The organism is Bacillus sp. FSL W8-0640, assembly GCF_038007725.1.
GTDB classification, from domain to species: domain Bacteria; phylum Bacillota; class Bacilli; order Bacillales; family Bacillaceae_G; genus Bacillus_A; species Bacillus_A cereus.
Window position 1 is genome coordinate 783,616 of sequence record NZ_JBBOXT010000001.1, and the last position, 115,343, is coordinate 898,958.

Genomic DNA, 115,343 nt, shown 5'->3' on the forward strand with positions numbered 1-115,343 from the left:
AGCTGCTTGTTGCAGTCCATCGCCCATGTATTTAATCCCGAATAAGAAAATACCTAATCCACCAATGAACTGGAAGATCATATCTTGAACATTATATTCCACGCATTCCACTCCTTAAATTTCATGTACGATGTAATTATTAACTGAACCTTGAGGCACTGTAAACGGTTTGCTAGTAAAATTTACACTAAATTTACAAAGAGAAGAAAAGTTTACAATCCCTTAAAGAAACAGCTGTGTTCTATTGGTTTTCATCTTGTATAAATCTTAATTTTGTAAAGAAATCACACTTTTTAGAATAATATTGTTCAGTCGAATATTAAGGAAAGCGTCTGCGAGTTCATCGTATATTTTTTGATGAAAGTTAAAAAAATATGTAGGAAAATGCATGTAGTTTTATAACAGCAAAACGAGGGGAAATAATTCTTTTAACACGATAAAAAAGCCACTGAATTATCCAGCAGCTTTTTCCGTGTTTTTATCGCCATGCTTTTGTTTTCTTATGCTTGTAATGTAAATGAAGAGAAAAGCAATAAGTAATAGAGAGGAGTAACGATATACAGTTGCATAGTTTGTAAAATGAGCAATAAATCCAAATATAATCGCTCCAGCGCCGATTCCAAGGTCAAATGCGGAGAAGAATGTAGCCGTTGCTACGCCGCGTCGATGCGGTGCTACGCGGTCAATCATCCATGCTTGTAGTGCAGGTTGGATCGCTCCAAAACCACTTCCGTAACATGCTGCAGCAATAATTAAGCTCGGAATTGTCGTCGTATACGACAATAAAATAATGCCTGTAAAAGTTATAATAACTCCCGGAATGATGACGAATGTATGGCCTTTCGCATCATATAGCTTTCCAGAGAATGGACGAGTTACAGCGATTGCTAGTGCGTTACATAAAAAGAAGAGACTAATATCAGCTATGCCGACTTCTGTAGCAAATAGAGTGATAAAACTTCCGATTCCTCCGTACATTAATGTAATACATAATATTAATAATGAAGGAAGTAAAGCTTTACGCTCAATAAATCCATCGAGAAAAGTACTAGATGATTGTTGTGGAGGCTGTTTCGATTTTTGGATTTGAAGTAGTTTCGTTAATATTAATGAAACAACTGTGCACGATAATGCACATAAAAAAAGAATTGTGAAGTTATATGTTTGCATAAGCCATAGTCCGATAAGTGGACCGAGGGCCATTGCAATTGTTCCAGAAAGGCCAAAATATCCCATGCCTTCTCCGCGGCGAGCTGAGGGAATTAAATCAGAAACGACAGTTCCATATGTAGTCGTTGTAATACCGAAACCAGCTCCGTGTAAAATACGAACAGCAAGCAAGAGAAAGATAGTTGAGGCGAAAAGGTAACTGCCCATAGCGAGTAAACAGATAGCAGTGCCGATCATTAAAATGATTTTTTTATTGAATTTTTGCAAGGCGTTCCCAGTTAGCGGTCTAACAAAAAGTGCCGCAACGGTAAACATGCCGACAACAAATCCGATATTGGAACTTGTGCCACCAATTTCTTTCACATAAACAGGTAAGGTTGGAATTAACATTTGAAACCCTAAAAACATACATAAGTTTGCAAAAATTAAAGCAACAAACTCTTTCGTCCATAACGGTTCTCGTTTTACGAGTATTGCTTCTCCCATATATTCATCCCCTATATAAAATTTTCTCTTTTCTTTCGAGTATATGTATTGGCCAATGCAACAGTCAAGGAAGGTGTCTTGAAAACGGATAACAATTTTTAAGATGAAAAACTGACAAATTTGTGTAAAAGCTACACAACTATGAAAAAAAGATGTAAAGTATAGATGTATAGACTTGTAGGTGTTAAGAATGATAGAAATTGTTTTTTCTTTAAAGAAAGCGGATTCAAAAGAGTAGTGAACAAGAAGGGGATATATACTTTTTCACTACATATATTTGAAAAGGTTTACAATATGATGAAGAAAGAGGCGTGTACATATGAGACGATTAGGTATTTCTATTTATCCAGAACATTCAACAGTAGAGAAAGATAAGGAGTATTTAACATTAGCAAGTAAATATGGATTTACACGTGTGTTCACATGTTTATTATCTGTGGATGGAGAAAAAGAGAAAATTATAGAAGAATTTAAAGAAACGATCTCTCATGCGAATGCATTAGGGTTCCAAGTATTAGTTGATATTAGTCCATCTGTTTTTGAACAATTAGGTATTTCGTATAATGATTTATCATTCTTCCATGAATTAGGTGCGTACGGTATTCGTTTAGATGTCGGTTTCTCAGGATTAGAAGAATCAATTATGACTTATAATCCGTATGGTTTGAAAATTGAGATTAATATGAGCAATGGTACGAAGTATGTAGATAACATTATGAGTCATAGACCAAATCGTGAAAATTTAATTGGTTGTCATAATTTTTATCCGCATCGTTATTCAGGATTATCATACGATCATTTCATTAAATGCTCGAAACAATTTAAAGATTACGGTATGAGAACGGCAGCTTTTATTTCATCATTTGATGCAACATACGGACCTTGGCCAGTAACAGAAGGGTTATGTACATTAGAGCAGCATCGTGAATTACCGATGACAACACAGGCGAAACATTTATTCGCGACGGAATTAATTGATGATGTTATTATTGCAAACGCATATGCGTCAGAAGAAGAATTACAAGCACTAGGTGCATTAAATAAAGAGAAACAAACATTTGATATAGAAATATATGATACAACGACAGAACTAGAAAGAATTATCGTATTAAACGAACCACATTTTTATCGCGGAGATGTATCTGAATATATGATTCGTTCTACACAAAGTCGTGTGAAATATAAAAAAGAAGAGTTTAAACCTCATAATACGCGTGAAATTAAGCGTGGAGATTTATTAATTGATAATGAACAATATGGCCAGTATAAAGGCGAATTACAAATTGCATTAAAAGATATGGTGAATACAGGAAAAACAAATGTAGTTGGTCGAATTGTAGAAGAAGAGATTTTCTTACTAGACTATTTACAAGCATGGGATAAATTCGGATTTACATTAAAGAAATAGAGAGAATATAAAGGGGAAAAACTACTGATTTCAGCAGCTTTTCCCCCTTTATATATAAAGAGCGAGAGGAAGAGCTATGACAAAGGTGCATCAGCGATTAATTTCTATTTTAGAGGAATTTTTAGAAGAGAAATCGATGTTAAATCGAGCTTTTTTAGCGGGCCGTTTACATGTATCAACGAAGACGATTCAAAAGGATATAAAATTATTAAATGATATATTGGAAGAAAACGGAGCGAAAATCGAATCGCAAAGAGGGAATGGGTACGAATTAGAAATTATACAAAAGAAGAAATTTGAAGACTTTTGTGTGAGTCTATTTCAAAAACAGATGGAAAAGATCCCAACTTCTTATGAAGAAAGAATAGCGTACATTCTGCAGCGTGTTTTAATGATAGAGGGATATGTGAAGCTTTCAGAATTAGCGGAAGAGATGTATGTGAGCAAATCAACGGTCAATTTAATTATGAAAGATGTTACAGATATATGTGGTTGCTATGAATTACAAATTGAGAAGAGACCGTATTATGGTATACGTATTGTTGGAGAGGAATTTAATATTCGTTCTTGTTTATCACAATATGGTTTACCGCGTTATGATCATACTCCGTTTCATGAGCAATTTGAGCAGACGGAGACATATTTATCGCTACCTCATATATCACTCATTCGTTCAATTATATTAAAGTATATTGAAGGCGGAACAATATATTTATCTGATATAGAAATTGATAATTTAGTCATTCATATTGCAATCGCATTAAAGCGTTGTCAAAGTCAACATTATATGAAAGGACTGCATGCGGAGCAATCAGAACTTATACTAAAGAAAGAATATACAATTGCGAAGCAGATTTTAGGAGATTTAGAGAAAGAGTTGAAATTTTCATTTCCAGAAGAAGAAGTATTATATGTGACGATGCATTTATTAAGTACTGCTGTTACAACGAGAGATCGCTATGAAAATGTAGAAGAGCTATTAGGGAAAGATATATATGCATTTATGCAACATATTCTTTTTAAAGTAGCGGAAGAACGGAATCTTATTTTTTATTATGATGAAGAATTATTATTTGGATTTGGTATTCATTTAAAAACGTTATTAAATCGTTTGAAGTATAAGCTAAATACGAGAAATCCTCTTTTGGCAGAAGTGAAAAAGAATTATCCGTATGCTTTTGAAATTGCGGTTCTCGTTGGAGATATCATTGGTGAATATACGGGTGAATCGATACCTGAAAGTGAAATTGGTTATATTGCAATTCACTTCGGCGGAGCGATGAGCCGTTTGCAGGAGCAGAATCAAAAGAAAAGATGCTTATTAGTTTGTGCGACTGGTCAAGGAAGTGCACAACTATTAAAATATAAAATTTTATCACAGTTCCGAGATAAATTAGAGATTGTAGGTATTACAGGCTATTATCAATTGAAAGTAGAAGATCTTTATAAAGAAAAAATAGATTGTATTATTAGTACGATTCATATACCGAGTGGCTTGCCTGTTCCAGTTATAAAAGTGAATTCAATATTTGATGATAAAGAGATTAAATCGATTGGTCAGCGGTTGTTTACGCATGTCAATACTAGTGTGCAGCCTTATATTAAGGAAGATTTAATCTTTTTAAATCATAATGCTTCTACGAAAGAGGATGTTATTCAGTTTTTATGTGAAAAAGCTGCTGAGAAACGCTATGTACCAAAAAACTTTTATGCTTCTGTTATGGAGAGAGAAAATACGTCTCCGACAGCGGTTGGGAATTCAGTTGCGATTCCGCATCCGATGCAGTTATTAAGTGAGGAAACTTTTTTGATGTTTTGCACACTTGAAAAGGCTGTTGATTGGGGAGATAAAAAAGTACAAGTAATTATTTTATTTAGTGTAAAGCGCAATAATAATGAAGATTTGCAAAGGCTTTATGATTTTTTATATGATATTATGTCTAGTCAAACTACGATAGAGAAACTTACTCAGACTGAGGTAATTGAAGATTTTCAAGAAATTTTATTATCATTTTGAAAAAGTATATAAAAACTTCCGTTACATAACGGAAGTTTTTTATGTTTAATTGTATGCGTTTTCATAATAAGATAAAAATATAGAAAACATATAGCTTGGGGGAATTTAAAATGGCTGATATGCAAACTCCATTTGCGTTAATTTTACATGGTGGCAATGCGAGAAGCGCGGCGCTTGAAGCAATTGCTTTTGCAAGACAAGGAGATTTCGGGAATGCCGGTGAAAAGATGAAACTTGCTAGTGAGGAAATTTCAGCAGCGCACCGTATTCAAACGGATTTAATTCAAGAAGAGGCAAGAGGAAATCATGCAGAAATTAGTTTACTGTTAGTGCACGCACAAGATCATTTAATGAATGCAATTACAGTGAAAGAACTGGCTGAAGAGTTTATTGCTCTTCATAAACGAGTAGAAGAGAAAGTGACCGTATAAGATGTACATTTTATTATGTTGTGCAGCAGGTATGTCAACGAGTATGGTCGTAAGAAAAATGCAAGAAGAGGCAAAGAAACAGGGGAAGAATTATAAAATTAAGGCGGTTGATTCAGAACTAGTGAAGCTTGAAATTAAGGAAGCCGATGTCGTTTTAATTGGCCCACAGGTGAAATATTTATTTCCAGCTGTAGAGTTTCTTGCAAATTCATACAACATACCAGTTGCGATTATAGACCAACGAGATTATGGTATGTGTGATGGTTTGAAAGTGCTTAAGCAAGCAGAACAATTAGTTTTAGCATAATTATATCTTTTTAAATATAAACATTATAATGTTATAAAGTTTATTTCGTTCTTTTATAGTAGAGAGAAAGAGGAGGGCTATTGATGAATGGGTTTATGAGTTTTATGGAACAAAAGATTATGCCAACAACGCAAAAAATTGCAGGACAACGACATTTATTAGCAATTCGAAACGGAGTTATTTCTACATTACCGTTAACGATCGTCGGATCATTTTTCGTTATCTTTTTAAATTTACCAATTGATGCATATATGGAATGGATTGCACCGTTTCGCCATATTTTAGATATTCCATTTCGATTTACAGTAGGACTAATGGCATTATACGCAGCATTTGGAGTAGGGGCTTCGCTCGCGAACTTTTATCAGCTCAATCAGTTAAGTGCAGGGTTATTATCTGTACTCGCCTTTTTACTAGCATCAGTTGAACCAATTCAAATTACGAAAGCTGTACCAGGTGTTATTGATGCAGGGAGATATATTTCAGTAGGAACATTAAGTGCAACGTCTTTATTCGGCGCAATTGTTACAGCATTAATTGCAGTAGAAATTTATCATTTTATGATTAAGCATAATATCTCGATTAAATTACCAGATAGTGTACCACCAGCAGTTTCAAATTCGTTTGCAGCATTAATTCCAACGTTAGCAGTTATTCTTTTATTCTGGGGCATTCGCTACGGTTTGAAATTCGATGTAAATACAACAATTACATATTTAATCGCACCACTAAAATCAGTATTAGTAGGAAATAATTTATTCGGTGGTTTATTAACAGTATTCTTAATCGTGTTTTTCTGGTCATTCGGTATACATGGACCAGCGATTTTAGGACCAATTATTCGTCCGATGTGGGATTCAGCAATTCTTGAAAATATGGAAGTGTTCACGGCTACAGGAAATGCACATCAGTTACCAAACTTATTTACAGAGCAATTCATTCAATGGTTTGTATGGATTGGCGGATCAGGTTCAACGTTAGCTTTAGTAATTATGTTTATGTTCTCTAAATCTAAGTTCCTAAAAGAGTTAGGTAGATTATCATTCGTACCAGGTTTATTCAATATTAACGAACCAATTATTTTCGGTGCACCAATTGTAATGAACCCAATCTTAATTATTCCGTTCGTTATTACACCGTTAGTGACAACGACGGTATCATATTTCGCAGTTGTTTCAGGTATGATTCCACTTATGATGGCGAAACTGCCATTTACGATGTTAGCACCAATTGCAGCGGTGATTAGTACGGACTGGACAATTATGGCTGGTGTACTTGTACTTGTTAACTTTGTTATCTCGTTCGTTATTTACTATCCATTCTTCAAAATGTATGAGAAACAACAATTAGCAGGAGAGGAGAAAACAGAATGCTCGGAGCAATTATCATCTTAATTACATTCGTGGTCGGACAGTGTATTGCTCATTATTCGAAATGGGTACAAAGTAAATCTTTATTAGTGTTACTATTAGTATCAGTTTTATTTATCGGTTGTTCAATGGGTGCATATGTAATGTTAGGATTGCAATCACCGTACGTAATTATTGTACCGACAATTTTATGTGCAACGTGTTTATCTGCAAAATATAGATTTACGAGCATGGCATTAATACAACGTGTGAAGGAGATGCAAAAGCATGGAGCGTAAATTAGGAATTTCACTTTATCCAGAACATTCAACGAAAGAAAAAGATATGGCTTATATTTCCGCAGCGGCACGACACGGTTTTTCAAGAATATTTACTTGTTTGTTATCTGTGAATCGTCCGAAAGAAGAAATTGTAGCTGAATTTAAAGAGATTATCAATCACGCAAAAGATAACGATATGGAAGTTATTTTAGATGTAGCTCCGGCTGTGTTTGATCAGCTTGGTATTAGTTATAGCGATCTATCATTTTTCGCAGAGTTAGGCGCAGACGGTATTCGTTTAGATGTAGGTTTTGACGGATTAACGGAAGCGAAAATGACGAATAATCCGTACGGTTTAAAAATTGAGTTAAATGTAAGTAACGATATTGCGTACTTAGAAAATATTCTTTCGCATCAAGCGAATAAATCAGCTTTAATTGGTTGCCATAATTTTTATCCGCAAAAATTCACTGGTCTTCCGTACGATTATTTCATTCGCTGTAGTGAACGCTTTAAAAAGCATGGTATTCGCAGTGCAGCTTTTATTACATCACATGCCGCAAACATCGGTCCATGGGATATTAACGACGGATTATGTACGTTAGAAGAGCATCGTAATTTACCAATTGAAGTACAAGCGAAGCATTTATGGGCAACAGGGCTAATCGATGATGTCATTATCGGAAATGCTTATGCGAGTGAGGAAGAGTTAGAGAAACTAGGAAACTTAAATCGCTACATGTTACAGCTAAAGGTACACTTTGTAGACGAAGCGACTGAAGTAGAAAAGAGAGCCACGCTGCAAGAATTACATGTAAGGCGCGGTGACATAACAGAATATATGGTACGTTCTACAGAAGTGCGTAAAAAGTACAAAGACTATGACTTCCCAGTGCGCGAAAGTGTGCTACAGGAAAGAGGGCAAGTTGTAATTGGTAATAACTCATTCGGAAAGTATAAAGGTGAACTGCAAATCATCTTGAAAGAAATGCCGATAGATGAACGGAAAAATATCGTCGGTACAATTGCGGAAGAGGAGTTATTCTTACTAGATTATGTAGGAGCTTGGACGCAGTTTACTTGTGTGGAATAGAGAAGAGAAGGAGAGGATGCTGGGGCATTCTCTTTTTTCTGTTGATATAGTAGTCTATCGTATATAGAATGCAAAGAGATAGGCTTAATTTGGACGGGAGAGAATGAGATGGAAGGGTATATAGATAGTTTATTAAGGCGGATGGCTGATGAAGATACAGAGGTTAGGCATCGTGCTTATGATGAAGCAAAAGAGCTAGATGACCTATTAACGTTTCCTTATTTACAGCAGAAGGTAACCAAAGCAAAAAAAATAGCAATGAAGAAAGATATGTATTATGTAATGACGAAACTTGCTATTAATACGAAAGAGATCAGTATTGCTGATTATCTTATAGATTGTTTGGAATGTGAACAAAACCCGACTTTGTTAAGTGAACTGCTTAGTAATATTTATACATTGCCAGAAGTAAGTGATACAAATAAAATTATTCCGTATATTTACCATAAAAACGATAGTGTTCGTTTTTGGGCAGTTTCTTCCTTAAAGTTATGTAAATCATTAGAAGCGGAGAGTGCTTTACTAAAGTTGCTGGATACTCAAGAAAATAAAGATGAGATTACAAATATTTGTTATACCTTGCTTGAGATTGGAACAAATCAATCGATTCTGCCGTTAACAAAGCTTTTATATAGTAATAGTGCCTATGTTCGTTCAACTGTTATTGAGGTGTTAGCAAAAATAGGGGGATCGGACTTGCAAATAGTTTATATTGAAGCTTTACAGGATAGAAATGTGATGGTGAAATATGAAGCTGTTCGAGCTATTTATACGTATGGCGACGAAATGGCAATGAGACCAATTTGCGAACGTGTGAATAAAATTGTTGCTAGAAGACGTAAAAATGAAGTAGAGCCTACGGATGAAGCAGAGATTATCATTGCTCTTCGTTTCTTACATAAGTTTGCTAATCATGAAGAAGTTTTAAAGATATTTGATAAAGTGTACAAAAAACGTGGAAACTTGTTTATGTCGGAGAGGAAGTGGCTTCGAGATAACATTACTTACTTTCAAGAGAAAGAAAGAATGTAAGAATCATAAAAAAGAGCCAGCCTCAAGGATGAGACTGACTCTTTTTTACTAACTAGTTTAATACTTTAACTGTAACTGTTTTACGTCCCCAGCTACTTGATGTACCTTTATCTGGCATTAAAACGTCGATTTTATTACCTTTAATAGCTCCACCAGTATCACCAGCGATTGCTACTCCGTAACCTTCAACCCATACTTTTGAACCTAATGGAATTACACTTGGATCAACTGCAATAAGTTTCATGTTTGGATTAGCTGTTAAGTTATGACCTAAAGCTGATTTTACTTGGTCGCCTGCTTTATAACCATTTTCAAGTGGATCTGCTGTGTAAGCTGTTGCTACAACTTGGAATTCACGAGAAGAAGATTGTGTGTTTTTCTCAGTTTCTTTTGCAACAGGTTGTTGTGTAGCTGGTTTTTGAACTTTATTAGCTGCTTCACGATCAGCTGCCTCTTGAGCCTTAGCTGCTTTACGAGCTTCAACTGCTGCCTCTTGAGCTTTAGCTGCTTCACGAGCTTCAGCATCTGCCTGAGCTTTAGCTTCTGCTTGAGCCTTAGCTGCTTCTTGAGCTTTAGCCGCTGCTTGAGCTTCAGCTGCTTCCTGAGCTTTAGCTGCTTCACGAGCTTTAGCCGCTTCTTGAGCTTTAGTTTCTGCTTGAGCTTCAGCGTCTGCCTGAGCTGAAGCTTCTGCTTGAGCCTTAGCTGCTTCACGAGCTTTAGCTGCTTCTTGAGCTTTAACTTCTGCTTGAGCTTCAGCTGCTTCGCGAGCTTTAGTTGCTTCTTGAGCTTTAGCTTGAGTTTTAGCTACTTCCTGAGCTTTAGCTGTATCTTGAACTGTAGTCGTTTTTTCAACTTTAGCTACTGGTTGAACTTTAACTGGTGCTTTACCTGTTAAGTAAGGAACATGAACATAAGCTGTTTTTCCGTTATATTCAAATTGAATCCAATCATTTTGTACTTGGTGTGTTGTTTCAATTACATCATCTTTTTTCAACTTACCAAGAATCTCTGAGTCTGTGTTTGCTCCAGCACGTACGTTTAATACGTTTGCTGTTACGTAGTAAGTGTCTTTTGTATAGTCAGCGCTTATGAAAGCTTCTTTACCGCTATTCAATTGAACTTTTGACCAACCATTTTCTGTATGTAAAACATTTACTTTATATCCATCTAATAATTTTCCTACAACTTTTGATTCAGTAGTTGGGTTTTCTCGTACGTTTAGTACGTCAGTCGTTACGATTGTTTCTGCTTTAGCAGATGTTGTGAAAATCCCAAGACCAAAAACCGCTGCTGTTGCTATACCCATAAATTTTTTCATAATAGCCTCCATTGCATTTGTTTTCGTTGACCTCATTATAGCAACCATTATTTTCTTATTTGCGAAAAACATAAAATTACAAAGCTTTCGTAACGGGGCATTAATATTCTGTAACAATTCCATAAATATCCTGATAGCGCTTCCTTGTTGTTTTTTGGCGTATCAGGGCATATGAAACACAAAATGAGTAGTATTTCAATTACTTTAACGTTAATAATGTTACAGTAATATTTCTGAGTGATATCTATAGCGTTACGAAAGTAGCGTATTTTACTGTTTGAATGGAAATTTAGTTATAAAACGATAATATTTTTAGGCGTGAAAATATATAAATGAGGTGAAATTTAATAAAATATCGATATAATTGTTACAAAATCAGTCGAAGTATGGAAAAAATTACGCCTTGATTTTCGTCTATTACATAGTATTTTTGCAATAATAGAATTAGATAATAGCCTTAGTACCTATAAATAATGAAGAGTATTAGAATGATAGTTGTAACGTGAAACATATATAATAGAAGAAACTCAATTTAGTAGATAAATAAAAAACGTAGGAGTGTAAACTCCTACGTTTTTGTTTATTCATATCGTAAACATTCAATTGGATCCAGTTTGGCAGCTTTGTTAGCTGGTAGTAAACCGAATATAATACCGATTAACATTGAGATACCTACTGCAAGAAGTCCAAGTTCTTTTGAGACAACGAGTGGCCATCCAGCAAAGATTGAGACAATCCAAGCGAAGAAAATACCCAGCATGAATCCGATGAAACCACCAAGTCCTGTTAAAATACAAGATTCGATTAAGAATTGTGTTAATACTTTACCACGTGTTGCACCAAGTGCTTTACGAATACCAATCTCCCGTGTACGTTCTGTTACAGATACGAGCATGATGTTCATTACACCGATACCACCAACAAGTAAGGAGATAGCAGCAATACCACCAAATACCATTTTCATCATACCAATTGATTCGTCTAGTTGTTTCGTAAATTCACCTAAGTCTTGTGCTTCGAATTTGTGCTCAAATTTAGGAGCTTTCATTTCGTTTAAGACAGAAACGGCTTGTTTTTCTACACTTTTACGTTCTGTCGGAGAGGTCATTGTTAATCTTACAGAGTCATACTCATTTACTCCTGAAATGACAGGCGCATTTTCAAGTGATGTATAACCTTCAGGCATAGGCATTCCAAAGTCGTTTTTCGTTTCGTATACACCAACTATTTTATACGGCTTTCCTTTTATATCTGTGTATTGATTTGATTCCCAACCACTACTAAATAATTTGTTGAAAGCTTCTTCATTTAATATAACAGCAGGGATTGCTTGGTTTAGTTCACTGTCATTTAATTCACGACCGTGAACTAATTTTATTTTCGAATCTGTCATAAAGGCGCCTGTTCCACCTTTTAAATCAAGATTTACATCTTTTGAACCAGCAGATGCTTTTACTTTCATACTTACGTCTGGATACACATCTTTAACGCCTGGTACAGTTTGCAGACGGTTTAGCATATCAGGTGTGATTTTGGCACTATCTGTTCCGTAATCAGGATTGTTGTAGTAAATCGTTACTTCGTTATCTTTTCCTTGGCCTAATTCTTTTTTAAACTTTGCGTTTGTACCATCACCCATTGAAATGATAGTAATAATGGCACTAATACCGATAATAATACCTAACATCGTTAAAATAGAACGCATTTTATGAGCAAAGATAGAGGAAAGGGCCATGCGTATATTTTCACTCGTATTCAAAATTAACCTCTCCAATCTTGGACGATATTTCCGTCACGAATTACAATTTGACGTGCTGCAGCTTCCCCGATTTCACGGTCATGGGTAATCATAATGATTGTTGAGCCTTGTTTATTTAATTCGTAAAAGAGGTCCATAATTTGTGTGCTTGTTTTTGTATCAAGTGCTCCCGTCGGTTCATCGGCTAAAATGAATTTTGGGTTATTTACGATTGCACGTGCAACAGCGACACGCTGCTTTTGTCCACCTGATAATTCGTTCGGTAAGTGAGTAGCGCGATCAGCTAAACCGACTTTTGTTAAAGCAGCTAATGAGCGCTCGCGTCTTTCTTTTTTATCGACTCCAGCGTAAATAAGAGGTAGTTCTACATTTTGAAGCGCTGTAAGTCTCGGTAATAACATGAAGTTTTGGAATACGAATCCGATCTCTTTATTACGTACGTGTGCAAGTTCTGTTTCAGTCATGTTTGAAATATTTTGACCGGCTAGTTCGTACGTACCTGTCGTCGGTTTATCTAAGCAACCGATAATGTTCATTAATGTTGATTTACCAGAACCAGAAGGTCCCATAATAGAAGTGAATTCTCCTTGGTTCAGTGTTACGTCAATTCCGTGTAATATTTGAACGGATTCTGCACCATTTTGGAAGGATTTCGTGATGCCTTTTAAGTTAATCACTGGGCGACAACCTCCATACCATCTTTTAAGTCTTTTTCAGGTTTAGAGATAATTTCCTCTCCTTTTTTCACTCCAGAAACTTTTGCTTCGCTATCAGTCTCGAATTCAACAGTAACTGCTTGTTCTTTCGCCTTACCGTCTTTTACAACGAAGACAACATTTTTGTCACCTTTTTTCACGATACTGCTTTTCGGAACAATTGTACCAGTTGCTTCGCCAGATTTACTTGTTACGTAAACGTGGAAGCCGTTTTGTAATTCGTCACTATTATCTAATGTGACAGTGAATTGATAGTTAGAAACAGTTTTATTTTCATCCATGCTCTTTAATGGTGTAGAACCGATTTCTGTTACTTTTCCTGTCCAAGTCTTACCAGCGACAGTTTTTGATGAAACAGTTACTTCTTGCCCAACTTTCATACTAGCAAGCTCATATTCAGAAAGTTGACCTTTTACCTTAAATTGACCAGCGTGACGAAGAGTAACTCCGCTCATACCTGTTTTTTCGTCAGCAGTTTTCACGATATCATCAATTACGCCATCAGCAGGACTTGTTACAGAAAGAGTGTTTACTTTCTCTTTTGCTGCTTTAATCATTTCATCAGCTTTTTCAACTTCAAACTTTTTCATTTCAAGTTGTGATTCTAATTGCCCAACTTCAGCTTCTGATGCTTTTAATGCTTCAGCGGGAAGGCCTGCATTTTTATCTTTTTGTAATTTTTGTTTCGCCGCATCAATTTGTTTTTGGAACAACGTTACTTCTTTTTGTGCGATTTTCTTTTGCATTTCTGCTTCTGTTACACCTTGTTTAGCAGTCGGGTCATTGTATTTAAATAGAAGCTGACCTTTTTTCACTTCATCGCCTTTTTTTACAGCTAATTCATATGTTCCTTTTGTTGGATCGAATGAAATAGTTTCAATTCCATTTGGAATAACTTCGCCACCAAATTTTTGCGCGTTTTGGATTTGTTTTTCAGTTACTTTATATCCGCTATATGCCATTGCTACTTCTGAACCGCCCCCAGCAAATGCAAAGTATGATCCAGCTGCAATTCCGATTGCTACTACACTAGTAATTAACACCTTATTTTTCTTTTTCATCTATTTATCACCTTTTCGTTCGTTTTAGTATCTACATTAAGTATAGAAGAGGTGAAGAATCTGACAAATCGTTTTAGCTTACAATAACCTTACAGTTTTGTAAGGTATGAATATGTAAATGTAAGGTAGAGGTTGTCCTATTGTAAGCAAATGAATTGACTCGTTGTTTCTTTCTTACAATAATATTGTATGAAGGAGAGGAGGAAGGAAGATGGAAGCTTATTTTAGTGCGCATCCATTAAAACCGTTTATTCCATACTCAAGGCAACATGCCATTATATTATTTATTATGTTGGTGGGGATATTTTTTCTGTATCAATACCAAGATTTATTACGTCAAAATGAGTGGAATATAACGGTTCGATATGCGATTGCATTTTTATTTATAGGTAGTGAAATTGGGCTTCATATGTGGGAGTGGAAAGCGGGGATTTTTGAGCTAGCTACTTCATTACCGTTTGAGTTATGTACAATTAGTTTATTGTTAGCGTCGATTATGATTGTAACGAAAAGTTATCGAATATATGAGATTGTATTTTTTACGGGAATTATTGGTGCATCACAAGCCATTTTAACACCAAATTTGCAATATGCTTTTCCGCATTTTCGTTTCATTGAATATTTTATCGCGCATGTATTGCTTATTTGGGCACCACTCTTTATGACTTGGGTGGAAGGCTATAGACCGACCTTGCAATCTATTAAGCGTACGATGATATTTTTAAACATATTGATTCCGCTTGTTTCGTTTGTGAATTACAAAACAGGTGGTAATTATATGTTTTTAGCTCATAAGCCAGAAACAGCTTCATTACTCGATATGTTAGGACCGCATCCTTACTATATTATTTCATTAGAACTCGCAGCGCTTATTGGGTGTTTTATTTTATATATTCCGTTTGCGAAAAGAGAAAGGCATGCGCATAAAGAATCACTAGGATCATAGCTTAGTGATTTTTTGTCTTTAAAATATTTACAATTCAGAAAATTAAGAATAGAATTAGGGGGTAAATTATAGAGAGAGAAGGGTGAAAATGGTCAAAAAGGTATTTTTGAATGGGATGGAAGTGACGATTCAATTTCTTATTTCGATTTTGGGGATTATTATGTTAGGGGCTCTGCCGAAATTGTTTTATGGATTTAAGCTGGATGTATCAAAGTACATACAGAGTTTAAAAGAAGTATTTGTGAACTTAATGGATATTTCCAATTTGCAATATGTGAAAGGTAAATTTTTATTTCCGCAGTTGTTCGTCCATTATAAAGAAACGATTATTATTTTTTTAGCTGCTTTTTTTATTTCATTATTTGTAGCATTTTGTATTGTTTATGTAATTATGAGTAGTTCACCGCGTATGCAACAGCGAATTAAATCATTTCTTATCTTCCTAGAATCCATTCCAGATATCCTTCTTATTTTAGTATCACAAATTTTAGTTGTATGGTTTTTTAAACAAACAGGTTTTTTACCTTTTCAAATTGCTTCAATTGGAGGCGAGTCGATTAGGGGGTTGCCAATATTGTGTTTGAGCATCCCGACTACGATTATGTTTGTAAAAATGGTCGTGCTTCGTTTTGAAAATGAACTAGAAAAAGATTATGTACTATTTGCTAAGGCGAAAGGGCTGGGGCGCTTTCATATTTTAAATCGTCATATTTTACGAAATGTGTTGCTTAGTACATTATTCTTTGCGAAAACGAATATCTTTTTTATGTTATCTAATTTATATATTATAGAATGGATTTTTAATACGGGTGGTATTTTTATGTTTTTGAAATCGTATTTCGGTATTAGAGTTGAGGTTTTCATCGTTAGTGTGCTTCTTATATATATTCCGATTTTTATTTTATTTAAATTGTTTCATTATCTCATTCCGGCTGCGATGAAGGAGAGATTATAATATGTGGACGTATATAAAACGTGATAAAAGATTTTGGATAAGCATTGGGTTTCTTCTCCTATTAGTTCTTTTGAGCATCGGAAATACGTTATGGAATGATGGACATATTAGACAAGTTACATTGCAATATGATGCGGATGAAAATCCACAAGTGCCACCGTTTCCACCTTCATTCCAATTTTTACTCGGGACAGACCGGAAAGGGTATGACCTGTTACATTTAGTCATTGAAGGCGCGAAGTGGACGATTGGTATATCTATTTTAATTGCGGCACTTAGAATGGTAATAGGTGTGTTTTTCGGTGTCGTACTCGGAACGTATATAAAAAGAGGATTTTCAAAAATTGAGGCTTTCTTTGATAGTTTTACAGTTATTCCGACAGTTATGATTGCGTATTTTTTTCTTCAATCTGCAAATGCATTTGGAAGCGGAGAGGAGACAACAACCTTTTTTGAAAGGGCTTCGTTTCAAGTGGTATTACTTGTACTACTTGTAATGCCAGTTATTGCACTGTATGTTGCGAAGGAAGTTCGTAAATTGCGAACGGAAGAATTTGTTGATGCCGCGCGCATATTAGGCGGATCGAGAAGACGTATTGTTATAAAACATCTTTTTCCGCATCTCTATATGACTTTTATACTCGTATTTCTTCAACAGTTTACGCAGAGTCTTACTATTTTACTGCACTTAGGATTACTTGAAGTGTTCTTTGGTGGGACTGTTACGTTTGGTGGACCTATAAAAGAGGTGGAATCTTATACGCATGAATGGTCAGGTTTAATTGGAGTATACTTTAGATCATTAACAGTGCATCCATGGATTCCTCTCGTCCCAATTACATTTTTCGGGCTAACTATTTTTTCAGGAAATATGATTGTGAAAAGTATAGAAGAGGCAATGTTGAAAGTAAGGTTAGGAGGGGAGAGAAAGAGGAAAGATGTAGAAGAGGAACAGCCTGTTGTGCAGTCAAAAGAAGAGTTATTTACTTTTAAACATACGATGTGAAGAGAAAGAAGAAGCAAGCATGGATTTCATGCTTGCTTCTTCTCTTTATTTTGTAGAAACTTCACCTGCAGCTTCTGTTTGCGGAATAAAGTATCCAATCATACCACCGATTATTGCTGGAATGATCCAGCCAATTCCTAAGTTATAAAAAGGAATGGTGTGTACGATATTAGCGATAAAATCTGGTATCATTTCCACATTATCAAGTGCATGAATACAGCTAATAATAAACGCTGCGATCATCGCTCCAATGTAGACAGAAGGTTTACGTTTCGTATATTTATCGATAAATGATACGAAAACTAAAATGATCGTAATTGGGTACAAAATAATTAATACAGGTAAAGTAATTTTAATTAATAAGCTTAATCCTAAGTTTGAAATAACGAAACTAAAGATACAAACGTATAGTACAAGCTTTTTGTATGAAACATTTGTTAGCACTGTTGTGAAGTAATTTGCAAATGCACTTACAACACCAATTGCCGTTGTTAAACAAGCGAAGATAATGGCGATACTTAATAAAATATTACCGCTTGTCCCAAAAAATTGATACATAACAGTAGCTAATAGCTGCCCACCGTTTTCGAATTGTCCTAAGTTTCCGTTTGAAGCTCCAATATAACCGAGTAAGAAGTAAACAATTGTTAAGAATAGAGCAGCGATACTTCCGCAAATGATTGTATATTTTGCGATAGATTTCTTCTCTTGTATACCATTTTGACGAATTGCATTTACAACAATTGTTGATAGTACGAGAGCCCCAATTGCATCTAACGTTAAAAATCCTTCAAGAAATCCTTTGAAAAACGGGATGTCTTTATAGTCACCGATAGGTTCTGCAAACGTCCCTGGTGAAAGAATCGCTTTTGTTGCCATAATTGCAATAATTACAAGTAAAATTGGCGTTAATATTTTACCGATATGATCTACTAGCTTGGATGGATTTAATGATAAGAAGTAAACGAATGTAAAGAAAATCGCACTAAAAACTAACATAGAATACCATTGATCTGGGAAAAGTGGTGCAATCCCGATTTCATAAGATACAGATCCAGTTCGTGGAATAACAAATAGTGGGCCGATTGAAAGATAAATAATGATAGCGAATACTGCTGCGAATTTTGGATGAACACGGCTCGCTAAAGTGTTAAAACTACCACCAGCAAGGGCAACAGCAACGATAGCAAGTAAAGATAAACCGACGTCTGTAATAATAAAACCTGTAATGGAAACCCACATATTTTCTCCGGAAGAAAGGCCGAGAAGGGGCGGGAAAATCATATTACCAGCACCGAAGAAAACTGCGAATAGTAATAAACTAATCGAAAGTATTTGCGCTGGTTTTAAAGTTGTATGCATATAAAGAAAATCCTCCTAATGAGTGTTTTTGTCGAAAATTCAAACAATTTGTCGAGTAACTGTTATTATTTTAAAGGTCTGATGACTAGAAAGCAATAGGGAATTTTGAAAATATTAAAAAATAATGCATTAAATCGAATAAATATACTATTTATATGTTTAATAGGAAGGATTTAACTTTTAACGTAAAAAAACACATATCGCTAGGATACGTGTATTAAAAATATATTTTTCTATCGCGTTCTTCTTTTAAAATTTCAACCGCTTCTCGGAAACGTTGTGAATGAACGATTTCACGTTCACGTAAGAAGCGTAGACTATCATTTATATCTGGATCATCGGATAAGTTAATGAGCCATTGATATGTTGCTCGTGCTTTTTCTTCAGCTGCAATATCCTCGTATAGATCGGCAATTGGATCACCTTTAGCCTGTATATAGGTTGCAGTAAATGGAACACCAGCAGCGTTATGGTAATGAAGAGCACTGTCATGATCAGCGTAATGAGGGTCAAGACCAGCAGCTTTCATTTGTTCAGGGGTCGCATCTTTCGTCAGCTTATAAACCATCGTAGCAATCATTTCAAGGTGAGCAAATTCTTCTGTACCAATATCAGTAAGTAGGCCAATGACTTTATCAGGAATTGTATAACGTTGATTTAAGTAACGTAGTGCAGCAGCTAATTCTCCATCTGCACCACCGTATTGCTCGATTAATAATTTTGCAAGTGCGGGATTGCAAGTTCCCACTTTAACTGGGTATTGTAATTTCTTTTCATAAATCCACATAGTTTCTCTCCTTTATATTTGCCATGGCCAAGGACCTTTGCTCCATTCCCAAGGGGCATTAGAATAGCTGTTTCCAAACTGTTGGAGTGGTCCGTATTTTTCTTCCATCTTTTGTTTTAATACTCTCCGTTTATAGGAAAAGTCATTAAATTGATTAATCGCAGCGGTGTCATCTGGATGTGTATCTAAATAAAGAGTGAGTTCAACTAGTACAAAGTCCAGTTCTTGAAGCTCCAGTAAAAGTTTATAGTATTCTTCTGGTAGCGATTGATTCACGACAGTAGTCACCGCCCTTTTTTATAAGGATTTTCATAATAGTCATAAAAAACAGGCCATAAAGTCCCTTTTTGTAGTGCTTCTTTTGGTGTGAATTGTGGTAAGTTTGGCGGTTGAAAGCCTAAAAATAAATTAGGAGGAGTAGAATAATATTTTTTTCCAATAGGAGGACAGGGATCGAGAGGACTATGATAGGGCACGAATGATCTCATATATTTATTCACGAATAAACCTCCTTAAGTGTTCATTACTACGTATTGTATTCAGACATAATAGGCATTTATGACACATATAAAAAAGTAATAGGTACGGGGGGAATGAATGTGGAGAATGTGAAACAATTCATTGTATTGGAAGTGAAAAACTTAAAGGAAACTTTGTATTTTTACGAAGGGATTTTAGGAATTAAACCTAGTTTAGAAAGACCTCAATTAGATGTAACAGGGGTTTGGTATGATGCTGACTCAACGAGAATTAGTTTTATTATGAAGCGCAGTTTGGGCGGGCGTGAGAAGAGTGTTACGGACTCAGTTGATGTTCTAACGTTTTCAATTTCTAACATAGAGAATGTAAAGAAGAGGTTAGTATTTTATAAAATCGCATACACAGAAAACAAAAGTGAGAAGAGTATTGTGGTACAAGACCCGGATGGATATAAACTTCAAGTGATAGAGAAGGATGAATAGACGGAGGGGATTTAGTGGAGAGAAATTATGAAGAAAGTGCGTTGTTTGAGCATCAATTTTGGTTAAAAGTACTTACTGATCATGCACAATTTTTACTGGATGCATTAGCTCCGAAGGAAAAAGAGGATATAAAAAAAGCTACTTACTTTGTTGAAACATTTACGAATTTGTTAAATAAAGTTCGGAATGTGAATCTGATGGCATTTTCAAAAGAGGCAGAACAAGCCGCTAAGGAGATTCGGGCGTTTAAATTAAATATTATACAGAAGCAGTTGGAAGGGAAAATTACGATTCATTTTACGCCAACTTTTATTAATCATATGGTAAACGAAGTGGAAGAGTATATAGCAGTTTTAGAGTTTTTGAAGAAAGGGGAAGTTCCGCCTGTTTTTCATGAATTACATTATCATCTCGTTTGGTTAACGGATGCGGCTGGTCACGCAGGCTCTATTTCTGGTGGATTAGATCTTGTTGAAAAAAGATTAAAAGAGAAAAGCGAAGAATTTACGAAGCATTTTGAACAATTTTACTTAAAGGCAGTTGAAATGACAGGGTATTTACGAACGGAGCTTCATCATTTTCCAGCATTAAAGAAGTTTACGAAAGATGTTTCACTTGAATTGAAATTATTTTCGCATTTTTTACATGAAGTGGAAGAGCTCGAGTTATCGAATGAAGTATTAAGTGCACTATCAGCTAGAATGGCAGATCATATGGCAAGAGAGGAATGTTACTACTTATTAAAACTAGCTCAATCGTCTGGACTTGAAATGCCGAAATGTAATCCGCTTTAAAGAAAAAGAGGTCAATTTTATTTGGCCTCTTTTTCTGTTTTATTGTCTCTTTTTATTTTTGCTTGTTCAATGCTTGCCTGTAATGTCTCCATAATATTAATGATGTTCGGAGTTGGAGAGATTGTTTCAGTTTTTTCCTGTTGTTCAATTTTATTCTCGATTAATTCGGTAAGGGCTTCTTTATATTCATCTGTATACATTTCTTGTTCAAAAGGATTTGTAAGGTGGTGGATTAAATTAATTGCTGCGGTGAGTTCTTGTTTTTGTATAGGATAATTTTCGTTACTTGGTAAGTTAGGTGTATTTGTTATATCGCGAATTTCATTAGGGTAGTGGATGGTTTGTAACATTAGTCCATCTTCAAAGTTACGGATAATAGCTAAATGTTGTTTTTTTCTAATAGAAATATGAATAAGCCCAAGTTTATTTGTACGTTCAAGAGCTTCTTTTAATAATAAATACGATTTTTCATGTCCTGGGGTAGGACCTATAAAATAAGAGCGATCATAAAGAACAGAATCGATTTCGTTATTTTGGACAAAAGATATAATACGAATGGATCGTGGTTCATGAGCTTGTTGTAATTCAGCTAATTCTTTTTCATCCATAATAATATATTTATGAGGTGCATATTCATAGGCTTTTACAATATCTGTATCATCAATTTCTTCATCCGTACAATCAGGAGCAAATTTTTTATATTTAATAGGTGTTAAACATTCTTTATGGAGGCTTAAAAATTTTATATCGTTTTCTTCTACGGCACTGTATAGTTTAATTCCTATATTTAATAGTCCAAGTGAAAGTGCACCTTTCCAGACGGTATGCAAATGAAACATCTCCTTTCGTTCAAAAATGGTTATGTATATTATGAGATAGTAAGAAATTTCCTATACGTTTTTGTTTTTTACGGAAGGGATTGGAATATAAAATATATTGACAAGCCCTCTGAAATATTTTAATGTGAGTGTATAAAATTGTGTATAAAGGGGAGTAACTTATTACAATAAAGTCGTCATTACAGGGAGAAACCCTCGGCTTTATTGGCAACGTTTCGTTGTTAGTGAGACCTTTACCAGCAATGGTAAAGGCCCCTTTCTGTCTTTTTGAGGACCCTTACCATATTTGGTAGGGTCCTTTTCGTATACAAAGAGAGGAGAAATAAAAATGAAAAAACTTATTAGTAGATTAAGAGTTGTATTTCATGTCCGTCGTTTCGTTCCATTCCTATTTGACTTTTTTACTTCAAAAGAGGTTTCAATAAAGAAGAAAATTTTATCTGTTGCTTTTTTAGTTGGGTATGTAGCGATGCCGCTCGATTTAATTCCAGACTTCCTACCGTTTATCGGTATTTTAGATGATATTGGAGTTGTGTTATTTATTTTGAACCGAATTGTAAAAATGGCGCCAGTTCAATTACAAGAAAAGCATAACGTAAACGTAGGATAGGAGTTAAAAATATGGAGCAAATTATTTTAGATATAATCGAGTTTTTAAAGCAGTTTTCTTATTTTGGAGTTGTGTTAGCATTAACGTTTGAATTTATTCCGGCAGAAGTAGTGTTGCCTATGGTTGGGTATTGGGTATACGAGGGAGATATGAATTTTTGGTTGGCTGTATTAGCAGGGACACTTGGTGGAACGACAGGACCTTTAACGTTATATGCACTCGGTTATTACGGTGGTCGTCCGCTATTAATAAAATACGGAAAATACTTCTTTATTAAAGAAGAACAAATTCAAAAAGCAGATGATTTCTTTGAGAAATATGGACCAGTTGTAGCATTTGTTGGACGCTTTGTACCAGGGGTTCGAACGCTTATTTCTGTTCCATGTGGTATGGCAAAAATGAACATATGGAAATTTAGTATTTATACATTTGTAGCAATGTTCCCGTTAACGACTTTGTATGTTTATTTTGGAATGAAATTAGGTCCACATTGGGAAAAAGCAGCGGATGTTGTTGGACAATATATGCTACCGATATTAGGAGGCGTTATTCTTATTGTTGCTAGTATCTTTGTCTATAAATATATGAAAAAAAGAAACAAAACGGAATCTATCTAGTCATTTGAATATTTTTTGAAAATAGATGAATAGTACAGGCAAAAGACTCTGGGGGACATACACATATAGGGAATATAAAAGAGAGAGGGGAAACAACTATGTCTTGTGAGTGCTCAGGGTCAGCATTAACTTGTTGTCCAGATAAAAATTATGTGCAAGATAAAGTGTGTAGTCCGTGGTCAGGAACTGTAGTGGCGACTGCTATTACGAATGTACTGTACAACAATAATATTAATCAAAATATGATTGGAACAGGGTTTGTTCGATATGACGTCGGACCGGCTCCGATCACACTGACAGTTTTAGATGCAGCAGGCGCTACAATTGATACACAAACATTAAACCCAGGAACAAGTATAGCTTTTACGTACCGTCGTTTCGTAACAATTGAAGTAACTTTACCTGCTGCAACAGCTGGAACATATCAAGGGGAGTTTTGTATAACTACACGTTATCCACTTTCATAATAGAAAAGGAGAGGGCTAAGATGTACAATTCTAACTTATCATGCTGTTCCAGTAAAACACTTGTTCAAGATCAGGTATGTATAGATTGGGCTGCTACTGGTGCGGTAACTGAAACAGTGTATACGAATAATATTACGCAAGATTTATATGCATCAGGTTATGTGAAATATGATGTAGGTACAGCTCCAATTACGGTGAATTTTTTAGTAGGAGCGACAGTGGTGAATACAATTACTGTACAACCACAAAGCAGTGGATCATTTACAGTAAGATACTTTACTACAATTCAAATTGTAACAACAGGAACGGGAGTAAGCCAAGGACAATTATGTCTGACAGTACGTTATCCAATTTCATAAGCAAAAGCATACCAAGTGGTATGCTTTTTTATATAGTTTGTAAGTTAAGGTGGTGAAGAAATTTATAAGCAAAATGAGAATTGACAACAATATTTTCCTTCCATATATCGGGTTGGGTTATTTGGAATATCAATGATAGCCACAGATTGTAAGGATTGACCTGTATATGACATTGTGTTGCCAGGATAGACTGTAAAAGTATTTGTCACCTTTCCGATAATTTGAACGGTAATTCCTGCAGTACTACTAGTACTATTATACACAGAAATGGTACCAGATATTTTAACTACACCATCTCCTTCCCATAAGATTAATGTAGGATTTTCAGAAGGTGGTGGAATTTCTTTTGTTATAAGAAAATTACCGGCAAATTCATTTGTAATTAATTCACAGCCTGGTGGTTCTGGTGGATTAGGTGGATCATAGGGAGGGCAGATGATAGATAGAGGGGCATAACAGCCGATATTTTTTTTACAAGCCATTAGTAGCTCCTCCCTTCATACTTTCTTTTTATTACTATTAAATGTTGGAAAACGATAGTTGTGTTAATAAAGGGGCGAAAAATTTCAGGAAAGTTTGTTTAATAGGCTTCCAAATCATAATAATGAATAAGAGTCTGTTAGACACAAGGTACTTGTATAAGATAATACAAGTAATGTTGGATGTTACAGAAAAATGACTGTATATTTACAAAAGTTAAATAAATTTCATTTTCACTTTAAACGAAGTTAATATGTGTTCGATACAATAACCATTGTAATTAATTCATTATATGAGGAGGATTTACGTGGACAGAACTGATTTACGAAAAGTAAAAGGCCTTATTGGATTATTAATGGTTTTTGTATTAGCATTCGTATCATTTCCGTGGAGTACATCAGTCAAGGCGGAAGAGAAAAAGCAAGAAAAGGCATCAAGTGAGAAGAAGATAGTTTTTCCAGTTGTAAGTGATGTGCATATTAAAAATAGTGGAACGGATGATACGTTTCGCTGGAAAAGAGCGATTGAACAGTTTAATACATTAGCACCGAAACAAGATGCGTTTGTTATTGTAGGTGATTTCACAGATACAGGATCAGTGCAGCAATATGATCGTTTCATGCAAGTGTATAATGAAAATGCAAATAAAGATGCAGTGCGAATGAATTCTCTCGGTAACCATGATTATTGGAACGGTTTATCCGTAGAGGGTGCACAGAAGCGTTTCTTAGAAAAAACAGGTATGGAATCAATTTATTATCATAAAGTGGTAAAAGGTTATCACTTCCTTGTTATGTCTCCAGAGAATGGAACAACACATGGTTATTATTCGGACAAGCAAATTAATTGGTTAAAAGAAGAAATGGCAAAAGCACAAAAAGATGATCCAGAAAAACCGATTTTTGTATTTTTACATCAACATATTAAAGATACAGTGTACGGTAGTCAGGAATGGGGAACACAAGATAGCGCAAAAATTAATGCAGTGTTAAAAGAATATCCACAAGTTATTACGTTTTCAGGTCATTCACATTATCCGTTAGATGATCCGAGATCGATACATCAAAAAGACTTTACATCAGTTGGTACATCTTCAGTAAGTTATATGGAAGTTGAAGGTGGTAAAGTACAAGGGAATATCCCGCCAGGAGCTAGTACGTTAAGCCAAGGTTTATTAGTAGAAGTAGATGAAGAAGAAGTGACGATTAATCGCCGTGATTTCCATACGAATTCTTGGACAGGCGAGCCTTGGAAAATTAAATTACCAGCAAAGAAAGAAACATTTACACATGTAGAAGATCGTGATAAAGAAAAGCCTTACTTTGCTAAAGATGCAAAGCTTGCTGTATCAAATGTAACAGAAAATGCGGCAACAGTAACATTCCCGCAAGCATTGGACAACCTCCTTGTTCACTCTTACCGTGTGCAGGCTAGAGATAAGCAAACGGGTGAAATAAAAAATAATTTGTTAGCATTCTCAGAGTTTTATCGTGATCCAGTGCCGAAAGATCTTACATTTACACTTGCGGGATTAGATGGCGGGAAAGCATATACACTTGAAGTAGTTGCGATTGATTCATTCGGCAATGAAACCGCGCAGCCGTTAACTGCGGAAATTACTACGAAAAAAGATAATATTGACCCGAATGTGAAAGTACCAAAAGCTGATGTTTTCGATGTAAACTTTGCAGATGGTACATTTAAAGACAATTCACCATTTGGTACAAAAGGTGATGTGAAGGGCAATGTGACTATTGAATATGATAAAGCATTGAAGAAGAATGTTATGAAGTTAAACGGAAAAGCAAATACATTTGGATATCTTCCATTTTCAGCAGCACAAAAAGAAAAAGTAGCAAATACGTTTACGTTAGAAACTGTATTTTCAATGAATGAAATTCGTGGACAAGGCATCTTGCAAAATACAGAGAGCGGCGGAATTGGATTTGAGTCTACAGGAAGTGGATATGTTGAATTATGGGCTCACATTGGAGGTAGCTATAAACGTGTTGGAGTTCAATTAGAAGCGAATAAAACGTATCATTTAACAGGAACGTATAACGGAAGCGAAGTGGCAATTTACGTAGATGGTAAAAAAGTAAATAGTCAGCCAGCTACTGGGAAAGTGTATCATCCGAACGTACCATTTGCATTTGGAGCGGATCCTGATAGTAACGGAAATGGTGGTATTCCGTTAAATGGACAAATCGTGCTTGCGAAATTATATAGTAAAGCGTTAAGTTCTTCAGAAGTATTAGCAGCGTACAATGAGTTTTTTAACCGTACGAAGTTAGAGCAAGTAACTGCGTTATTTGAAGAGCTTGGAAAAGTAAAAGAAGTGTTAGCGGGTACGTATGAATTTGGTAATAAGCCAGGTCAATATTCAAAGGAAGCATTTCAAGAACTAGAGAAAAGCTATAACATTGCAAAGCAAGCATTTGAAAATGTAGGAAGTACTGGGGAACAAATTATTCAAACATATAACGAATTAAAATCAGCTAATGTAACATTCGTACAATCAAAAGTGGCAGAAGAACAACCAAAAACAACGAAAGAAAAATTACAAATCAATATTGAATCTGCAAAAGCAGTAGTGAAGAAAGCGCAAGCTGTAAATGTAACAGATGGTTCAGTGAAATCATTACAACAAAAAATTACAGTTGCAGAAGCTGTATTACAAGATGTGCAAGTAAAAGATGAACAGGTAGAAACGATGAATCGTACATTAGAGTATGCGATTTCACTTGTTGAAAAAAGTATGAACAAATAAGAGAGAAGAAAAGAAGCTTATCATGATAGGCTTCTTTTTTGTTATACTAAAAGTAGCATAGAAAGAAGGAGCGAATAATTTGGAACAGAAAAAGCTAAAAAGAATTCTTGAATATGTATGGATCGCGGTTGTGCTCCTTGTAGGATATTATTTATTAAAAGATAAAAGTATTTGGGTTTTATTCTTAATGACGTTTTTATTAGCAGGATTAGGAACGTTATTTATTAACTTCTTCTTTGATAGTTTGAATGCCTGGAAGAAGAAAAAGAAGGGGACGAAGTAAAGGAGGGAATATATGCAAAAGTGGAAGCTCATATATCAGGTGATTATTTTCTTAGTGCTTGTGGGTATTGGAATGATCAAATACTCGACACCAATAGGAAATTGGGCATGGTTTACAGCTTGCATCGGCATATTTTTCATTTTACAATCGTTAACGAAAAAATATAATAGTACAGAAAGATAGCTCGCCATTTTATCGGCGAGCTATTTTGTTATGCTTTTTTCTGTTCATCATTTGTTTTTTCAATAGCTAAATGACTATGCTTTCTAGAGTAGAAGAAATAGAAGCATAAGCCGACTATAAGCCAAACTGCAAAGCTAATCCATGTTGTTTTAGACAAATTGATCATTAAATATAAGCAGCAAAGAATCGCGACAACTGGTAGTACAGGTACGAAAGGTGTGCGGAATCCGCGTTTTAAGTCAGGATGTGTTTTTCGTAAAATAAGTACTGCGCAGCAAACGAATGTAAAGGCTGTTAATGTGCCGATGTTTACTAAATTCGCTAGCAAATGTAAATCTAAAAGGCCTGCTAATAAAGCGGCAACAACGCCAGTAATCCACGTATTTAATAAAGGGATTTTTACTTTTTTATTTACACGTGCTAACGCTTTTGGAAGTAGACCGTCACGGCTCATTGCATATGAAACGCGAACTTGTCCATACATAACGACTAAGAGGACGGTTGTCATTCCAGTCATCGCTCCAACAGCGAGTAGTCCTGCAATTGCATCTTCACCAACGAAGTGCAATGCAAATGCAACTGGATCAGAAACGTCTAATTGTGTATAAGGAACCATACCTGTTAAAACGAAAGATACAATCATATATAAAACAGTACAAATAAGAAGAGAACCGATAATACCAATTGGTAAATCACGCTGCGGCTTTTTCGTTTCTTCTGCAGCGGTTGCGATTGCATCAAATCCTAAGAAGGCGAAGAACACAGTGGCAGCCCCAGTAATAATACCGTCGTATCCGAATGGAATGAACGGTGTCCAGTTTTCAGGTTTTACATATTTTGCGCCTGCTACGATAAAAGCGATAATAACTGCTAGCTTGATAAGAACCATAATATTATTAATGCGAGCGCTTTCGCGTATACCGAAGCTTAAAAGACCGGTAATGATTAGTAAAATACAAACAGCGGGTAAATCGATGAGGCCACCTTTTCCTACGCCAGGGGCCGAGGCGATTATGGCGGGCAGGTGTATATTGAAACCTTGTAGTAATGATTGTAAATAACCAGACCAACCGACAGCTACTGCTGCAACGGCAAGTAAATATTCGAGCATTAAACACCATCCGACGATGAAGGCGACGACTTCTCCGACTGTCATATATGCGTAAGTATACACACTTCCTGAGACAGGAATAGAAGAAGCAAATTCAGCGTAACAAAAGGCTACACAAGCACAAGTAAATGCAGCAATAAGGAATGATAGCATAATACCAGGACCAGAATGTTTTGCTGCAACAATACCTGTTAATACAAAGATCCCTGTCCCAATTACGGCGCCGATTCCTAAAAACGTTAAATCGAGTGCAGTTAATGTTCTAGCTAGCTGCTTTGGTGATTCAGTACTAAGCGCTTTTTTTCGTAATAATGACTTCACTTTGGACTCTCCCCCCGTTTTTTCATTTCCATAACTGCGACTATAGTATGAGCCCATTAAAAAAGAGTAAGTAAGGAAGTGGAGGTGCAGTTATGGTATATAGTTTTTAAAATTGCTGGATTAATCTTAATATAATTCAGAATATTTTGTCAAATAAAAATATGACAAATAAAATGCGGATCAATAGGGGAAACTACTTGCAGAAATGTACGGGGGTTAACGACCCACTGATTAAAGTTAAAGTAGGAGCAGATGCTATGTTATTTTATTTTGAACTTGTCGTCATTTTACTTTGTACGAAATTAGCTGGTGACATTAGTGTAAGACTTGGTCAGCCTTCTGTACTTGGTAAGTTAATTGTCGGTATTATTATCGGTCCGGCTGTACTCGGTATTATTAATAGTTCTGAACTGATTGATGAACTGAGTGAGATTGGTGTTTTGTTGCTTATGTTTATGGCGGGACTTGAAACGGATTTAGAAGAGTTAAATCGGAATTTGAAATCGTCATTTGCAGTAGCGGCTGGTGGAATTATTTTTCCTTTCATCGGTGGTTATGTAACAGGATTGCTGTTTGGATTAATACAGTCCCATGCCATTTTTTTAGGGTTATTACTTTGCGCAACATCGGTTAGTATTACGGTCCAGACGCTACGTGATCTAGGAAAAATGAATACGAGAGAAAGTACAACAATTTTAGGTGCTGCCGTATTTGATGATGTCATTGTCGTTATTTTATTGGCATTTGTAATGAGTTTTTTAGGAACACAAGATGTGAATATAACACTTGTCATTGTAAAGAAAATTATTTTCTTTGTAAGTATTGTTTTTATTGCTTGGAAAGTCGTTCCTTGGATTATGAAAATGCTTGTACCGCTTCGTGTAACAGAAGCGTTAATTAGCGCGGCTCTTATTATTTGCTTCTCTTTTTCTTATTACAGTGAAATGATGGGAATTGCAGGCATTATTGGAGCATTTGCAGCAGGAATTGCTATTTCTCAAACAGAGTATAAGCATGAGGTGGAACATAAAATTGAACCGATTGCTTATGCAATATTTGTTCCAGTATTCTTCGTAAGTATCGGAATGGAAATTACATTTCAAGGCATTGGAAGCCAGCTTTGGTTCATTATTATTATGACTCTCATTGCAATTTTCACAAAGTTAATCGGATCAGGTTTAGGAGCGAGACTGACAGGATTTAATCTCCAATCTTCTATTAGTATTGGCGCGGGGATGGTATCACGTGGTGAAGTAGCGCTTATCATCGCTGCAAATGGACTTACGGCGAATTTATTAGCGAAAGAAAATTTCACAGCGATTGTTATTGTTGTTATATTGACGACGATTATTACACCGCCACTTTTGAAGAAATATTTTGTATAGAGAGGAAGGGCTTATCTGATGTAGGTAAGCTCTTTTTTTATTCCCAAAAGCAATGATCATATAGCATGAAGGGTTTGTAATTATGGTAAAATCTATGTATGTGATATGACAAGGAGAGGGAAGTGTGAAGATTACGAAGGAGAAGGTTATTGGTGTAATCGTACTTATTGCAGTATGTATACCATTTACTGCATGGAAAGAATCAAAAGTGAAAGATTTTCCGGTTTCTATTTTTTCGGAAGAAGCAGATGGTGAGTACGGTCAGAAGCTGAAATATACTGCTTTTTTACCTGATGTTGCGATTTGGATGAACGGTTGGGAAAAGAAGTGGACAGAAGGGGAAAGAACTGTTTATCAAAAAGGGAATCGCATTGTAAATGTGTTTCATCCTCCTGGCGATGATGGTTTTTACCTTATTGAAGCAAGAGAAAATAAGTGAACGCAACCGTAAGAAGTGGAGGTTAAATAGTGAAAGCTTCAACATTACTATTTAAAATTGAAAGTAATATGGATCAATTTTCACCAGCTGAGAAGAAGGTTGCCATGTACATAATGGAGAATGCAGAGATTGTACCGAATTTAACGACGAAAGAAGTGTCAACGAATGCAGGCGCAAGTGAAGCGAGTGTCGTTCGCTTTTGTAAATCGATTGGAATCGGAAGTTTTAAAGCATTTAAGATAGCACTCGTTCGTGAATTAACGATTGCTGATTATAATATTAACGATTTTTCAGTGATGAATACAGAAGATGGACCGTATGATTTATTTAATAAAGTTACTTATGTGAATAAAGCTGCAATTGAGGCGAGCGTGACGGCGATAGATAAAAAAGAACTTGAAAAAGCTGCAGATCGTATTGTAAATGCCGATAAAATTATCTTTTATGGAGTAGGCGGATCAGCTACTCCGGCGATGGACGGAGCTTATAAATTTACAAGGCTCGGATTTACAGCGATGATGCTATCTGATTTTCATATGATGTTGCCGCTTGTGACGAATTTAAAAGAAGGCGATATATTTGTTGCGATTTCAACATCTGGTCGAACGAAAGATGTGCTTGAAATGGCGCAGTATGCAAAGAGACAAGGTGCAACTGTTATTGGAATTACGAAACTAGATCAATCATCACCGTTATATAAAGAAGCGGATATTCGCCTTTGTATGCCAGATGTAGAACAAGATCATCGTATTGCGAGTATTGCTTCGAGAATGACGCAATTGAATATGATCGATGCTTTATATGTGATTACTTTCAATCGAATTGGTAATAAAGTATTGAATCAATTTATGGAGACACGAGAAGAAGCGTTGCGGTTACGGAAGTTAAAGTAGAAGAAAAGATGAGGAGACTCATCTTTTTTTATCCCCCTATTTGCCGTGCAGTAAGACCCTCACTTCAAAATTCAGCGGAAGCAAAGAAAGTTAGGTGGGGATCAACTGCCCGTAAATGCCCGATTGGTGCGGGCTAATAATCAGTGGGGATGAACAAAACCCACACTGATTAAAGTTTCACTTTATGATCTTTGACAAAAATATGTCATGTCGTGAAATTTTATTTCATAAAATAAGAAAGAGTAATTGATTTTTAGTTTCTTAAAGTTATAATAAAAGTGTGAAATATAATTTCAAAGAGGGTGGCAATATGTTAGAAAATTTATCGACAGAACATCGTAATGAGAAAACAATGAATTTGGATGAGATGAGCATAAAAGAAGTGTTACAAAGTATGAATGAAGAAGATCGAACTGTTGCGTTAGCAGTTGAAAAAGAGATAGAACAAATTGAAAAGGTTGTACAGACTGTTATTAAATCTTTTGAAGAAGAGGGACGTTTAATTTACATTGGTGCTGGTACGAGTGGTCGTTTAGGTATTCTAGATGCAGTGGAATGTCCGCCGACATTTGGCACGGATGATAAAATGGTGCAAGGATTTATAGCAGGTGGATTGAAAGCGTTTACTAAAGCGGTGGAAGGTGCCGAAGATCGCGAAGAGTTAGCAGAAGAAGATTTAAAAAGTATTGGATTAAATGAGAAAGATACAGTGATTGGAATTGCTGCAAGTGGCAGAACTCCTTACGTAATTGGCGGCTTGAAATACGCACAGAGTGTAGGAGCGAGTACAGCGAGTATTTCTTGTAATAAAAATGCTGAAATAAGTAAATATGCAAAGTTAAATGTGGAAGTAGAGACAGGTGCAGAAATATTAACAGGATCAACGCGTTTAAAAGCTGGTACAGCACAAAAATTAGTGTTGAATATGATTTCAACAGCTTCGATGATTGGTGTAGGAAAAGTATATAAAAACTTAATGGTAGATGTTCAATCCACAAATGAAAAGTTAGTAGAACGATCAAAACGAATTATTGTGGAAGCAACAGGCGCTAGTTATGAAGTAGCGGCAGAGTATTATGAAAAGGCAGAACGTAACGTAAAAGCTGCCATTGTTATGGTGTTGTTGCAGTGCGAATATGGGGAAGCACTGGAGAAACTAAAATGCGCAAAAGGGTTTGTGAAGAAAGCACTATAAAATAATAGGGAGGGGGATTCTATTATGAAGAAAGAAGAGAGAATGGCCAAGGAAATTTCGGAGCAACTTGGAGGAATAAAAAATATTCGTAGTATTGCTCATTGTATGACGAGACTACGATTAACGCTTCATGATGAAAGTAAAGTAAATATGGACCTTTTAAAAAAAGTTGAAGGCGTTATGGGTGTTATAGAAGATGAGACGCTTCAAGTTGTCGTTGGTCCAGGAACAGTAAATAAAGTAGCAGCTGAAATGGAAGGCTTAACAGGACTACGAATTGGTGAGATAGCAGATCATCACCTTGAAGATATTGGGCAAGAGATGAAATCAGAGATTAAGAAGAAAAATAATACACCAGTGAAAAACTTTTTACGAAAAATAGGAAGTATTTTCATTCCGTTAATTCCAGGACTTGTTGCGTCAGGAATTATAAACGGGGTTGCTAACTTTGCGAAAAACGCTGGTGCTGATCCAAATGCAACGTGGTTACAAATGTTACTACTCATTGGCGGCGGTATCTTTACATTCTTAGGAATTTTAGTTGGTTGGAATACAGCGAAAGAGTTCGGCGGGACACCGGTTCTTGGGGCAATTGCTGGCATTTTAATTTTCAACCCGGCGATGGCAAACGTAAAATTGTTTGGTGAAGCATTAGTGCCCGGACGGGGCGGATTATTCGCAGTTATTTTTGCAGCATGGCTTATGGTTGTAGTGGAAAGACAAGTTCGAAAAGCAGTGCCGAATGCAGTTGATATAATCGTGACACCACTCATTACTGTATTAGTTGTAAGTATCGTAACGATGTTAGCAATTCAGCCATTAGCAGGTTTCTTATCAGATGGTATTACGAGCGGAATTAATGCGATTTTAAATATTGGCGGAGCATTTGCTGGCGCAGTACTTGCGGGAACATTTTTACCTCTCGTTATGGTCGGATTGCATCACGGTTTAACACCAATTCATATGGAATTTATTAATCAAACACACGTAACACCTTTATTACCAGTACTAGCAATGGCTGGTGCTGGCCAAGTGGGCGCAGCAATTGCGATTTATGTGAAAACAAAAAACAAACGACTTCGAAATGTAATTAAAGGTGGATTGCCAGTTGGCTTTTTAGGAATTGGTGAGCCGCTATTATACGGGGTTACATTACCACTTGGGAAACCGTTTATTACTGCTTGTTTAGGAGCGGCTGTCGGTGGTGCATTCCAAGCAGTTATGCAAACAGCTTCTCTTGGAATTGGCGTATCAGGGCTATCTTTAATTCCGTTAATTGCTGACAATAAATATTTACTATATTTCTTAGGTTTAGTAATTGCATATGCTTTCGGATTTATCTTTACGTACTTCTTCGGATTTAAAGAAGAAATGGCAGAAAACATATAGAGAAAGGGATTCCTTTCTCTTTTTCTATTAATAGAAGGGGAGATTTATATGATCGGAGTTTCCATTTATCTTTCAAAAGAACGAGTAGAGAAACAAGAAGAGTGGTTAAAAGGAGCGAAGGAAAATGGGTTTACATCTATTTTTACATCACTGCACATTCCAGAAGATGATCCAAATACGTATAAAGAGTTAATTCAAATATTAGGGAGACAAGCTCTTGCACATGAAATGGAGCTAATGGTTGATGTTTCTCCAAAATCGTTACACCATTTAGGGCTAACATATGAAAATGTGGAAGAGTTATTGAACTGGGGCATTACCGGTTTAAGAATGGATTACGGCATTGCGCCAAAAGAAATTGCAAGCGTATCTCATAAGATGAAAGTAGCTTTAAATGCGAGTACGATTACAAAATCATTTTGGAAAGAATTACTTGCAGAACATATAAGAGTAGAGAATGTAGAAGCATGGCATAATTTTTACCCGCGCCCAGAGACAGGACTAGCAAAGTCTTTCTTACAAAAACAAAATCAATATTTACAGAAGTGCGGAATAAAGACAATGGCATTTATTCCAGGAGATGGTGAAAAACGAGGGCCGTTATATGAAGGGTTACCAACGTTAGAAAAACATCGCAATATGCGCCCACTTGAAGCGTACTTAGAACTTGTTCAAGATTGTGGTGTTGATAAAGTATTGATTGGAGATATAAGCGCAAGTTTAAAAAGTATGCAAGAAGTAGCTAGTGCAAGTAGAGGGATTATTCCATTGCGTTACAAATCATTTATAACTGATAAAGAAGTATTAAAATTGGTAGAGCAAGTGCATACAAATAGACTAGATCCGGCTCGTGATGTTATTCGATCTGTAGAATCAAGGGAAGGAAATAGAGTGGTGATAAAGCCGATGCATACAATTGTAAGAAAGAAAGGGAGTATTACAATTGATAATGAATTGTATGGTAGATATGCAGGGGAGATGCAAGTTGCCATAAATGATTTATCTGTAGATGAGAAAGTGAATGTTGTTGGAATGGTTGTAGAAGAGGACGTGTCTTTACTGCCTTATATTGGCGCTGGAAAAATGTTTCAACTTTTTTTATGCGATAGAATAAAAGCTTGAATTAGCGCTATTTTGTAAGAAAACATTATCCGTAAAACGGATAATGTTTTTTGTTTTCTTTAAAAAAGTATTTGACGAATGAAATAAAATACCGTATTGTTTTGACTTGTAAATAAAAGTTCACCATAACAAAACAAAAAGGAGAGTTCAAAATGAATCAATATATTGGGAATTTAATTATTCGTATCGTGTTAGGAGTTACGTTCTTTGCACACGGTTTAGCAAAGTTTCAATCAGGTATCGATAACGTAGCAGGATGGTTTACAAGCATCGGTTTACCAGGTGGCCTTGCATATGGCGTAGCAACTGTAGAATTAGTTGGTGGTATATTATTAATTATCGGTTTAGGTGTACGATATGTAGGATTGTTATTCGCTCTTATTTTAGCTGGAGCTATCGTAAAGGTAAATGGAGCAGCAGGTTTATTAGGAGATGGAAAGAATCCAGGATATGAATTAGATCTTGCATTATTATCAATGGGTGCGTATTTATTCGTAGTAAAAGCAGAAGGATATGTAGATCGTTTCTTAAAAGAGAAAGTAATGAAAACGAAGTAAATTTTATTTATAAATGTTGACTTGAAGAAATATTGTAACTATAATGATTACAACTAATAGATTAAGAGTAAAACAATTTAAATATTTTTTTACACGAGATGTAACTACGTATGTTACATCTCGTGTAAAAATAAACGGGAGGAAGTAATATGCCTAAATCAAATTTAGAAATTATTAAAAGCACGTATGAAGGATCAGCTTCTTCAAATGCAAAGCATTTAGCAGAAGCCCTCTCTGAAAAAGTGGAATGGACAGAGGCAGAAGGTTTCCCGTACGGCGGAACATATAAAGGCGTAGAAGCTATAATGAAAAATGTATTTAGCCGTTTAGGATCAGAATGGGATGATTATAAAGCAAGTGTAAATATGTATCATGAAGTAAGCGGAAAAGATGTAATTATTGCTGAAGGTATGTATTCTGGAGTTTATAAAGAAACAGGAAAATCATTTGAAGCAGAATTTGTTCATGTATGGCAACTGGAGAACGGAAAAATCGTGAAGTTTAAGCAGTATGTAGATAGTTATATTGTTAAGGAAGCAATGAAGAGCTAATGCTTTTTAAATGGATCGTAGGTATATGCATTACAATTATAGTAATTTTCTCGTCTATAGTTGGCGGAAAGAAATTGCTTGCATATGTGGAAAAAGAAAATAAAAATATTCAAACCGAGCGAGCGGCAAACGAAAAAGAGAAAAAAGCTGCAGAAGAAGCTCCGCAAATTAGTGAAGGTGAAATTATTTCTACTATGCATAAAATGGTGCACCAAAAGGTAAAATCCTCTGAAAAATGGGGATTTGTAGAGATGACAAAAAAGGAAATTTCTAATATAAAAAGAGATATTGAAAATAGTACAGGTTTTCAATATAAAATGAAGTTATTTTCTATTATAAATAGGTGGGAAAAAGGAGATTTTTCTCAAACTGTTGAGGAGCATAACTTTTTATGGAGCCTTCAAGGTGGAGATACTGGCAAGGCGACGGAACGTTTATCGCCAGAAGAGGAAAAGCAGTATATAAGAGAAATGAAGAGTAAATAAAAACATCGCCAACCTAGATGACGATGTTTTTTCATTAAGAATGTTTTCGTATTAAAGGTCTAGTTGGCTGAACGGCAACAGTTTTGAAATGAGAAAATAAATAACATCCTGTTACAACGACAACTGTCCCTAAAATTTGTATCCACGTTAATTCTTCTCCGAGAAATATGAATGCTAAAATGGCTGTGAAAATTGGATTGAAGTTTAGAAAAATACCTGATGTAGTTGCCCCTAATTTTTGTACGCCAATATTCCAAAATACCATACAAAGAACTGTCGAAATAAGCCCAGTATATAAAAGTGATGTGATGAAAGAAGTATTTATATTTGAAACAGTGAAGCTACCTATGTTAAACGGTAGTAATAAAATAACGCCGAAAATACCAGAGTACAACGTTGCCATAAGTGGTGTAGTTGTTTTTGTTGCCCATTTACTACAAACAGAATAGATTCCCCAAATACAAACTGCTGCAATCATCCATAAATCACCGCTATTAAAATGTAGTGAAAATAAAAGCGAGAAATCACCTTTTAATAGGACGAGGATGACCCCGAAGAATGAAAGAATCATGGATAGGATTTGAAGTGTATTTACTTTTTCTTTTAGAAATAATACTGAAAATAATGCGATTGAAATTGCATTCAATGTAGAAATAAGCCCTACATTCGTAGCGGATGTTTTTTCTAATGCTAAAAATTGAAAGATGTTAAAAAGAGCGACTCCTGAAATTCCCATTAATATTAACGGAATTATTGCGGTACGTGGTGGAAGGATTTTCTTTTCTTTAAGCCATACCATTGGTAATAAACAAACAATCGCAATCAGCCACCTTAAACTTGTCAGTGTCATCGGTGATGCATGATCGACGAGTGATTTTCCAACGACGAAATTTCCTCCCCATAATAAGCTCGTTAGTAATAGTAAAAAGACGTAAAAATAAGGCATGATAAAATCCCCTTTTTTGTAATCAATACGAATTGTAAATAATTTTAGCATTTTTCTTTATTGTGTAATATATTCTTTTGTATAATGGTGAAAACTCGATAAAATATTTAGTTTAAAATGATATTTAAAGAAAAACATTCAGATTTATATAAATTATAAGTTGTTTTTTCGAATAATCATCGGTAAGAAAAAAGGAGGAATTGTAATGGAGTCGTCCGTTATTAAAGTGTTGGATGATTTGGATGTACAAATTTTAGATATATTGCAGAAGGATTCACAAGTAAGTAATGCAGAGCTGGCACGTCGCGTTAATTTATCACCGGCTGCGATGCATGCAAGAATAAAAAGGTTAGATGGGGAAGGTTTCATCGATAAGCAAGTTGCGATTTTAAATCAAGAAAAGCTTGGGTTTGATTTATTATGCTTTATTTTTATGAGTACGAATATTCATCAATTTGACAAGTTGGAAGTGTTGGAGAAAGAATTAGAATCGATGCCGGAAGTGTTAGAATGTCACTGTTTAACAGGAGAGTACGATTATTTATTAAAGGTTGCAAATCGTGATCGTAAAGAACTAGAGCAGTTTATTAGAAAGCTGAATAAGCTTGGTATTACAAGGATACAGACAAGTTTAGCACTTCGTGAAATTAAATATTCGACGGTATTGCCGATACGAAATGAGGAACCGAGCATCGATTAGATTGCTTGGTTTTTTGTTTGTATAAATTGATTGACGAGGAGAAAAGAGAGATGTATTATTATATAAAATTATGAATTAAAATTCATTTTAAGTTATAAATATTAATATCGAGGGCAAGGGGATGTAATATGAAAATCTGTAATGCGGTGACGAGTGATGTGAAAGAAATTTATAGTCTTATTGAGGTTTATGCAAAAGAGGGAGTTGTTTTACCACGTTCTCTTTTGTCTCTTTATCAATATTTGCAATGTTTATATGTTATGAAAGAAGACGAGAGAATTGTTGGAGTTGCTGGATTGCATGTATTAGGGGAAGATCTTGCAGAAATACGATCGTTAGTAGTTTCGCATACATATGCAGGGAAAGGAATAGGGCGTATGCTCGTAAATCATGTAATGGAGGAAGCTACGAAAATAAATGTAAGAAGAGTAATTTCCTTAACATATGAAACAGTATTTTTTCAAAAGTGTGGATTTGATTTTGTAAATAAAGAAGCGTTGCCAGAGAAAGTATGGATTGATTGTAGACATTGCCCAAAGATGGATTATTGTGATGAAGTGGCGATGGTGCGGTATGTTGGATGAAAAATTTATAGAGAAAAAGTTCCCGCTATTATTTACATATATAGTGGGAACATATATTTCCATAAGAAATGGACAGGTTATTAAGAATTTGAATTCGTTTGTCTTACGGCAAAATTATAAAGTGGATCTTTAAGTTCATAGTTATACGTTAAACCGTCGACAATTCCTACAACTTTATCATTATCATAAAGGTCGAGCATAAATTGTGCCATTTGTTTTGCAGTGTGGAATTTCGGTACAACATTATCGTATTCGAACTCATCAATACCAAATGAACGTTTTGCAAATTCTGTTTCAGTTGCCCCAGGTGCTAAAACCTTTGCTTGCAGTTTTGCGCCTTGTTCTTTCAGCTCGTGAGACAGCCCTTCTGTAAAGGCACTTACATAAAATTTTGTAGCGCAATACGTAACAGCATCAGCAACAATCGTGTATCCGCCGCCCGATGAAACGTTAATAAGCTGTGTTCCGTCAACCATTGAATAATCTCGAACGAAAAGAGAAGAGAGTATTGTTAGTGCTTCTATATTGACATGCAACATCGTCTCGATTTTATTTAAATTTTGTTCGGCAATTGAGGCGAAATTACCAAAACCTGCGTTATTAATCCACGTTTCAATCTGAAAAGCTTGTAGGCTTTCATAAAGTTTATAAACATCTTCAGTAACAGATAAATCAGTTCGTCGAATGACAACATCTAACTCTGGATGCATTTCATTAATTTTCAATTTTAATCCATCTAATTCTTCTTGTCTTCGAGCTACAAGTACTAAATTTTTCCCGCGAGATGCAAATGCTAAAGCTGCTTCATAACCAATTCCGGAACTTGCACCAGTAATAACAGTGTATTTCATATAAAATCCCCCTAAATTCAAATTTATTTATGGTTAGATTGTATTTGTTAGAGTATACTCTAAGTCAAATGTTTTTTATAAATTTGATACGTTCATAAAATATATAAGGATAAGCATGTGGAGGGAGTTTAGTATGTATACAATTAGTGAGGTAGCAAAATTATTAGGATTGAGCACACATACACTACGTTATTATGAAAAGGAAAATATATTGATTGCAAATCGTGATACAAATGGAAATCGACTTTACGAAGAGTCACATATAAAGTGGTTGCAGTTTGTAATGAAATTAAAACAAACGCAAATGCCAATAGCGAAAATAAGAGAATACGCTAGATTATATACAGAAGGGGCGCATACAACAGAAGCTCGTTTACAGCTCCTAGAAGATCATAGGAAATCTATTCAGATTCAAAGAGAAAACTTAGAGGTTACAGAGAAGATGCTTGAGAATAAAATTCGTGCATACAAAGGCTCATTGGAAAATAAATAGATGGTTGTTATGTGATGAAAAATGGATTTGATCTATGAGTATTTCATCATAGTGTATGGATAAATAAAAAAGAGCAGCTAGCAAAAGCTAACTGCTCCATTCAAGGGATCTCTCCAAGGGGGAGTGGAGAAAATATTATGTTACTAGCATTATTGACAGATTATTAGGAAATATACAAATAGGATGAAAGAAATTTTAAATAAACTTTCGGCATTGACAATTTTTAAAATGTTCATGTACAATATATATGAATGACATTCAGTCATTTTCGTGTGACAGGATGCAGTTAGCTTAGAAATGGAACAAATACAATGGTAAATGAGGATGATAGTTGTTTTTATATAGTATTGATGAAAGAGTATATTTTTTTAAAATAAAAATGACTGATAGTCAGTCATGAAGGGTGAGAGGTATGAAAAATAGAGCTTGGTTATATGTCATATTAACATGTATCTTTGAAATTTTTTGGGTGTTTGGTTTTAATACGGCCGATACTTGGTGGCATTGGATTATTATTTTAGGAGTTATTGCTGTTGATTTTCACTTCCTTTCTAAAGCGTGTGAACATCTTGCAACAGGAACTGTATATGCTATTTTCGCTGGAGCTGGTACGGTAGGTACTTTCTTAATGGATGTATTTCTTTTCGGTGGAAGTTTCAGCGCAGGCAAACTATTCTTCATTCTTATGGTAGTAGCCGGCGTTATCGGTTTAAAGTTAGCTGACAATAAAGAAGAAACTGTGGAAGGAGTTGCTTAAAAATGGGTTGGTTTTTCGTATTTTGTGCTGCAATTAGTGAAATAGTCGGTGTGATAGGACTTAAAATGTATAGTAAAGATAAGACATTAGCCAATGGTGCGATTTATATAGGTGGGTTTGCTACATCCTTCGCATTTTTGTATACTTCCTTCTTATTTTTACAAGTAAGTGTCGCGTATGCGGTTTGGATTGGTATCGGAACAGCAGGTGCAGTTTTGTTAAACATGTTCTTGTTTGGTGAGTCGAAAAGTAAAGCGCGTATCATTAGTGTGTTTCTTATTGTATGTGGAGTGACAGGATTAAAGGCACTTTCTTAAAGATATATTGTATTTTTATCTCCTAATTGTTTATTAGGAGATTTTATTATAAAAAAATGATTTCCTCTTAGAGTTCACTATCATTGACAGTACAATCGATTATCTTATAAAATGAGTGACAGTCATTCAATATGCGTGTGAAAGGGTTTAGATGATGAATAAAAAAGAGAAAATTGTCTATGCAGCTATTGAAGTGTTTCAGGAAAAGGGCGTCGAAAAAACGAAGATTTCTGATATCGTGAAATTAGCTGGCATTGCGCAAGGAACTTTCTATTTATATTTTCCTTCTAAGTTATCTGTTATGCCTGCAATAGCAGAAGTGATGGTTGAAAAGATGATACTTGCAGTGAAAGAAAAAGTGCAAAACGATGCGCCTTTCTTAAGTAAAGTGACGCAAGTAATAGATGCGGTGTTTCACTTTATAGCTGAATATCGTGAAATACAGGCTTTAATGTATGCTGGTCTTGCATCTACAGAACATATAAAAGAATGGGAAGCTGTGTATGAGCCCCTTTATATGTGGCTAAGTGAATTTTTAAATGAGGCAAAAGAAGCTGGTGAAATTCGTGATTCGGTTCACGCAGAGCGAACAGCGAAGTTATTTATCGCTCTAGTTGAATCAGCAGCGGAACAAGTGTATTTATATGATCATAAAGATGATGAGCAAGTCGATTTGCAAAAGGCAGAAGTACTAGATTTTTTAACACATGCACTACATATAAAGAAATAGTGAGATGAACCTGTCTGAAAAGGTAGGTTCATTTTTGAGGAAAACTGAATGATAGTCATTCATCTAATGCGTATGTATGTGTGGAAGGATAGTGTGAAATTCTAACGAGTAGGGGGGCATCTCTACTCATGACTAGCCCACAAATAGAAGGATAAAGAAAAAGCTTCTTGGGCATTATTTTTTGAGAGGAACTTACGGGAAGAGGTGTTAAAAAGTGAAGAAACCGATAAAAGAACAAAAGATGGTATTGGTCATTCTTTTGAGTAATATATTTATCGCTTTTTTAGGGATTGGATTAATCATTCCGGTTATGCCGTCCTTTATGAATGATATGCATTTAACAGGGAAGACGATGGGATATCTCGTTGCAGTGTTTGCAATGGCACAGCTCATTACTTCACCTATTACAGGCCGGTGGGTTGATCTTTACGGTAGAAAGAAAATGATAATCATTGGATTATTTATTTTTGGTGTTTCAGAGCTTCTTTTTGGATTAGGAAAAGATGTATGGATGCTTTATGTAGCAAGGGTATTAGGCGGAATTAGTGCTGCTTTTATTATGCCTGGTGTTACGGCGTATGTTGCGGATATTACATCTATTCAGGAACGTCCAAAGGCGATGGGATACTTATCTGCGGCTATTAGTACTGGATTCATTATAGGTCCTGGAATCGGCGGATTTATTGCAGAATACGGTATACGTGTGCCGTTTTTCGTTGCAGCAGTAATTGCTTTTATAGCATGTGTGATTTCGATCTTTATTTTAAAAGAACCGTTAACGAAAGAAGAACTTGCAGAGATTTCTTCTAATACGAAGGAATCAAGTTTTATTGGTGATTTAAAGAAATCATTACATCCAATGTATGCAATTGCATTTATTATCGTATTTGTACTCGCATTCGGATTATCAGCGTATGAAACAGTGTTTAGCTTGTTCTCTGATCATAAATTTGGCTTCTCGCCGAAAGATATCGCAGCAATTATTACAATTAGTTCAATCTTTGGGGTAGTTGTGCAAGTATTTATGTTTGGCAAATTGGTAGACATGTTCGGTGAGAAAGTGTTAATTCAAATATGTTTAATTGTAGGTGCAGTATTAGCATTCGTCTCAACTGTAGTCTTTAATTATTGGATTGTACTTCTCGTTACTTGCTTCATTTTCTTAGCATTTGATTTACTTCGTCCAGCTTTAACGACATTTTTATCAAAAGCAGCCGGAAAAGAGCAAGGATTCGTCGCTGGTATGAACTCGACTTATACGAGTTTAGGAAATATCGCAGGACCAGCGATGGGCGGAATATTATTTGATATGAATATTCATTATCCATATGCATTTTCAGGCGTTGTTTTAATAGTTGGTCTCGGCATTACATTTATGTGGAGAGAGAAACAGTTGGCTGAAAGTTTTGCGAAGTAATAAAACCCCTTACGACGGTAAGGGGTTTTTGTTTTATCCTGATTAAAGTTTCATTTTATAAACTTAACCCAAACCGTTTTAATTCAATAAAAATCCCCTCTAATTGCTTTCCTTTATCCGTTAATGTGTACTCTACACGAGGCGGAACTTCTGGATATACTTTTCTCGTTATAATGCCTTGAGACTCTAATTCTTTTAGTCGAAGCGATAATGTTTTTGGACTAATACCATCCATTGATTTTTGTAAATCACTAAAGCGTAATGTTCCTTCGATAAGAAGATCACGAATGATTAAAAACGTCCATTTTGTACTAATTACATCAAGCGTTTTAGCGATAGGACAAGGTATGCCCGGTAAACCTTTCGTTAATTCAACTGGATTTATATCGTTCATGGAACTAGCCTCCATAAAATTTTTTTTGGATGAATTTGCTTTATAGTATCACAAAACTACACTTTTGGTAACTATATGAAAAAAATATCACTACTTCCATAAAGGAAGTTAGTGCATATACAATAGCAATACGAAACAAAAAGGATTTATATAAGGAGGTGGTGATTTCCATGGGGATAAAAAAGTTATTTGGATTTCTTAGTTTGTTTGTTATTTGTATTGTGCTTGTAGCATGTGGTGTGGAACAAAAAACTGAAGTTCAGTTATTAAAAGAAATGCCAAAGCCAAAAGCAATGACAATTGATCCCTCACTAAGTAAAAAAGAAGCGACAGAAATGGTTCATGCGGCGCAGCGTTTTTATGCATTTTGGGATACAGGTAAGGAGGAACTTATTCCGCAGACTGTTACTAAAGATTTCTTCGATAATACATTGCCGAAAGGGCGACCACAAGGCATTGAAGGATTAAAGTTTGCAGCGCAAAATTTTCGTAAAGTTGTGCCTGATATACATTGTGAGATTGAAGACTTATTAGTTGTTGGTGATAAAGTAACAGCCCGTCTTTCTTTTACAGGAACGCATAATGGTAAGAAAATTAATTTTTTTGCAATTGATATTTTACATGTGAAAGACGGAAAGATAACAGAAGATTGGCATTTAGAAGATAATCTTACACTACAGCAGCAACTCGGCTTAATAGCTGAAGAGTAGATCATATAGGGGAGAGAAAAACGATGAAAAATATATTTATTATAAATGGACATGAAAAATACGGTACAAAGGAAGGACGATTAAATAAAACGTTAGTAGATTATATGGTTACTGTATTAGACGAGAATCATCATGTGAAAACAACAACGATTCAAGATGGTTACAATATTAAAGAAGAACAAGATAAGTTTTTATGGGCTGATGTTGTGATTTATCAAACACCAATTTACTGGTTTAGTGTTCCAGGCTTATTTAAAACGTATATGGATGAAGTATATGAATACGGTTTGTTCTTTAAAGGTGCAGATGAATATGGAACAGGTGGTTTATTAAAAGAGAAAGAGTATATGTTCTCTACAACTTGGAATGCACCTGAAAAAGCATTTGGAGATAAGACAAAGTTCTTTGAAGGAGAAAGTTTAGAATCAGCGCTTAGTCATTTACATCGCGTGCAAAAGTTTCTCGGTATGAGTCCGTTAAAGAGTTTTGCTTGTTATGATGTGGTGAAGAATCCGGATATAGAGAAGTATTTAGGGAAATTGAAAGATCACTTAGATGGAGTAATTAAATAATAGTATGTGAAGAAGGTACTGCTAAGGATGTAGTACCTTCTCTTTCACGAAATACGTTTAAAATCTTTACTTATACAGGACTGCTTTAGTTTTTTTGATTTGATTAAATGTTTCATATCAGAGATGTTATCGTATGAAAGCTGAGTATGATAATAGTTAATGTACTCAAGTAATGCAAACATATAAATAAATAGAGTAAATGATAGCCCGCCTAAAGGTAAGTAGGGATACCAAATTACAAAATCAATAGTAAACGTAATAAATCCCGTGATAATGAATGCTATATTTATCTTTTTAAGTATTTTTAAATATTGAATCATCCTAATGGGCGTAACAGATGTTTTCTCTTTTTTTAGTCGTTTCCACTTTGCGTACCAGTAAATTACTCCTTGTAATAAGATAAACTCTAAAAGAAGAAATGAGATCCAAAAAGAATATAGGGAATATAAATGTAAAGTAGGATAAACATAATTAAGTAAGTAACTTGTGAAAATAAAAGTAATGACTGAAAATAATTCACCTGTGTATAGATAGGAAAGTCTTTTTTCTAGGGTGCGTTTCATGGTTTCTCTCCTTTTATAATGACTCATATTTTAAGACATGGATGGCTGTATCCATAACTTTGCAAAATTTGCCCAACCAAATGAATCAATTGTTACATTTTTTAAAGAAGAAGGGTATGTTTTTCTTTTTAGAACGTGATAGTTAAATAAAATGATGTGTTCTGCTTGTAAAAACTCTTCAATCTCATACATGAGTTCATAACGCTTTTCTTTATTTTCTTCTAGTAAAAATGTATCTAGTAAACAGTTAATTTGTTTTTCGTAGTGCGGGTCCATGAACCGATTTACGAAGCAACTTTTATTTTTAAATACATTTAAGAATGCAATTTCATGATTGGCAGCAAAGACTTCTCCCATGAAAATAATATCAGCATGTTTATCAATAGAGCGATTCATATAATCTGAAACGGGAAATGGGTGAAGCTCTACTTGTATACCTAAACTTTCACATCGTTCTTTTAAGAAATATGCATCATTTGCACTATCTTTAAATGCGAAGAAGTAAATATGTATCGTTTCTCCATTATATGTACTCTTTTTCAAATACTCTTTTGCCTTTTCTAAAGAGTAGGATCTTCTTGTTGCAAGGCGGCTTCTATCAGGGAAAAAGCTTGATGCAGCAATTGTCCGTCTACCCTCTATGTTACGAAGTATCATTTCAACATCATATAGTTCTCTCCAAGCTTTTCGAAAGTAAATGTCGTGATGAGGACCAGGTTTTTTAAAGTTGAAGCTAGCATAAATACAACCTATTTCTTCTATTTGTATATCATGCCTTTCATTTTCCTCTTCGTTTGGTAGTTCATAATCAGCATCTATTTGCACATGGTCAGGAATACCCCAAAATTCAATACGGTCTAATAACGCGCGCTCTTTAAAATAATGGGTGAACGCTTCGAGTATGATATTATCTTCAGAGTAATGAGCAAGTTTGAAAGGTCCAGTACCTATATAATGATGATTTTGAATACTCGTATCACGCGGTAAAATTGCGAGCTGCATTGAACTTACATAGTGTAAGAAAAATAAATTTGGTTTTGCTAAATGGAATCGAATTTGCAGTGGTGATGGTGTTTCAATTTGAACAATTTCTTCTGTTAACCATTCGAAAGGGGATTGAACTTGCTTTAGTCTTTCAAATGAAAACTGTACATCTTTAGAAGTTAAAATTGATTCATTGTGAAAATATATATCTTTTCGTAAATAAAAGGTCCACGTAAGTCCATCTTCACTTAATTCCCATGTATGCGCAATGTGAGGCTCCATTTTTTCAGTAACATCGTTATAGACAACTAACGTATCAAAAATTTGACTCGTAAGATGACTCTCTGTAGTTACAGCCACAAAAGCCGGATCTAATGGGAATATCTTTCTCGATATAGGAATCTTTAATACGTCGTACATATCATTTGAAGGTTCGTATCCAAAATGATGATGTAGTTTATTTTCTATCTTTTTTTGAAGTGCAAGGGGTAGGGGTTCTTTTAAAAGAAGAAAGATATCTTTTAATTTTTCTTGTGCTAACAGTTCATCTGTATAGGACTCAATCGCTTCTACGAAATTATGTATAAATAGAATTTCCGTTTTATTTCCGCGGCCTCGCCCTGGAGTCCAGCTAATTAATTGCTCCTCGCTCATTTTCTTTAATAAAATCTTTACGTTTTTCGTACTGCAATATAAAACATCCGCTAATTCTTGTAAGCTATTTCGCATATGTTGTTGATCTTGTGCATGTAGTCTTAGTCTAATGTAATAGTCCATAATTTTCATATATACACTTCCTTCTATCATAAAAGGGGAAACTCTTTAGAATATTCTAACCTTTTTCTTCCTTTTTTTCAAAGTAAAATAAGTAAGCATAAGGAGGGGAAACAATGGGATTTTGGAGTATGCATCGAAATATAAAAATTAGAATTATAACATCGTTTTTAACACGTACTGTGTCTACGATGATTTTTCCATTTATGGCGATTTATTTTTCCATAAAGTTAGGTAGTGCGATTGCTGGTGCGTTACTACTTATTAATGTCATAGCTTCATTAGTAATTGGTTTATACGGTGGATATGTTGGAGACCGGCTTGGGCGTAAAAAGGTTATGATTATCGGTCAAAGTATACAAGTCATTTCCATTGCTTGTATGGGAGTTGCGAATTCGGATTACGTTGACTCACCGTGGTTAACATTTGTGTTTATGTTAGTGAATAGTTTAGGATCGGGACTTATGAATCCTGCGACAGAAGCGATGTTAATTGATGTGAGTACACCTGAAAATCGAAAAGTGATGTACAGCATTAATTACTGGGCTATTAATTTATCGATTGCGATTGGAGCGATATTTGGAGGATTACTATTTGAAAACTATAGACTACAATTGTTTATCGTATTAACGCTTGTTGCCATTATGACTTTATATGTGATGGCTGTGTATATGGAAGAAGTGTATGTAGCACGAAAAACGATGGAGAAGAAAAATGTATTAAAAGATATGGCAGATAGTTATAAAGTCGTGATGAAAGATAAAGCATTTTTAATTTTTTGTGCAGCGAGTATATGTACATTATCGTTAGAGTTTCAAATTAATAATTATTTAGGGGTACGTTTGCAGAAGGAATTTGAAACGGTGCACTTTTTATTCGGGAATGGTTTTACGTTTGATTTAACAGGTATTCGCATGCTGAGCTGGATTTCTGCAGAGAATACAATTTTAGTTGTGTTATGTTCAGCACTTCTTATTAAAATGCTGAAAAGCTTCAACGATTTAAAAATCTTATATGTAGGCTTATTTATTTACACGATTGGATTTACAATACTCGGAACGAGCAATAGCTTATGGATTTTATTAATTGCAGGGCTTTTCCAAACAGTAGGCGAGATGATGTATGTGCCAGTGCGTCAATCTATTATGGCAGATATGGTGCCAAATGAGGCAAGAGGTTCTTATATGGCGATTAACGGAATGGTCTTTCAAGTGGCAAAAATGAACGGGGCATTAGGTGTTATGCTAGGTTCATTTATTGCATCTTGGGGTATGAGTGCTCTGTACTTTATCCTTGGTATGAGCAGTATTTTATTATTTATGAAGGCGATAGGGAAAGAGCAGTATGAGGATGAGAGAAATGTTTCTCAAATTGGATGAAACTATATAAAAGCGAACCAGTTATACTGGGACTCGCTTTTTATATAATTTTTAGAACGGATCAACTTCAGCTAAATTTGGAGTAGTACTAGGCTGTAGTAAAAGATTTTTTAATGTGCCTACTTCAGAAAGCGCTACTAATATGTAGCCACTAATCAGTACAATAAGCCCAATGATGCGTAACGTTTGTAAGCTCACTTCATTATTATTCGTTTCCGTTGGATTTGGGGGCGTTGAAGGTGGATTGTTATTCATAAATAAGGCTCCCATCTTTTGAATTTATATATGTGCGAAATCATTATTTAACTTATGGATAGGAATTATATAGTCATTTTCACTATATGAGAACTGCCTATGAAAAGTGATAAGGAATTTTTGGGCGAGAAAAGAGGGGAATCCAAAAGATTATTAAAACTGAACTTTTGGATTCCCCTCTTTTTATTTATCTTGCTATTTGTGGTGGTCGGTTTTCCTGTAAACGACCAGTTGGTGAGGGCTAATTAATTATTTTCATGTAAATACAAGGAGGTTAGTTAATCAAAGTAGTTATCCTAATATACGCAACGATTCTTCAATAAACGCTGGGATGTCCTCTGGCTGTCTACTTGTTACTAGCTGATTTTGACATACGACAACCTCTTTGTCATGAAAGTTCCCGCCGGCATTTTTTAAATCGACTTCAATAGATTTATATCCAGTTACATCGCGTCCTTCAAGTGTTTGTGCAGTGATGAGTAGCTGAGGTCCGTGACAAATAGCGAAAACAGGTTTTTCCGCATCCATAAATGCTTTACTAAAGCGAACAAAACGTTCATCGGCACGAAGTATATCTGGAGAAAATCCACCCGGTATGAAGAGGGCATCAAAGTTCTCTGGAGAAACATCATCAATACTTTTATCAATCACGACTTCACTTTTTCCTTGCTTACCGTGTACCGTTTTCCCTTTTTCCATTTCAATAGTTGTGAATTCATATCCCTTTTGTTTAAAAGCTTCTACTGGCTCTGTGTATTCTGTATCCTCGAAATAATCCGTTATTAAAATAGCAATTTTTTTACTCATTCTAATCCGCTCCTTATATTATATTATCGGCTCCAGAATCTTCCTTGGGCAATGCCTTCTATAAATGATTCAATTGAAGTATTTGTTAAGTTGTAAACTCCTGCTCCATCCAGTTTAATCTTACTATGGTCCAAAGCATGAGGATTACTAAGGACATGAGCTATCGGTTTAAAATGTTTAAAAGTAGTTTCTGCAAATTCTAAAACAGGGGGTTGAATGACAGACTCACTACTAAACACTAATACTGCATCAAAAAGGGAGGAGTCTGTTGTTGTATAAGTATCAGTTACTTTAATGGAATCATTGAACTGATAAATTTTATTATCTATGATACTATAGTTAATTCGGTGTTGTACAAAAGCTTGAATCCATTCGGACAGAAGTGAGACGCTTGGGTCACCACTTAATAGAATTGCAACATTTTTGGAATCAGATTTAAAAATAGTATTGGACATACTTAGTGCAGGTGATTTTGCATCTGAATTTACTTCGTGATTTTCCTTAGGTAAAGGAGCTCCAATAATGTTAGCGACTTCTTGTGCTAATTGACGATCGACGTGGTTTAAGAGAGCAATTACATTTGCCTTCACCATGTCTGATTTACACTTCCCAACTTCAAAGCAAAAAGCTTCTTTTATGTGCTGCTTTTCAATAGGGCTCATACTATTGTAGAAAAGTTTAGCCTGAGAATAAAAGTTAAGAAAGCTTTTACTGCGACCTCTAATTTTATGCCCATCAATCTTTTCTTGATAATGTTCATATCCTCCTTGTTCGGCTTGGACGGTTGCAGGTTGATTGTTATTTAATCCATTAGGATGATAGCTTGTTTGACCGCGATGAATCTGCATTTGATGCATACCATCACGTTGATTATTATGAAAAGGACATACAGGCTGATTAATAGGAATTTGATGGAAATTAGGGCCCCCTAAACGAGATAATTGTGTATCTGTATAGGAGAATAATCTTCCTTGCAGAAGAGGGTCATTTGAAAAATCAATACCTGGTACGACATGACCAGGGTGAAAAGCTACCTGCTCTGTTTCAGCAAAGAAGTTATCAACATTTTTGTTCAGTGTCATTTTACCAACTAATTTTACGGGAACTTCTTCTTCTGGCCATAATTTCGTTGGATCTAAAATATCAAAATCAAATTTATGTTCATCTTCTTCTGGAATTAGCTGTAATCCAAGCTCCCATTCAGGATAATCCCCTTTTTCAATTGCTTCGTATAAATCTTGACGATGAAAATCAGGATTTTTCCCGGCAATCTTTTGAGCTTCATCCCATACTAATGAATGAACCCCGAGGGTAGGTTTCCAGTGAAACTTTACGAAATGGGCTTTTCCTTCTGCGTTAATGAGTCGAAATGTGTGAACTCCAAAACCTTCCATCATTCGTAAACTACGCGGAATAGCTCGGTCGCTCATTTGCCACATGACCATATGAGTGGACTCAGGATTATGCGCAACAAAGTCCCAAAAGGTATCATGAGCGCTAGCTCCTTGAGGAATATCATTATGTGGTTCTGGTTTAACTGCATGGACAAAATCAGGAAATTTAATAGCATCTTGGATAAAGAATACTGGCATATTATTACCCACTAAATCATAGTTTCCTTCATCTGTATAAAATTTTGTGGCGAATCCGCGTACATCTCTTACTGTGTCGTTGGATCCTTTAGAACCTTGAACGGTTGAGAACCGTACAAATACAGGTGTTTTCTTTGAAGGATTAGTAAGAAAATCTGCTTTCGTATATGTTTCTAAAGATTCATAAAGCTGAAAATAACCATGAGCGCCAACCCCGCGTGCATGAACAATCCTTTCGGGAATTCGTTCGTGATCAAAATGGGTCATTTTCTCACGAAAGTGAAAATCCTCCATTAAGGTTGGGCCTCTTAAGCCCATCTTTAAAGAAAATTCATCTTCAGCTATTTTTACCCCTTGATTTGTTGTTAAAGCATGTTTGCATTGATTGTCAGTAACGTGATGCTTCAATTGTTCCGTTTTTTTATTCACAATATAGGCCCCTCCTTTACTCTGTTAATTAATAGATACCCTTTTTATTAGGTCGTAAACATGTATTATCGTTTTTGTATGTAAAAATCATAAAATATCGGTTGTTTCAGTGATTCTTGTTTGAGGAAGCAAAATAAAAAAGCCAAGGATAATTTATTTTCTCCTTGGCGTTTAAGATATTTCTTTTCGTTAAAACGAAGAAACGCGTTGCTTCGTTTTTGGTACAATAATAAATTTGATCCAGAGTAACCCGACAATCATAATGATAAGGCTATGTAAAAATTGACCTGTAGCAATGAGTATAACACTCGAAAATACAATGAGTTGAATACTTAGCAATATAAAGATTAAGCTAAGAAATTGTTTCATTCTTTCTTCAGTATGGATTGGATATAATGCTGCAATAATATTTCCCGAAAAATATTTCCATAGTGAACGAAGCTGCATAGAGATCATATATAGAACGATGTAAGTGATAGCACCTTTTACGTATATATTTGGTATGAAATATAAGGCGAAAGCACCGATCAATCCTAAGCGAATATATATACCGAAATAATCATTTCCACGTAAAAATGCTAGTGTATGTAAGTAGAAGAAAGTTGCTCGTTTTTTATGTAATAAAGGTTCAATCCAATTTGTAAGCCATTTTCTTTTATTTACTTGTTTATTCAGTTGCGGAACATCGGTGAAAATGCTAGCAAATTGATAAAAACGAACGTTCATTTTTTCTTCTTGCTCGATTATGTAATCCCACGGTATTCGTTTTGTAGGCTGTTTTTTCGTATATAGAAGTAGGAAAGCAAGTAGTAAGAGTAGTCCGCCCAATATGAGAACATTTGCGGAATAAAACAGCATGTAAATGATTAGGGCGTTACAAGTAATACGAATGATCAGCCATATATTTTTTTCGTGACTATCACGCCACATCCAATGTATGTACATGTTCCAGGCTTTCGTAATCATTAACACGATAAAGATTGTACATAAAAAAGGTACAGTTAATTGTAATGATTGCATAGCAAGTGGAACGAGAATAAGGAACGTAAATAACAATGGGAAAAGCTGCATGATGTAATTGTATAGAAGAGATTTTTTGAAATAGGATGTTAGTTTCTCTTCTAATGCAAGCAAATAGACAGCATCAGGTTTTTGAATAAATGTACGGATAGGGCATCTCGTTATAATGAACGTAAGTACAATCGTTATAATTATTAAAGATATTCCTTTAGAAGGAGATGCTTTTAGAAACTGAGCATAATAATATGCACCAACGCATGAAATAAAGATAAAGCTATATAGTAAACCGTTAATCATACGTGCAAAGTATGTAATGATATTTTGAATATGTTGTTGGAAGCGACTGCTCCATAGCGATTCGATTGACATGTTTTTCACCTCTTTGTTCTATTATATATGTTTTACAAAAGAAAAAACGAGCAAATTGCGTTATGCAACTTGCCCGTTTTTCTTTTCGTTATTTTTTTTCTGATCACGATTCATTAATGGATAGAAAGCAAATCCAATTACGAATAAACCAATTCCGAGAAGGAACGTTTTTATATCGGATGCGCCAGTTTTAATAACCCATAGTGCGTAGCAAAGTGCGATAACTGCGACTATGCCATCTGTAATTCTTGCCCGCATTTCATTTTTATATGTTTCACCAGTTGCGACTAGTTTTAACTGGAAGATTGGTGAAACGAGATATGGAATGAGGTAGGCCAGTGTTGATACGGTAATAACGAATGTATAAGCTTCCGCAATGGTTCCTGATAATGTTGAGAATAGGAATACTTGCGACATAATGTTTGTTAATCGTAATGAGTAAATTGGACTTCCTTTTTTATTTGTTTTCGTGAAGAAGGAAGGGAAGAAACCTTCTTTTGCTGCTTGATAAGGTACTTCTGAGCTTAATAAAATCCAGCCTAAGATAGAACCGAACAGGGAAGTAAGAGCAAGTAATGCCATCAGTTTCCCGCCGCCGTGACCCATTGCAGCATTTAGTGCATCTGCTAATGGACGTTCAGAAGCTTGTAATTTATCAACGTGAAGTACACCCATTGTTAAAATTGTAATTCCTAAGTAAATCGCAACTGTAATAAGTAATCCCGCAACTGTTGCACGTTTTACCGTTTTTGGAGAAACAGCACGGTTTGATAAAAGAACGGCTGATTCAATTCCGATAAACGCCCAAAGCGTTGTAAGAGCAGCTAAATTTACTTGTGAAAGAAGACCATGTGATGCACCTGATTTATCAATCATCGGTGTGTACCATTGTCCAAACTTAGAAGCTTCGAATGCAAATAACGTAACGACGATGAATAAAAGGAATCCAGTTACTTTCGTTGTTGTTGCTAAGAAGTTTAGTTTTCCAGCTCCGCTTACACCGTTTGTTAATATAATATGAGTTCCCCAAAGTAAGATGGAACAAATCGTAAATGTAATTAGTTTTCCGACTTCTACGTTAAACGAGCCGATTGAAAATAGTAGTCGCGTATCTTTCATAATTGGGAAGAAGAGTGATAAATATCCCGCAAATGATGTAATGATGGCAACGTTACTTGCCCAGTTTGCAACCCAATATCCCCATACCATACTGAAGCCAGCCATTTTTTTCTTTTTTGGTGTTGAGAATAAAGCATATGCATGACTTTGTGGCCCTGTCGTTAAATCAGGACGACGAATTGCTAAATTACCGAAAACAAGAGCTAGCATTAAAACACCAAACCCTGTGGTTAACCAAGCTAAAGTGACACCGAGTGGGCTTGCTGTTTGTGCCAACGTACTTGGTACCATGAAAATACCAGCGCCAACCATGTTACCGACAACGAAAGCTGTTAGTACCCAAAAGCCCCATTTTTTTTGTTGCATAGAAAAATACCTCCAAAGTTAGTATAACCAAGTCAAGCGAGGAGATATGTATGTCTTCCTGAATCAGGAAGAGAAGTCCCAAACAAAACAAAAAAAGCACGTAATTTGCCGCTACATGCTTTCTATCTTATAAGAAACCCACGACATACCTCTCGATAGCTCTCCACAAACGAAACGTTTGTGACAGTTCTGCACTTATTAAATGCAGACCCAGCAAGCGTGCATGGTGGACACGACTTACTTCGGCAACCATTCCTTTCTCATTCCTTCATCAATGCCACTACATCTCCTGAAATGATACTCTTAATGATTGCAACCTCTACCTCACCGAGATACGAATGAGGATTTAAATATTAAATTAACGTCTTTAAGAGTAACAAATGAATTTTTATCCGTCAATGGATATAGTAATAATCAGATTATAGAGAAGAGTTTGTGATTAAAAGCGAGTTAGGAGAAGATGTAACGATTATTAGTTCTGCAGAAGAAACAGCGATAGAGTTAAGTACCATTTTACAGCACAAAGGAATTTTGTCTGACAATCTGAATCCGAAGCATCGCTTTTTTACAACGGGATCTGTTTTATCATTTGAACATATTGCTGAGCGATGGCTAGGGTATCAAATTTCTGTAGAATGTGTACATTTGCCTATGAAAAATGCGTGTATACATAATTAAGATTTAGTAAATTACTTTTTTAAATAAATGAGGTTCGTTTCATAAGAAGGAAAGAATAAGCTTTTAATTGAAGTGTTTAAGGGCAGTTCAATTAAAGGGGAGATTGGATTATGGAATTATTAAGATCTCAATTATTTGCTTTAGAGTATATTTCAAAATATGCAGAGAACGAAAAACGTGGGGCTAAAGCAACGATTAATCATATACTTAAAATGTCTAATATTACAGATGAAATATTTGAAGAAGCTGTCGCTAATTTAAAATCTCATGCAAGGATTGCTTTACACTTTCATCCAGACAGACTAGATTCGAATATGAAAAGTGTTGCTGAAGCACTGTTTGAGCAAGGAGTATATAAAAGTCAGTTTGAAACATTGCTATCTAATGGAAGCGTATCTGCTTATCCTGGTGGTGAACGTGACCTTTGGGAAAAGAGAATATTTGGAGGGGCATATCAATTAGAAGGCGTAACGAATGATCAACGGCCAAAATACGGAGCGCTAAATTTAATGTTACATCCAGATGGGCCGGCTCCGCGTTTTGGTTCATGTTATTTTCTCTTATCTCCAAAAGTTTCTTCGCGCTCTACATATACATATTTAGATTCGCATCAAGATCCGAAAGAAAAGGGGACTTATGAGGAGTTTGATATGATTTTAGCTGCTCTTTTGGAAGAGACATTCGTAAGAGATTTTGTAATTGGTGAAGGGAATTTGACGCCAACAATATTAATTAATCATTTACTAGCTAACCTGAAAAGGCCGTTTATAGATTTAGTAAGCAAAGAGCCAGCCCGTAATCTTAATCATTATATTGAAGCGCAGATTCATGGAGAGATTTCTCTTAAAGAAGACGTGGAGGCGCTTGTTGCAGATCCTTCATTTAAGGGTACGGATGTAGGAAAAGTTTTAGAAGAAATTTGCCTGAAGTATGCGATTGATTTGTATTGGCACATCGGTTTTGTACTTGCGGTAGACGAAGTTCCAATGGATTTTAGAGGTTCAAAAATGCCATCTTTAGCAAGACGCATTGCACGGAATCATTGCATCGATGCAAATATAATTGGCTCTGCTGTAGTGGATTTGAAGCGCAATCCATTATCTTGGAGTGATCGTGGAACTTATGAAGAAGTGCTTCAGGAATTAAAATTATTATGGCATGTTTTAGTTCGATTTGGAAAACCAAATCGGAAGTAGAACGAAATACTCCGTTTTTCGGAAGTATTTATATAGAAAAGAAGCTGATCTATTTATAGATCAGCTTCTTTTTATAAGATTAAACTAAGTTTAATACAGTTACTTTTTCACGTGTCATAGACTCAAGGCTCTTACGAATACCTTGTGCGCCCATACCTGAACCTTTTACACCGATGAATGGGAAATGGTCAGGGCCACGCTCTGTGCGTCCGTTAATTTGTACAGAACCAGTTTCGATTTTGTTAGCAATTGCAAATGCTTTGTTAATGTCTTTAGTGAAGACACTTGCTTGCAGACCGAATTCTGATTTGTTAGCAATTTCAATTGCCTGTTCATCTGAAGAAACACGGATGATTGGAAGGATTGGACCGAATGGCTCTTCCCAAGCAACTTTCATCTCTTCTGTTACGTGATCGATTAATGTTGGGTAAATTAAGTTACGCTCACGTTTGTTACCGATAACGATCGTAGCACCTTTTTCAACAGCGTCGTCAACTAAACCTTGAACGAAGTCAGCAGATTTGTCGTCAATTAATGGAACGATTGTGCTGTCTTGTTCTGGAGATCCAACTGATAGTTCAGCTACTTGCGCTTTTAATAAGCTAACAAGCTCGTCCGCTACGTTTTCGTGTACAAGTACACGTTTAATAGCTGTACAACGTTGACCAGAGTAAGAGAATGCACCGCTTACGATATGGTTTGCAGCATCTTGTAAGTCAGCATCTTCACGAACGATACCAGGATCTTTACCACCAAGTTCTAATACAAGTGGAATCATTGAAGCTTTTTTCGCTAAATGTTTACCTGTGTTTGTACCACCTGTGAACGATACCATATTGATGCCTTCGTGCTCTACTAAGTAGTCACCAATTACAGAACCGCGTCCTGTAGCTACGTTTACAAGACCTTTTGGAAGGCCAGCTTTGTGAAGTGCTTCAACCATTTTAATACCACTAATTGCACCTTGAGTTGCTGGTTTGAAAATAACAGCGTTACCCATAATTAATGCTGGTGCAAGTTTTGCAGCAGATAAGTTTACTGGGTAGTTAAATGGTGCGATTGCTAATACAACACCAAGTGGTGCGCGTTGGATAATCGCAAGTTTAGATTTTGTACCGCCCGGGAAGCTATCGCCCATCATGCTTTCTCCGTGCATATGTAAAGCTTCTTCGATCGTGTAACGAATGAAGTCAGCTGTACGAACAACTTCTTTCTTCGCATCTTTATATCCTTTACCGACTTCTTTCATAATGATATCGGCAATTTCATCCTGCATATTTACGAGCTCATCAGCCCATTTATATAAGTATTTTGCGCGATCTTGTAGGGAAGCTTCAGCCCATGATTTTTGAGCTTCTTTTGCAGATGCAATTGCTTCATCCACTTCTCCGCGAGTAATTGCTTGTACTTGTCCAATTACTTCGTGTAAGTATGGAGATGGAATTTCGATTGTTTCTCCTGAAGAGCTTTCTCTCCATTCTCCGTTTAAATAAAATTTGTACGTATTGCTAGTTGTCATGATTAGTCCTCCTAAAATAGCAACTTGTAAGAGTGAGTATAAGGTGATTGTAGGGGGTTTGATAACATTTTTCAAATGAAATGTTTGTGAAAACGATTTCTTATTCTTTTTTTATTTTGTATGCCCTTTCTTACAGAACATTCCCTTATTTCAAAATGGTGTATCATATATTTTTATTTGAAGTGTGAAAAAATAATTGACAGAATACTCAATAAAGTTGTAAGATTATAAATGGAAAATAAATGAAGGGGGTGTGCGTAATGATTGTAATCGTAAATGTAATGGGCTTAGCTCTGTTAAATGGCAGAAAACATTCATATCATTACGCAACCCGTACGGATATATAGGGCATCTTTGTCTTATAAAAAGCGTACGTTGCGTATATCGTAACGTACGCTTTTTATGCATTCCTGTGCATATCGTCAAGCGGCGGTATGCTTTTTTTTGTTTATTTTCCCTTGTTTAGTTCCGATAAAAAACTTTGGAAGGTGGAAAAATGTGATGAGATTGTATGGGTTACGAAATGTAAATGTGATGGGTCTGGATAGTGGATAAAGAAATGAGAGGTAAACGAGAACGAGAAGGGAGAGGTTACATTGTTATCAGTATTACTAAAGTTAAAATGGTTTTTTAGGGAGCACTGGAAGAGATATAGTATTGCCATTGGAGCTCTTTTAATTGTGAATATAGTTGAAGTTATTCCCCCGAAAGTGTTAGGGGTTACGATAGATAATATAAAAACAGGAACGTTATCGAACGAAGCAATTATGCAATCTATTCTTATTTTAATAGGGGTTACAATCGTTGGGTATGGTCTTACTTTCGTATGGCAACATCAATTGTTTGGAGGTGCATTTGTACTTGAGAAAACGATGCGCTCTAAATTTATGGGGCATTTACTTAAGATGACGCCGACTTTTTATCAAAAAAATCGTACTGGCGACTTAATGGCGAGGGCAACGAATGATTTAAAAGCAATCGCTATGACAGCTGGTTTTGGTATATTAACGCTTGTGGATTCTAGTTTATACATGCTTACGATCGTTTTTATGATGGGATTTACAATTAGTTGGGAGCTTACATTTGCAGCGCTTATTCCGCTTCCAATTATGGCGTATGCGATGAATATATATGGAAAGAAATTGCATGAAAGATTTACCGTTGCGCAAGATGCGTTTGGTGATATGAACGATAAAGTGCTTGAATCAATCGCTGGCGTGCGTGTTATTCGTGCATACGTACAAGAGAATGCAGACGAGGAAAGATTTCATCACTTAGGAGATGACGTCTACGAAAAAAATATGAAAGTAGCGAGAATTGACGCATTATTCCAACCAACTGTGAAAATGCTTGTTGGCCTTAGTTATTTAATCGGTTTAGTGTACGGGGCATATCTTGTATTTCAATCAAAGGTAACACTTGGTGAACTTGTTTCATTTAACGTGTATTTAGGGATGATGATTTGGCCGATGTTTGCAATTGGTGAATTAATTAATGTTATGCAAAGAGGAAATGCTTCGCTTGACCGTGTGAATGAAACGTTAGCGTATGAGCCAGATGTAAAGAATCCGAAACATCCAAAGCTTGTACAAGAGCCGGATTATATTCAGTTTGATGATGTTACCTTTTCATATCCTTCATCAACTGAAGAAAATTTAAAAAAGGTTTCTTTCACATTAAAGCAAGGAGAAACGCTAGGGGTTGTCGGAAAAACAGGAAGCGGGAAAACGACGCTTGTACGTCAGCTTCTTCGTCAATATCCACTTGGAGATGGAGATATTGCAGTTTCTGATGTGACATTAGATAAAATGACGAATGAAAATGTACTCGGCTGGATTGGTTATGTACCGCAGGAGCATATTTTGTTCTCAAAAACAGCGCGAGAAAATATTTTATTCGGAAATAGGGAAGCGACTGAAGAAGAACTAGAGAAAGCAATTGAAATTGCTGCGTTTAAAAAGGATTTAGAGTTTTTACCAGAAGGGTTAGAAACGCTCGTTGGAGAGAAAGGTGTTTCTTTATCAGGAGGGCAAAAACAAAGGATCTCGATTGCAAGAGCTGTTATTCAAAATCCAGAAATTTTAATTTTGGATGATTCTTTATCAGCTGTAGATGCTCGTACGGAAGCAGCGATCATTGAAAATATAAGAACGGAAAGAAGCGGAAAGACGACGATTATTACGACGCATCGTTTATCTGCAGTGCAACATGCGGATTGGATTCTCGTTATGGATGAAGGCGCAGTTATAGAAGAAGGTACGCATGCTCAGCTTATCCAGAGCGGAGGCTGGTATGCTGAACAGTTTGAAAGACAACAAGGTGAAAGTGAAAGTGCGGATAGTGGGGTGAAAATATGAGCGTTTCAAAACGATTGTTTCAATACGCGATGAAAGTGAAAGGGACGATTTTTGCTGCTATGTTAATGTTATTTATTTTCGTCATCGCAGAGCTTGCTGGTCCTTTCGTCGCTAAAACGATGATTGACGATCATATCGTCGGGATAGAGAAACCTTGGTATGAAACAGAACAGAGTGAAGATGCTGTTTCGTATAATGGGGCTTTTTATAAGCGAAGTGATCGCTTTGAACAAGGCGAGAAAAAAGGAAAAGAAGTACGCGTGATGCAAGTCGGTTTTCAATATTATTTTGTACCGAATAAAGTAAATGTAGAAGGATCACGTACTGTAAAAGGGGATATGATTACCGTTCAAAATGGTAAGGCGGTGCAAGTTTATAAAGCGAAAGCATTAACAAAGGAAGAAGTATTTGCATTTTATAAGCCAGAAATAAACCGTCTATTATTACTTGGTGGTGGCTATTTTGCTTTATTAGTAGTCGTATCATTATTTGCATACGGAAAGCAGTTCTTCTTGCAAAAGGCAGCGAACAAAATTATTCAAATTATGAGGGAAGATGTTTTTTCTCATATTCAAACGTTGCCAATTCGGTACTTTGATCATTTACCGGCGGGGAAAATTGTTTCGCGTGTGACGAATGATACAGAGGCCATTCGTGATTTATATGTAACGGTGTTGGCAACATTCGTTTCTAGTATCATCTATATTATTGGGATATTTGCTGCGCTATTTTTATTAGATGTGAAGCTCGCTTCATTATGTTTATTAATTATCCCAATTTTAATTGTTTGGGCGATTCTTTATAGAAAATACGCGTCTGTATACAATCATAAAATGCGCTCTCGTTTATCTGATATTAACGGAACAGTAAATGAATCCATTCAAGGGATGCCAATTATTCAAGCGTTCCGTCAAGAGCGTGAAACGAAAAAAGAGTTTGAAGAATTAAATGGCGATTATTTTAAGTATCAAAATAAAATTTTGAATTTAAATGCAGCAACTTCTCATAATTTAGTATCCGTATTAAGAAATATCGCTTTCACAGGTGTGATTTGGTATTTCGGTGGCGCTTCATTAAGTGCTACAGGCGTCATTTCTCTAGGGATACTGTATGCGTTCGTTGATTATTTAACACGATTGTTCTCACCGATTACAAATATGGTGAATCAGCTTGCTAACTTAGAACAATCGCGTGTTGCATCAGAGCGTGTTTTTGAATTGTTAGAGGAAAAAGGAGAAGCAGTAGAAGAAGAGCGTATGCCTCGCTTACAAGGAAATGTGAAGTTTGATAATGTATCGTTTTCTTATAATGGGAAAGATGAAGTGTTAAAAAATATTTCTTTTGAAGCGAAACAAGGGGAGACCGTGGCACTTGTCGGTCATACTGGATCAGGAAAAAGTTCTATTATGAACGTACTCTTTCAGTTTTACGAGTTTGAAAAAGGAAAGCTTACGATTGATGGTCATGATGTAAAAGAGATGCCGAAACAAGCAACTCGTGAACATATGGGAATTGTACTGCAAGATCCGTTTTTATTTAGCGGAACAGTAGCATCTAATGTAAGTTTAGAAAATGAAAAAATTTCAAAAGAGCGCATCGTAAAAGCATTGCGTGATGTTGGTGCTGAAAGATTTGCGAACAATATAAATGAAGAAATTACGGAGAAAGGAAGTACTCTTTCAACCGGAGAACGTCAGCTTATATCGTTTGCTAGGGCGCTCGCTTTTGACCCAGCCATTTTAATTTTAGATGAAGCGACATCTAGTATCGATACAGAAACAGAGGCGATGATTCAACAAGCGCTAGAAGTTGTGAAAAAAGGAAGAACGACATTTATTATCGCTCACCGACTTTCAACAATTAAAAGCGCAGATCAAATTATTGTGCTTGATAGAGGAACCATTTTAGAAAAAGGGTCTCATGATGAGCTAATGAAAAAGCGCGGGCGTTATTATGATATGTACAAAACGCAAATGGAAGGGAACCAGAGCGCTTAATAGGTATGGGAGAGAACTTGTGATTTTCACAAGTTCTTTTTTTAGTGAATCAGGGCAGTTAAATAAGAAGTATTATTTTACCTTTCCTACAATTAATGCTATATTAAAAAATGTTACTTATTTTTTGTATGTAGCGTTATTTTTCCCTTTTGTTTGATTATGAAGAAAAAGGATAAACTAAATAAGAACATTTTCATTGAAAAATTGTTCAAGATTGCATACAATCAATATAGTTTTTAAATTCCTATCAGAATACTTGGAGGATTACTATCATGAAGAAATTATTTTCAGTGCTTGCAGTAACTACATTAGCGATCGGGATTGTAGCCGGCTGCGGTAAAGAAGAGAAAAAAGATACAGCTAGTCAAGACGCGTTACAAAAGATAAAACAAAGCGGTGAACTTGTAATTGGAACAGAAGGTACATACGCACCGTTCACATTCCATGATTCAAGCAATAAATTAACTGGATTTGACGTTGAACTATCAGAAGAAGTTGCAAAACGTTTAGGTGTAAAACCTGTATTTAAAGAAACACAATGGGATAGCTTACTTGCTGGTTTAGATGCAAAACGTTTCGATATGGTTGCAAACGAAGTTGGTATTCGTGAAGACCGTCAAAAGAAATATGATTTCTCTAAACCGTACGTTTCATCTTCAGCGGCATTAGTTATTGCAAAAGATAAAGATAAGCCTGCTACATTTGCTGATGTAAAAGGTTTAAAAGGAGCACAATCTTTAACGAGTAACTATGCAGATATTGCTAAGAAAAACGGTGCGGAAATTATTGGTGTAGAAGGATTTAGCCAAGCGGCAGAATTATTAGCTTCAGGACGCGTTGATTTTACAATTAATGATAAGTTATCAGTATTAAATTATTTAGAAACGAAAAAAGATGCAAAAATTAAAATTGTAGATACTGAAAAAGAAGCTTCAGAAAGTGGATTCTTATTCCGTAAAGGTAGCACTAAGCTTGTACAAGAAGTAGATAAAGCGTTAGAAGATATGAAAAAAGACGGTACGTATGACAAAATAATGAAAAAATGGTTCGGTGAAAATGTATCTAAGTAGTGCATTAGTTTCAGATCGATTGTCTACTTGGATAGATATTATGCAGACTTCCTTCATGCCTATGCTGAAGGAAGCTGTTTTTACAACAATTCCATTAACGCTTATTACATTTATTATCGGGATTATACTTGCGACGTTAACAGCGCTCGCACGTATTTCTGGTAGTCGTATTTTACAATGGATTGCTCGTATCTATGTATCTATCATTCGCGGAACGCCACTTCTTGTACAATTATTTATTATTTTCTATGGACTTCCAACTCTTAATATTGAAGTTGAGCCATATACAGCAGCAGTTGTTGGATTTTCATTAAATGTCGGTGCATATGCATCTGAAATTATTCGTGCTTCTATCCTTTCCATTCCGAAAGGGCAGTGGGAAGCAGCTTATACAATTGGGATGACATATCCACAAGCATTAAAACGTGTTATTTTACCACAAGCAACGCGCGTATCAATCCCGCCGCTTTCGAATACATTTATTAGCTTAGTGAAGGATACTTCGTTAGCATCGTTAATTTTAGTAACAGAAATGTTCCGAAAAGCGCAGGAAATTGCGGCGATGAACTACGAGTTTTTAATTGTTTATTTTGAAGCAGGTCTTATTTATTGGGTTATTTGTTTCTTATTATCAATCGTACAACAGATGTTAGAAAAGCGTTCAGAACGCTACACATTAAAATAATCCTTTTACAAAAGGAGTTTTTGTTTTTATGATTTCAATTCAGCACTTACAAAAAAGTTTCGGAGATAATACCGTACTAAAGCATATAGATTTAACAGTTGAGAAGGGCGAGGTTGTTGTTATTATTGGGCCGTCTGGATCTGGTAAAACGACATTCTTACGTTGTCTCAATGTATTAGAAACACCAAACGCTGGTAATATTCGTATCGGTAATAAAGAGCTTAACTTCTCTCAAAAAGTAACGAAGAAAGATATTGTTAATCTTCGTACGCAAACAGGTATGGTATTCCAGCACCATAATTTATTCCCGCATTTAACAGCACTTCAAAATGTAATGGAAGGGCTCGTTACAGTGAAAAAGATGGGGAAAGAAGAAGCAAAGAAAAAAGCACACTATTTCCTTGAAAAAGTTGGTTTAGCAGATAAAGTGGATTTATATCCGTTCCAATTATCAGGCGGACAACAACAGCGCGTTGGAATTGCGCGTGCGCTTGCGATGGAGCCGGAAGTGTTACTATTTGATGAACCGACATCAGCGCTTGATCCTGAACTCGTTCAAGAAGTTCTGAAAGTAATGAAAGAACTTGCTAAAGAAGGCATGACGATGGTTATTGTAACGCACGAAATGCGTTTTGCACATCAAATTGCGAACCGTGTTATTTTCATGGATGGTGGTGTCGTTGTCGAACAAGGTACACCAGAAGAAGTATTTACAAATCCAAAAGAAGAACGTACGAAGAAGTTTTTACAAATGTTGCAATAAATTAAGGAAGGTCTCAAGGCATATGCCTTGAGACCTTTTTGCCATATATATTTATTTGTGGAATCCGCCAAGGCTTTGCTCAGCCATTGCAACTAGACGTTTTGTGATTTCTCCACCAACTGAACCGTTAGCGCGAGCCGTAGAATCTGCTCCTAATTGTACACCAAATTCTTGAGCGATTTCGTACTTCATTTGATCGATTGCAGCTGTTGCACCTGGTACTACTAATTGATTTGAAGAATTTTGGTTTGCCATAGGAATATATCCTCCTTAGAGTTATAAAAGTTTTTTTGGTTGGACTAGCTGGAGTTGAACCAGATTATCGCCCCGATTGGCGCTAATCCATCGGTAATTAAGTTTGTACTCATAGTATGGATGTTACCTAGAAAGATATACAAAATAATAATTTGTAAATTTTGTAAAAAAACTTATTGATTTCGTAAATTATGAAATAAGAGTAATCGTTGTATTTTTAAGAAAACAGGCCAAACTAAGGAGGATATTAAATATAATTTTCTCATTGTAGCCTGCTACTTGTAGGCTAATTATTAGCTTCTTATTTATGATTTATTGAAATAAAAATGAAATCGGTAGCAACTTTATAGTTCTATTTTTAAGTAGGGATGGAGTGGGCACTCCTATGTCTGGATAGGTTGCTCTCTTCACTCTAAAAAAGAGAGGCTTTAAACGATAAAGTATGGAGGAATCATGATGGGGATTTGCCCGCTTTGCAACGCATTAGAATCACAAACATATTCTTGTCAAAATTGCCAAAGTATACTCCAAGATTATGGGAAGTCTGTAGATTACATAGACGATTATAGTGCCTATATGGATCAAGAATTATTAAGTGCAGTAGATGGTTTAACGCATAATAATTCAAATGAATATTGCAATCATATTTTTTATTGCGGAGTATGTAATGTGGAAACTGAGGTTGTAGTAAAACTTGTGTAAATAGAAAACTTCCACCTTATTATCTAGGTGGAAGTTTTTGTTTTTGCATTTGTGAGTGAATCATAGGAGAAGGGATACATTCGGTGTTTGATGAAGTCCCGGATTTTATTTGGGACATTTTTTCCTTTGCATCACGTAAAGAATGTTCAGTTAAGTAGATGGCATATTCGTAAAATAACTGGCGTGTCAGTTCACTTTGTTCTTTTAATTTGGCATCTTGGAATACAGTTCGCCCAGGTTTAGAGTTGGCTTCAAATAACCACGGATTTTCCTTTGTGTCTAAACCGATATCGAAACCAATCTCACCGATGTTTCCAGTTACTTGCTCGTCGAGTGCATAACTTATTTGCAGAGCTGTTTGTTTTAATTTATTTTCAATTTGAACTTGCTTCGTTGAATCTGGAAAAAGCTCTTGTAGCAATTTTGTATTACCGCCGCTATTTACATGCGTTGTTAAACTGCCTTTGCCGGCGATTTTGGCGACGATTGCACTAACTATCCAATTACCGAAATGATTTTTATTTGTATGAATGCGGAAATCAACAGGTTGACCATCAAAGCGAAGTAACGAAATACCTTGCTGTACGATAAACTTTTTTAAATCATGCCCTTTTAGTACATGGTTTAGAAGAGTTTCTAATGATTGATACTTTCTCAGTTTGTTTTCTTCATTTTCGCGATAACGACAGTAGTAGCAATTCTCTGTTTGAGAATAAAATATTTGATGAATATTTCTACCAAAGCTCCCGTGTATTGGTTTCATGTACACTGATTTATATGTGCCAAGAAACCGTTCTACTTGTTCGAAATGCTGAAATGCTTCTGTATTTGGTAATAAGGGTTTAATTGATTCGTCTTTCATAAGAAGTTGATGAACTGCCCATTTATTGAAAAACCCTGGGTTAAACCATGGAATGGAGTAGTCTTGTTCTAATTTTCTTTTTGCTCTGACAATTGGTTTGTAATTTTCCGCTTGTCGATTCGGTAGTCGATCGTAAATGACGTTTGGTAAAGGAACCTTTTTCTTTATCCATTGTTTCTCTCGAAAGAAATATCCTTCAATTGTTTCTTCTTCCCAGTTTATATGTTGAACGCCAAAGACGAATACGAACGGTCGTAATGAGAATGGTGGTGTTAACAACTCACTGAGAGCAATTGAACGATTTCCTAAAGGATTAGAAGAATCATCGTTAAAGCCAGTTGTGAAAATGCCGATCAATGGTCCGAAAATAATCGTTTGGTTTTGTGTGAATGCATGAATAGTAGTTGATTGAGGCAGTAAAAGTTTTTCGGCAATATGCTTTCCGATAATAATTTCGCGAGTAAAGGAATAATGAATTTTTACTTCTTCACTTGCTATATGACGTATGCCGAAGGAGAGGGATGTAATAGGTGGTGTAATAGAAAAAACGTAAGGTAAAGTAATGCTATTTGGATGTTCATCTGAAATATTTAATGTATATATATGTTCTTTCAAAATAGGTTTACCTCCTTTCATTATGGTGTAAAGCGACTGAATTTAAGTGGTCCGTGAAATATCTTTTCAGCTAATGAATCACTATGACGAATGTATTGTTCGTAAGGAGGGATCGTGTTGACATACATAAGCCAGATTGCACCTTTTTGATCCATAATTGTGGAAAGTTCTAGTTCAAATAACGAAGAATAAGACTGATCTAGTGTTTGGAATACTTCATTTATAATGTCGTGTAAAGCGTCGTGCAATAGTTGCACACCTGTACTAGATAGTACGTATTTAATTTTTGAAAATGAATGTAATGAATCATCGTCCGTTGTTGAGGGTAAAAGCTGATTAGGAAATGAGCTTTTTTGTATAAATTGACCGATAACATTCCAAGTTTGTTCTTTGTTTTTTTGCAAAATGGTTCGAATGTGCAGTGGATATGTTAATTGATTTGGTGGTTGTAGCATAGTGTGCGCTATGTAACGTGATGAACGTATGTTAGATTTACACCAAGATATAAATTCGTCTGTGCGTTTGATTGGAATAGAAGTATGGTATTTTTCATTTACTGTATCGATCTGAAACGTTTTATTTTTGTAAGCGACTCGATATAAGTTATCTTTAGAATGTATATTAGTGGGGCGTATAATAATATCTTTAGTTTTTAACAACAGTTTGAAAATGTTTTGTATCGTCGCAATTTCAAATTTTGGTATATAAGGAGACAGTTTTTTATTAGTGAGAAATAAATCATGTAGTTCACTTGAATTAATAAGTGTGTTATTTAAAAAGGTAGTGGAAGGACGATTGTGCAAAGAGTGAATAATTGATTTTACTTTTTCAAAGTCTGTTTCCTCTTGAAAAGAATAACGATCATATATATAAGAAGGAATAGGGAATGTTTGCTTTTTCCATTTTCCTGTATCTGTATCGTAAATAAGACCAGAAACAAGGTCTGTTTTAGGATCAATACAAAATGGCGTAAACTGGGCAACGACATTATGATAAAGCCGAGCGCGTTTAGCGATTTCGGTGTAATACGTTTGCTCATAATGAAGTTTAGAAGTTAAAAGGCCGAGAACCAACGAAATCACTCCTTTACTACTATTTGCATAATAGGCGAAGCTATATATTGCAAATACGTTTTTATACCATTATACTTTTGTCCGTATGATGATATGCTATAGTTTTGGAGAAGTGAAAGGTTGATTGTAATGAATATATGGTTAAATATGCTAACGACGACAGGACTCGGAGCAATTATTGGGGGATATACGAATCATTTAGCGATAAAAATGTTATTTCGTCCTCATCGTCCTATTTATATCGGAAAGTTTCAAGTTCCATTTACACCAGGGTTAATTCCGAAGCGGCGTGATGAACTTGCTGTTCAATTAGGAAAAATGGTTGTAGAACATTTGTTAACACCAGAAGGAATCGGAAAAAAGCTAACAAATGAAGAGTTTCAAAAAGGTTTAATTCACTGGGCGCAAGTGGAAGTGGATAAAGTAATTACGAATGAACAATCACTGCGATATATGTTAGAGAAATGGAATGTAGCGCATGTAGAAGAAGAAGCGACTCGAAAAATCGAACATGTGATTACAGAAAAAATTCATGCATTTTTAGCAGAGTATTATACATATACATGGGAACAGGCTTTACCTCATTCTGTACATGAAAAGATAGAGAATGCGATTCCGAATGCCTCGGCGTTTATTTTAGAGCGAGGAATTAGCTTTTTTGAAAGTGAAGAAGGGAAAGCGCGTCTTTCAAAAATGATTGATGATTTCTTTGCTTCTCGTGGAACGCTACTTAACTTAGTTGGGATGTTTTTAGGAAATGTAAGTGTTGTGGATCGTGTGCAGCCAGAAGTTATTAAGTTTTTAGGGCAAGATGCTACAAAGCAGCTTTTAACTGACGTACTGCAAAAAGAGTGGGAAAAGTTAAAAGGAAGAGATGTAAAAGAATTAGAAGCATTTGTAGAGAAAGAAATGATTGTAAGCTCCGTGCTGTCAGCAGTTAAAGTAGAGGAAACAGTGAGTAAGTTTTTAAATCAATCTGTTCAGCAAGTATGTGAACCAGTTCGAGAAACAATTATTGAAAAAGTGGTTCCAAGTGCAGTAACGAAAGGCTTAAAGTGGGGAACAGAAAACGTAGAGAGTATACTAAACAATCTACACCTTGCGGAAATTGTCCAGCAAGAAGTGTCTACATTCTCAACAGAAAGATTAGAAGACTTAGTTCTGTCTATTACGAAAAACGAATTAAAAATGATTACGTATTTAGGAGCGTTATTAGGCGGAATGATCGGGCTCGTACAAGGATTGTTACTATTGTTTCTTAGATAATAAGGTGAGTACATAGAAATAAAAGTGAAATTTCTTCACATCTCTTGCATAGTTTGATATGGTAAGAAGAGGTGCGTATGTAAATGCACGTAAAAGGCAGTGCGAGTGAAAAGCGCTAGCCTTCTAAAGGAGGAAAAATAAAATGACAAAGAACATTCATGATGTTGCATATGAATTACAAAAAGCAATCGCTGAAAACGAAGACTTCAAAACTTTAAAAGAGAGCTACGCAGCAGTTCAAGCTGACACAGCTTCAAAGAACTTATTCGATGAGTTCCGTACAATGCAACTTAGCCTACAACAAAAAATGATGCAAGGCCAAGAAATCACTGAAGAAGACAACCAACAAGCACAAGAAGTTGTAGCTCGCATTCAACAAGATGCTAAAATTACAAAATTAATGGAAACTGAGCAACGCCTAAACGTTGTAATCGGTGACGTTAACAAAATTATCATGAAGCCACTTGAAGAATTATATAGCGCGCAACAACAAGCGTAATAGTGGAAGACGCTCCTAGTTTAGGAGCGTCTTTTTTGTTTAGGGAATTTAATAGTTATATCACAAAAACTCCCTTTCAAAATAGCCATTTCTTATTGATTATTTTGAAAGGGATATGTAACACATCGGTTAATTTTTTTTATTGCTGTTAATTGAAGTTTTAATATTTTTTTCGTTCAAAAACTTTTCAATCTCTTTTTGTTTCCTCCCATTTATTTTCTCAAAGCGCTTTGTAAAAGAAAAATTGGCCTTGAATAAGTTACCATCTTGGGCGAGTTTGTCTAATTCTTGATCTAGCTCTACGAAAATATCCGTAGATGATGACATAAATTCATAGATTTCTTTTGAAGGTTTTTTATAATCATTAGGTAAATTATTATTACTAATAAACTCATGGAAATTCATATCGTTTTGCTTCGCTAAATCAATTAGTTTTTGTAATTTTTCTCGGTCAGATTCTGTGAAACTCTTATCAGAATTTGTTGAAGCGAGAGGGATAATATTTTCAGATAACTCCCAACTATAATCTATATAATTTTTTATATTTTGTTTCATTTCGTCTTCATTAATAGTTTCATTTTTCTTTGAGGAACTAAATATATTTTCTGGAACTTTAATAGCAACATCTTTGATAGATTGTACATCATTTTTTTCCTTAGGCTGTACACTGTTTGAACAAGCTGATAGAAATAACATTGTAAGTAACATGAGTGGATATAAAATATATTTTTTCATAGTAATCTCCTTTTACATTCATTAGTATCTTTGTAAAATAGCTAAATTCCATTTTAAATACTTAACTAAAAGTGAGTATATATGTTTTATCATTTGATAAGATATGACGGATATTAGTAAGCCGATGCAAAAAGCTATGAATACATTGTAAACATCAGAATAACTGATTTGATGAAACCCTTTAAAGAATCCTAACCCTATTAATAATATAGGTGAAATAATTAATAACGGTGTAGCAATTATAAGTGCTAGAAGAAGTGGTAATAGAAAGAGTAATACGAAAAAGGCGATAATGATACAGATAAAGTTTAAAACACTTAAGCTCATAACAGAAAACAGTGCTGTCATAATGTTTTTTAGGCTGCGCCTATTGTCAGCGTTGCTTATTGCATATGAAACGTTAAGTTCTTTAGCGATAGTTTTAGGGTTTCCTAGTTTTTTAGAAATTTCCTCTTCAGATATTCCATCTTGTTTACCACTAATAAAATGAGTTTCGTACTCCGAGATAATATCCTTCTTTTCTGAATTAGGCATATTCTGCAGAGAGGAACTAAGTTGTTCCAAAAATCCACTTTTGTTCATAACAATCACTTTCCTTTATAAAATGATAAATTACAGCTGAGAGTCCTATCTTCTTTCTAAACAGCACAATCTGTATCTACCTTTTGAAGGGTGTATATTAATCGTAAATGGAATTACAAATAATGGTTATTCCATTATTTACAAATATATCATTTGCTATTGTTCTTTGCAAGGTACTATAAATTTGTTAATAATGTGAATAGGTGGAAGTATTTTTGTACATTTTTAGAAGAGATATAAAAATGTCATTTTAAGATAAACAAAATGTTGTAAGCGCATTCTTTAAATCTTGTCAAAATAATATCGAATTCATATTGTTGGAAAAATAATGCATTTGTAATATAATGATAAATGATACTTCACCACATTAATTAACTAGGTGAAATTAAAAATCTTTATTACACAAATTATGAAACAAAGGAATGATTAGTTTGAGTACAGGTGTAAAAGTAAACGACGTGAAGACAAAAACAAAAGGAGCAGATCTTGTTGTTGATTGTTTAATTAAACAAGGTGTTACACATGTTTTCGGTATTCCAGGAGCAAAGATTGACTCTGTATTTGATGTATTGCAAGAAAGAGGACCAGAGTTAATCGTTTGTCGTCATGAACAAAATGCAGCATTTATGGCAGCTGCTATTGGTAGATTAACAGGGAAACCGGGCGTATGTCTTGTAACTTCAGGACCAGGGACATCAAATTTAGCGACAGGTCTTGTTACTGCGAATGCGGAGAGTGATCCCGTTGTTGCTTTAGCTGGTGCAGTACCGCGTACGGATCGATTAAAACGTACGCATCAATCTATGGATAATGCTGCACTATTCGAACCAATCACAAAATATAGCGTAGAAGTAGAGCATCCTGATAATGTGCCAGAAGCACTTAGTAATGCATTTCGAAGTGCGACTTCCACAAATCCGGGAGCTACTTTAGTAAGTCTTCCGCAAGACGTTATGACTGCGGAAACAACTGTAGAGTCTATCGGTGCGCTTTCTAAGCCACAGCTTGGAATCGCTCCCACAAATGATATTACATATGTAGTAGAAAAAATAAAATCAGCGAAATTACCAGTTATTTTACTCGGTATGAGAGCGAGCACAAATGAAGTGACGAAAGCTGTTCGTAAATTAATTGCGGATACAGAACTTCCTGTCGTTGAAACATATCAAGCAGCTGGTGCGATTTCACGTGAGTTAGAAGATCATTTCTTCGGCCGCGTTGGATTATTCCGTAACCAACCAGGTGATATTTTACTAGAAGAAGCAGACCTTGTTATTTCTATCGGTTATGATCCAATCGAGTATGATCCAAAGTTCTGGAATAAACTTGGCGACAGAACGATTATTCATCTTGACGACCATCAAGCAGATATTGACCATGATTACCAACCAGAGCGTGAATTAATTGGTGATATTGCCTTAACGGTAAATAGCATCGCGGAGAAATTACCGAAACTTGTATTAAGTACGAAATCAGAAGCGGTATTAGAACGATTACGCGCAAAATTATCAGAACAAGCAGAAGTTCCAAATCGTCCTGCAGAAGGTGTTACGCATCCACTTCAAGTGATTCGTACACTTCGTTCTTTAATTAGTGACGATACAACTGTTACATGTGACATCGGTTCCCATTCTATTTGGATGGCGAGATGTTTCCGTTCTTATGAACCACGTAGATTATTATTTAGTAACGGCATGCAAACGTTAGGTGTTGCACTTCCTTGGGCAATCGCAGCTACTTTAGTAGAACCAGGTAAAAAAGTAGTTTCCGTATCAGGTGACGGTGGTTTCTTATTCTCAGCGATGGAGTTAGAAACGGCGGTACGTTTAAATTCTCCAATCGTCCATCTTGTTTGGAGAGACGGCACATATGATATGGTTGCATTCCAACAAATGATGAAATACGGCAGAACATCAGCTACAGAGTTTGGCGATGTTGATCTTGTGAAATATGCGGAAAGTTTCGGGGCGTTAGGTCTTCGTGTTAACACGCCTGATGAATTAGAAGGGGTATTAAAAGAAGCATTAGCAGCAGACGGCCCTGTCATTATTGATATTCCAATCGATTATCGTGACAACATTAAATTAAGCGAAAAATTATTACCAAACCAATTAAACTAATGGAGGCAGATTTGAGATGACTGTTGCGCAATTAATTGATATTGATGCAAAAAAAACGAAAATGAGTAATGAAGTATATCAAACATCTACAATGCTTGCGCTATTAGATGGTATATATGATGGTGTGATTAGCTTTGAAGATTTGAAAAAACATGGTGATTTCGGCATCGGCACATTTGATCAATTAGACGGTGAAATGATTGCATTTGATAATGGATTTTATCATTTACGTTCAGACGGTTCAGCGGAAAAAGTAGAGCCAGAAGAAACAACGCCATTTGCAACTGTAACGTTTTTTGAAAAAGAAATGAGTTATACGGTAGAGCGTCCGATGAATCGTGAAGAAGTTGAAGCGTTATTACATGAATTAATGCCAAGTAAAAACTTATTTTACGCTATTCGAATGGACGGTACGTTCCATGAAGTAAGAACGAGAACTGTTCCAAGACAAGAAAAACCGTATACACCACTCGTTGAAGTGACGAAATCGCAACCAATCTTTTCATTTGAAAATACAGAAGGTACGCTTGCTGGATTTTGGACACCAGATTACGCACAAGGTATTGGGGTAGCTGGATTCCACTTACATTACATTGATGATGAAAGAAGCGGGGGCGGACATGTTTTCGACTATGTTGTAGAAAACTGTACGATCCAAATTTGTCAAAAAGCTCATATGCATTTAGCACTTCCAGAAACAGTAGATTTTATGGCGGCTGAATTATCAAGAGAAAATTTAGAGGATAATATTGCAACTGCGGAAGGTGCAGAGTAAGAGGGAAAGACTGTTCCATTTTGGAACAGTCTTCTTTTATTCGTAATGTTATTATTTGTCAATAAATCGATATTTCTTGTCGAACCGTTGATATCGCTTATTTCTTTGAAACAAACGGATGTCCCTCATAATAAAAACGCCACGGATAATGTACAGCTTCTTCTGCATAGTCGATATTAATACGAGGTCCTGCTGTTATTTTATATTGTGATGATATGTGTTCTTCTTTTGGAACTAATTCAATATGTAACGTATCACTTTGTAACGATACACCGCGTTCTTCTAAAGTAATTCCGAGGGCACGGCATAGTTTGCCAGGACCGTTCGTTAAATTTTTGTACTGCGCTTTTGTAATTTCGGTCTTATTGTAGCGCGCTAGTTTTATTTCTTCTATTCCATCTACCGGCTCAAGGGCTCGAATGAGAACACCTTGCGGGGTGCCCGCTGGTGCTGTAATAACGTTAAAGCAATGATACATACCGTAAATTAAATATACGTAAGCATGCCCTGGTGCACCAAACATAACTTCTGTGCGGTCCGTTCGTCTGCCTCCGTAACTATGTGCGGCCTTATCATCGGGGCCTTTATATGCTTCTACTTCTACAATGATTCCGCTTCGCTTTATTCCGTCTACAATATGAACAAGTTTTTGTCCGAGTAATTTTTTTGCGACTTCTAACGTATCGCCTTCATAAAAAGAAGGAGGTGCCTGCATTGTACTATCTCCTTTACTAAGTGTATATGTATATAGTAAACCAAATTTTCAGTAGTAATTCTAACTCGTTCTATTTATCGGGTGTATTTCATAAATTATGGATAGAGTACAACAGCGAAGAGGGGGAGTGCGACATGATTTATCGCTTACTAGCTCTTAATATAGATGGGACACTACTATACAACAATGGAAAAATTGCAAAAGGATTAAGAGAAACAATTGAATTTGTGAAAAGAAAAGATGTATACGTTACGTTATTTACGAGTCGTAATTTTCAATCCGCTCATAAAGTAGCAAAGGCGTTAAAATTAGATTCCATATTAGTGACACATGGTGGTGCTTTCGTTTCAGCAACGTTAGATAAGCCGTACGTTCAAAGAAGATTATCTGAAGAGAAGACTTTTAACATTGTGCAAGTGTTAGAGCACTTTGATTGTAACGTACGTATTTCTCATGAACGGTTTTCAATAGGAAATCGTGAGAGAAATACACCAAACTTAATTGCGCGCACTGTATTATCAAGCGCAGATCCGTTATTTTATCCAGTTCAATTTGTAGATTCGTTAGGTGACGCGCTTCGTGACCATCCGGTAGCAGCGCCAAAAATTGATGTTCTTTTCCAAAGTAAAGGTGAAAAAGAAAGAGGACTGAACACATTAAGAAAAGCGTTCCAAGATGTAGAGTATGTTGAATGTGATTCAAAACGAATAGAAATTTTACCGCAAAATGTATCAAAGTTACGTGGATTACAATTGCTTGGAGAGCATTTAAATATTTCGCTAAATGAAATGGTTGCGATTGGAGATAGTATGGAAGATTTAGAGGTTATTGAAAACGTGGGACTTGGGGTAGCGATGGGGAACGCGCCTGTAGAATTAAAGCAAGCAGCAGATTGGATCACACGTTCAAATAGTGAAAACGGTGTAGAGTATATGATTAAAGAGCATTTCCGTAAGCAATTCCCGCTTCCGTTTTTGAAGAATCATAAAAATACACCGAAACGATGACAAAAAAACGTAGCTTTTTGGCTACGTTTTTTTGTTTATCTTATTAAAAACAGTGAAAGCGTTTTAAAATATGAATTGTGTATGAAATCTATACAATTCACTTGAATCCTTTAGAAAACTAATGTAAAGTGGATGATGTTGCCAAAACAGTTACACCACATGAAATATTCTTCAGATTAATTTTATTGGGCTCCCATACGTAAAAGTATTTCCGCATGACAGTTTAGTTCACGTATTATTTCAAAAATGAATTGTAGCAATCTTATTAAGTAGTTGTAGTGTTTCTTTGTTTTATTTAAATGGATTATTTTAAGTTAATGTGAGTAAGGTTTGGTACATATGATATGTACTTCTTTTTGTGGTTTTAGGAAGTTTAAAAGGGGGAATGAATTTCTTGAGGAAATCATTTAATCAAAAAATTAAAAAGTTAAGTAGTAGTTTAATAGTTGTATTACTAATATGTATGAATTTTTTAATCCATTTACCATTTAAAGCAGAGGCAGCTACAACAGAATTAAAAGGTTTAGGTGATGTATCTTATTACAACGCCATCATTTTTGGAGATCATAGTGCAACGAGTGCGGATATTGAAGGTGCGATGGCTGTTCAGAAAAATATGAACGCATCAAGTTATACAGTCGTAGCGGCTGCAACTGGAGCAAATAACTTAGCTGGAGCAACTTGGGTAGATGAAGGATATCCATCATTATTACTAGGCGGTCAATTTACGAAAGCGGGAGCAGGACAAGTAATTATTCAAGATGGAACAGTGGCGATGACAAAAGACGGTGACCCAGAGGGCGCAATGAAAACATCATATGACCGTATCTCTTATAAAGAGCAAGCGGAGATTGATGCTAAGTTTAAAGAATTTAGAAAAGACGTTGATGGTGTAATCGGGGATGCAAGTAAACTACAGACTGATAAGCCAAAACCTAATATGAGCTTTGGCATCGGTGAAGATGTAAATAACCCTAATATTTATGTCTCTTCAGGCCAAACTGGAAAGAAAACATTTGATGTAAAAGACGTTTTTCTTCCGAATGTAGAGAATAAAGACTTTATTGTTATTTATTCAGATGCAGAAGAAGTGAGTTTTGGTGGCGGTGCAATTTTGTATGATACAAGAAATACTGGGATGGCGACGGATTTAATTAATACATCTCAAGCATACGATCCTAATTCATCTTTTACTGAGTTAGCTAGTAAGGTAATTTGGGTATTTCCTAATGCTACAAAGATAACAACTAAAGGTTATGGTGTAGTAGGTAGTGTGTTTGCACCTAATGCAGTTGTAGAAACAAAAGGTGGTTCTATTAATGGACAAGCCTATGTTGGAGGATTACACCAAAGAGATGGTTTTGAGGTTCATAACTTTAAATTTAACTGGCCAAAGTGGAATAAGCCAGCAACTGAAAAAGGACATTTACAAATTAAAAAAGTTGATGAAAACGATGAAAACATTGTTTTAAAAGACGCAAAATTTGATGTTATAGACAAAGATAATAACGTTGTGGCTACTGTTACAACAAACGAAAAGGGTATTGCGGAAGTTAAAGATTTACCATTTGGTGACTATTTTGTAAAAGAAATAAATGCACCAGAAGGATATATAAAAGTTGATACACCAGTCAAAGTAACAATTGATAATACAAACGTAATTGAACTTGTTATGAAGAATACGAGAAAAGTAGAGAATGGCCAATTTAAATTATTGAAAAAAGATAGTGAATCTGGTCAACTTCTACCAGGTGCAAAATTTGATGTTATCGATAAAGATGGGAAAGTTGTGGAAACAATTGTTACAGATGATAAAGGTGAAGCCTTATCGAAACAACTTCCAGTTGGAAGCTATACATTAAAAGAAGTAGAAGCACCGAAAGGATATGAATTATCATCTAGTTCAGTTTCTGTTGATGTAGAGGCTAATAAAATAGTGACTGTAGATGTGGTGAATAAAAAGATCTCCGAAAAAGTAACGGGGCAATTTGAAATCGTGAAAGTAGATGCGGAAGATAAAACGAAAGTATTATCAGATGCAGAATTCGAAGTGTATAAAGATGGTAAAAAAGTAGATACGTTACGAACAGATAAAACTGGTAAAGTAGTTTCTCAGAAATTAGAACCAGGAACATACACATTAAAAGAAACGAAAGCACCACAAGGATATAAATTGTTAAAAGAAGAAATTGAAGTCGTTGTGGAAGCAGACAAAGTAGTAGAAGTACAAGTAGAAAATGCGAAAGAACTAGGAAGCTTACAAGTAATCAAAAAGGATGCAGAGAGTGGAAAAGTTCTAGCAGGTGCAGAATTTAAATTAAAGAACGAAGCTGGTCAAGTAGTTGGAGAAGCGAAAACAACGAATAAAGACGGTGTTGTGAAATTCGAAAACTTAGTGCCAGGAAAGTACACGTTAGAGGAAACGAAAGCGCCGGAAGGTTATAAAGCGCTAGAAGTGACAGTAGAAGTGAACGTTGTAGCGAACGAAGTAGTAAAACAAGAAGTCATGAATGAAAAAGTGAAAGAAGAAATTACAGGTCAATTAGAAATTACAAAGGTAGACGCTAATAATACAAATAAAATATTAGCAGGCGCAGTGTTTGAAATTTGGAAAGACGGAACAAAAATCGACACATTAACAACAAACAAGAGCGGTAAAGCGACTTCTAAGGAGTTAGAACCAGGAGATTACACTTTAAAAGAAATCAAAGCGCCAGAAGGATATACTTTATCCGATAAGGAAATGAAATTTACGATTTCTAATGAAAAAATTGAAGTTGTAAAGCTTCAAATTACAAATAAAAAAGATACAGAAAAAGGTCCGGAAAAACCAGGTGAAGGAACAGAAAAACCAGGTGAAGGAACAGAAAAGCCAGGTGAAGGAACAGAAAAGCCAGGTGAAGGAACAGAAAAGCCAGGTGAAGGAACAGAAAAGCCAGGTGAAGGAACAGAAAAACCAGGTGAAGGAACAGAAAAACCAGGTGAAGGAACAGAAAAGCCAGGTGAAGGAACAGAGAAGCCGGGTGAAGGAACAGAGAAGCCGGGTGAAGGAACAGAGAAGCCGGGTGAAGGAACAGAGAAGCCGGGTGAAGGAACAGAGAAGCCAGGTGAAGGAACAGAAAAGCCGGGTGAAGGAACAGAAAAGCCGGGTGAAGGAACAGAAAAACCAGGTGAGGGAGTAGAAAAACCTAATTTACCAGAAAAAGGACAAGGTTCTTCTAATAATCAACAACTTCCAGCTACAGGACACAATACGAATTACGTTCCATTCATCGGTTTTATGCTTCTGCTATTAGGAATACGTTTAAGATTCATGGCTAAAAATAGCTAAAAGATGTATAAAAGGCATCAGAGATATATAATCTCTGATGCCTTTTAAGTGAATACAGATAAAATGAAAATATCTATATGGAATGATAAATATGTTAAGCTTCAATTACGCTAAGCATTCTGTTTATAAATGCAGCTGCGTGTGCACGTTGTGATGGTCCTTTTGGTACGAATTGATTAAATTCATTACCTTTTACAATTCCGTATCCATACACTCTTTGTACTTCTTCTTTAGCGTAAATTAAGTTTTGGTCTACGAATGGTAGTTCAACTTGTTTTGCAAAAATACCAGCGTGTTTTAGAGAACGATCGATCATAATAACAGCTTCTTCGCGTGTAATTGTAGTATTTGGATCAAATGTATTATCACCACGTCCGCGGATTATACCTGCGCTTGCTGCACGATTAATACCGTCTCTTAACGATGGGTGTACTTGTTCTAAGTCTGTGAAATTAGCATTTCCACTTGGTAATTGTAAAGCACGAGTAATTAGTGTAGCAAATTCAGCACGCGTTACAAGACGTTCTGGGAAGTACTTGCCGTTCCCTTCTCCTTGCATAATGCCTCTAGCTGCTAATTGACGAATGTCTTGTTCATACCATCCACCTGTAATGTCATCAGTTACGGGATTTTTTTGATTTTCCTTATAGTATGTTTCAGTTCCTTTTAAGAAAGCATCCCATTGTCCGCGTTGAATCATAAACGCAGGGCAGTTTTTTCCTGACCAAAATTGGTGTTTTTGGACCTTATCTAGAGAAATATTTAAGTCGTTCATTAAATAAGCTGCCAATTTACGGGCATTTTCTACCGCTTTTTCATAGTTTCCATCTTGATTAACGGCAATTTCAATTCCGATAGATTCATAGTTTCCAGTTTTATTTCCAGCATGCCATCCAACTTCATTTACTGGAAGATGTTGGTAAATTTCTTTATCATCTACTGTGAAATGCCAAGATGCGGCGCGATCAGCTGTTCCGCGTGCTTGATTATCTAAGAATTTTGCATGATTTAGAGCATTGGCACCCTTCGCTGTATTAGCTGTTTCGTGAATCGTAATATATTTAGGTACCATCGGGTAGCCAGGGCGAATATCGTCATTTCCTTTTGGGACAATCATTTCTTTAAATGTAACGCCATAAATATTGTTTGTTTGTAGAGCTTCTGGCGATCTCAATAAACTATTTTTAGCAGTACGACTGTTTTTTAATAATGAAGCTTTTGTACCTTCAAATGTAGCAGAAGGTGCATAAATCCATTTTGCTGTTTCATTTATTTGGACTTTAAACCAATTTCCAGCTTGTTCAGTAGGAGTTATGACTTGTGGCTGTAGTTTCCCTTCTTCTTTAAATGATTGGAACGGAAGGGCATGTATGGAAGCTTCTTCTTTTACGATTAATTTTTGATTAGATAGTTTATGAATCTCTTGAACTTCTAAGCTATTATCATTGTTATCTATCCATCCAGCGCCAGTTGGCGTCGTTATGTAATAAGCATTTCCTTTTTTCTTTGTCGCCGTTACGACTTGTTCTGTAATCTCGATATTCGATTTGTTTTTTAAATCATTCGCGGTATATAATGAATGTTTTTTTGAAGTGTATAGTAGGAATTGGCTAGTAACCTCGATATCTTCTTCATGAGTACTATGCTCATTAACATGCTCTTTAATACTTTTAAAAACTTGATCTTCCGTATATACTTCAGCGGATTTTTCAGCACTCTCTGCAAATGAATAAGTAGGTGCAAGAACAGTTTGTAATGCAAGAGAGAGAGTTAAAACACTATAAAATTTCTTTTTCATATTTTTTTTAACACATTAGATTATGGAATCTAGTGTTAACATTCCTCCTTTTTATATTGTATTTTCACTATGTATCGATTTTAGTACTAATAAATTTTAACAAGAGAAAATGATGATGTCTATATACATGAGCGATATTCATAAAAAGAATTATTTGAAAAAATGTAAGAGAAACAGGTAAAACCTTCTGTATTGACCTGTAAACGCCCTTCAAGTAAACTAAAGAGAGTTTGCAAATGAAAAGGTGATAATGTTGTTAATTTCAATTAAAACGTTACAAGATGATCGTTTTTTACGTCCGCTACAAAATATTGGCGGCTTATTTTTTGAAGATAGTACGATTGGATTTGAACAAGAGGAAGCAAATCTTATCGTTGATATACACATTGAGGATAATGTGAAAGCATCCGCTCGATTAACGGATGTTAGCACAGGAAATGTGTATGAAGAAACATTCTCGAAAGATTTATCTGCTTTCACAGATGAAAAAGAGCGTATGAAGCAAGTGAAGCACGTTGTTTCTTATGTATATCTTTCTGTTCTTCAGCAGTTAACTGGTATTGAACAAAGCTGGGGTATTTTAACGGGAGTACGTCCGACGAAACTTCTTCATAAAATGCTTCAAAATGGTATGTCAAAAGAAGAAGCGCATCAAGAGCTTCGTGAAAGTTATTTAATTCATGAAGAGAAAATTGAACTTCTTCAGCGCATTGTTGATTGCCAATTAGCAGTTGTTCCGGATTTATACCGTTTGAAAGAAGAAGTAAGTATTTATATCGGTATTCCGTTCTGCCCAACGAAATGTGCATATTGTACATTCCCGGCTTATGCGATTAATGGACGCCAAGGCTCTGTTGATTCGTTCTTGGGTGGTTTACATTATGAAGTTCGTGAAATTGGTAAGTTTTTAAAAGAAAAAGGTGTAAAAGTTACGACGATTTATTACGGCGGCGGTACACCTACAAGTATTACAGCAGAAGAGATGGATATGCTGTATGAAGAAATGTATGAAGCGTTCCCAGATGTGAAAAATGTGCGTGAAGTAACAGTTGAGGCAGGTCGCCCAGATACGATCACGCCAGCAAAGCTAGAAGTGTTAAATAAATGGAATATTGACCGTATTAGTATTAATCCGCAGTCATACCATCAAGAGACACTAAAAGCAATTGGACGTCATCATACTGTAGAAGAAACAATTGAGAAATACCATTTAGCTCGTGAAATGGGAATGAACAATATTAATATGGACTTAATTATTGGTCTTCCTGGTGAAGGGTTAGATATCTTCAAACATACGTTAGATGAAACAGAAAAGTTAATGCCAGAATCATTAACAGTTCATACGTTATCATTTAAACGTGCTTCTGAAATGACGCAAAACAAACGTAAATATAAAGTAGCAGGTCGCGAAGAAATTACAGCGATGATGCACGAAGCAGAAGAGTGGACGCAAAAGCATAATTACGTACCATATTACCTATATCGTCAAAAGAATATTTTAGGTAACTTAGAGAACGTTGGTTATGCAATGCCGACGCAAGAAAGTATTTACAACATTGTCATTATGGAAGAAGTACAATCAATTATCGGACTTGGCTGTGGTGCATCAAGTAAATTTGTTCATCCGAAGACGGGAGCAATTACGCACTTCGCAAATCCGAAAGATCCAAAATCATATAACGATGGCTTCGTAAAATATACAGAAGATAAACTGAAAATTTTAGAAGAGCTATTTGCATAAGAAGAAAGAGGTTGTTCCGAGTCGGAACAACCTCTTTTTTATCCTGCAGTAACGGGCGGTCCGATTATATCTTGTCAGTTTTTGTCGGTAAGTCGATATATTCAAAAAATCGCTGATATAATTTGAGTTGCGCTGATATATTTTGAAAATCGCTGATATATTTCAAGTTACGGTCGATATACCTGGAAAATCGCTGGTATAATTTCATTTACCGTCTAGTGGTACCGTATGTAAAACTATGTCGATAATAATCAGAAAAATTAGTCAAATCATTAAAGGACAATGTCTACTTATGGACGAAATGATAGATTTATGAAAGAGAAAAGGGGGAAATTGTTGGCATGTACATGACGATAGGGAGAATTTTTGATTTATCAGTTGGTAAGTATCCGAATAAAGAGGCGTTAGTGGAACCTGAAAAGAATATTCGCTGGACGTATAAACAGTGGGATGAACAAATAAATAAAACAGCGCACGCTCTATTAGAAGACGGAGTAAGAAAGGGAGATACGGTATCTGTTTACTTATATAATTGCCGTGAATTTGTAAACGTTTACTTAGCTTGTGCGAAAATTGGAGCGATCTTTAACCCGATTAATTTCCGCTTAAAAGCAAAAGAAGTATCTTATATTCTTCAGGACGCATCCTCGAAAGTCGTTGTCTTTGAAAAAGCAGTTGAGTCAACTGTTGCTATAATTGAAAGAGATTTTCCAAATACATCTTTTTGGTCTATAGAAAACGATAAACCTTCCTATGCAAGTTCCTACCATGAAAAAGTGAATGCAGCATCTTCTGAGAAAGTAAATATTGAAATTGATGAAATGGATTATTGTTCTATGCTTTATACGAGCGGTACGACAGGTCATCCGAAAGGCGTATTACATCGTCATCGCGAAATGACTGAGCATAGTATGATTTGTACGTATTTCCTTAAATATAATAGAGATAGTGTAGGGCTTGTTGTGGCGCCTTTATATCATTGTGGTGAATTAAACGCTGGAATCATACCACGCATTCAAGTTGGCGGAAAGAATGTTATTTTGCATCATTTTGATACAGAAACAGTATTACATACGATTCAAGAAGAAAAGATTACGACGTTCTTTGCAGCGCCGACAATGTGGAATATGTTGTTGCAAAAAGATTTAGCTCAGTATGATTTAACTTCGATGAAGATTGGTATATACGGCGGAGCAGCAATGGCACCGGCGTTAGTAAAAGAATGTAAAGAACGTCTTTATATTGATCTTGTTCAAATATACGGAATGACAGAAATGGGGCCAGTTGTTGCGTTTCTCGTAGAGGAGGATCAAATTACGAAAGCTGGTTCAGCAGGCACGCCATGCTTTAGCCATGAAGTTCGTATTGTGAAACCGAACGAGGATGCACCGGCAGAACCAGAGGATGTATTACCTCCTTATGAAGTGGGAGAAATTATTTTGCGCGGCCCAACTATGATGGCTGGCTACCATAATCGTGAAGAAGCGAATAAAAAATCGATGTATAAAGGATGGTATCATTCGGGTGATCTAGGCTATTTTGATAAAGACGGTTATTTATTCGTTGCTGATCGCGTTGATGATATGGTAATTAGCGGTGGCGTAAATATTTATCCTCGTGAAATTGAAGATTTCCTTCATAGTCATCCTGGTATATTAGATGTGGCGGTACTTGGTGAGCCAGACGAATTATGGGGAGAGCGTGTTGTGGCAGTTATTGTGAAGAAAGATGAAACAATAACAGAAGCTGATTTAGAAACGTATTGCAAAGAAAGTGATGAACTAGCAGATTATAAACGTCCGCGTCATTATTTATTTGTAGATGAACTCCCTCGTAATGCGAGCGGGAAGTTGCAGAAATTTGTGCTGAGGGAGTCATTGAAAGGTGCGAAAAAATAAAAAATGAAGGATACCCCATATCTATGGGGTACCCTTCATTTTTCTATATTAAACAGAAGAAACAATATCTTTGTTAATTCTCATTTCTTCTTGTTGAAGGTTAATTAGCGCATTTGAAATAAGGTGGAAAAACAAAATGGATGTAATGTCCAAAAAGAAAAGACACCTTAAGGTGCCTCTCTCCGACTTGAACCATTTCATTTCATACGAATCTATCCGTATTACCATTACCCCTTTGTTATGAGTGTAAACACATACTATAAAGCAGAATCGTCTATATACACTAGATTGTTAGTTCACAAAAGACAAGAGATTTGAGATCAATATTGAAGTGACGCCACATCCCCTATAATAATTGATATGTTACGCCTTTTAAAAGAATCTGCTTTATAGAACGTGCCCACAAGTTATATTTTACTACATGTAATATTCATTTAGTGTATTTTTTGATGAATATGTATAATTACATAAACTGTATGAAAAAAAGAGAGTATACTCTGATGTTGTGTAATAAAGATAAAGCCCGCCTACGGAATAGGGGGCTTTTCTTACTTTTTATAAATATTTATTCCAATTATATTATCAGATGAGTCTAAACGAATATAAACGTCAGCTGATAAAAGGTGTGCATTATATATTCTTTGTTTATATGTTGATATCTCGAAGCGTTTTCCATTTAATTCACATTCTAGAATAATCATATCGCCATGTTCTTTCCAATTTATTAATTTAGCAGTTGTATTCATATAAACCTCCTCTGAATCATTTTATGAAAATTAGTAGAGATAGTGTGAGAAAGGAGTTTATATAACAAAAAAAGACACCTTAAGTGTCTTCTTTGATTACTATAAAAGTCGTTGAATGAAATAGGTTTCTATTTTTATTTGCGTGAAAAGCCTTCTTCATCAAGGTATTCCGCAGCTTCTGGATAAGAGTTGAATGTACCGTCTAAGTTTACACCAGCGTACACGTTCCACATGTCATCCTCTGAAATAAGAGTAAGAATATGACCATCTTCGTTCTGCCATTCTTCTTCTTTCGCAGGTTCTACAGGTGCTACTACCTCTTCTTGTGATAGAAGGTCAATTGATTTCTCAATTACTGAACGTAACTCCTCTGCTGAAAACTCACGGATGTTAACCATGCCTTTATCATCTGTTTTATAACCTTTAATACCGCTTGCATATACAAATCCATTTCCATTTGGGTGTAAATGAAATACAACGTTCTTTTTATCTAAACGACTTTCTTCAAAGTGGAAGTTTACACGTTTTAATGATACGTTCTTTCTTTCTAGTTCTGGGAAAGATTCAATAATCGATAATTTTTCTTCAAAAGTTAGCATAGTGCCTCCAAGTATATAGTAAAAGATTTAATTTGTTCATTATAGCATAGTTGCAATTGTTTCCAAAGATAAGGGGAAAACTTTTCGTTGAATACGTTTACGTCACGAGAATGTAAAAAGTGAGCTAACGAATGTATCTTTTTAGGTGTACAATGGAACATGGACTTTATACAAAGGTGGTTTTTTTATGTTTCAAAAAATAGCAAAGGAATGTTTAGCAGGATTTACTGTTGCGATTGTTGCGTTACCACTTGCGATTGCATTTGGTATTGCCGCGACAGGAACGTCTGAGGGAGCGCTTGTTGGATTGTATGGTGCGATTTTTGCCGGTTTATTCGCAGCGTTATTTGGCGGGACACCTGGGCAAGTAACAGGGCCAACTGGACCAATTACCGTTATTGCAACAGGAGTTATTGCGACGCACGGGTTAGAGGCAAGTTTTATTGCCTTTATGATGGCAGGGTTATTTCAAATTTTATTCGGTGTATGTAAGCTCGGTTCTTACGTTCGATATATTCCGTATCCTGTCGTTTCAGGATTTATGAATGGTATTGCATTAATCATTATTTTAGGCGAAATAAAGCACGTACAAAATAGTTTTTTACTTGTTGTGTTAACGATTATTGTAATGATTGTTTCTGGCAAATGGATTAAGGCGATTCCGTCTAGTTTAGTAGCACTAGTCGGTGTGACAGCTTTGCTTCCTTTATTTTCTTCTCTACTCGAAGGACTTACAGTAAAGTTACCGATTATCGGAAATCTTTCACTAAATAAAGTAATTGAAAAGATTGGAACCATTCCAGAAGCGATACCTACGCTTCATATTCCATCTTTAAGTGGAACAGGAATAGCAGCACTTATTTTACCAGCGCTTAGTATTGCTTTATTAGGATCGATTGACTCGTTGTTAACATCGGTCGTAATGGATAATGTGACAGGTACACGTCATAAAAGTAATAAAGAGCTCGTTGGACAAGGTATCGGTAATATGATGAGCGGATTGTTTGGCGGATTAGCAGGTGCAGGTGCGACTGTAAGGTCTATCGTGAATATAAGAAGTGGCGGTAAAACGGCACTTTCGGCATGTATGCATAGTGTTATCTTATTTATTTTTATTATGGGTCTTGGTTCGGTCGTACAATATATTCCACTTGCTGTATTATCAGGTATTTTAATTTTAACTGGTATTGGAATGTTCGATTGGGGAAGCATGAAAAAGATGCATGTCGCTCCTAAAGGTGATGTCGTTGTTATGCTCGTAACGATGATTGTAACGGTGAAGTTCGATTTAATGATTGCTGTTGCCTTCGGTATTATTCTTTCGTTCATCATATATATGGTGAAATGTAAAGAACGTAAAACTTCTATCGTAAAAGAAAAAGAAGAAACGTACACAATTCAAGGGCCGCTCTCTTTCCTATCAGTAGATCGTATTTTCTCTACTTTACAAGATGTGAAGTCACCGGTTGTTTTACGTATGAAAGATGTGCGTTATATGGATGTATCAGGAGCTATGGCATTATTAAATTTTGTTGAGCAATCAAATAAAGTAGGAGCAAGTGTAAAGCTTGAGCAAGTACATCCGAGTATTGAAAAAACAATCGCAGTAATGGCAAGCGATGAACAGAAAGAGCAATTGAAAATCTTAAGTGTTTAGATAGTAATTAGAATATCTCACAATTTTACATAAATTATAATGTAGAGTTGTGGGATGTTTTTATAATGTTTTTAGTAATATGTACGCAGTGACAGAGAGGAAGGGCTCTTTTGGCGTAACAGAAACGCTTATAGTGTGTACATATATAATGGAAGGAATTAGAAAAATATTGTGAAGAGACAGGCTTAAATGGGTTCGCTTTTCTATTTTGAAAAAAAAACCAAGTATTCAACCTATAATAAATTTGTTATGATAACCAATGGGATAAAATGAATCCCCATCGCTTAAAACAATATGTTTGAGAGTATATGTATAAAAGAAAAGAGAAAAAATATGAATAAAACATTTGTAAAAGGAGCAGCAATTTTAACCATTACAACTTTTTTGTCAAAATTGCTTGGTAGTTTTTTTCAAATTCCATTACAAAATATTGCAGGAGATGAAGTGCTCGGTATTTTTCGCCTTGTTTTTCCTGTATATATGATTGCTCTTACATTATCGGTAGCCGGAGTTCCACTTGCAATTTCGAAACTAATTGCAGAGTTGAACGAAAAAAATAAGCAAAAGGAAATTGCGAAATTATTTAAATCAGCGTCAATTATTGGGATAGCATTTGGCGTTTTCGGCTGTTTAGTCATTGTATTATTTTCTATTGAAATTGCGAATATGCTCGGTGGACAAGAAACTAGAATGCCGTTGCTTATTACTTCATTAGCATTACTCATTGCGCCATACATGGCGGTGTATAGAGGGTATTTTCAAGGTTTCGGTGATATGAAACCAACAGGGGTATCACAGGTCATTGAGCAATTTGTACGTGTGTTTTTTATGTTAATAATTGCTTACATACTAGTATCATGGGATAAGAGTAATACTGTTATTACTAGTGGTGCGATGGTTGGCTCTTTTCTTGGAGTCATTAGTTCGCTTATATATTTGCGTATAAAATATAATAGAAGTCCATACTACAATAAAAGCAATTCCTATTCGCTCCGAGATTTAAGAGAACACGGCAAAAAGATATTGCGGGTATCGATCCCAATCGCTATCGGAGCTTTATCAATGCCACTTTTAAATTTAGTAGACTCGCTTACAATACCGCATGTATTACAAGGATCATCAGCAGAAATTCAAGAACAATTTGGAATATACAGTCGCGGTTTTGCATTCACGCAAATAATTGTTATTTTTGCAAGTGCAATTGTATTTCCGTTAATACCACTCTTAACTTCCGCATTGGCCAAAAGAGATATAAATTTGGCGAAAATAACAATTCAAAATACAAATCGACTAGCGCATGTTTTGACAGCACCGTTAACAATATGGTTGATGGCATTAACCGTACCGTTAAATGTCGGATTGTTCACAGACGTAAAAGGCAGTAGTATGTTAACAGTTATGATTGGCAGTTCGTATTTTACTGCGGTTATGGTATTATCAATAGGTGTTTTACAGGGCATTAACCGTTCTGCACAAGCTGCATGGATTGTTATTGGTGCGAGTTGTGTGAAAGTCATGTTAAACATGATGTTCGTGCAGAAGTTTGGCATAGATGGAGCGGCGTATAGTACATTAATTACTTACGTATTGATTTGTATTGTAAATCATTTGTATATTCGAAGCTATATTGCCTATTCTATTCATTTAAAAAGCTTTTTCGGTGTGCTAGCAATAGCATGTATTTTGGGACTAGGATTGTATGAATTATGTAATGTGATAGATGTTACAACTTCAAGAATTATGACGTTATTATTCAGTGGTATAGCATTAAGTATTACAACCATTTTGTATGGTGTATGTGCTTTGAAATTAAAATGGATATCAATAAACAAAATACCATTTTTGAAAAGATAAATATAGAAATTTAATTTTTTATTATAATTCATATGAACTGATAAAGAGGAAACTATGTAGGGTATCAAGTGTTTAGGTAAGGAATGGGTACCAGTTTATGTTAGATGAAATAAACGGTTACCTAGTTTTGGAGGAGATTTAGGGTGCGTTTAGTCTTATCAGGATATTATGGTTTTTATAATGTTGGAGACGAGGCGATTCTACAATCAATTATTGAATCGTTAAGTAAAGAGAACCCGGATATAGAACTAGTAGTACTATCAAATGATTCTAAATATACAAAGGAAATGTATGGTGTAGAATCGGTAGATCGCTGGGATATAAAAGCTGTTTATCATGCGATAAAAAACAGTGATGGAGTTATTAGCGGTGGCGGGAGCCTTCTTCAAGATCAGACAAGTACGAAGAGTATTCTATATTATACGGGTATTATGGGACTCGCTCGATTATTAAAAAAGCCGTATTATATTTATTCACAAGGAATAGGTCCAATTACAAAAGGATATAATCGTCTATTAGTAAAATGGAACTTGTCAAAAGCTTCCTATGTATCAGTTCGAGATGAGGATTCGTTTTTATATTTAAAAGAACTTGGCATAAAAAACGATATTGAAATTGTTCCAGACCCTGTTTTAACATGGAAACGGACAAAACAATCGGATTGGTTGCAAAAGCATTCGATACATGGAAAAGTAATTGCGGTTAGTGTGCGTTATTGGAATGCAAAAGAAGATTATATAAAAAAATTAGCTGCGGCACTAAAAAAATTAAAGCAAGAAGGATACCAAATTTTATTTGTTCCAATGCATGAGCCATTTGATCAAAAAGCTTCGCGTGAAGTAGTAGACTTAATGGGAGAAGAGACGTATATGCTTCCGTATAAAATGGATATCGACGAGAAAATATTCATTTTATCACAATGTTCATTACTAATTGGTATGCGTCTTCATGCACTTGTTTTTTCTGCCGTAGCCAAAACTCCAATGGTCGGGATTTCATACGATCCGAAAATTGATTCGTTTTTAAGTCAAGTGAATCAGCCAGTTATAGGGAGTGTGGATGGCGAATGGAGTGCTGAGTATTTATATGAAATTGCGAAAAAGCAATTAATGCAACAAGGAACTGTGCAGCAAGAGTTACAATTGACAATAGATGAGCTTCGGTTGCAAGGCAAACAGGCAACAAAGAAACTCATTGATCATATGGAAAAAGGCACTTTATTAAAAAAGTAAAGTGTCTTTTATTTTTGTTTTGAATTTAATGAAAATTCTAATTACAAAAACGTTTTATTTTAATTCCTATTTATTATGCTAAAATGATTGCGATTATTATATAATCAAATTTGTGATAATAAATTCGTAGATTACGAGGAGGATAACCTTGAAGACTTTTTCAAAAGGTATAACAGCAGTGGCATTAACGGGATCATTACTTTTAACTCCTATTTCAAGTTATGCGGCAAATGATGATATTACAGGACATATGTTTGAGACGAATATGCGCTCACTTATTACTAAAGGAGTTTTAATGGGGTATGGAGACAATGTATATGCGCCTGATAAATTAGTAACAAGAGCAGAGTTTGCTACATTCATAGCAAGGGCTTTAAATTTACCAAAAGCTGATTCGAATTTCGAGGATGTGCCGAAGACTTACGGTTTATATGATGGTGTAAGTAGAGCATATGGAGCGAAAATTATTAATGGTCGTACGAACGAGACATTCTCACCAAATGATGTGATTACACGTGAAGAAATGTCGATAATGGTAAAGCGAGCGTTAGACTATAAAAATATTAAAGTAGCTGTAAGTCCGCTTACCTTTACTGATAAAGATAGTATTAACTATAAAGAGCATGTGCAAGTTATGGTGGCTACTCAAATTATTAAAGGGTATCCAGAAGATAATACATTTAGACCACATTTATCAGCTACAAGAGGGATGGCTTCAGCTATGTTGGATCGCATGCTTCAGACGATTGAAAAAAACGGAAATAGCAATCCTGTAGAAACTAAGAAATATGTTGTGACAAATGTAAGAGAAAATGGAACAGAGCAAGAAATAGAGCGCTATAATACGTATAAAGAAGCGGTTACGGCTGCTCAAAATAAAGGTATGAATGCGGTAAAATACGAGAACGAATTTTTATGGATTAAAGATGGTTTTGCAAGTGCGAAAAGAATAACTGGGCAAAACATCATTAATATTTATGATGAGAATTTATCAACAGTATATACGTATATTCAGTATGGAACAGAATTGAAAGTGTTAGAAGTTGGCGAAGATCGTGTGAAAGTTCAACTTTCTGGTTTGACAGGTTATGTGAAGAAGAATGAAATCACTTTAATTCCTACAAATGAAATGAAACAGTCGTCTTATTATGTGAAATCAGATGGATATTTATACCATAAATATTATACATATAATACAAGTTCACCTGGATATACAGAATTTAGATATGGTGTGGCACCTTCTTTCATGAAGCAAGGACAGCAAATGTATAGTGTAGATGGAAAGACATTTGGAGACGAAACTTTCTATCAATATTTCAATTATTTATCATTACGTTCGAAAACAGATTATACAGCTGAACAACTAGATAGTTATGTGAAATCGATTAAACCAGACTCTCCATTAATTGGTTTAGGAAAGAAATTTAAAGAAGTAGAAAGCAAGTATAATGTAAATGCATTATTCTTATATTCATTAGCAATTCATGAAAGTTATTATGGAACAAGCGCTCTTGCAAAAGACAAAAATAATTTATTTGGTTTAAAAGCAACAGACGATAGTCCGTATGGTAACGGAGAAGCATTCAATTCAAAAGAAGATTGTATTGAACATGCAGCAAAATTATACATGAATGAAGGATATTTAAATCCAGGACATTGGCGTTATACAGCAACATATACAGGTGATAAAGCTGCTGGTTTAAATGCGAAATATGCATCTGATGCGAACTGGGGTAAAAAAGTAGCGGGGCATATGAACCGTTTTGATTCTTATTTAGGTAAAAAAGAATACAACAAGTACAAACTTGCACGTGTGATGAATAACGTGGAAGTGAAAAAGAATCCTAGTATATCAAATGAGCGACTGTATCGTTTAAATACAAATGTAGTTGTCACAGTTACTGGTGAAGAGATAATAAATGGAAAAGCGTGGGTTAAAGTTATTTCAGATAATCCTACTGTAACAGAAGCGTATATTGCAAAAGAAAGCTTAGAATACGTAAAACATTAATTAAATAAAAAAGAAGGTGCTACTAATATTTCGTAGCACCTTCTTTTTATTCAATTTCAAAATCAACAATGATATAAGCGAGTATAACAACGAAGAAAATACTAACGGCTGGCGCTGTTAATACGTGGCCAGACATAAAGCCAATGCCAAGTGATAGAATGAGTGTGCTCGCTAATAGCATATACTTTACGCTCATGATTTTCTTAAAGTTTGTGATCATGCGGATAAATAATTTAATACCAAAGTATAGAAGAGGTATTAAGTAAATAAGGAAACCGACAATTCCAAAGGCGAAAAATAGGTCATGGAAGTCCATTTCAATTAATTTAATTTTATCTGTGTAGTTACCAGCGTAACCCATTCCGAATAGTTTTTGTGAAAGCGGTGCGTCTTTATAGTATTGTTTGTATGTTTTTAAGAATTTGTCGCGATCACTGTAAATTAAACTTTTTACTTCAGAATCTGTAAGTTCACCTTTTGCATGTTTTTTTGCATCTTCTGGATCTGCTTTAATTACTTTTCCTTCTTTTCGATCTTTCTCTTCTTGTACTGATTTTTTGTATTCGTATATTTGCATGTGAATGCCCATATTTTTTGCGATAGGAGTATGCGGTGTAAGAGCAATTAAACCTCCTAGTATAACTGCGACAACAACGGTATTTACAATATGTGTGAATCCTTTTTCTTCTTTTTTACGATTTATCATATATTCAATGAATGAGAAGAAAAGTGCTACGCCTAATGTAATAACAATTGCGCCATATCCGACTTTCGTTCCCACCATAATACTTGCATACATCGCAAGTATTGTTGGAATCCAGTAATATATTTTCGAGAAAGAAGTTGTTTTATGAATCGAATATAAGACAATGATTGGGAACATAATGGCGAAAAGAGAACTTAAATCATTTCCAGCGAAGAACCAACCTCTTGAACCGATTTTTGAGTGAGGATAGCTTGGGAAATCCGTTCCAGTTTGCATTGCGACAATCATTGTAATGCTTAAAATTAAAGTTGCATATAAGAAATATGTAATGATTTTATGGAATACATACTCTTTATTTTTTAGCTCTTTAAAGGCGATAATATATCCAAACAGTAGCACAATTGGATATACGCTCTTTAAGATGAATTTAACTTCTTCTCCAAATGAAACTGGAGATTTAACCATCATATTATTTACAAGACCGATTGCGAGTGCGATCCCGAGTAAGCACAAATAGAGGATGTACTTTTTCGCATCTTGTTGTTTGTGATGAAGAAGTAGGTACCCTAATGCAAGAAGCATAAAGGCGAAACGGACTACAACTCCAACTGTTGCGCTCATGTGTAGTATATAGATTGAAAAAGATGTTAATAAATCTAAAATTGGTTGAAACACAATGAATAGCAATAGGAAATGTGGGAAGTAGTTATCCGTTTGTTTCAACTTATTAACCATATGTTCCTCCAGTTCTTCATTCCTTTATTACAACACCCAAAAGATGGGTATAAAGCCTTCTTTACATAGTAAGGCGAATGAATTTCAATATTTGTTTTTTTATCAAACTTAAGAATACACCATTTCATTGTAATGGTAAATAGATGAAAAGCATGGATAAACCGACTTTAATTTCTATATTTTTCAACGGAATTGTATGTTTTATACGGTAAATGTACAAATTGCGAGATTATTAGACAGAAAATTGAGAAAAAAGAAGGATTTTTCAGTGGTTTTCTATAATTATATAAGTATAATCTTTATGGAGAAAAGAGGGGTATGTAATGGAAGTAACGAGTAAAACAGAATCTGTTATTGTGAAATATGAAGGTAACGTTGCAACGGTTATGGTCAATCGCCCAGAGGTGTTAAATGCGTTAGATGAGCCGACATTAAAAGAGTTATTACAAAAGTTGAAAGAAGTAGCGGAAAGTTCTGCGCATATCGTTGTGTTATGCGGGAACGGCCGTGGTTTTTCTGCGGGTGGGGATATTAAATCGATGCTTTCAAGTAATGATGAAAGTAAGTTTGATGGCATTATGAATACCATTTCTGAAGTTGTCGTGACATTATATACGATGCCAAAGCTTGTTATTAGTGCAATTCATGGACCGACTGCAGGTCTTGGGTTAAGTATTGCGTTAACAGCTGATTATGTAATGGCGGATATATCATCTGTTATTGCAATGAACTTTATTGGAATCGCTTTAATTCCAGATGGAGGCGGTCATTTCTTCCTTCAAAAGCGTGTCGGTGAAAATATGACGAAGCAAATTATTTGGGAAGGTAAGAAGTTATCAGCGACAGAAGCGCTTGATATCGGCTTAATTGATGAAGTAATCGGCGAAGATTTCCAAACGGCTGTGAAACAAAAAATTAATGAATGGTCACAAAAACCGATTAAAGCAATGATTCAAACGAAGCAAATTTTATGTGAAGTAAATCGCTCTAATTTAGAGCAAACATTGCAATTAGAAAAGCGTGGTCAATATGCAATGAGACAAACAGCGGATCATAAAGAAGGAATTGCTGCGTTTTTAGAGAAACGTTTACCAGCATTTAAAGGGGAATAAAGTGAAGTGAGGATTTTGTCCATTCCTCACTGATTATTAGCTCGTTAATTCGGGATAAAGGGGAGAAAGTGCTAACACATTTTAGTATAATTGTGTTAGCACTTTTTTTAAGGAGTAATACATGAAGAAAATGATCGGTGTTATTACTATTATTTTGCTTACATATTCTGCTTTGCATAGTACACCATCTTTGGCAGTTCGGACTGCGTTGTTTTTTGAGGGACATCCAAGTGTTGCATTTTCTGACGGGGTGACGAAAGAAAAAGATGTGAAAAAAGAAGCGATTCCAGATGAGTATCAAACTCTATATGGTAAGGACGAAGACTTAGAGCACTATTTCTTTCCACATGTAAGAGCACATGGATCAGGAATTGATATGTTAAGTGCGTGCGTGAAGAAAAAATGGTTTTTCTATAAAGCAGAGCTCGGATGTTATTAAATATAGGAGGATGAATGATGTCAGCATATAACAAGTTAGTAAGAGATCGTGTTCCAGAGAAGATTTTAATGTCTGGAAAAACGTATACAGCACAAAAATTAACAGGGCAAGCATACATACAGGCTTTAGCGAAAATTGGAACGGAAGAAATTCGTGAATTTGCTTCTATGAAAGAACGCGAACATGCGCTAGATTCTCTTGCGGATGCGCTAGAAGTTATCATTTCATTAGCACGTGCAGAAGGTGCATCGATTGAAGATGTAGAACGCCTTCGTAAGAAAAAAGAAGTAGAGCGCGGTGGATTTGAAAGAGGTATTTATTTATTAGACGTTTCAGAAGAATAGTTTTATAGGAAAAGCATAGCGTTAATGAGTAACGCTATGCTTTTTTGTTGCAATGAAGCTAATAATGAAGAAGATAGCTGTTAATATCCAGCCGATTGTAATAGAAGTAGTAGTGTGAATGGCATAAGAGATTTGTAAACAAAATAATGATGCTAAAAACCAAATGAGTGCAATGTGTATATATTTTTTTGATATATTCATATTTTATAACTCCTTTTATATACTAAAAAGAATTTTACTACAATTTAGAAAATTAAGCTATATAAGTAGAGGTTTTCTGGTGAATTTTGTATACTGAATAGTAGAGAAAAAGAGGAGGAAACGACAATGGCACATCATGCGAAAGAAACGATGGAACTGATTAAGGAGCTTGTCTCTATTCCAAGTCCATCTGGAAATACAGCAAAAATTATTAATTTCATTGAAAACTATGTCAGTGAGTGGAACGTAGAAACGAAACGTAATAATAAGGGAGCTCTTATTTTAACGGTAAAAGGGAAAAATGATGCACAGCACCGCTTATTAACGGCACACGTTGATACGTTAGGTGCGATGGTAAAAGAAATTAAGCCTGACGGTCGCCTGAGTCTTTCTATGATTGGTGGATTTCGCTGGAACTCCGTAGAAGGGGAATATTGCGAAATTGAAACATCAAGTGGCAAGACGTATACAGGAACAATTTTAATGCATCAAACATCTGTACATGTATATAAAGATGCAGGTGAAGCAAAACGCGATGAGAAAAATATTGAAGTTCGTATTGATGAGCGCGTATTTTCAGCTGATGAAGTACGCGAATTAGGAATTGAAGTAGGAGACTTCGTTTCATTTGATCCGCGCGTTCAAATTACAGAGAGTGGATACATAAAATCACGTCATTTAGATGACAAAGTAAGTGTTGCAATTTTATTAAAATTAATTAAAAGATTACAAGATGAAAACATAACATTACCATATACGACGCATTTCTTAATTTCTAATAATGAAGAGATTGGATACGGTGGTAACTCTAACATTCCAGAAGAAACTGTTGAATACTTAGCAGTTGATATGGGAGCGTTAGGTGATGGACAAGCATCTGATGAATATACAGTATCTATTTGTGCAAAAGACTCTAGCGGCCCGTATCATTATGCACTGCGCAAACATTTAGTAGAGCTTGCGAAAACGAATCATATTGAATATAAAGTAGATATTTATCCGTACTACGGATCTGATGCATCAGCTGCGATTCGCGCGGGATTTGATGTGAAACATGCGTTAATTGGAGCGGGTATTGATTCTTCCCACGCATTTGAACGTACGCATGAAAGTTCTATTGCGCATACAGAAGCATTAGTGTATGCATATGTAATGTCTAATTTAATTGAAGAATAATTTCATAGATAATAGAGAGCTGATTAAAGATATTATTTTTAATCAGCTTTTTATTTGGCAAAGCGATTAGGAGACATGTCCTAATCGCTTTTTTATCCCGCTATTTGCCGGGCAGTAAGACTCCTACCTCAAAATTCAGCGAAAGCAAAAAAGTTAGATGGGGGCGGGCTGCCCGTAAAAGCCCGATTGGTGAGGGCTGATTAAAGTTTTTATATACATTCATTATAAGTTATATATATGCGATTTTTGTTATACGGCCGGAAACGTATTTACTATAGATATATAATGTTATACACTATGAAAGGGATTAATTAATAGTTAATATTTTTTAGTTAGCTTGATTAAAAAAATTGTATGAATATGAAGTTTTGAGAGGAGATTTATTTTTCATGAAGTACAAAGCAATAGCCGCAGGTTTATTAGCAGCAAATTTACTAGCACATCCAATTAGTAGTTTAGCAGAAACGAAGAAATTTCCTGATGTTTCAGATAGTGCGTGGTCAAAAGACGCAATTTATTATTTAGTAGAGAGAAATGTAATTAACGGTATGCCAGATGGTAACTTTATGCCATACGGAAATTTAACACGTGCTCAGGCAGCAAAGATTATCGCAACAGCAATTGGTGCTAAAATAGATCCAAATGCAAAGCCGTCTTATAATGATGCAAAAAATAGTTGGGCAGCTTCATTTATTGCAGCCATGGAAAAAGAGAATATTATTAAAGGGCGAGAACCAGGAGTATTTGATCCTGAAGGAAAAGTAACTCGTGCTGAAATGGCAGCTATGCTTGTAAGAGCATATAATCTGAAAAGCAAAGTAACAGGACCAGTTCCTACAAAATTTGCTGATTTAGAGAATCATTGGGGTAAAGAAGAAGTTAATATTTTAGTAGAATTAAAACTTTCGTTAGGTACAGAGGATGGCTGGAAACCGAATGATTCTATTACGCGTGAACAAGCAGCTCAACTTACTGCGCAAACAGATAAATTTAGCAAGAATAGTGATCGTCCAGTAGAAACAAAGAAAATGTACATAGATAGAAAATTCATTACATATCACGCACCATCATTAAGTTCTGGGATTAGTGCAAATCAGCATAATCCACAAATGGTTGAAATTAAAGAAGAACGAGATGGATGGATCAAAATTGCAACAAGTAAAGGTGATAAATGGACACCTTTAGTAGAGAAAACAGAAGTTATTAATGAAGGATTCACTACTTATGCAGAAGCTTCTTCTTCTTCAAAAGTAATGGGAACACATAACGCACAACAAGTAACTGTTATTGAAGAGAACGGCAGCTGGATTCGTATCCGCATGGGCGCTGGTTTCCAATGGGTTAATAAAAATCAATTAAATCCAGTGAAGCAAGGTAACTTCTTAGAAGGAAAAGCGATTATCATTGATCCAGGTCATGGTGGAGCGGATTCAGGTAATCCAGGTTATTATGAGAAAGAAAGTGAAACTGTATTAGATGTATCACTACGATTACAGAAAATATTTGAGAAAAAGACACCATTTACTGTGTTATTCACTCGTACAGATGATACACGTCCAGGAACAAGTGCTTCTGATTCTTTAAAGAAACGTGTAGAATTTGCTCAAAAAAATAATGGGGATATTTTTGTAAGTATTCATGGTAATGGCACGGAAGAGAAAAATGGACAAGGTACAGAAACGTTCTACTATGAATCAGCGACAGCAAGAGGAACAAATCCTAACGTATCAGAAAGTCGTTTACTAGCAGAAAAAATTCAAGAGCGTCTTGTAGATGCACTGGGAACAAAAGATCGTGGTGTGAAAAAAGGCGATTTATACGTAATTAGAGAAAATACAATGCCAGCTGTATTAGCAGAATTAGCATTTGTAGATAATAAAAGTGATGCAGATAAAATAGCTACACCAGCGCAGAGACAAAGTGCAGCAGAAGCAATTTATCAAGGTATTTTAGATTACTATGAAGAAATGGGTAACAACGTGTCTTCTTTCCGTTAATAAATAATAAGAGATTGCCATTGGCAGTCTCTTTTATTTATTAACGTTTCTCTTTATTTCCGGCATATGATATCATTTAATTTTATATACAAAAGAAAAGTATTTGAGTAATTGTAATCATAACAATTTTAAACGATAGAGGATGATAATAGATTGAATAATCATAGTAAAACACCTGCCTGTATATATACGTATGCATTTCGTGAGGAGGAGCGTGCTTTATGTTACTTGGAAATGCGCTCGTTCTTTGGAATGGAGTCCCACGTTAATATTTTAAAAAGTGATGTCAAAATTGACCCGAGTAGAAGTGCGTTTATTAAAGAGCGAATTGAAGTTATGTATGAAGGGGACGACTTAGAAAGCATTTTAAAACAAGTGGAACAAATTGATTTGGCGGGAGCGACGTTCAAAGTCATCTTCGTTAAAATCAATGACCTTGTTGGAGAGAATAAAATTGAATATGGAGAAAGACGTCTTATTGAAAGAGACCTCGGCATGCATATTGAAGGAGAAGCGGATGTTCGTAATCCAGAGCGTGTATTCGGGATTGTTCCTCTTGGAGGACGCTGGTACTTCGGGCACTATGTAGAAAGCGAACCAGTTTGGTATCATCACATAAAAAAACCGCATAGTTATTCGACATCTCTTAGCACACGTGTTGCGAGATCAGTTGCAAATATCGCTGTACCAAATCCAGAGGGAGTACGAGCAATTGACCCGTGCTGCGGTATTGGAACAGTAGTAGTAGAAGCACTTTCTATGGGGATTAACATCGTTGGTAGAGATATAAATCCACTTGTAGTTCTTGGAACGAGAAAAAACATCGCACATTTCGGATTTGAAGGAACAGTAACAAAAGGGCCGATCGAGGAAATTACTGAGAACTATGACGTTGCCATTATCGATATGCCGTACGACTTATTTACGCATGCCACACCAGAAGATCAACTATCAATTCTCTCAAGTGCACGCCGCATCGCGAAAAAAGTAGTCGTTGTCACGATGGAAACAATGGACGACATGATCCATGAAGCAGGATTCGAAATTACAGATCGCTGTATTACAAGAAAAGGATCATTTACTAGACAGATTCTTGTTTGTGAATAAGAAAGAAAGGTCACCCGTTTGGGTGACCTTTTTTGTTTGTATTGATGTGTAATCGGTTGGTGGTTTAGGTAGATGAATTAGCGAAATTTGTCGGTAAGTCGATATTACATGTCGAATCGCCGATATATTGTGTTGAATCGCTGATATATTCCGAGAATCGCCGATATCGTTACATTAGAATGTTACTGTTCTTTTAATTTCTCTTGTTGTGCAAGTAGTAAATTGCGCAAGATGTGCCCGCGGTAACTTTCTAGTTTTCGTCCTTCATGATAGCGTACGCCTAATTTTTTTAGTTCAGCTACGTACCAGCCCTTTGTTCCGTAATACATTGGATCACTTCCTTTTTGCTTTTGAACAGTATATGTTGGGGGTGGAAGTAACTTTCCAGTGAAAATAATAAGACTGGTTGTATCAAGGGGCTCCATAACATAGCCTCTGGACAGTGTATAAAAAAATAGACAGTAATGTATGCTTTTTTAAACAATGTATACAAATTTATATCCTATGCGTTGGCATGATATTTGCAATAAAAAGAGTATCAACATATAGGGGAGAGATAGAAATGAAGGTTAGTAAAGTGTACACAACAATTGATGCTCACGTAGCTGGGGAACCGCTTCGAATTATTACGGGCGGCGTGCCGGAAATAAAAGGAGACACGCAGCTAGAAAGACGTGCGTACTGCATGGAACATTTGGATCATCTTCGCGAAGTTCTTATGTATGAACCGAGAGGACATCACGGCATGTACGGTTGTATCATTACTCCGCCTGCGAGTGCTCACGCTGATTTTGGCGTATTATTTATGCACAACGAAGGATGGAGTACGATGTGTGGTCATGGCATTATTGCTGTTATTACAGTCGGAATTGAAACAGGCATGTTTGAAGTGACAGGTGAGAAACAACAGTTCATTATTGATAGCCCTGCTGGGGAAGTCATTGCGTATGCAACATATAACGGGAGCGAAGTAGAGTCCGTATCATTTGAAAATGTTCCTTCCTTTGTATACAAAAAAGACGTTCCTATTAAAATAGATAACTATGAATTTCAAGTAGATATCGCGTTTGGCGGAGCTTTTTATGCGGTAGTAGACTGTAAAGAATTTGGCTTGAAAGTCGATTTCAAAGACTTATCTGCTATTCAAGCGTGGGGCGGTAAAATTAAGCACTACATCGAGAGCGAAATGGAAGTGAAGCATCCACTTGAAGAAGGATTAAAAGGGATATACGGCGTTATTTTCTCAGATGAACCGAAAGGAGAAGACGCAACTTTACGAAATGTAACAATCTTTGCTGATGGGCAAGTAGATCGTTCTCCTTGCGGTACAGGAACTTCCGCAAGAATCGCAACTCTTTTTGAAAAAGATGCTTTACAAAAGGGAGAAATTTTCGTCCATGAATGCATTACTGACGGGAAATTCGAGGGGGAAGTATTGTCGGTAACCGCAGTAGATACATATGAAGCTGTCGTTCCAAAAGTAACGGGGCATGCCTTTATTACAGGATTTCATCAGTTCGTTGTAGACCCGAGAGATGATTTGAACCGTGGATTTTTGTTAGGATAGAAGGAGGGGGTGGAAAGATATGTTAGTCATAAGCGCGAACGAACAAAGAAACTTAGTAAATATGAATGAAGTTATTGAATACGCGGCGCTTGCTTTAAAAGAATTTTCCGCAGAAAGAACGATTACACCAATAAGGGGCTCATTACCATTTGCGAACGAGCGAAATACGGCATTAATTATGCCTTCAGTAGCGGAAGGGCTTGAGGCACTTGGCTTAAAAGTAGTAACGGTAGTCCCGCAAAATAAACAGATAGGAAAGAAAACGATCAACGGGATTGTGATGCTATCAGACTTTCAAACGGGAGAACCGCTCGCACTTTTAGAAGGATCGTACTTAACGATGATTCGAACAGGCGCCTTATCAGGAGTAGCGACAAAATATTTAGCTCGTCATAACGCAAAAACTTTATGCATTATCGGCACGGGTGAACAAGCGAAAGGAATTGCTGAAGCAATATTTGCGGTTAGAGATATCGAAAAAGTCATCTTATACAATCGCACAGAAGAAAAGGCGTATGCATTTGCGGAATATATACAAGAGAGATTCAACAAACCTGCATATGTTCACACAAATGCAAATGAAGCAATAAGCGAAGCAGACATCATCGTCACAACTACGAACGCATCCACACCAGTCTTCTCAGAAAAACTACAAAAAGGCGTCCACATAAACGCCGTCGGCTCATTCAAACCGAACATGCAAGAACTACCATCCCATGCCATCGCGGGAGCAAACAAAGTAGTAGTCGAATCAAAAGAAGCAGCACTAGACGAAACAGGAGACCTTCAAGTTCCGATAAAAGAAGGTCTATTCAAAGCAAACGCCATTCACGCTGAACTTGGTCAAATTATAAGTGGAGAAAAAGCTGGACGCGAAAATAATGAAGAGATTACTATTTTCAAATCAGTTGGTTTGGCAGTAGTAGATATTATTGTTGCAAAGTATTTGTATGAGAAAGCGGTGGAGTGCGGGATTGGGAATAGGATTGAGTTTTGAGGGACTGCCTTTTGGTGGTCTTTTTTGTTGATGTGGGTGTGCTAGTATTTATAATTGAATCCTTTTAATATTATGTTGCAATGTATGAATTCTGTGCGGACATCAAATCATTCATTCAATTGGTATATGAAAAAAGTTGCCCCTCTAATTATTAGAGGGGCAACTTTTTACCATTCTCGCCATTCTTCTGTTATATCTTCTTCGGATTCTAAGCCAACTATTCGTGCTGCTGTATCGATAAATTCATAGAGATCTTCTCTTTCCATTGTTTCAATAAAATAGTCATGTTCGTCATTTAATTCATTTATGTTAAGAACAATCTCTTTAACAACATGCATTATTTCGATTTCAGTTGGATTTTCTCCCAATTGCTCTAAATTATTTATGTAAGTATCAAGAACTTTATTTGTTGCACTTATATTTTCTTCAGTGAAAAATTCCCCATCTTCATCATTCTCAATCCATTGGGGTGTTGGCTTGTTTATTTTCAGTTCATTAAACGTCATGATAACCTCCTAAATGTGTTTTTTGTCTTTAATCCCATTCTACAGTTCCGAGTATATATAATAATCATTTTAGAGGGATTTTCTGTAAGTTGCTAGTTTTTTTACTCATTTTACGAGGTTACTTATTCGTGGTCTTCTTATTTTACGTAAAAGCAATTGATTATTCTTAATCATTCGACAAGATGCAACAATTTAAGATCATATTTTTTGCTATGATAAGTAAGGAATTTACATATCGTGTTATTGGGGGATAAAAAGAGATGTTGAAAAAATTTACTACATGTATTTTAGGTGGCGCTTTAGTATTCAATTTATCTGGTTGTGGCAATACATCCGACAAAACTTCTTCAGAATCTAAAGAAACCAATTCTAAACAAGAAGAAAAGAAAGTGCAAACGACTGATGAGACGCAAACGAAAGAGAATACAAAGCAGAAAAATACAGAACAAGCAAAAGAGAAATCAAAAATAAAAGAAAAAGAGTATGCTGTAAACAAGGATTTTCATACACCTAAATTTGATGTAACTGTAAAAAGAGTTGTAGAAAGAGATAAGGTTGGTAAAGAGAGTATAGGATTCCAAAAACCTGAAGATGGACATGTCTTTATTGTTGTAGAAGCAGAAGGGAAAAATATCACAAACGAACCGATGAAATTAGCCGTTTTACCATCAGTGGATTTAGTGGATGAAAATGATAATGCTTACCAAAGTGATGTGTTGGCAGCTAGTAGTTATGCGGTTGAAAAAGGCGAGACCTCTAGTATTACTAAGGGATTAAAACCAGGGGAGGTAATGAGAGAAAGTAAAGTTTACGTGATTAATAAAGAAAAATTTGATACAGGAAAGTGGTATGTAGTTGTTAACCATGAGTATAAGGAACAAATTAAATAGTGTTTATTTATGAAGAGGAGATGGCTCCTCTTTTTTTTTACAAGTTAACACAGAATTTCGTTATAATGTAGAAATTTAATGTTTTCGAAAAAAAGAATTGACTTCTACATTAGTTGTAACTAAAATGGTTACATAAAGATGTAATTAATTTAGTTACAACTAATATCTGCTAAAAATATGATTTATATATTTAATTAAGGATGGTGGTCCATACGTTGCCACCCGGTGTAGAAAGTTACTAACACATTTAAATCAATGCATATTCCAAGCTTTAGTATTTTCTGTTACGGGGCAATAAGGTGCAATGTTATCTTTTGTTAAAAACCTTGGTGGATCTTTCTTTGGAAATATTAGTTTTGGGGAAATATAGTAAGGTATCTAAAAAAGAACAAGGTATAAAAATATGTACTTATATAAACCAAAAATTTAGTTGAGCTGGATAATAAAAAAAAGGTAGGAGATTTAAATGGAGACGAAACAAGATAACCTTATTTACGTATGGGATGCATATTGTGGATGGTGCTATGGTTTTTCAGAAAGTATTAAAGGATTTTACAAAAACCACACTGAAGTACCATTAACGGTTTTATGTGGAGGGCTATTTTTAGATAATTTACCAATGAAAAACTTCTCATATATAGAAGAAGGAAATAAAAGAATTAATCAACTTACAGGTGCTGAATTTGGTCCTTCATATCAAAAATTGGTGGAGGAAGGGACTTTTAAAATGAATTCGAAAGATGCTGCAATTGGCTTTTCAGCTTTACGCTCATTAGCGCCAGACCGTTTATTAGAATTCACTTCGGCTATGCAAAAAGCGTTTTATTATGAGGGACAAAGTCTGAGTGATCCTGAAACATATCGCAAGATTGCAATCGAGCATGGTTTGGACCCTGAACAAGTATTAGAACGTTTAAACGCTCAAGAAACAATAATAGATGTCCAAAATGATTTCAATAAAGTTCGACAGCTTGGTGTTAATAGCTATCCTTCCTTACTTTTACAAAAGGATAATCAAATTATTCCTATTGGTGGTGGCGTAATGACACCGGATAAAATTGAAGCGCGTTTTAAAAATTTATATTAAGAAAATTTAGGATATAGTAGCAAACACGTTATCTTAGGCCACCTGACATTGATCTCCGGAATATTCGCTAGTACTATTACACTTTCAGATAAATGGGAGTGGGAGATTTTATCGGAACAAGATAAAAATATGATAATTAGTTAATAACTTTAACAAAAGGAGAATAACATACTATGTTTAAAACAATCGATACAAATCAAAAAGATGTGAAATTAACGGTGTTTAGTTCGGACGAAAAAAGCTTTATGGTCACAGCAACATTAGTTGAGAAAGCAGGACATGCATTTTTAATAAACTCAAAATTTACTCAATCTGATTCGAAAGAAATTGTTGAGTATCTGAAAAAAAACAACTTATCTTTAGATAAAATCTTTATTATTCATGGGGATCCAGACTACTACTTTGGATTAGAGAGCATTAAAGCCGTTTACCCAGAAGCTATAGCGTATGCAACAGAGTCTACTGTTGAACATATCGTTCATTCTGTCTTAGGGAAATTAAAAGTTTGGAAAGACGCCCTTGGAGAAAATGCACCAAGTAACGTGGTATTACCTCAAGTATTTAAAGAAAAAGCGATTGATTTTCAGGGGTTAACATTTGAACTAGTAGGCTTAGATCATTACAGAACTAGCCTATTTAATAAAGAACTAAAAGTATTAATTGGTGGTATCGATGTATTTAACGAAATACATGTATTCTTAGCGGATACTAGCTCAAAAGCGGCTATGGAGGCATGGATTGAGAACTTGAAAGTATTACAAGCATTACATGCTGACATAATTGTGCCTAGCCATGGATCAATCGAAAAATCCCTAAATAATCAAGCACTTACTGCGACAATGGATTATCTAAGAACGGCGGTTCAAGCTTCTGAGGAAAGTGGAACTTCAAAAGATTTTGTGGCAAAACTTGAAGCAGCATATCCAGGCTATGCAAATAAAGGTGTATTAGAATTAAGTGCAAAAGTTGTAACAAAAGAAATGCCTTGGGGTTAATGATATGAATAAATATCAAAAACTATTACATGAAACGTATGTGTTAACTGGCGAAGGGAAATTGGATGCGTTCAAAACGTATTTAAGTGAAAATGTATCTTGGACAGAAGCTGCTGGGTTTCCATATGCAGGTACTTATATAGGTCCAGATGAAGTAGTGAAAAACGTACATGAACGTCTTGGCACAGAATGGGATGACTATAGCGCTAAAGATGAAATTTATGCTTTTAATAACAATACTGTTATCGTTTATGGAAAATATAGTGGAACATATAAAGCTACAGGGAAGTCATTTGTAGCAGATTTTTGTCATCTTTATAAGTTTGATGAGAACGATAAGGTTAAGAAGTTTATTCAAATTGTGGACAGTGCAACTGTTAATGAGGTATTAAGTTAGAGTTAATCGTTTCTAATATGCCTTGTATAGGGGGAGGTTAGGATAAATGAAATTCCTAACATTACCCCTGACATTACATTTTGGGGAAGGTTTCTCCTTCTTCAAGCTTTTTATAGAAGAAAACTTATTTAAGTAGAAGAGGTAGGTATATATGAAATTAGAGAAAAGTTTAATAGTAATAATTATTTCTGTGTTTATTTTAGGAATTGTATCGACTTTGATATTTCAAGCTTCCACCGGTAATAACAAAGGGAACTCAATAAAGAGCGAAAATGTCGCTTCTGTATCAAAAGAAGTAAAAGAAAATGAAAAGAATAAAAAGATGGTAGTTGATTTCTATAATGAAGTTTTTAACAAACATAATATCGATATTATCCCTAAATATGTTAGTGAAGATTATAAGCAACATAATCCTTTTGTTGCTGATGGACGAAAAGCCTTCATGGATTTCTTTAAGGAGGATTTTGTTAAAAATCCTAATTCCTCTGCAGAGATTAAACGTGTAGTAGCTGAAGGGGATACAGTTGCTCTTCATGTACACTCTCGTACTAATTCTCAAGATAAGGGAGTTGCTATAGTGGATATATTTCGTATCAAGGATGGAAAGATTGTCGAACACTGGGATGTAATTCAAGAGATTCCAAGTGAAGCAGCTAATGATAATACGATGTTTTAGAGAGAAGATATATTTAATAATTGTTTAATTGATAGTGCTTTGTAGAATTTAGAAATTTAGATAATTAGTCATCAAATTTGGAAATCATTTAAAAATAGCATATTAAATGATGGCACAAATTAATACGAAATAGCTCTTTAATAAAAAATCCTACTCATTAAAAAATGAGTAGGATTTTTTATTAAAGAATAGTGCTAATTTTGTGGTTCGGCACCATCTAAATTTGGAAACCATGAAAGTATAGGTACTCTATATCCACGTAAAGTAAAATCGTAATTTTTTCCTTCTTTTATGTTTGCTTGCAGATTCACTGAATGAAACTTCATCATAAGAAGGCTATCCTCATTAGAAATAACTTTTTCGGTTCCATTTTTTTGCTCAACCTAGTACAATCTTACCAATTTAAAAAAGACCACCATTACTGGCAGTCCTTTTTTGGTAGTTTTAGAAATTAAATTATAACATGTTAATATACAAATTATAAATATGCTTTTACAAAAGATACTATAAGTTTTTTATAATTCTTGATTTCTCAATTTCCATTGCATACTGAATTTTCCTGTAAGTATTAATAACTACCATTAAAATTATCAATCCACTAGATTATTAGAAAAAACTGGTTATCTACATAATTGTTTGGTAAAATATAGATATAATTTAAGAGGGTAAAGTTAATATAGATCAACTAAGTAATGCTAAGAAAATGTTTTATTGCATAAAAAAAGGCTCCATTGCTGGAGCACTCAAAATAAACAAACGAATTAAAACAAGAAACAGACAATTTAACTATATAGATAAAACATAAATAAATCTATATATATGTAAAAATGCATATAAAAACTCTATTTATTGATGCTATAATAGATTTACTCGATGATTGTTATATTTTTTTATGGTTTTTAAGCAATAAATACCTTCTTAACACCAAGTGTACAAGAAAAGAAGACATCTTAAGTGATGTCTTCTTTTCTTATATAATAACAACACAATAAAATTAAGATGGTTCAAGTGGGAGGAAGGCACCTTTGGGTATCTTTTCTTTGTCAAATTTGCCTAATAGGTGCAGCACCACATTTCTATCAAGTTAAAAATTTTTTCACCCAAAACAAAAAAACGAGCTGAATTTACATAAATAACTATGAAAGAAAACAAAAACTTGGGATTAAAGAACTTGTGATGTATGACTATATTGGCTGTTTTTATCCAGAAGGATACATGAATCCTGATTATACATTTGTATTTAATCATGAGGATATTGAAGGAATTATATTTGTAGGTTTTATAGATGAGGAAGAAGAGGCATTTGTAGGATTGCTTAATTGAATAGGATCTAGAAACAGGTAATCTTCAAATTTTGATAAAACTAGCAATCTCCACGCCGAAATTGGTTAAATTATAAGGGGGAAAAGCTGGTCACGAAAATGATGAAGAGATTACTATTTTCAAATCAGTTGGTTTGGCTGTAGTAGATACTATCGTTGCGAATTATTTGTATGAGAAAGTAGTGGAGCGCGGGATGGGATTGAGTTTTCAGGGACTGCCTTTTGGTGGTCTTTTTTGCATAAAATCTTGTAAAGTAAGAAAAAGTTGAATATTAATATTCTAATATTCAATAGAAAGATAAAATGTTTTAAAGTTCAAAATAATACATTATAATATATTTAGTAAAATTAACCAATTTATATTTTGCTCATTATGTATTAAAGGGGAAATGAAAATGGCTGGACAAATTCGTATGTCACCAGAGGAGCTTAAATCGAAAGCAGCTCAATATGGACAAGGTGCAAATCAAATTGAGGACATTTTAAGTCAACTACAAAATTTACAAAATGAATTAAGAGGAGAATGGGAAGGTCGTGCTTTCGAAGGTTTTGATCAACAGTTCAATCAATTAAAGCCAAAAGTACAAAACTTCGCACAGTTATTACAAGAAATTAATATGCAGCTTAATAAAACTGCAGAAGCTGTTGCTTCTCATGATGAAGAATTATCACGTAATTTCGGTTTGAAATAAAAATTGTCATACTCTATATAACAGGCATTTCAAATGAGCCATACAGCTTATAGTGTATGGCTCATTTGATTGCATGCCCAACTTAGCTGGACACACGTTTAAAAAGAGTGATATTAATAGGGAATTTTCATATATTTATTGGGATTTCTTTGGCATCTTCTGAAAATTAGAGAAAGGATTTGAGTGATGGGACAATTTCAAAGTAATTTTCAAACGGCACAACAAATTGCTACGCAGATGAGAACAGCTTCGAATATAATCCAAAGTGCAACAAATCGTTCTATAACAAAGGCGACGCGTACAACACTATCTGTTAATTCAAAAGCACAAGAAGCGAATCAACAAATGTTAGATTTTACGAAACAATTTTCCACGGCCTTTCAACAAGCGATCGATAATATTCATTCAGTAGCCCAAGAGTTTGAGAGAATGGATAACGAACTTCACAACACTTTTCGCTAATGTGACAACCTACGTAAAGGTAAAATGGTAGGAGGAATATAATGAGTCAAGATATTGAAAAACAAATCAATCAAGTAAATCAAAAGTTAAGAAGTGTATTTGAAGAACAAGACCGAAATCAATCCGCGATTTACATTCAGGAGCAAGCGGAAGCAGATTTTTATGAATGGAGAGGTCGAAACCATCGTTTGTTTGATCGAATTTTAGGAACTTGGCATGGTGATAGAGAAATGTCTCAGTTTTTTATGAATACATATCAAGAGGCACAACATATTGAACGAAAAGTCACATTTGAATTAGAAAACCAAAAAGAAACGTTGCTTAAAGAAAGACGAAACCTTAGTGATTTAGAAAACGATCTTTCCTATCAACAACAACAATTAGCGAGGGAGGTCAATGCATGAGCTTAAATATGTATTTAGGAGAAGTACAAGGCCAAACTCAAAGTATGAATGCTGTATGTAACGCTACTATTCAAGGTATGGAACAAGTCATTCAGTCAATTGATGCCTTTGCAATTGATACTGTTCTACAAGGACAAACTTATAGCAGTGCAAAATCATTTTTTGTACAAACCTTTCGTCCTTTAGCGCAAGGAATCATTTATCTGTGTGAAGAGTTAATTCGCCAGAACGATGCTTTTCCAAGTCAATTTCAATCACAAGTCGCTTCCACAGATGTAATTGAACAAGAAATATTAGAACAAATTCGAGAAATTGACCGAATGAAAGCAAGTATGGAAGCCATCAGTCAAGCTATGCCAATCCCAGGTATGGAAGCTATGGTAAATCTTTTTACTGTGATGAGGCAAAAACTGCAAGAAAAACTAGAACATCTATATGAATTTAATTATACTTCTAGTAGTAATTATGATACTGCTCTCCAACTAGCTGTTAGCATTGCGACAGGTTTGGCGGAAGTTCAAAGTGGGAAAGGGTTTAGTCCTGCAAGTGGTACATTTAGTACGCAAGGGTTGAATATGGAATGGACAACTTCAATTCAAGGGATTACAGAAGAGAGGGCACGACAAGCTACCAATTCAATTGAAGAAGGTGAAATGTGTGGTAAGCTACCTGAAAAATCTACTGGTGAAAAAATTTGGGACGGTATTGTAGATGGTACGGGACAAGCAGTTAGCGATACAATAGACGGAATAAAAGCTTTAGGAGATTGGGAAACGTGGGAAAACATGGGGAACGCTGCTTTGCACCCTATTGATACCCTCAGTACGATGTATAATGTATTGTCAGATTCATTTATTAATGATGTAATAAATGGAGATGCTGAAAGTCGTGCTAAATGGGGAAGTTATGCTTTAACACAAGTTGGATTAGGATTTATTGGTGATAAAGGATTAAGTAAAGCAAGTAAATTAGGTCAAGCAGGTAAAGTGACCAAACTAGCAAAAAATAAGATTCCGCAAGCTGTTTCACATATTACAAGTAATTTACAAATGGGAGATCGCTTTGCTTTTGCTGGTGGAAATAGTTTGCGATTTAGATTTGATACGCCTGATTTTAAAAAAGCTGAAGAAAAGCTGTCGACCTATCAGTTTGCTAGAGGTGAAAGTAATTCTGGTGGGAGTAATTTTGTTAATGAAAATCATAGATCTTCACTTTCTAATAGGGAAATTATATCTAATTTACAACATACAGAAAAATTTAGACCAAATACACTCAAACATATCCTAGAGGGTGAAATAAATTGGCGTGGTGACGCAATGGGTTATCATACTGAAGTATTGGAGAATACACCTGGAAAAATAATTAGCGGAACAGAAGAGATATTAAATGATCAAGGCATTTATAAAGCTAGGGTAGAAGTGAATGGAACCCCTAAAACTGGAAATAGAGGATTTTCTACATTTTTCCCTAAAGATTGGAGCCCGCAAAAGATTGTAGATAATATAAATGAAGCATATAATAATAGAACGTATGAATTTGGTAACACATATTCTGGAATAGGTTCAGAGGGTATAAGGATTAGCATGTATATAGATGGGAATGGGAAAATTATCTCTGCTTTCCCAGCGGAATAAATTTTATCTTTAGTATAAAGGAGTACAATAGTAATGAAATATCCATATAGCTTTGAAGTACTTACCAATGGAAAACTAGTTATGAGGCTTCCTCAAGAAATTAAACTTATGGAGACTTTTTTAGGCGTTGAAGTTTCTGCGTTTGGAGATTGGATTTTAGAAGAAATACATAGTGTTTTAAATGGGAAAGAAAATTACGTAGTAGTAAATGGAAACATTTGTGGTTTAGAAATTCGGAAAGATACAACTACTGTCCTAGACAATTTGGCTGAAGATGGTAAGGGAGATTTTTGTGAGATAGAAACGATTGAATTAGTAGATTTAATTCATATTTGGCAAGATAAACAAAAAGAATTTAAAAAAGGAAAAAATAAAGAATTGAAATAATAGATAGAGCTGACTTCTTATAGAGGTCAGCTCTATCTATTATTTCATATTTCTCCATTATCTCAGGTTTTAAAGTCTTTTTTCCTAAATAATTATCAGCAATAGTCATTGCAAAAGAATCTAAAGGTATTTAGATATGATGATGGGTGGAGAGATAGTTCGCATGAATTTTGGTGTAATCCATTTAGTGGATTAAGAATTCGTTTACAGGAAGAGATTGCTATTGTATCTGATTTTATAGAAAATTTATATGAAGTGGATGAATATATAAAGATTTTAGACGATGCTGTAGAAGGGAAATATCTCGATTTTGAATTAGAATATAATGCTGCAGTAGTAAATTCTAATAGTCCGTGGAAATGGAGATAGATTAGTGGTGGAGAAAAATTAACAGCTCCCCAAAAAGCTATTATTAAGCAGGTTGCTATTGAGAAAGGTTTAATACCTGATGTTCCTATGAAATTAGGTACACAATATCCTGATTTTAAGAAAGCTGGTTTAATTATTAAATCGGATGAGTTACCAGAGGAAATGTGGTTGGCAAGTGACAAACAACAATTTAAATGGTTAGATGCCAGGTAAAATGGAATTAGTACCATTTGGAATACATAATAGCATATTTCATAAAGGTGGGCGGAGTGAAGGACATTGGTCTTATAGATCTAAAGGTAGGTAAAGAAATGGAGGAATTAAAATGAAGATTAAAAATGGTAGTGAACTTCAATCACCAAATGATGAATTAATTGAATCATTTGAGGAATATTGTGAGATAAAATTACCAAATGATTTTATAGATTTTTTGAAAAAATATAATGGCTCTATTCCAATTACTAATGTTTTTTCACATGAAAAAAACGAACTTTTAATTGAACGTTTCTTATGTTTGTTGGAGGACCCAGAAGATGATGATGAAAATGGTTGGTATGATATAGAGGTTGTATTATCTGATATCGATACTCGTTTAACGGATGATGAAGATTTAACAGGGATAAATGTTATTCCATTTGCTGTTTTATTCGCAGGTGATTTTCTTTGTTTAGATTTTAGAGAAAAGGAAATACCATCTGTTGTGGTATGGTATCATGAAGAATCAGAAGAGTTGAATCCGGTAACTAGTGAAGTTGCAGATAATTTTAGTGAGTTTTTAAGTATGTTAAAAGAATAATGTAAGAAAAATAATTAAATTTTATTTATGGGTTTGAATTTTTATTAAAGTTTTTTTGCTTTTAATATTTTAATTAAAAAAGAAGACTAATATTTGCTTTTTAATAGGTTGATATATATTTTAAAGAAATTAAAGGAGAAATGTATCAAGGATATTATCCTTTTCTTCTTTATTGATACCAATGTATTTAAGTGTAAATTGTGGGCGATATAGATTGTTATAAATCCTAGGAAACAGCAATTACAATACACTCTATTTCGTGGGGTATTTGGCATCGTATGTTCAGTAGGATTATTAGTTATAACCCAAAAGTTTGCATATGGAATGTTAGGATTACAAACTCCCATCTATTTTATTTTTTCGGTTGGTTTATATATTTTTGCTTTGAATTATTATTATAAGAATCATATTAAAAAACTTCAGGAATCAATCAAAAAATCAAAATCATCGAAAAAAAACTCTGGTTTTGGAGTAGTGGCTTTTGTAGGATTGGGTCAACTCATTGCTAATATCAGTCTTGGTTTTGCAACACAAAAGATGGTAGCAATTGTATTAATGTGTGTATACTCCATGCTTTCGTTTA

118 protein-coding genes, 6 pseudogenes and 1 riboswitch (2 of these 125 only partly in view) are annotated in these 115,343 nt (G+C 35.3%); of the genes and pseudogenes, 85 read left to right on the plus strand and 39 right to left on the minus strand.

The features are described 5' to 3' along the window. On the minus strand, nucleotides 1-102 hold the beginning of the coding sequence (locus N2V80_RS04060; RefSeq protein ID WP_000456270.1) for a Na/Pi cotransporter family protein. It extends 1,554 nt beyond the left edge of the window; only the first 102 of its 1,656 coding nucleotides appear in the window; the start codon lies at nucleotides 100-102; its stop codon lies beyond the left edge, outside the window. 351 nt (nucleotides 103-453) lie between these two features. Next, a complete protein-coding gene (locus tag N2V80_RS04065) occupies nucleotides 454-1,656 on the minus strand; it encodes an MFS transporter (protein ID WP_000503243.1) in 1,203 nt (400 codons plus the stop codon). A 319-nt stretch (nucleotides 1,657-1,975) separates the two neighbouring features. On the opposite strand from N2V80_RS04065, the gene N2V80_RS04070 reads away from it, so the two are divergent. The 8 genes from N2V80_RS04070 to N2V80_RS04105 all read left to right on the plus strand — a co-directional run bounded on the left by N2V80_RS04070 (nucleotide 1,976) and on the right by N2V80_RS04105 (nucleotide 9,574). After that, nucleotides 1,976-3,064, plus strand: coding sequence for a DUF871 domain-containing protein (locus N2V80_RS04070; RefSeq protein ID WP_001253349.1), 1,089 nt, complete (start codon nucleotides 1,976-1,978; stop codon nucleotides 3,062-3,064). A 76-nt stretch (nucleotides 3,065-3,140) separates the two neighbouring features. Then, a complete protein-coding gene (locus N2V80_RS04075; RefSeq protein ID WP_061654741.1) occupies nucleotides 3,141-5,081 on the plus strand; it encodes a BglG family transcription antiterminator in 1,941 nt (646 codons plus the stop codon). 110 nt (nucleotides 5,082-5,191) lie between these two features. Further along, nucleotides 5,192-5,512, plus strand: coding sequence for a PTS lactose/cellobiose transporter subunit IIA (locus N2V80_RS04080; RefSeq protein ID WP_000774631.1), 321 nt, complete (start codon nucleotides 5,192-5,194; stop codon nucleotides 5,510-5,512). Between the two features lies 1 nt (nucleotide 5,513). Further along, a complete protein-coding gene (locus N2V80_RS04085) occupies nucleotides 5,514-5,819 on the plus strand; it encodes a PTS sugar transporter subunit IIB (RefSeq protein WP_000275642.1) in 306 nt (101 codons plus the stop codon). Nucleotides 5,820-5,902: 83 nt separating this feature from the next. Continuing rightward, nucleotides 5,903-7,213, plus strand: a complete 1,311-nt coding sequence (locus tag N2V80_RS04090) for a PTS sugar transporter subunit IIC (protein WP_001013053.1) — start codon at nucleotides 5,903-5,905, stop codon at nucleotides 7,211-7,213. After that, the gene (locus tag N2V80_RS04095) at nucleotides 7,189-7,467 is read left to right on the plus strand and encodes a hypothetical protein (protein ID WP_000900048.1); all 279 of its coding nucleotides are present in this window, start codon (nucleotides 7,189-7,191) and stop codon (nucleotides 7,465-7,467) included. Before N2V80_RS04090 ends, N2V80_RS04095 begins: the two co-directional genes overlap by 25 nt. Further along, a complete protein-coding gene (locus N2V80_RS04100) occupies nucleotides 7,457-8,542 on the plus strand; it encodes a DUF871 domain-containing protein (protein WP_061654740.1) in 1,086 nt (361 codons plus the stop codon). The genes N2V80_RS04095 and N2V80_RS04100 overlap by 11 nt, the downstream gene beginning before the upstream one ends. A 108-nt stretch (nucleotides 8,543-8,650) precedes the next feature. Beyond that, nucleotides 8,651-9,574 carry a HEAT repeat domain-containing protein gene (locus N2V80_RS04105; RefSeq protein ID WP_061654739.1) on the plus strand — a complete coding sequence of 308 codons (924 nt, stop codon included), beginning with the start codon at nucleotides 8,651-8,653 and terminating at the stop codon, nucleotides 9,572-9,574. Nucleotides 9,575-9,626: 52 nt separating this feature from the next. Here the strand turns inward: N2V80_RS04105 and entC are convergent, their stop codons facing one another. The 4 genes from entC to N2V80_RS04125 form a co-directional block, all read right to left on the minus strand. Then, entirely contained in the window at nucleotides 9,627-11,015 is a 1,389-nt protein-coding gene (entC, locus tag N2V80_RS04110; RefSeq protein ID WP_061654738.1) for a cell wall-binding protein EntC, read from the minus strand. Nucleotides 11,016-11,472: 457 nt separating this feature from the next. Further along, entirely contained in the window at nucleotides 11,473-12,627 is a 1,155-nt protein-coding gene (locus tag N2V80_RS04115) for an ABC transporter permease (RefSeq protein WP_001986269.1), read from the minus strand. Nucleotides 12,628-12,653: 26 nt separating this feature from the next. Continuing rightward, nucleotides 12,654-13,328, minus strand: coding sequence for an ABC transporter ATP-binding protein (locus N2V80_RS04120; protein ID WP_000609104.1), 675 nt, complete (start codon nucleotides 13,326-13,328; stop codon nucleotides 12,654-12,656). Further along, nucleotides 13,325-14,428 carry an efflux RND transporter periplasmic adaptor subunit gene (locus tag N2V80_RS04125; RefSeq protein ID WP_000728830.1) on the minus strand — a complete coding sequence of 368 codons (1,104 nt, stop codon included), beginning with the start codon at nucleotides 14,426-14,428 and terminating at the stop codon, nucleotides 13,325-13,327. Before N2V80_RS04125 ends, N2V80_RS04120 begins: the two co-directional genes overlap by 4 nt. 211 nt (nucleotides 14,429-14,639) lie before the next feature. On the opposite strand from N2V80_RS04125, the gene N2V80_RS04130 reads away from it, so the two are divergent. The 3 genes from N2V80_RS04130 to N2V80_RS04140 all read left to right on the plus strand — a co-directional run bounded on the left by N2V80_RS04130 (nucleotide 14,640) and on the right by N2V80_RS04140 (nucleotide 17,335). After that, nucleotides 14,640-15,374, plus strand: coding sequence for a YwaF family protein (locus tag N2V80_RS04130; RefSeq protein ID WP_000388679.1), 735 nt, complete (start codon nucleotides 14,640-14,642; stop codon nucleotides 15,372-15,374). Between the two features lie 88 nt (nucleotides 15,375-15,462). Then, nucleotides 15,463-16,329: an ABC transporter permease subunit gene (locus N2V80_RS04135; protein WP_061654737.1), complete on the plus strand. Its 867-nt coding sequence runs from the start codon at nucleotides 15,463-15,465 to the stop codon at nucleotides 16,327-16,329. Between the two features lies 1 nt (nucleotide 16,330). Then, entirely contained in the window at nucleotides 16,331-17,335 is a 1,005-nt protein-coding gene (locus tag N2V80_RS04140; protein WP_061654736.1) for an ABC transporter permease, read from the plus strand. A 45-nt stretch (nucleotides 17,336-17,380) separates the two neighbouring features. Here N2V80_RS04140 and brnQ2 read toward each other — a convergent pair whose 3' ends face one another. The 4 genes from brnQ2 to N2V80_RS04160 all read right to left on the minus strand — a co-directional run bounded on the left by brnQ2 (nucleotide 17,381) and on the right by N2V80_RS04160 (nucleotide 19,984). Beyond that, the gene (gene brnQ2 / locus N2V80_RS04145; protein WP_061654735.1) at nucleotides 17,381-18,697 is read right to left on the minus strand and encodes a branched-chain amino acid transport system II carrier protein BrnQ2; all 1,317 of its coding nucleotides are present in this window, start codon (nucleotides 18,695-18,697) and stop codon (nucleotides 17,381-17,383) included. A 217-nt stretch (nucleotides 18,698-18,914) separates the two neighbouring features. Beyond that, nucleotides 18,915-19,484, minus strand: coding sequence for a spore coat protein CotJC (cotJC, locus tag N2V80_RS04150; RefSeq protein WP_000265274.1), 570 nt, complete (start codon nucleotides 19,482-19,484; stop codon nucleotides 18,915-18,917). 12 nt (nucleotides 19,485-19,496) lie between these two features. Further along, nucleotides 19,497-19,760 carry a spore coat protein CotJB gene (locus N2V80_RS04155; protein WP_001076509.1) on the minus strand — a complete coding sequence of 88 codons (264 nt, stop codon included), beginning with the start codon at nucleotides 19,758-19,760 and terminating at the stop codon, nucleotides 19,497-19,499. A gap of 8 nt (nucleotides 19,761-19,768) precedes the next feature. After that, nucleotides 19,769-19,984, minus strand: coding sequence for a spore coat associated protein CotJA (locus tag N2V80_RS04160; RefSeq protein WP_001046257.1), 216 nt, complete (start codon nucleotides 19,982-19,984; stop codon nucleotides 19,769-19,771). A gap of 93 nt (nucleotides 19,985-20,077) precedes the next feature. On the opposite strand from N2V80_RS04160, the gene N2V80_RS04165 reads away from it, so the two are divergent. Continuing rightward, nucleotides 20,078-20,446 carry a VOC family protein gene (locus N2V80_RS04165; RefSeq protein WP_044129442.1) on the plus strand — a complete coding sequence of 123 codons (369 nt, stop codon included), beginning with the start codon at nucleotides 20,078-20,080 and terminating at the stop codon, nucleotides 20,444-20,446. 14 nt (nucleotides 20,447-20,460) lie between these two features. Continuing rightward, nucleotides 20,461-21,240, plus strand: coding sequence for a DUF2935 domain-containing protein (locus N2V80_RS04170; protein ID WP_000440973.1), 780 nt, complete (start codon nucleotides 20,461-20,463; stop codon nucleotides 21,238-21,240). Nucleotides 21,241-21,257: 17 nt separating this feature from the next. Here N2V80_RS04170 and ku read toward each other — a convergent pair whose 3' ends face one another. Further along, nucleotides 21,258-22,070 carry a non-homologous end joining protein Ku gene (ku, locus tag N2V80_RS04175; RefSeq protein ID WP_061654734.1) on the minus strand — a complete coding sequence of 271 codons (813 nt, stop codon included), beginning with the start codon at nucleotides 22,068-22,070 and terminating at the stop codon, nucleotides 21,258-21,260. Between the two features lie 337 nt (nucleotides 22,071-22,407). Here ku and N2V80_RS04180 point away from each other — a divergent pair, with 337 nt between their 5' ends. The 4 genes from N2V80_RS04180 to N2V80_RS04195 all read left to right on the plus strand — a co-directional run bounded on the left by N2V80_RS04180 (nucleotide 22,408) and on the right by N2V80_RS04195 (nucleotide 24,132). Next, a complete protein-coding gene (locus tag N2V80_RS04180; RefSeq protein WP_000733854.1) occupies nucleotides 22,408-22,689 on the plus strand; it encodes a YkvA family protein in 282 nt (93 codons plus the stop codon). A gap of 11 nt (nucleotides 22,690-22,700) precedes the next feature. Further along, a complete protein-coding gene (locus N2V80_RS04185) occupies nucleotides 22,701-23,306 on the plus strand; it encodes a DedA family protein (protein ID WP_000435017.1) in 606 nt (201 codons plus the stop codon). Nucleotides 23,307-23,404: 98 nt separating this feature from the next. Next, nucleotides 23,405-23,773 carry a DUF3992 domain-containing protein gene (locus N2V80_RS04190; RefSeq protein WP_001277547.1) on the plus strand — a complete coding sequence of 123 codons (369 nt, stop codon included), beginning with the start codon at nucleotides 23,405-23,407 and terminating at the stop codon, nucleotides 23,771-23,773. 20 nt (nucleotides 23,774-23,793) lie between these two features. Then, nucleotides 23,794-24,132: a DUF3992 domain-containing protein gene (locus N2V80_RS04195; protein ID WP_000282809.1), complete on the plus strand. Its 339-nt coding sequence runs from the start codon at nucleotides 23,794-23,796 to the stop codon at nucleotides 24,130-24,132. Nucleotides 24,133-24,194: 62 nt separating this feature from the next. On the opposite strand, the gene N2V80_RS04200 is transcribed toward N2V80_RS04195, so the two are convergent. Beyond that, nucleotides 24,195-24,614, minus strand: a complete 420-nt coding sequence (locus N2V80_RS04200) for an S-Ena type endospore appendage (RefSeq protein ID WP_000752308.1) — start codon at nucleotides 24,612-24,614, stop codon at nucleotides 24,195-24,197. A 305-nt stretch (nucleotides 24,615-24,919) separates the two neighbouring features. Between N2V80_RS04200 and N2V80_RS04205 the strand changes: the two genes are divergently transcribed. The 3 genes from N2V80_RS04205 to N2V80_RS04215 all read left to right on the plus strand — a co-directional run bounded on the left by N2V80_RS04205 (nucleotide 24,920) and on the right by N2V80_RS04215 (nucleotide 27,848). Next, nucleotides 24,920-27,382 (plus strand): LamG-like jellyroll fold domain-containing protein, encoded by a 2,463-nt coding sequence (locus tag N2V80_RS04205; protein WP_061654733.1) that lies wholly within the window; start codon nucleotides 24,920-24,922, stop codon nucleotides 27,380-27,382. A gap of 79 nt (nucleotides 27,383-27,461) precedes the next feature. Then, the gene (locus N2V80_RS04210; protein ID WP_000435800.1) at nucleotides 27,462-27,665 is read left to right on the plus strand and encodes a hypothetical protein; all 204 of its coding nucleotides are present in this window, start codon (nucleotides 27,462-27,464) and stop codon (nucleotides 27,663-27,665) included. Nucleotides 27,666-27,677: 12 nt separating this feature from the next. Next, nucleotides 27,678-27,848 carry a hypothetical protein gene (locus tag N2V80_RS04215; RefSeq protein ID WP_001174850.1) on the plus strand — a complete coding sequence of 57 codons (171 nt, stop codon included), beginning with the start codon at nucleotides 27,678-27,680 and terminating at the stop codon, nucleotides 27,846-27,848. A 28-nt stretch (nucleotides 27,849-27,876) separates the two neighbouring features. Here the strand turns inward: N2V80_RS04215 and N2V80_RS04220 are convergent, their stop codons facing one another. Continuing rightward, a complete protein-coding gene (locus tag N2V80_RS04220; protein ID WP_000838700.1) occupies nucleotides 27,877-29,280 on the minus strand; it encodes an amino acid permease in 1,404 nt (467 codons plus the stop codon). 257 nt (nucleotides 29,281-29,537) lie between these two features. On the opposite strand from N2V80_RS04220, the gene N2V80_RS04225 reads away from it, so the two are divergent. The 9 genes from N2V80_RS04225 (at nucleotide 29,538) to N2V80_RS04265 (ending at nucleotide 37,296) form a co-directional block, all read left to right on the plus strand. Next, a complete protein-coding gene (locus N2V80_RS04225) occupies nucleotides 29,538-30,665 on the plus strand; it encodes a cation:proton antiporter (protein ID WP_001985966.1) in 1,128 nt (375 codons plus the stop codon). A 124-nt stretch (nucleotides 30,666-30,789) separates the two neighbouring features. Beyond that, on the plus strand, nucleotides 30,790-31,104 hold the full coding sequence (locus N2V80_RS04230) for a hypothetical protein (protein WP_000704957.1): 315 nt from the start codon (nucleotides 30,790-30,792) through the stop codon (nucleotides 31,102-31,104). A gap of 29 nt (nucleotides 31,105-31,133) precedes the next feature. Further along, nucleotides 31,134-31,997, plus strand: a complete 864-nt coding sequence (locus N2V80_RS04235) for a MurR/RpiR family transcriptional regulator (protein ID WP_000648164.1) — start codon at nucleotides 31,134-31,136, stop codon at nucleotides 31,995-31,997. A 310-nt stretch (nucleotides 31,998-32,307) separates the two neighbouring features. Beyond that, nucleotides 32,308-33,192: an N-acetylmuramic acid 6-phosphate etherase gene (gene murQ / locus N2V80_RS04240; protein WP_000892344.1), complete on the plus strand. Its 885-nt coding sequence runs from the start codon at nucleotides 32,308-32,310 to the stop codon at nucleotides 33,190-33,192. 24 nt (nucleotides 33,193-33,216) lie between these two features. Next, on the plus strand, nucleotides 33,217-34,581 hold the full coding sequence (locus tag N2V80_RS04245; protein WP_000711291.1) for a PTS transporter subunit EIIC: 1,365 nt from the start codon (nucleotides 33,217-33,219) through the stop codon (nucleotides 34,579-34,581). Nucleotides 34,582-34,629: 48 nt separating this feature from the next. Continuing rightward, nucleotides 34,630-35,703 (plus strand): DUF871 domain-containing protein, encoded by a 1,074-nt coding sequence (locus tag N2V80_RS04250; protein ID WP_002196231.1) that lies wholly within the window; start codon nucleotides 34,630-34,632, stop codon nucleotides 35,701-35,703. A 152-nt stretch (nucleotides 35,704-35,855) separates the two neighbouring features. Continuing rightward, on the plus strand, nucleotides 35,856-36,260 hold the full coding sequence (locus N2V80_RS04255) for a DoxX family protein (RefSeq protein WP_001077751.1): 405 nt from the start codon (nucleotides 35,856-35,858) through the stop codon (nucleotides 36,258-36,260). Nucleotides 36,261-36,409: 149 nt separating this feature from the next. Further along, the gene (locus tag N2V80_RS04260; protein ID WP_001126691.1) at nucleotides 36,410-36,811 is read left to right on the plus strand and encodes a nuclear transport factor 2 family protein; all 402 of its coding nucleotides are present in this window, start codon (nucleotides 36,410-36,412) and stop codon (nucleotides 36,809-36,811) included. Next, complete coding sequence (locus N2V80_RS04265; protein ID WP_061654732.1) at nucleotides 36,811-37,296, plus strand: PRK06770 family protein; 486 nt, start codon at nucleotides 36,811-36,813, stop codon at nucleotides 37,294-37,296. The genes N2V80_RS04260 and N2V80_RS04265 overlap by 1 nt, the downstream gene beginning before the upstream one ends. Nucleotides 37,297-37,330: 34 nt before the next feature. On the opposite strand, the gene N2V80_RS04270 is transcribed toward N2V80_RS04265, so the two are convergent. After that, nucleotides 37,331-38,242, minus strand: coding sequence for a DMT family transporter (locus N2V80_RS04270; protein WP_001146267.1), 912 nt, complete (start codon nucleotides 38,240-38,242; stop codon nucleotides 37,331-37,333). Nucleotides 38,243-38,447: 205 nt separating this feature from the next. Here N2V80_RS04270 and N2V80_RS04275 point away from each other — a divergent pair, with 205 nt between their 5' ends. Together N2V80_RS04275 and N2V80_RS04280 are read left to right on the plus strand one after the other, a co-directional pair. Next, complete coding sequence (locus N2V80_RS04275) at nucleotides 38,448-38,942, plus strand: Lrp/AsnC family transcriptional regulator (protein WP_000446089.1); 495 nt, start codon at nucleotides 38,448-38,450, stop codon at nucleotides 38,940-38,942. A gap of 128 nt (nucleotides 38,943-39,070) precedes the next feature. Further along, nucleotides 39,071-39,526, plus strand: coding sequence for an N-acetyltransferase (locus N2V80_RS04280; RefSeq protein ID WP_000686666.1), 456 nt, complete (start codon nucleotides 39,071-39,073; stop codon nucleotides 39,524-39,526). Nucleotides 39,527-39,606: 80 nt separating this feature from the next. On the opposite strand, the gene N2V80_RS04285 is transcribed toward N2V80_RS04280, so the two are convergent. Continuing rightward, nucleotides 39,607-40,377, minus strand: a complete 771-nt coding sequence (locus N2V80_RS04285; RefSeq protein WP_000878073.1) for an SDR family NAD(P)-dependent oxidoreductase — start codon at nucleotides 40,375-40,377, stop codon at nucleotides 39,607-39,609. Nucleotides 40,378-40,510: 133 nt separating this feature from the next. Here N2V80_RS04285 and N2V80_RS04290 point away from each other — a divergent pair, with 133 nt between their 5' ends. The 5 genes from N2V80_RS04290 to N2V80_RS04310 all read left to right on the plus strand — a co-directional run bounded on the left by N2V80_RS04290 (nucleotide 40,511) and on the right by N2V80_RS04310 (nucleotide 44,091). Next, on the plus strand, nucleotides 40,511-40,870 hold the full coding sequence (locus tag N2V80_RS04290) for a MerR family transcriptional regulator (protein ID WP_000288059.1): 360 nt from the start codon (nucleotides 40,511-40,513) through the stop codon (nucleotides 40,868-40,870). Nucleotides 40,871-41,282: 412 nt separating this feature from the next. After that, on the plus strand, nucleotides 41,283-41,627 hold the full coding sequence (locus tag N2V80_RS04295; protein WP_000796011.1) for a DMT family transporter: 345 nt from the start codon (nucleotides 41,283-41,285) through the stop codon (nucleotides 41,625-41,627). A gap of 2 nt (nucleotides 41,628-41,629) precedes the next feature. Beyond that, nucleotides 41,630-41,944, plus strand: coding sequence for a DMT family transporter (locus N2V80_RS04300; protein ID WP_000539671.1), 315 nt, complete (start codon nucleotides 41,630-41,632; stop codon nucleotides 41,942-41,944). Nucleotides 41,945-42,095: 151 nt separating this feature from the next. Next, complete coding sequence (locus tag N2V80_RS04305) at nucleotides 42,096-42,674, plus strand: TetR family transcriptional regulator (RefSeq protein WP_002196232.1); 579 nt, start codon at nucleotides 42,096-42,098, stop codon at nucleotides 42,672-42,674. A gap of 214 nt (nucleotides 42,675-42,888) precedes the next feature. Then, complete coding sequence (locus N2V80_RS04310) at nucleotides 42,889-44,091, plus strand: MFS transporter (protein ID WP_000742956.1); 1,203 nt, start codon at nucleotides 42,889-42,891, stop codon at nucleotides 44,089-44,091. A 55-nt stretch (nucleotides 44,092-44,146) separates the two neighbouring features. On the opposite strand, the gene N2V80_RS04315 is transcribed toward N2V80_RS04310, so the two are convergent. Then, the gene (locus tag N2V80_RS04315; RefSeq protein ID WP_000997917.1) at nucleotides 44,147-44,485 is read right to left on the minus strand and encodes a winged helix-turn-helix transcriptional regulator; all 339 of its coding nucleotides are present in this window, start codon (nucleotides 44,483-44,485) and stop codon (nucleotides 44,147-44,149) included. A 170-nt stretch (nucleotides 44,486-44,655) separates the two neighbouring features. On the opposite strand from N2V80_RS04315, the gene N2V80_RS04320 reads away from it, so the two are divergent. After that, the gene (locus tag N2V80_RS04320; RefSeq protein WP_000511560.1) at nucleotides 44,656-45,195 is read left to right on the plus strand and encodes an ester cyclase; all 540 of its coding nucleotides are present in this window, start codon (nucleotides 44,656-44,658) and stop codon (nucleotides 45,193-45,195) included. A gap of 23 nt (nucleotides 45,196-45,218) precedes the next feature. After that, nucleotides 45,219-45,767, plus strand: coding sequence for an NAD(P)H-dependent oxidoreductase (locus tag N2V80_RS04325; RefSeq protein ID WP_061654731.1), 549 nt, complete (start codon nucleotides 45,219-45,221; stop codon nucleotides 45,765-45,767). A gap of 44 nt (nucleotides 45,768-45,811) precedes the next feature. Here N2V80_RS04325 and N2V80_RS04330 read toward each other — a convergent pair whose 3' ends face one another. After that, nucleotides 45,812-46,330, minus strand: coding sequence for a hypothetical protein (locus N2V80_RS04330; protein ID WP_061654730.1), 519 nt, complete (start codon nucleotides 46,328-46,330; stop codon nucleotides 45,812-45,814). A gap of 30 nt (nucleotides 46,331-46,360) precedes the next feature. After that, a complete protein-coding gene (locus N2V80_RS04335; protein WP_141530122.1) occupies nucleotides 46,361-48,121 on the minus strand; it encodes an SgrR family transcriptional regulator in 1,761 nt (586 codons plus the stop codon). Nucleotides 48,122-48,204: 83 nt separating this feature from the next. Here N2V80_RS04335 and N2V80_RS04340 point away from each other — a divergent pair, with 83 nt between their 5' ends. Further along, nucleotides 48,205-49,467 carry an MDR family MFS transporter gene (locus N2V80_RS04340; RefSeq protein ID WP_061654729.1) on the plus strand — a complete coding sequence of 421 codons (1,263 nt, stop codon included), beginning with the start codon at nucleotides 48,205-48,207 and terminating at the stop codon, nucleotides 49,465-49,467. Nucleotides 49,468-49,518: 51 nt separating this feature from the next. On the opposite strand, the gene N2V80_RS04345 is transcribed toward N2V80_RS04340, so the two are convergent. After that, nucleotides 49,519-49,722: a hypothetical protein gene (locus N2V80_RS04345; protein ID WP_001063862.1), complete on the minus strand. Its 204-nt coding sequence runs from the start codon at nucleotides 49,720-49,722 to the stop codon at nucleotides 49,519-49,521. A 99-nt stretch (nucleotides 49,723-49,821) separates the two neighbouring features. On the opposite strand from N2V80_RS04345, the gene N2V80_RS04350 reads away from it, so the two are divergent. After that, a complete protein-coding gene (locus N2V80_RS04350; protein WP_168369332.1) occupies nucleotides 49,822-49,971 on the plus strand; it encodes a hypothetical protein in 150 nt (49 codons plus the stop codon). A 42-nt stretch (nucleotides 49,972-50,013) separates the two neighbouring features. Here N2V80_RS04350 and N2V80_RS04355 read toward each other — a convergent pair whose 3' ends face one another. The 4 genes from N2V80_RS04355 to N2V80_RS04370 form a co-directional block, all read right to left on the minus strand. Next, nucleotides 50,014-50,529 (minus strand): type 1 glutamine amidotransferase domain-containing protein, encoded by a 516-nt coding sequence (locus N2V80_RS04355; protein WP_000037532.1) that lies wholly within the window; start codon nucleotides 50,527-50,529, stop codon nucleotides 50,014-50,016. A 23-nt stretch (nucleotides 50,530-50,552) separates the two neighbouring features. After that, on the minus strand, nucleotides 50,553-52,550 hold the full coding sequence (locus N2V80_RS04360) for a catalase (protein WP_061654728.1): 1,998 nt from the start codon (nucleotides 52,548-52,550) through the stop codon (nucleotides 50,553-50,555). Between the two features lie 189 nt (nucleotides 52,551-52,739). Continuing rightward, on the minus strand, nucleotides 52,740-53,939 hold the full coding sequence (locus N2V80_RS04365; protein ID WP_000021370.1) for an ABC transporter permease: 1,200 nt from the start codon (nucleotides 53,937-53,939) through the stop codon (nucleotides 52,740-52,742). Nucleotides 53,940-53,999: 60 nt separating this feature from the next. Next, a complete protein-coding gene (locus N2V80_RS04370) occupies nucleotides 54,000-55,424 on the minus strand; it encodes an amino acid permease (RefSeq protein ID WP_001186301.1) in 1,425 nt (474 codons plus the stop codon). Between the two features lie 148 nt (nucleotides 55,425-55,572). Then, a riboswitch (Lysine riboswitch) is annotated at nucleotides 55,573-55,754 on the minus strand. 99 nt (nucleotides 55,755-55,853) lie between these two features. On the opposite strand from N2V80_RS04370, the pseudogene N2V80_RS04375 reads away from it, so the two are divergent. Beyond that, nucleotides 55,854-56,102 (plus strand): annotated as a pseudogene (locus N2V80_RS04375) (glutamate racemase); the annotation flags it as partial. A 110-nt stretch (nucleotides 56,103-56,212) separates the two neighbouring features. Then, the gene (locus N2V80_RS04380) at nucleotides 56,213-57,298 is read left to right on the plus strand and encodes a DUF3626 domain-containing protein (RefSeq protein ID WP_061654727.1); all 1,086 of its coding nucleotides are present in this window, start codon (nucleotides 56,213-56,215) and stop codon (nucleotides 57,296-57,298) included. Nucleotides 57,299-57,377: 79 nt separating this feature from the next. On the opposite strand, the gene gapN is transcribed toward N2V80_RS04380, so the two are convergent. After that, nucleotides 57,378-58,817, minus strand: coding sequence for an NADP-dependent glyceraldehyde-3-phosphate dehydrogenase (gapN, locus tag N2V80_RS04385; RefSeq protein ID WP_000213634.1), 1,440 nt, complete (start codon nucleotides 58,815-58,817; stop codon nucleotides 57,378-57,380). A gap of 596 nt (nucleotides 58,818-59,413) precedes the next feature. Here gapN and N2V80_RS04390 point away from each other — a divergent pair. The 5 genes from N2V80_RS04390 to N2V80_RS04410 all read left to right on the plus strand — a co-directional run bounded on the left by N2V80_RS04390 (nucleotide 59,414) and on the right by N2V80_RS04410 (nucleotide 65,689). Continuing rightward, the gene (locus N2V80_RS04390) at nucleotides 59,414-61,174 is read left to right on the plus strand and encodes an ABC transporter ATP-binding protein (protein ID WP_061654726.1); all 1,761 of its coding nucleotides are present in this window, start codon (nucleotides 59,414-59,416) and stop codon (nucleotides 61,172-61,174) included. Then, nucleotides 61,171-63,171, plus strand: coding sequence for an ABC transporter ATP-binding protein (locus N2V80_RS04395; protein ID WP_000116648.1), 2,001 nt, complete (start codon nucleotides 61,171-61,173; stop codon nucleotides 63,169-63,171). Before N2V80_RS04390 ends, N2V80_RS04395 begins: the two co-directional genes overlap by 4 nt. Before the next feature lie 272 nt (nucleotides 63,172-63,443). Next, entirely contained in the window at nucleotides 63,444-64,241 is a 798-nt protein-coding gene (locus N2V80_RS04400; RefSeq protein ID WP_061654725.1) for an amino acid ABC transporter substrate-binding protein, read from the plus strand. Beyond that, nucleotides 64,228-64,926 carry an amino acid ABC transporter permease gene (locus N2V80_RS04405; protein WP_000281499.1) on the plus strand — a complete coding sequence of 233 codons (699 nt, stop codon included), beginning with the start codon at nucleotides 64,228-64,230 and terminating at the stop codon, nucleotides 64,924-64,926. Before N2V80_RS04400 ends, N2V80_RS04405 begins: the two co-directional genes overlap by 14 nt. A 28-nt stretch (nucleotides 64,927-64,954) precedes the next feature. After that, complete coding sequence (locus tag N2V80_RS04410; protein WP_000623608.1) at nucleotides 64,955-65,689, plus strand: amino acid ABC transporter ATP-binding protein; 735 nt, start codon at nucleotides 64,955-64,957, stop codon at nucleotides 65,687-65,689. A gap of 51 nt (nucleotides 65,690-65,740) precedes the next feature. On the opposite strand, the gene sasP is transcribed toward N2V80_RS04410, so the two are convergent. After that, entirely contained in the window at nucleotides 65,741-65,944 is a 204-nt protein-coding gene (gene sasP / locus N2V80_RS04415) for a small acid-soluble spore protein, SasP family (protein ID WP_000013338.1), read from the minus strand. A gap of 456 nt (nucleotides 65,945-66,400) precedes the next feature. On the opposite strand from sasP, the gene N2V80_RS04420 reads away from it, so the two are divergent. Continuing rightward, nucleotides 66,401-66,646, plus strand: a complete 246-nt coding sequence (locus N2V80_RS04420) for a hypothetical protein (RefSeq protein ID WP_000510474.1) — start codon at nucleotides 66,401-66,403, stop codon at nucleotides 66,644-66,646. A gap of 19 nt (nucleotides 66,647-66,665) precedes the next feature. Here N2V80_RS04420 and N2V80_RS04425 read toward each other — a convergent pair whose 3' ends face one another. Together N2V80_RS04425 and N2V80_RS04430 are read right to left on the minus strand one after the other, a co-directional pair. Beyond that, nucleotides 66,666-68,123, minus strand: a complete 1,458-nt coding sequence (locus N2V80_RS04425; protein ID WP_061654724.1) for a YheC/YheD family endospore coat-associated protein — start codon at nucleotides 68,121-68,123, stop codon at nucleotides 66,666-66,668. A 20-nt stretch (nucleotides 68,124-68,143) separates the two neighbouring features. Continuing rightward, nucleotides 68,144-69,196 (minus strand): YheC/YheD family endospore coat-associated protein, encoded by a 1,053-nt coding sequence (locus N2V80_RS04430; RefSeq protein WP_000242813.1) that lies wholly within the window; start codon nucleotides 69,194-69,196, stop codon nucleotides 68,144-68,146. Nucleotides 69,197-69,325: 129 nt separating this feature from the next. Here N2V80_RS04430 and N2V80_RS04435 point away from each other — a divergent pair, with 129 nt between their 5' ends. Then, nucleotides 69,326-70,462 carry a DUF445 domain-containing protein gene (locus N2V80_RS04435; RefSeq protein ID WP_001985918.1) on the plus strand — a complete coding sequence of 379 codons (1,137 nt, stop codon included), beginning with the start codon at nucleotides 69,326-69,328 and terminating at the stop codon, nucleotides 70,460-70,462. A 142-nt stretch (nucleotides 70,463-70,604) separates the two neighbouring features. After that, nucleotides 70,605-70,961: a YlbF/YmcA family competence regulator gene (locus N2V80_RS04440; protein ID WP_000164614.1), complete on the plus strand. Its 357-nt coding sequence runs from the start codon at nucleotides 70,605-70,607 to the stop codon at nucleotides 70,959-70,961. 129 nt (nucleotides 70,962-71,090) lie between these two features. Here N2V80_RS04440 and N2V80_RS04445 read toward each other — a convergent pair whose 3' ends face one another. Beyond that, the gene (locus N2V80_RS04445; RefSeq protein ID WP_000760033.1) at nucleotides 71,091-71,696 is read right to left on the minus strand and encodes an NDxxF motif lipoprotein; all 606 of its coding nucleotides are present in this window, start codon (nucleotides 71,694-71,696) and stop codon (nucleotides 71,091-71,093) included. 21 nt (nucleotides 71,697-71,717) lie between these two features. Further along, nucleotides 71,718-72,278, minus strand: a complete 561-nt coding sequence (locus N2V80_RS04450) for an HAAS signaling domain-containing protein (RefSeq protein WP_001043093.1) — start codon at nucleotides 72,276-72,278, stop codon at nucleotides 71,718-71,720. Between the two features lie 431 nt (nucleotides 72,279-72,709). On the opposite strand from N2V80_RS04450, the gene alsS reads away from it, so the two are divergent. Beyond that, entirely contained in the window at nucleotides 72,710-74,398 is a 1,689-nt protein-coding gene (alsS, locus tag N2V80_RS04455) for an acetolactate synthase AlsS (protein WP_000103546.1), read from the plus strand. A gap of 16 nt (nucleotides 74,399-74,414) precedes the next feature. Then, the gene (gene alsD, locus N2V80_RS04460; RefSeq protein ID WP_061654723.1) at nucleotides 74,415-75,173 is read left to right on the plus strand and encodes an alpha-acetolactate decarboxylase; all 759 of its coding nucleotides are present in this window, start codon (nucleotides 74,415-74,417) and stop codon (nucleotides 75,171-75,173) included. Between the two features lie 97 nt (nucleotides 75,174-75,270). Here the strand turns inward: alsD and N2V80_RS04465 are convergent, their stop codons facing one another. Next, the gene (locus N2V80_RS04465; protein WP_001148778.1) at nucleotides 75,271-75,888 is read right to left on the minus strand and encodes a DNA-3-methyladenine glycosylase; all 618 of its coding nucleotides are present in this window, start codon (nucleotides 75,886-75,888) and stop codon (nucleotides 75,271-75,273) included. 134 nt (nucleotides 75,889-76,022) lie between these two features. Between N2V80_RS04465 and N2V80_RS04470 the strand changes: the two genes are divergently transcribed. Together N2V80_RS04470 and N2V80_RS04475 are read left to right on the plus strand one after the other, a co-directional pair. Then, nucleotides 76,023-76,895, plus strand: coding sequence for a Cof-type HAD-IIB family hydrolase (locus N2V80_RS04470; protein WP_000640419.1), 873 nt, complete (start codon nucleotides 76,023-76,025; stop codon nucleotides 76,893-76,895). Between the two features lie 394 nt (nucleotides 76,896-77,289). Beyond that, nucleotides 77,290-80,226 (plus strand): SpaA isopeptide-forming pilin-related protein, encoded by a 2,937-nt coding sequence (locus N2V80_RS04475; RefSeq protein ID WP_340979491.1) that lies wholly within the window; start codon nucleotides 77,290-77,292, stop codon nucleotides 80,224-80,226. A 94-nt stretch (nucleotides 80,227-80,320) separates the two neighbouring features. Here the strand turns inward: N2V80_RS04475 and N2V80_RS04480 are convergent, their stop codons facing one another. Then, nucleotides 80,321-82,024 (minus strand): S-layer homology domain-containing protein, encoded by a 1,704-nt coding sequence (locus tag N2V80_RS04480; protein ID WP_000726535.1) that lies wholly within the window; start codon nucleotides 82,022-82,024, stop codon nucleotides 80,321-80,323. A 250-nt stretch (nucleotides 82,025-82,274) separates the two neighbouring features. On the opposite strand from N2V80_RS04480, the gene N2V80_RS04485 reads away from it, so the two are divergent. Next, nucleotides 82,275-83,765 carry a coproporphyrinogen III oxidase gene (locus tag N2V80_RS04485; RefSeq protein WP_001999181.1) on the plus strand — a complete coding sequence of 497 codons (1,491 nt, stop codon included), beginning with the start codon at nucleotides 82,275-82,277 and terminating at the stop codon, nucleotides 83,763-83,765. 341 nt (nucleotides 83,766-84,106) lie between these two features. Beyond that, entirely contained in the window at nucleotides 84,107-85,663 is a 1,557-nt protein-coding gene (locus N2V80_RS04490; protein WP_000281980.1) for a fatty acid--CoA ligase, read from the plus strand. 548 nt (nucleotides 85,664-86,211) lie between these two features. On the opposite strand, the gene N2V80_RS04495 is transcribed toward N2V80_RS04490, so the two are convergent. Then, nucleotides 86,212-86,409 (minus strand): hypothetical protein, encoded by a 198-nt coding sequence (locus N2V80_RS04495; RefSeq protein WP_001098258.1) that lies wholly within the window; start codon nucleotides 86,407-86,409, stop codon nucleotides 86,212-86,214. Between the two features lie 134 nt (nucleotides 86,410-86,543). Beyond that, nucleotides 86,544-87,008, minus strand: coding sequence for a hypothetical protein (locus N2V80_RS04500; protein WP_000954998.1), 465 nt, complete (start codon nucleotides 87,006-87,008; stop codon nucleotides 86,544-86,546). A gap of 187 nt (nucleotides 87,009-87,195) precedes the next feature. On the opposite strand from N2V80_RS04500, the gene N2V80_RS04505 reads away from it, so the two are divergent. The 4 genes from N2V80_RS04505 (at nucleotide 87,196) to N2V80_RS04520 (ending at nucleotide 93,762) form a co-directional block, all read left to right on the plus strand. After that, nucleotides 87,196-88,665 carry a SulP family inorganic anion transporter gene (locus tag N2V80_RS04505; RefSeq protein ID WP_000486650.1) on the plus strand — a complete coding sequence of 490 codons (1,470 nt, stop codon included), beginning with the start codon at nucleotides 87,196-87,198 and terminating at the stop codon, nucleotides 88,663-88,665. Between the two features lie 333 nt (nucleotides 88,666-88,998). Then, nucleotides 88,999-90,519, plus strand: coding sequence for a putative polysaccharide biosynthesis protein (locus N2V80_RS04510; protein WP_001043994.1), 1,521 nt, complete (start codon nucleotides 88,999-89,001; stop codon nucleotides 90,517-90,519). 143 nt (nucleotides 90,520-90,662) lie between these two features. Next, nucleotides 90,663-91,751 carry a polysaccharide pyruvyl transferase CsaB gene (gene csaB / locus N2V80_RS04515; protein WP_001241591.1) on the plus strand — a complete coding sequence of 363 codons (1,089 nt, stop codon included), beginning with the start codon at nucleotides 90,663-90,665 and terminating at the stop codon, nucleotides 91,749-91,751. 148 nt (nucleotides 91,752-91,899) lie between these two features. Beyond that, complete coding sequence (locus N2V80_RS04520) at nucleotides 91,900-93,762, plus strand: S-layer homology domain-containing protein (protein ID WP_061655625.1); 1,863 nt, start codon at nucleotides 91,900-91,902, stop codon at nucleotides 93,760-93,762. Between the two features lie 46 nt (nucleotides 93,763-93,808). Here the strand turns inward: N2V80_RS04520 and N2V80_RS04525 are convergent, their stop codons facing one another. After that, a complete protein-coding gene (locus N2V80_RS04525; protein ID WP_061655626.1) occupies nucleotides 93,809-95,203 on the minus strand; it encodes an O-antigen ligase family protein in 1,395 nt (464 codons plus the stop codon). Between the two features lie 323 nt (nucleotides 95,204-95,526). Between N2V80_RS04525 and N2V80_RS04530 the strand changes: the two genes are divergently transcribed. The 3 genes from N2V80_RS04530 to N2V80_RS04540 all read left to right on the plus strand — a co-directional run bounded on the left by N2V80_RS04530 (nucleotide 95,527) and on the right by N2V80_RS04540 (nucleotide 97,098). Then, nucleotides 95,527-96,315, plus strand: a complete 789-nt coding sequence (locus tag N2V80_RS04530) for an enoyl-CoA hydratase (RefSeq protein WP_000454179.1) — start codon at nucleotides 95,527-95,529, stop codon at nucleotides 96,313-96,315. 121 nt (nucleotides 96,316-96,436) lie between these two features. After that, on the plus strand, nucleotides 96,437-96,754 hold the full coding sequence (locus N2V80_RS04535; protein WP_000738198.1) for a hypothetical protein: 318 nt from the start codon (nucleotides 96,437-96,439) through the stop codon (nucleotides 96,752-96,754). A 17-nt stretch (nucleotides 96,755-96,771) separates the two neighbouring features. Then, complete coding sequence (locus N2V80_RS04540; RefSeq protein ID WP_001277348.1) at nucleotides 96,772-97,098, plus strand: nucleoside triphosphate pyrophosphohydrolase; 327 nt, start codon at nucleotides 96,772-96,774, stop codon at nucleotides 97,096-97,098. A 21-nt stretch (nucleotides 97,099-97,119) separates the two neighbouring features. Here the strand turns inward: N2V80_RS04540 and N2V80_RS04545 are convergent, their stop codons facing one another. Next, nucleotides 97,120-97,299 (minus strand): hypothetical protein, encoded by a 180-nt coding sequence (locus N2V80_RS04545; protein WP_001027083.1) that lies wholly within the window; start codon nucleotides 97,297-97,299, stop codon nucleotides 97,120-97,122. A 126-nt stretch (nucleotides 97,300-97,425) separates the two neighbouring features. Between N2V80_RS04545 and N2V80_RS04550 the strand changes: the two genes are divergently transcribed. From N2V80_RS04550 to N2V80_RS04560, 3 genes are all read left to right on the plus strand, one after another. Further along, complete coding sequence (locus N2V80_RS04550) at nucleotides 97,426-98,475, plus strand: M42 family metallopeptidase (protein ID WP_000930027.1); 1,050 nt, start codon at nucleotides 97,426-97,428, stop codon at nucleotides 98,473-98,475. A 389-nt stretch (nucleotides 98,476-98,864) separates the two neighbouring features. After that, nucleotides 98,865-100,472, plus strand: coding sequence for an N-acetylmuramoyl-L-alanine amidase (locus N2V80_RS04555; RefSeq protein ID WP_000875323.1), 1,608 nt, complete (start codon nucleotides 98,865-98,867; stop codon nucleotides 100,470-100,472). 153 nt (nucleotides 100,473-100,625) lie between these two features. Continuing rightward, entirely contained in the window at nucleotides 100,626-101,579 is a 954-nt protein-coding gene (locus N2V80_RS04560) for a TRM11 family SAM-dependent methyltransferase (protein ID WP_001059308.1), read from the plus strand. A gap of 182 nt (nucleotides 101,580-101,761) precedes the next feature. Here the strand turns inward: N2V80_RS04560 and N2V80_RS04565 are convergent, their stop codons facing one another. Further along, nucleotides 101,762-102,004, minus strand: coding sequence for a YflJ family protein (locus N2V80_RS04565; protein WP_000433499.1), 243 nt, complete (start codon nucleotides 102,002-102,004; stop codon nucleotides 101,762-101,764). Between the two features lie 89 nt (nucleotides 102,005-102,093). Between N2V80_RS04565 and N2V80_RS04570 the strand changes: the two genes are divergently transcribed. Then, nucleotides 102,094-103,146 (plus strand): proline racemase family protein, encoded by a 1,053-nt coding sequence (locus N2V80_RS04570; RefSeq protein WP_172793973.1) that lies wholly within the window; start codon nucleotides 102,094-102,096, stop codon nucleotides 103,144-103,146. A 19-nt stretch (nucleotides 103,147-103,165) separates the two neighbouring features. After that, nucleotides 103,166-104,143 (plus strand): ornithine cyclodeaminase family protein, encoded by a 978-nt coding sequence (locus N2V80_RS04575; protein ID WP_000960330.1) that lies wholly within the window; start codon nucleotides 103,166-103,168, stop codon nucleotides 104,141-104,143. A gap of 167 nt (nucleotides 104,144-104,310) precedes the next feature. Here the strand turns inward: N2V80_RS04575 and N2V80_RS04580 are convergent, their stop codons facing one another. Then, on the minus strand, nucleotides 104,311-104,649 hold the full coding sequence (locus N2V80_RS04580) for a hypothetical protein (RefSeq protein ID WP_061655627.1): 339 nt from the start codon (nucleotides 104,647-104,649) through the stop codon (nucleotides 104,311-104,313). A 260-nt stretch (nucleotides 104,650-104,909) separates the two neighbouring features. Here N2V80_RS04580 and N2V80_RS04585 point away from each other — a divergent pair, with 260 nt between their 5' ends. The 5 genes from N2V80_RS04585 to N2V80_RS04605 all read left to right on the plus strand — a co-directional run bounded on the left by N2V80_RS04585 (nucleotide 104,910) and on the right by N2V80_RS04605 (nucleotide 108,694). After that, nucleotides 104,910-105,539 (plus strand): hypothetical protein, encoded by a 630-nt coding sequence (locus N2V80_RS04585; RefSeq protein WP_061655628.1) that lies wholly within the window; start codon nucleotides 104,910-104,912, stop codon nucleotides 105,537-105,539. A gap of 466 nt (nucleotides 105,540-106,005) precedes the next feature. Next, entirely contained in the window at nucleotides 106,006-106,626 is a 621-nt protein-coding gene (locus N2V80_RS04590) for a DsbA family protein (RefSeq protein WP_000448622.1), read from the plus strand. A 173-nt stretch (nucleotides 106,627-106,799) separates the two neighbouring features. Next, nucleotides 106,800-107,621 carry a hypothetical protein gene (locus N2V80_RS04595; RefSeq protein WP_000477273.1) on the plus strand — a complete coding sequence of 274 codons (822 nt, stop codon included), beginning with the start codon at nucleotides 106,800-106,802 and terminating at the stop codon, nucleotides 107,619-107,621. Nucleotides 107,622-107,625: 4 nt separating this feature from the next. After that, the gene (locus tag N2V80_RS04600; RefSeq protein WP_001046361.1) at nucleotides 107,626-108,018 is read left to right on the plus strand and encodes a nuclear transport factor 2 family protein; all 393 of its coding nucleotides are present in this window, start codon (nucleotides 107,626-107,628) and stop codon (nucleotides 108,016-108,018) included. 151 nt (nucleotides 108,019-108,169) lie between these two features. Beyond that, entirely contained in the window at nucleotides 108,170-108,694 is a 525-nt protein-coding gene (locus tag N2V80_RS04605; RefSeq protein WP_000764219.1) for a nuclear transport factor 2 family protein, read from the plus strand. A 194-nt stretch (nucleotides 108,695-108,888) separates the two neighbouring features. Here the strand turns inward: N2V80_RS04605 and N2V80_RS04610 are convergent, their stop codons facing one another. Beyond that, nucleotides 108,889-109,023, minus strand: a complete 135-nt coding sequence (locus N2V80_RS04610) for a hypothetical protein (protein WP_000975275.1) — start codon at nucleotides 109,021-109,023, stop codon at nucleotides 108,889-108,891. 808 nt (nucleotides 109,024-109,831) lie between these two features. Here N2V80_RS04610 and N2V80_RS04615 point away from each other — a divergent pair. The 11 genes and pseudogenes from N2V80_RS04615 to N2V80_RS04665 form a co-directional block, all read left to right on the plus strand. Continuing rightward, nucleotides 109,832-110,017, plus strand: a pseudogene (locus N2V80_RS04615) (DUF4176 domain-containing protein); the annotation flags it as partial. Between the two features lie 76 nt (nucleotides 110,018-110,093). Beyond that, nucleotides 110,094-110,285 (plus strand): annotated as a pseudogene (locus N2V80_RS04620) (hypothetical protein); the annotation flags it as partial. Between the two features lie 126 nt (nucleotides 110,286-110,411). Then, the gene (locus tag N2V80_RS04625) at nucleotides 110,412-110,708 is read left to right on the plus strand and encodes a WXG100 family type VII secretion target (RefSeq protein ID WP_000918587.1); all 297 of its coding nucleotides are present in this window, start codon (nucleotides 110,412-110,414) and stop codon (nucleotides 110,706-110,708) included. Nucleotides 110,709-110,894: 186 nt separating this feature from the next. Further along, nucleotides 110,895-111,170, plus strand: a complete 276-nt coding sequence (locus N2V80_RS04630; protein WP_016121983.1) for a TIGR04197 family type VII secretion effector — start codon at nucleotides 110,895-110,897, stop codon at nucleotides 111,168-111,170. A gap of 41 nt (nucleotides 111,171-111,211) precedes the next feature. Then, complete coding sequence (locus tag N2V80_RS04635; protein ID WP_016121984.1) at nucleotides 111,212-111,574, plus strand: DUF3958 family protein; 363 nt, start codon at nucleotides 111,212-111,214, stop codon at nucleotides 111,572-111,574. Beyond that, nucleotides 111,571-113,208, plus strand: a complete 1,638-nt coding sequence (locus N2V80_RS04640) for a ribonuclease (RefSeq protein ID WP_000056056.1) — start codon at nucleotides 111,571-111,573, stop codon at nucleotides 113,206-113,208. Before N2V80_RS04635 ends, N2V80_RS04640 begins: the two co-directional genes overlap by 4 nt. 33 nt (nucleotides 113,209-113,241) lie before the next feature. Continuing rightward, nucleotides 113,242-113,595 carry a type II toxin-antitoxin system toxin gene (locus tag N2V80_RS04645; protein WP_000877046.1) on the plus strand — a complete coding sequence of 118 codons (354 nt, stop codon included), beginning with the start codon at nucleotides 113,242-113,244 and terminating at the stop codon, nucleotides 113,593-113,595. A gap of 108 nt (nucleotides 113,596-113,703) precedes the next feature. Then, nucleotides 113,704-113,934 (plus strand): annotated as a pseudogene (locus tag N2V80_RS04650) (hypothetical protein); the annotation flags it as partial. A gap of 117 nt (nucleotides 113,935-114,051) precedes the next feature. Beyond that, nucleotides 114,052-114,177, plus strand: a complete 126-nt coding sequence (locus tag N2V80_RS04655) for a hypothetical protein (RefSeq protein ID WP_002025382.1) — start codon at nucleotides 114,052-114,054, stop codon at nucleotides 114,175-114,177. 1 nt (nucleotide 114,178) lies between these two features. After that, the gene (locus N2V80_RS04660; protein ID WP_088351714.1) at nucleotides 114,179-114,271 is read left to right on the plus strand and encodes an HNH endonuclease; all 93 of its coding nucleotides are present in this window, start codon (nucleotides 114,179-114,181) and stop codon (nucleotides 114,269-114,271) included. Nucleotides 114,272-114,289: 18 nt separating this feature from the next. Continuing rightward, entirely contained in the window at nucleotides 114,290-114,760 is a 471-nt protein-coding gene (locus N2V80_RS04665) for an SMI1/KNR4 family protein (protein WP_000694781.1), read from the plus strand. A 129-nt stretch (nucleotides 114,761-114,889) separates the two neighbouring features. Here N2V80_RS04665 and N2V80_RS04670 read toward each other — a convergent pair. After that, nucleotides 114,890-114,964: pseudogene (locus tag N2V80_RS04670) on the minus strand (integrase); the annotation flags it as partial. On the opposite strand from N2V80_RS04670, the pseudogene N2V80_RS04675 reads away from it, so the two are divergent. Beyond that, nucleotides 114,956-115,343: pseudogene (locus tag N2V80_RS04675) on the plus strand (hypothetical protein); its annotated part runs 89 nt beyond the window's last position; the annotation flags it as partial. The pseudogenes N2V80_RS04670 and N2V80_RS04675 overlap by 9 nt on opposite strands.

Excerpts from the sequence above, each read along its gene's own strand:
- N2V80_RS04125 (WP_000728830.1), bottom strand. The coding sequence starts at position 14,428 with ATGAAAAAGAAAAATAAGGTGTTAATTACTAGTGTAGTAGCAATCGGA.
- N2V80_RS04260 (WP_001126691.1), top strand. The coding sequence starts at position 36,410 with ATGCCTAAATCAAATTTAGAAATTATTAAAAGCACGTATGAAGGATCA.
- N2V80_RS04340 (WP_061654729.1), top strand. The coding sequence starts at position 48,205 with ATGGGATTTTGGAGTATGCATCGAAATATAAAAATTAGAATTATAACA.
- N2V80_RS04450 (WP_001043093.1), bottom strand. The coding sequence starts at position 72,278 with ATGAACAAAAGTGGATTTTTGGAACAACTTAGTTCCTCTCTGCAGAAT.
- N2V80_RS04180 (WP_000733854.1), top strand. The coding sequence starts at position 22,408 with ATGAAAAAACTTATTAGTAGATTAAGAGTTGTATTTCATGTCCGTCGT.
- N2V80_RS04480 (WP_000726535.1), bottom strand. The coding sequence starts at position 82,024 with ATGAAAAAGAAATTTTATAGTGTTTTAACTCTCTCTCTTGCATTACAA.
- N2V80_RS04530 (WP_000454179.1), top strand. The coding sequence starts at position 95,527 with ATGGAAGTAACGAGTAAAACAGAATCTGTTATTGTGAAATATGAAGGT.
- N2V80_RS04105 (WP_061654739.1), top strand. The coding sequence starts at position 8,651 with ATGGAAGGGTATATAGATAGTTTATTAAGGCGGATGGCTGATGAAGAT.
- N2V80_RS04440 (WP_000164614.1), top strand. The coding sequence starts at position 70,605 with ATGACAAAGAACATTCATGATGTTGCATATGAATTACAAAAAGCAATC.
- N2V80_RS04495 (WP_001098258.1), bottom strand. The coding sequence starts at position 86,409 with ATGAATACAACTGCTAAATTAATAAATTGGAAAGAACATGGCGATATG.
- N2V80_RS04200 (WP_000752308.1), bottom strand. The coding sequence starts at position 24,614 with ATGGCTTGTAAAAAAAATATCGGCTGTTATGCCCCTCTATCTATCATC.
- N2V80_RS04345 (WP_001063862.1), bottom strand. The coding sequence starts at position 49,722 with ATGAATAACAATCCACCTTCAACGCCCCCAAATCCAACGGAAACGAAT.
- N2V80_RS04445 (WP_000760033.1), bottom strand. The coding sequence starts at position 71,696 with ATGAAAAAATATATTTTATATCCACTCATGTTACTTACAATGTTATTT.
- N2V80_RS04505 (WP_000486650.1), top strand. The coding sequence starts at position 87,196 with ATGTTTCAAAAAATAGCAAAGGAATGTTTAGCAGGATTTACTGTTGCG.
- N2V80_RS04315 (WP_000997917.1), bottom strand. The coding sequence starts at position 44,485 with ATGAACGATATAAATCCAGTTGAATTAACGAAAGGTTTACCGGGCATA.
- N2V80_RS04660 (WP_088351714.1), top strand. The coding sequence starts at position 114,179 with ATGGAATTAGTACCATTTGGAATACATAATAGCATATTTCATAAAGGT.
- N2V80_RS04330 (WP_061654730.1), bottom strand. The coding sequence starts at position 46,330 with ATGAAACGCACCCTAGAAAAAAGACTTTCCTATCTATACACAGGTGAA.
- N2V80_RS04565 (WP_000433499.1), bottom strand. The coding sequence starts at position 102,004 with ATGGAGCCCCTTGATACAACCAGTCTTATTATTTTCACTGGAAAGTTA.
- N2V80_RS04395 (WP_000116648.1), top strand. The coding sequence starts at position 61,171 with ATGAGCGTTTCAAAACGATTGTTTCAATACGCGATGAAAGTGAAAGGG.
- N2V80_RS04325 (WP_061654731.1), top strand. The coding sequence starts at position 45,219 with ATGAAAAATATATTTATTATAAATGGACATGAAAAATACGGTACAAAG.
- N2V80_RS04225 (WP_001985966.1), top strand. The coding sequence starts at position 29,538 with ATGTTATTTTATTTTGAACTTGTCGTCATTTTACTTTGTACGAAATTA.
- N2V80_RS04640 (WP_000056056.1), top strand. The coding sequence starts at position 111,571 with ATGAGCTTAAATATGTATTTAGGAGAAGTACAAGGCCAAACTCAAAGT.
- N2V80_RS04645 (WP_000877046.1), top strand. The coding sequence starts at position 113,242 with ATGAAATATCCATATAGCTTTGAAGTACTTACCAATGGAAAACTAGTT.
- N2V80_RS04555 (WP_000875323.1), top strand. The coding sequence starts at position 98,865 with ATGAAGTACAAAGCAATAGCCGCAGGTTTATTAGCAGCAAATTTACTA.
- N2V80_RS04490 (WP_000281980.1), top strand. The coding sequence starts at position 84,107 with ATGTACATGACGATAGGGAGAATTTTTGATTTATCAGTTGGTAAGTAT.
- N2V80_RS04365 (WP_000021370.1), bottom strand. The coding sequence starts at position 53,939 with ATGTCAATCGAATCGCTATGGAGCAGTCGCTTCCAACAACATATTCAA.
- sasP (WP_000013338.1), bottom strand. The coding sequence starts at position 65,944 with ATGGCAAACCAAAATTCTTCAAATCAATTAGTAGTACCAGGTGCAACA.
- N2V80_RS04420 (WP_000510474.1), top strand. The coding sequence starts at position 66,401 with ATGGGGATTTGCCCGCTTTGCAACGCATTAGAATCACAAACATATTCT.
- N2V80_RS04295 (WP_000796011.1), top strand. The coding sequence starts at position 41,283 with ATGAAAAATAGAGCTTGGTTATATGTCATATTAACATGTATCTTTGAA.
- N2V80_RS04065 (WP_000503243.1), bottom strand. The coding sequence starts at position 1,656 with ATGGGAGAAGCAATACTCGTAAAACGAGAACCGTTATGGACGAAAGAG.
- N2V80_RS04405 (WP_000281499.1), top strand. The coding sequence starts at position 64,228 with ATGTATCTAAGTAGTGCATTAGTTTCAGATCGATTGTCTACTTGGATA.
- N2V80_RS04100 (WP_061654740.1), top strand. The coding sequence starts at position 7,457 with ATGGAGCGTAAATTAGGAATTTCACTTTATCCAGAACATTCAACGAAA.
- N2V80_RS04625 (WP_000918587.1), top strand. The coding sequence starts at position 110,412 with ATGGCTGGACAAATTCGTATGTCACCAGAGGAGCTTAAATCGAAAGCA.
- N2V80_RS04665 (WP_000694781.1), top strand. The coding sequence starts at position 114,290 with ATGAAGATTAAAAATGGTAGTGAACTTCAATCACCAAATGATGAATTA.
- N2V80_RS04130 (WP_000388679.1), top strand. The coding sequence starts at position 14,640 with ATGGAAGCTTATTTTAGTGCGCATCCATTAAAACCGTTTATTCCATAC.
- N2V80_RS04500 (WP_000954998.1), bottom strand. The coding sequence starts at position 87,008 with ATGCTAACTTTTGAAGAAAAATTATCGATTATTGAATCTTTCCCAGAA.
- N2V80_RS04335 (WP_141530122.1), bottom strand. The coding sequence starts at position 48,121 with ATGATAGAAGGAAGTGTATATATGAAAATTATGGACTATTACATTAGA.
- N2V80_RS04095 (WP_000900048.1), top strand. The coding sequence starts at position 7,189 with ATGCTCGGAGCAATTATCATCTTAATTACATTCGTGGTCGGACAGTGT.
- entC (WP_061654738.1), bottom strand. The coding sequence starts at position 11,015 with ATGGAATTGTTACAGAATATTAATGCCCCGTTACGAAAGCTTTGTAAT.
- N2V80_RS04550 (WP_000930027.1), top strand. The coding sequence starts at position 97,426 with ATGGCACATCATGCGAAAGAAACGATGGAACTGATTAAGGAGCTTGTC.
- N2V80_RS04255 (WP_001077751.1), top strand. The coding sequence starts at position 35,856 with ATGAATCAATATATTGGGAATTTAATTATTCGTATCGTGTTAGGAGTT.
- N2V80_RS04080 (WP_000774631.1), top strand. The coding sequence starts at position 5,192 with ATGGCTGATATGCAAACTCCATTTGCGTTAATTTTACATGGTGGCAAT.
- N2V80_RS04595 (WP_000477273.1), top strand. The coding sequence starts at position 106,800 with ATGTTTAAAACAATCGATACAAATCAAAAAGATGTGAAATTAACGGTG.
- gapN (WP_000213634.1), bottom strand. The coding sequence starts at position 58,817 with ATGACAACTAGCAATACGTACAAATTTTATTTAAACGGAGAATGGAGA.
- N2V80_RS04605 (WP_000764219.1), top strand. The coding sequence starts at position 108,170 with ATGAAATTAGAGAAAAGTTTAATAGTAATAATTATTTCTGTGTTTATT.
- N2V80_RS04525 (WP_061655626.1), bottom strand. The coding sequence starts at position 95,203 with ATGGTTAATAAGTTGAAACAAACGGATAACTACTTCCCACATTTCCTA.
- N2V80_RS04195 (WP_000282809.1), top strand. The coding sequence starts at position 23,794 with ATGTACAATTCTAACTTATCATGCTGTTCCAGTAAAACACTTGTTCAA.
- N2V80_RS04655 (WP_002025382.1), top strand. The coding sequence starts at position 114,052 with ATGAAATTAGGTACACAATATCCTGATTTTAAGAAAGCTGGTTTAATT.
- N2V80_RS04190 (WP_001277547.1), top strand. The coding sequence starts at position 23,405 with ATGTCTTGTGAGTGCTCAGGGTCAGCATTAACTTGTTGTCCAGATAAA.
- N2V80_RS04270 (WP_001146267.1), bottom strand. The coding sequence starts at position 38,242 with ATGCCTTATTTTTACGTCTTTTTACTATTACTAACGAGCTTATTATGG.
- N2V80_RS04635 (WP_016121984.1), top strand. The coding sequence starts at position 111,212 with ATGAGTCAAGATATTGAAAAACAAATCAATCAAGTAAATCAAAAGTTA.
- N2V80_RS04485 (WP_001999181.1), top strand. The coding sequence starts at position 82,275 with ATGTTGTTAATTTCAATTAAAACGTTACAAGATGATCGTTTTTTACGT.
- N2V80_RS04265 (WP_061654732.1), top strand. The coding sequence starts at position 36,811 with ATGCTTTTTAAATGGATCGTAGGTATATGCATTACAATTATAGTAATT.
- N2V80_RS04435 (WP_001985918.1), top strand. The coding sequence starts at position 69,326 with ATGAATATATGGTTAAATATGCTAACGACGACAGGACTCGGAGCAATT.
- murQ (WP_000892344.1), top strand. The coding sequence starts at position 32,308 with ATGTTAGAAAATTTATCGACAGAACATCGTAATGAGAAAACAATGAAT.
- N2V80_RS04070 (WP_001253349.1), top strand. The coding sequence starts at position 1,976 with ATGAGACGATTAGGTATTTCTATTTATCCAGAACATTCAACAGTAGAG.
- N2V80_RS04300 (WP_000539671.1), top strand. The coding sequence starts at position 41,630 with ATGGGTTGGTTTTTCGTATTTTGTGCTGCAATTAGTGAAATAGTCGGT.
- N2V80_RS04115 (WP_001986269.1), bottom strand. The coding sequence starts at position 12,627 with ATGGCCCTTTCCTCTATCTTTGCTCATAAAATGCGTTCTATTTTAACG.
- N2V80_RS04535 (WP_000738198.1), top strand. The coding sequence starts at position 96,437 with ATGAAGAAAATGATCGGTGTTATTACTATTATTTTGCTTACATATTCT.
- N2V80_RS04580 (WP_061655627.1), bottom strand. The coding sequence starts at position 104,649 with ATGACGTTTAATGAACTGAAAATAAACAAGCCAACACCCCAATGGATT.
- N2V80_RS04470 (WP_000640419.1), top strand. The coding sequence starts at position 76,023 with ATGATTTATCGCTTACTAGCTCTTAATATAGATGGGACACTACTATAC.
- N2V80_RS04465 (WP_001148778.1), bottom strand. The coding sequence starts at position 75,888 with ATGCAGGCACCTCCTTCTTTTTATGAAGGCGATACGTTAGAAGTCGCA.
- N2V80_RS04215 (WP_001174850.1), top strand. The coding sequence starts at position 27,678 with ATGCAAAAGTGGAAGCTCATATATCAGGTGATTATTTTCTTAGTGCTT.
- N2V80_RS04290 (WP_000288059.1), top strand. The coding sequence starts at position 40,511 with ATGTATACAATTAGTGAGGTAGCAAAATTATTAGGATTGAGCACACAT.
- N2V80_RS04400 (WP_061654725.1), top strand. The coding sequence starts at position 63,444 with ATGAAGAAATTATTTTCAGTGCTTGCAGTAACTACATTAGCGATCGGG.
- N2V80_RS04320 (WP_000511560.1), top strand. The coding sequence starts at position 44,656 with ATGGGGATAAAAAAGTTATTTGGATTTCTTAGTTTGTTTGTTATTTGT.
- N2V80_RS04575 (WP_000960330.1), top strand. The coding sequence starts at position 103,166 with ATGTTAGTCATAAGCGCGAACGAACAAAGAAACTTAGTAAATATGAAT.
- N2V80_RS04090 (WP_001013053.1), top strand. The coding sequence starts at position 5,903 with ATGAATGGGTTTATGAGTTTTATGGAACAAAAGATTATGCCAACAACG.
- N2V80_RS04410 (WP_000623608.1), top strand. The coding sequence starts at position 64,955 with ATGATTTCAATTCAGCACTTACAAAAAAGTTTCGGAGATAATACCGTA.
- N2V80_RS04590 (WP_000448622.1), top strand. The coding sequence starts at position 106,006 with ATGGAGACGAAACAAGATAACCTTATTTACGTATGGGATGCATATTGT.
- N2V80_RS04350 (WP_168369332.1), top strand. The coding sequence starts at position 49,822 with ATGAAAAGTGATAAGGAATTTTTGGGCGAGAAAAGAGGGGAATCCAAA.
- N2V80_RS04165 (WP_044129442.1), top strand. The coding sequence starts at position 20,078 with ATGAATGTGGAGAATGTGAAACAATTCATTGTATTGGAAGTGAAAAAC.
- N2V80_RS04600 (WP_001046361.1), top strand. The coding sequence starts at position 107,626 with ATGAATAAATATCAAAAACTATTACATGAAACGTATGTGTTAACTGGC.
- N2V80_RS04275 (WP_000446089.1), top strand. The coding sequence starts at position 38,448 with ATGGAGTCGTCCGTTATTAAAGTGTTGGATGATTTGGATGTACAAATT.
- N2V80_RS04570 (WP_172793973.1), top strand. The coding sequence starts at position 102,094 with ATGATATTTGCAATAAAAAGAGTATCAACATATAGGGGAGAGATAGAA.
- N2V80_RS04135 (WP_061654737.1), top strand. The coding sequence starts at position 15,463 with ATGGTCAAAAAGGTATTTTTGAATGGGATGGAAGTGACGATTCAATTT.
- N2V80_RS04305 (WP_002196232.1), top strand. The coding sequence starts at position 42,096 with ATGATGAATAAAAAAGAGAAAATTGTCTATGCAGCTATTGAAGTGTTT.
- N2V80_RS04510 (WP_001043994.1), top strand. The coding sequence starts at position 88,999 with ATGAATAAAACATTTGTAAAAGGAGCAGCAATTTTAACCATTACAACT.
- N2V80_RS04085 (WP_000275642.1), top strand. The coding sequence starts at position 5,514 with ATGTACATTTTATTATGTTGTGCAGCAGGTATGTCAACGAGTATGGTC.
- N2V80_RS04140 (WP_061654736.1), top strand. The coding sequence starts at position 16,331 with ATGTGGACGTATATAAAACGTGATAAAAGATTTTGGATAAGCATTGGG.
- N2V80_RS04370 (WP_001186301.1), bottom strand. The coding sequence starts at position 55,424 with ATGCAACAAAAAAAATGGGGCTTTTGGGTACTAACAGCTTTCGTTGTC.
- N2V80_RS04585 (WP_061655628.1), top strand. The coding sequence starts at position 104,910 with ATGTTGAAAAAATTTACTACATGTATTTTAGGTGGCGCTTTAGTATTC.
- N2V80_RS04355 (WP_000037532.1), bottom strand. The coding sequence starts at position 50,529 with ATGAGTAAAAAAATTGCTATTTTAATAACGGATTATTTCGAGGATACA.
- N2V80_RS04545 (WP_001027083.1), bottom strand. The coding sequence starts at position 97,299 with ATGAATATATCAAAAAAATATATACACATTGCACTCATTTGGTTTTTA.
- alsD (WP_061654723.1), top strand. The coding sequence starts at position 74,415 with ATGACTGTTGCGCAATTAATTGATATTGATGCAAAAAAAACGAAAATG.
- N2V80_RS04245 (WP_000711291.1), top strand. The coding sequence starts at position 33,217 with ATGAAGAAAGAAGAGAGAATGGCCAAGGAAATTTCGGAGCAACTTGGA.
- N2V80_RS04380 (WP_061654727.1), top strand. The coding sequence starts at position 56,213 with ATGGAATTATTAAGATCTCAATTATTTGCTTTAGAGTATATTTCAAAA.
- N2V80_RS04185 (WP_000435017.1), top strand. The coding sequence starts at position 22,701 with ATGGAGCAAATTATTTTAGATATAATCGAGTTTTTAAAGCAGTTTTCT.
- N2V80_RS04280 (WP_000686666.1), top strand. The coding sequence starts at position 39,071 with ATGAAAATCTGTAATGCGGTGACGAGTGATGTGAAAGAAATTTATAGT.
- N2V80_RS04285 (WP_000878073.1), bottom strand. The coding sequence starts at position 40,377 with ATGAAATACACTGTTATTACTGGTGCAAGTTCCGGAATTGGTTATGAA.
- N2V80_RS04610 (WP_000975275.1), bottom strand. The coding sequence starts at position 109,023 with ATGATGAAGTTTCATTCAGTGAATCTGCAAGCAAACATAAAAGAAGGA.
- cotJC (WP_000265274.1), bottom strand. The coding sequence starts at position 19,484 with ATGTGGATTTATGAAAAGAAATTACAATACCCAGTTAAAGTGGGAACT.
- brnQ2 (WP_061654735.1), bottom strand. The coding sequence starts at position 18,697 with ATGCATACAACTTTAAAACCAGCGCAAATACTTTCGATTAGTTTATTA.
- N2V80_RS04250 (WP_002196231.1), top strand. The coding sequence starts at position 34,630 with ATGATCGGAGTTTCCATTTATCTTTCAAAAGAACGAGTAGAGAAACAA.
- N2V80_RS04540 (WP_001277348.1), top strand. The coding sequence starts at position 96,772 with ATGTCAGCATATAACAAGTTAGTAAGAGATCGTGTTCCAGAGAAGATT.
- N2V80_RS04075 (WP_061654741.1), top strand. The coding sequence starts at position 3,141 with ATGACAAAGGTGCATCAGCGATTAATTTCTATTTTAGAGGAATTTTTA.
- N2V80_RS04630 (WP_016121983.1), top strand. The coding sequence starts at position 110,895 with ATGGGACAATTTCAAAGTAATTTTCAAACGGCACAACAAATTGCTACG.